At 56.9% G+C, this 94,119-nt stretch carries 94 protein-coding genes, 4 tRNA genes, 2 rRNA genes and 1 pseudogene (2 of these 101 running past the window's edge); 30 read left to right on the top strand and 71 right to left on the bottom strand.

Annotated elements, in window-relative coordinates; genetic code table 11:
- The 4 genes from KUIN1_RS23475 to KUIN1_RS23490 all read left to right on the top strand — a co-directional run.
- Positions 1 to 542: the 3' portion of an ABC transporter ATP-binding protein gene (locus KUIN1_RS23475; protein ID WP_032654143.1), read on the top strand. It extends 169 nt beyond the left edge of the window; 542 of the gene's 711 nt are visible here — the last part of the coding sequence; the start codon falls outside the window, past its left edge; its stop codon occupies positions 540 to 542.
- A gap of 1 nt (position 543) precedes the next feature.
- Positions 544 to 1,809 carry an ABC transporter permease gene (locus tag KUIN1_RS23480; RefSeq protein WP_003317058.1) on the top strand — a complete coding sequence of 422 codons (1,266 nt, stop codon included), beginning with the start codon at positions 544 to 546 and terminating at the stop codon, positions 1,807 to 1,809.
- A gap of 8 nt (positions 1,810 to 1,817) precedes the next feature.
- Positions 1,818 to 2,342 (top strand): DUF3299 domain-containing protein, encoded by a 525-nt coding sequence (locus KUIN1_RS23485; RefSeq protein WP_004412093.1) that lies wholly within the window; start codon positions 1,818 to 1,820, stop codon positions 2,340 to 2,342.
- Between the two features lie 103 nt (positions 2,343 to 2,445).
- Positions 2,446 to 3,132, top strand: a complete 687-nt coding sequence (locus tag KUIN1_RS23490; RefSeq protein WP_032654147.1) for an OmpW/AlkL family protein — start codon at positions 2,446 to 2,448, stop codon at positions 3,130 to 3,132.
- A gap of 1,558 nt (positions 3,133 to 4,690) precedes the next feature.
- On the opposite strand, the gene KUIN1_RS23500 is transcribed toward KUIN1_RS23490, so the two are convergent.
- The 3 genes from KUIN1_RS23500 to KUIN1_RS23510 form a co-directional block, all read right to left on the bottom strand.
- Positions 4,691 to 5,620: an NAD-dependent epimerase/dehydratase family protein gene (locus KUIN1_RS23500; RefSeq protein WP_152092319.1), complete on the bottom strand. Its 930-nt coding sequence runs from the start codon at positions 5,618 to 5,620 to the stop codon at positions 4,691 to 4,693.
- Entirely contained in the window at positions 5,613 to 6,497 is an 885-nt protein-coding gene (locus KUIN1_RS23505; protein WP_011269054.1) for a sugar nucleotide-binding protein, read from the bottom strand. Before KUIN1_RS23505 ends, KUIN1_RS23500 begins: the two co-directional genes overlap by 8 nt.
- A 153-nt stretch (positions 6,498 to 6,650) precedes the next feature.
- Positions 6,651 to 8,969 carry a mechanosensitive ion channel family protein gene (locus KUIN1_RS23510; protein WP_152092320.1) on the bottom strand — a complete coding sequence of 773 codons (2,319 nt, stop codon included), beginning with the start codon at positions 8,967 to 8,969 and terminating at the stop codon, positions 6,651 to 6,653.
- 292 nt (positions 8,970 to 9,261) lie between these two features.
- Here KUIN1_RS23510 and KUIN1_RS23515 point away from each other — a divergent pair, with 292 nt between their 5' ends.
- On the top strand, positions 9,262 to 10,080 hold the full coding sequence (locus tag KUIN1_RS23515) for an alpha/beta fold hydrolase (protein ID WP_152092321.1): 819 nt from the start codon (positions 9,262 to 9,264) through the stop codon (positions 10,078 to 10,080).
- 48 nt (positions 10,081 to 10,128) lie between these two features.
- On the opposite strand, the gene KUIN1_RS23520 is transcribed toward KUIN1_RS23515, so the two are convergent.
- The gene (locus KUIN1_RS23520) at positions 10,129 to 10,977 is read right to left on the bottom strand and encodes an ureidoglycolate lyase (protein ID WP_054091754.1); all 849 of its coding nucleotides are present in this window, start codon (positions 10,975 to 10,977) and stop codon (positions 10,129 to 10,131) included.
- Positions 10,978 to 11,297: 320 nt separating this feature from the next.
- On the opposite strand from KUIN1_RS23520, the gene KUIN1_RS23525 reads away from it, so the two are divergent.
- The 6 genes from KUIN1_RS23525 to KUIN1_RS23550 all read left to right on the top strand — a co-directional run bounded on the left by KUIN1_RS23525 (position 11,298) and on the right by KUIN1_RS23550 (position 16,697).
- Complete coding sequence (locus tag KUIN1_RS23525; RefSeq protein ID WP_054091755.1) at positions 11,298 to 12,107, top strand: energy transducer TonB; 810 nt, start codon at positions 11,298 to 11,300, stop codon at positions 12,105 to 12,107.
- Positions 12,108 to 12,117: 10 nt separating this feature from the next.
- A complete protein-coding gene (locus KUIN1_RS23530) occupies positions 12,118 to 12,810 on the top strand; it encodes a MotA/TolQ/ExbB proton channel family protein (protein WP_024642434.1) in 693 nt (230 codons plus the stop codon).
- A 1-nt stretch (position 12,811) separates the two neighbouring features.
- On the top strand, positions 12,812 to 13,216 hold the full coding sequence (locus KUIN1_RS23535) for an ExbD/TolR family protein (RefSeq protein WP_111522229.1): 405 nt from the start codon (positions 12,812 to 12,814) through the stop codon (positions 13,214 to 13,216).
- A gap of 72 nt (positions 13,217 to 13,288) precedes the next feature.
- Positions 13,289 to 15,595: a TonB-dependent receptor gene (locus tag KUIN1_RS23540; RefSeq protein WP_152092322.1), complete on the top strand. Its 2,307-nt coding sequence runs from the start codon at positions 13,289 to 13,291 to the stop codon at positions 15,593 to 15,595.
- 229 nt (positions 15,596 to 15,824) lie between these two features.
- Positions 15,825 to 16,064, top strand: coding sequence for a hypothetical protein (locus KUIN1_RS23545; protein ID WP_003317071.1), 240 nt, complete (start codon positions 15,825 to 15,827; stop codon positions 16,062 to 16,064).
- Positions 16,065 to 16,145: 81 nt separating this feature from the next.
- On the top strand, positions 16,146 to 16,697 hold the full coding sequence (locus tag KUIN1_RS23550; RefSeq protein WP_011269061.1) for a hypothetical protein: 552 nt from the start codon (positions 16,146 to 16,148) through the stop codon (positions 16,695 to 16,697).
- Between the two features lie 42 nt (positions 16,698 to 16,739).
- Here KUIN1_RS23550 and KUIN1_RS23555 read toward each other — a convergent pair whose 3' ends face one another.
- Entirely contained in the window at positions 16,740 to 17,375 is a 636-nt protein-coding gene (locus KUIN1_RS23555) for a hypothetical protein (RefSeq protein WP_060405910.1), read from the bottom strand.
- Positions 17,376 to 17,953: 578 nt separating this feature from the next.
- Here KUIN1_RS23555 and rbsK point away from each other — a divergent pair.
- Genes rbsK through KUIN1_RS23570 form a run of 3 tightly spaced genes read left to right on the top strand, consistent with a single transcriptional unit; the run spans position 17,954 to position 21,305 of the window.
- A complete protein-coding gene (gene rbsK / locus KUIN1_RS23560; protein ID WP_011269062.1) occupies positions 17,954 to 18,880 on the top strand; it encodes a ribokinase in 927 nt (308 codons plus the stop codon).
- Positions 18,881 to 18,909: 29 nt separating this feature from the next.
- Positions 18,910 to 20,241: an L-fucose:H+ symporter permease gene (fucP, locus tag KUIN1_RS23565; protein ID WP_032654158.1), complete on the top strand. Its 1,332-nt coding sequence runs from the start codon at positions 18,910 to 18,912 to the stop codon at positions 20,239 to 20,241.
- Entirely contained in the window at positions 20,238 to 21,305 is a 1,068-nt protein-coding gene (locus KUIN1_RS23570; RefSeq protein ID WP_152092323.1) for an aldose 1-epimerase family protein, read from the top strand. The genes fucP and KUIN1_RS23570 overlap by 4 nt, the downstream gene beginning before the upstream one ends.
- A 5-nt stretch (positions 21,306 to 21,310) precedes the next feature.
- Here KUIN1_RS23570 and deoR read toward each other — a convergent pair whose 3' ends face one another.
- Positions 21,311 to 22,081 (bottom strand): DNA-binding transcriptional repressor DeoR, encoded by a 771-nt coding sequence (gene deoR, locus KUIN1_RS23575; protein ID WP_024650906.1) that lies wholly within the window; start codon positions 22,079 to 22,081, stop codon positions 21,311 to 21,313.
- A gap of 102 nt (positions 22,082 to 22,183) precedes the next feature.
- On the opposite strand from deoR, the gene deoC reads away from it, so the two are divergent.
- The gene (gene deoC, locus KUIN1_RS23580) at positions 22,184 to 22,864 is read left to right on the top strand and encodes a deoxyribose-phosphate aldolase (RefSeq protein WP_003436656.1); all 681 of its coding nucleotides are present in this window, start codon (positions 22,184 to 22,186) and stop codon (positions 22,862 to 22,864) included.
- Positions 22,865 to 22,897: 33 nt separating this feature from the next.
- Here the strand turns inward: deoC and KUIN1_RS23585 are convergent, their stop codons facing one another.
- From KUIN1_RS23585 to KUIN1_RS23595, 3 genes are all read right to left on the bottom strand, one after another.
- A complete protein-coding gene (locus tag KUIN1_RS23585; protein ID WP_011269066.1) occupies positions 22,898 to 23,146 on the bottom strand; it encodes a hypothetical protein in 249 nt (82 codons plus the stop codon).
- Positions 23,147 to 23,276: 130 nt separating this feature from the next.
- Positions 23,277 to 26,195 (bottom strand): putative bifunctional diguanylate cyclase/phosphodiesterase, encoded by a 2,919-nt coding sequence (locus KUIN1_RS23590; RefSeq protein WP_011269067.1) that lies wholly within the window; start codon positions 26,193 to 26,195, stop codon positions 23,277 to 23,279.
- A 31-nt stretch (positions 26,196 to 26,226) separates the two neighbouring features.
- Positions 26,227 to 27,048, bottom strand: coding sequence for a phosphate/phosphite/phosphonate ABC transporter substrate-binding protein (locus KUIN1_RS23595; protein WP_172980075.1), 822 nt, complete (start codon positions 27,046 to 27,048; stop codon positions 26,227 to 26,229).
- A 312-nt stretch (positions 27,049 to 27,360) separates the two neighbouring features.
- Between KUIN1_RS23595 and KUIN1_RS23600 the strand changes: the two genes are divergently transcribed.
- From KUIN1_RS23600 to KUIN1_RS23625, 6 genes are all read left to right on the top strand, one after another.
- Entirely contained in the window at positions 27,361 to 28,266 is a 906-nt protein-coding gene (locus KUIN1_RS23600) for a serine hydrolase domain-containing protein (RefSeq protein ID WP_152092324.1), read from the top strand.
- Positions 28,267 to 28,496: 230 nt separating this feature from the next.
- Positions 28,497 to 29,210 carry an energy transducer TonB gene (locus KUIN1_RS23605; protein WP_060409165.1) on the top strand — a complete coding sequence of 238 codons (714 nt, stop codon included), beginning with the start codon at positions 28,497 to 28,499 and terminating at the stop codon, positions 29,208 to 29,210.
- A gap of 83 nt (positions 29,211 to 29,293) precedes the next feature.
- Entirely contained in the window at positions 29,294 to 30,022 is a 729-nt protein-coding gene (locus tag KUIN1_RS23610) for a MotA/TolQ/ExbB proton channel family protein (RefSeq protein WP_103378452.1), read from the top strand.
- Positions 30,022 to 30,447 carry an ExbD/TolR family protein gene (locus KUIN1_RS23615; protein ID WP_011269072.1) on the top strand — a complete coding sequence of 142 codons (426 nt, stop codon included), beginning with the start codon at positions 30,022 to 30,024 and terminating at the stop codon, positions 30,445 to 30,447. Before KUIN1_RS23610 ends, KUIN1_RS23615 begins: the two co-directional genes overlap by 1 nt.
- 113 nt (positions 30,448 to 30,560) lie before the next feature.
- On the top strand, positions 30,561 to 32,681 hold the full coding sequence (locus tag KUIN1_RS23620; protein ID WP_103713558.1) for a TonB-dependent receptor: 2,121 nt from the start codon (positions 30,561 to 30,563) through the stop codon (positions 32,679 to 32,681).
- A 7-nt stretch (positions 32,682 to 32,688) separates the two neighbouring features.
- Complete coding sequence (locus KUIN1_RS23625) at positions 32,689 to 33,954, top strand: histidine-type phosphatase (protein ID WP_172980076.1); 1,266 nt, start codon at positions 32,689 to 32,691, stop codon at positions 33,952 to 33,954.
- Positions 33,955 to 34,032: 78 nt separating this feature from the next.
- On the opposite strand, the gene KUIN1_RS23630 is transcribed toward KUIN1_RS23625, so the two are convergent.
- Entirely contained in the window at positions 34,033 to 35,163 is a 1,131-nt protein-coding gene (locus KUIN1_RS23630) for an ROK family transcriptional regulator (RefSeq protein ID WP_024642444.1), read from the bottom strand.
- Positions 35,164 to 35,328: 165 nt separating this feature from the next.
- On the opposite strand from KUIN1_RS23630, the gene KUIN1_RS23635 reads away from it, so the two are divergent.
- From KUIN1_RS23635 to KUIN1_RS23665, 7 genes are read left to right on the top strand one after another with little or no spacing between them, the layout of a single operon-like run.
- Positions 35,329 to 36,648, top strand: a complete 1,320-nt coding sequence (locus KUIN1_RS23635) for an extracellular solute-binding protein (RefSeq protein ID WP_103713556.1) — start codon at positions 35,329 to 35,331, stop codon at positions 36,646 to 36,648.
- Positions 36,645 to 37,538: a carbohydrate ABC transporter permease gene (locus KUIN1_RS23640; RefSeq protein ID WP_024642446.1), complete on the top strand. Its 894-nt coding sequence runs from the start codon at positions 36,645 to 36,647 to the stop codon at positions 37,536 to 37,538. Before KUIN1_RS23635 ends, KUIN1_RS23640 begins: the two co-directional genes overlap by 4 nt.
- Positions 37,535 to 38,428: an ABC transporter permease subunit gene (locus KUIN1_RS23645; RefSeq protein ID WP_003400407.1), complete on the top strand. Its 894-nt coding sequence runs from the start codon at positions 37,535 to 37,537 to the stop codon at positions 38,426 to 38,428. Before KUIN1_RS23640 ends, KUIN1_RS23645 begins: the two co-directional genes overlap by 4 nt.
- Entirely contained in the window at positions 38,425 to 39,531 is a 1,107-nt protein-coding gene (locus KUIN1_RS23650) for an ABC transporter ATP-binding protein (RefSeq protein ID WP_024642448.1), read from the top strand. Before KUIN1_RS23645 ends, KUIN1_RS23650 begins: the two co-directional genes overlap by 4 nt.
- A 6-nt stretch (positions 39,532 to 39,537) precedes the next feature.
- Positions 39,538 to 40,299 carry a glycerophosphoryl diester phosphodiesterase gene (locus KUIN1_RS23655; protein WP_024642449.1) on the top strand — a complete coding sequence of 254 codons (762 nt, stop codon included), beginning with the start codon at positions 39,538 to 39,540 and terminating at the stop codon, positions 40,297 to 40,299.
- Positions 40,296 to 41,039, top strand: coding sequence for an inositol monophosphatase family protein (locus KUIN1_RS23660; RefSeq protein WP_003400414.1), 744 nt, complete (start codon positions 40,296 to 40,298; stop codon positions 41,037 to 41,039). Before KUIN1_RS23655 ends, KUIN1_RS23660 begins: the two co-directional genes overlap by 4 nt.
- Complete coding sequence (locus KUIN1_RS23665; RefSeq protein ID WP_152092325.1) at positions 41,039 to 42,151, top strand: endo-1,4-beta-xylanase; 1,113 nt, start codon at positions 41,039 to 41,041, stop codon at positions 42,149 to 42,151. The genes KUIN1_RS23660 and KUIN1_RS23665 overlap by 1 nt, the downstream gene beginning before the upstream one ends.
- A gap of 1,444 nt (positions 42,152 to 43,595) precedes the next feature.
- Here KUIN1_RS23665 and KUIN1_RS23670 read toward each other — a convergent pair.
- The 5 genes from KUIN1_RS23670 to KUIN1_RS23690 all read right to left on the bottom strand — a co-directional run bounded on the left by KUIN1_RS23670 (position 43,596) and on the right by KUIN1_RS23690 (position 48,545).
- Positions 43,596 to 44,180, bottom strand: coding sequence for a hypothetical protein (locus tag KUIN1_RS23670; RefSeq protein ID WP_152092326.1), 585 nt, complete (start codon positions 44,178 to 44,180; stop codon positions 43,596 to 43,598).
- Positions 44,181 to 44,250: 70 nt separating this feature from the next.
- The gene (locus KUIN1_RS23675; protein ID WP_172980077.1) at positions 44,251 to 44,772 is read right to left on the bottom strand and encodes a Mov34/MPN/PAD-1 family protein; all 522 of its coding nucleotides are present in this window, start codon (positions 44,770 to 44,772) and stop codon (positions 44,251 to 44,253) included.
- Entirely contained in the window at positions 44,760 to 46,385 is a 1,626-nt protein-coding gene (locus tag KUIN1_RS23680; protein WP_232059982.1) for a ThiF family adenylyltransferase, read from the bottom strand. Before KUIN1_RS23680 ends, KUIN1_RS23675 begins: the two co-directional genes overlap by 13 nt.
- A 3-nt stretch (positions 46,386 to 46,388) precedes the next feature.
- Positions 46,389 to 47,537, bottom strand: a complete 1,149-nt coding sequence (locus tag KUIN1_RS23685) for a CBASS cGAMP synthase (protein WP_003426609.1) — start codon at positions 47,535 to 47,537, stop codon at positions 46,389 to 46,391.
- Complete coding sequence (locus KUIN1_RS23690) at positions 47,538 to 48,545, bottom strand: CBASS cGAMP-activated phospholipase (RefSeq protein WP_003426604.1); 1,008 nt, start codon at positions 48,543 to 48,545, stop codon at positions 47,538 to 47,540.
- A 1,099-nt stretch (positions 48,546 to 49,644) separates the two neighbouring features.
- Between KUIN1_RS23690 and KUIN1_RS28140 the strand changes: the two genes are divergently transcribed.
- The gene (locus tag KUIN1_RS28140) at positions 49,645 to 50,259 is read left to right on the top strand and encodes a hypothetical protein (RefSeq protein WP_232059983.1); all 615 of its coding nucleotides are present in this window, start codon (positions 49,645 to 49,647) and stop codon (positions 50,257 to 50,259) included.
- Positions 50,260 to 50,291: 32 nt separating this feature from the next.
- Here the strand turns inward: KUIN1_RS28140 and KUIN1_RS28145 are convergent, their stop codons facing one another.
- The 5 genes and pseudogenes from KUIN1_RS28145 to KUIN1_RS23710 all read right to left on the bottom strand — a co-directional run bounded on the left by KUIN1_RS28145 (position 50,292) and on the right by KUIN1_RS23710 (position 53,651).
- A complete protein-coding gene (locus KUIN1_RS28145) occupies positions 50,292 to 50,777 on the bottom strand; it encodes an ATP-dependent DNA helicase (protein WP_232059984.1) in 486 nt (161 codons plus the stop codon).
- Positions 50,778 to 51,038: 261 nt separating this feature from the next.
- Positions 51,039 to 51,098: pseudogene (locus KUIN1_RS28305) on the bottom strand (hypothetical protein); the annotation flags it as partial.
- 37 nt (positions 51,099 to 51,135) lie between these two features.
- On the bottom strand, positions 51,136 to 51,606 hold the full coding sequence (locus tag KUIN1_RS28150) for an AAA family ATPase (RefSeq protein WP_232059985.1): 471 nt from the start codon (positions 51,604 to 51,606) through the stop codon (positions 51,136 to 51,138).
- An 86-nt stretch (positions 51,607 to 51,692) separates the two neighbouring features.
- Positions 51,693 to 52,247 (bottom strand): single-stranded DNA-binding protein, encoded by a 555-nt coding sequence (locus KUIN1_RS23705; protein ID WP_024638200.1) that lies wholly within the window; start codon positions 52,245 to 52,247, stop codon positions 51,693 to 51,695.
- 9 nt (positions 52,248 to 52,256) lie between these two features.
- Complete coding sequence (locus KUIN1_RS23710) at positions 52,257 to 53,651, bottom strand: MFS transporter (protein ID WP_152092328.1); 1,395 nt, start codon at positions 53,649 to 53,651, stop codon at positions 52,257 to 52,259.
- Positions 53,652 to 53,780: 129 nt separating this feature from the next.
- Here KUIN1_RS23710 and uvrA point away from each other — a divergent pair, with 129 nt between their 5' ends.
- Positions 53,781 to 56,615 carry an excinuclease ABC subunit UvrA gene (gene uvrA / locus KUIN1_RS23715; RefSeq protein WP_172980078.1) on the top strand — a complete coding sequence of 945 codons (2,835 nt, stop codon included), beginning with the start codon at positions 53,781 to 53,783 and terminating at the stop codon, positions 56,613 to 56,615.
- A 94-nt stretch (positions 56,616 to 56,709) separates the two neighbouring features.
- Here the strand turns inward: uvrA and bfr are convergent, their stop codons facing one another.
- The 51 genes from bfr to KUIN1_RS23970 all read right to left on the bottom strand — a co-directional run.
- A complete protein-coding gene (gene bfr, locus KUIN1_RS23720; protein ID WP_003317095.1) occupies positions 56,710 to 57,174 on the bottom strand; it encodes a bacterioferritin in 465 nt (154 codons plus the stop codon).
- 154 nt (positions 57,175 to 57,328) lie between these two features.
- Positions 57,329 to 58,774 (bottom strand): catalase, encoded by a 1,446-nt coding sequence (locus KUIN1_RS23725; protein ID WP_116886793.1) that lies wholly within the window; start codon positions 58,772 to 58,774, stop codon positions 57,329 to 57,331.
- Between the two features lie 165 nt (positions 58,775 to 58,939).
- On the bottom strand, positions 58,940 to 59,326 hold the full coding sequence (gene rplQ / locus KUIN1_RS23730) for a 50S ribosomal protein L17 (RefSeq protein WP_003317096.1): 387 nt from the start codon (positions 59,324 to 59,326) through the stop codon (positions 58,940 to 58,942).
- Between the two features lie 41 nt (positions 59,327 to 59,367).
- Positions 59,368 to 60,369 (bottom strand): DNA-directed RNA polymerase subunit alpha, encoded by a 1,002-nt coding sequence (locus tag KUIN1_RS23735; RefSeq protein ID WP_002555464.1) that lies wholly within the window; start codon positions 60,367 to 60,369, stop codon positions 59,368 to 59,370.
- A 22-nt stretch (positions 60,370 to 60,391) separates the two neighbouring features.
- Positions 60,392 to 61,012, bottom strand: a complete 621-nt coding sequence (rpsD, locus tag KUIN1_RS23740; RefSeq protein WP_002555465.1) for a 30S ribosomal protein S4 — start codon at positions 61,010 to 61,012, stop codon at positions 60,392 to 60,394.
- An 18-nt stretch (positions 61,013 to 61,030) separates the two neighbouring features.
- The gene (gene rpsK, locus KUIN1_RS23745) at positions 61,031 to 61,420 is read right to left on the bottom strand and encodes a 30S ribosomal protein S11 (RefSeq protein ID WP_002555466.1); all 390 of its coding nucleotides are present in this window, start codon (positions 61,418 to 61,420) and stop codon (positions 61,031 to 61,033) included.
- Positions 61,421 to 61,450: 30 nt separating this feature from the next.
- Complete coding sequence (gene rpsM / locus KUIN1_RS23750) at positions 61,451 to 61,807, bottom strand: 30S ribosomal protein S13 (protein WP_002555467.1); 357 nt, start codon at positions 61,805 to 61,807, stop codon at positions 61,451 to 61,453.
- Positions 61,808 to 61,937: 130 nt separating this feature from the next.
- The gene (rpmJ, locus tag KUIN1_RS23755) at positions 61,938 to 62,054 is read right to left on the bottom strand and encodes a 50S ribosomal protein L36 (RefSeq protein WP_002555468.1); all 117 of its coding nucleotides are present in this window, start codon (positions 62,052 to 62,054) and stop codon (positions 61,938 to 61,940) included.
- A 28-nt stretch (positions 62,055 to 62,082) separates the two neighbouring features.
- Positions 62,083 to 63,417: a preprotein translocase subunit SecY gene (gene secY / locus KUIN1_RS23760; protein WP_002555469.1), complete on the bottom strand. Its 1,335-nt coding sequence runs from the start codon at positions 63,415 to 63,417 to the stop codon at positions 62,083 to 62,085.
- Positions 63,418 to 63,852: a 50S ribosomal protein L15 gene (gene rplO / locus KUIN1_RS23765; protein WP_002555470.1), complete on the bottom strand. Its 435-nt coding sequence runs from the start codon at positions 63,850 to 63,852 to the stop codon at positions 63,418 to 63,420. It lies immediately after the preceding gene.
- 3 nt (positions 63,853 to 63,855) lie between these two features.
- Complete coding sequence (gene rpmD / locus KUIN1_RS23770) at positions 63,856 to 64,032, bottom strand: 50S ribosomal protein L30 (protein ID WP_002555471.1); 177 nt, start codon at positions 64,030 to 64,032, stop codon at positions 63,856 to 63,858.
- Between the two features lie 2 nt (positions 64,033 to 64,034).
- Complete coding sequence (gene rpsE, locus KUIN1_RS23775) at positions 64,035 to 64,535, bottom strand: 30S ribosomal protein S5 (protein ID WP_003317099.1); 501 nt, start codon at positions 64,533 to 64,535, stop codon at positions 64,035 to 64,037.
- A 3-nt stretch (positions 64,536 to 64,538) separates the two neighbouring features.
- Entirely contained in the window at positions 64,539 to 64,889 is a 351-nt protein-coding gene (gene rplR, locus KUIN1_RS23780) for a 50S ribosomal protein L18 (RefSeq protein WP_002555473.1), read from the bottom strand.
- 10 nt (positions 64,890 to 64,899) lie between these two features.
- Positions 64,900 to 65,433 (bottom strand): 50S ribosomal protein L6, encoded by a 534-nt coding sequence (gene rplF, locus KUIN1_RS23785; RefSeq protein WP_011269093.1) that lies wholly within the window; start codon positions 65,431 to 65,433, stop codon positions 64,900 to 64,902.
- Between the two features lie 12 nt (positions 65,434 to 65,445).
- Positions 65,446 to 65,838, bottom strand: coding sequence for a 30S ribosomal protein S8 (gene rpsH, locus KUIN1_RS23790; RefSeq protein ID WP_002555475.1), 393 nt, complete (start codon positions 65,836 to 65,838; stop codon positions 65,446 to 65,448).
- 214 nt (positions 65,839 to 66,052) lie between these two features.
- Positions 66,053 to 66,358, bottom strand: coding sequence for a 30S ribosomal protein S14 (gene rpsN, locus KUIN1_RS23795; protein WP_003400428.1), 306 nt, complete (start codon positions 66,356 to 66,358; stop codon positions 66,053 to 66,055).
- A 13-nt stretch (positions 66,359 to 66,371) separates the two neighbouring features.
- Positions 66,372 to 66,911 (bottom strand): 50S ribosomal protein L5, encoded by a 540-nt coding sequence (gene rplE, locus KUIN1_RS23800; RefSeq protein WP_002555477.1) that lies wholly within the window; start codon positions 66,909 to 66,911, stop codon positions 66,372 to 66,374.
- A 20-nt stretch (positions 66,912 to 66,931) separates the two neighbouring features.
- A complete protein-coding gene (gene rplX / locus KUIN1_RS23805; protein ID WP_003317102.1) occupies positions 66,932 to 67,246 on the bottom strand; it encodes a 50S ribosomal protein L24 in 315 nt (104 codons plus the stop codon).
- Positions 67,247 to 67,257: 11 nt separating this feature from the next.
- On the bottom strand, positions 67,258 to 67,626 hold the full coding sequence (gene rplN, locus KUIN1_RS23810; protein WP_002555479.1) for a 50S ribosomal protein L14: 369 nt from the start codon (positions 67,624 to 67,626) through the stop codon (positions 67,258 to 67,260).
- 23 nt (positions 67,627 to 67,649) lie between these two features.
- A complete protein-coding gene (rpsQ, locus tag KUIN1_RS23815; RefSeq protein WP_197739786.1) occupies positions 67,650 to 67,859 on the bottom strand; it encodes a 30S ribosomal protein S17 in 210 nt (69 codons plus the stop codon).
- Positions 67,860 to 67,919: 60 nt separating this feature from the next.
- On the bottom strand, positions 67,920 to 68,111 hold the full coding sequence (gene rpmC / locus KUIN1_RS23820) for a 50S ribosomal protein L29 (protein WP_002555481.1): 192 nt from the start codon (positions 68,109 to 68,111) through the stop codon (positions 67,920 to 67,922).
- On the bottom strand, positions 68,111 to 68,524 hold the full coding sequence (rplP, locus tag KUIN1_RS23825) for a 50S ribosomal protein L16 (protein WP_002555482.1): 414 nt from the start codon (positions 68,522 to 68,524) through the stop codon (positions 68,111 to 68,113). The genes rpmC and rplP overlap by 1 nt, the downstream gene beginning before the upstream one ends.
- 12 nt (positions 68,525 to 68,536) lie before the next feature.
- Positions 68,537 to 69,223: a 30S ribosomal protein S3 gene (gene rpsC, locus KUIN1_RS23830; protein WP_003176422.1), complete on the bottom strand. Its 687-nt coding sequence runs from the start codon at positions 69,221 to 69,223 to the stop codon at positions 68,537 to 68,539.
- Positions 69,224 to 69,236: 13 nt separating this feature from the next.
- Positions 69,237 to 69,569 (bottom strand): 50S ribosomal protein L22, encoded by a 333-nt coding sequence (gene rplV, locus KUIN1_RS23835; protein WP_002555485.1) that lies wholly within the window; start codon positions 69,567 to 69,569, stop codon positions 69,237 to 69,239.
- Between the two features lie 13 nt (positions 69,570 to 69,582).
- Positions 69,583 to 69,858: a 30S ribosomal protein S19 gene (gene rpsS / locus KUIN1_RS23840; protein ID WP_002555486.1), complete on the bottom strand. Its 276-nt coding sequence runs from the start codon at positions 69,856 to 69,858 to the stop codon at positions 69,583 to 69,585.
- 16 nt (positions 69,859 to 69,874) lie between these two features.
- Complete coding sequence (gene rplB / locus KUIN1_RS23845; protein ID WP_003317104.1) at positions 69,875 to 70,699, bottom strand: 50S ribosomal protein L2; 825 nt, start codon at positions 70,697 to 70,699, stop codon at positions 69,875 to 69,877.
- A 14-nt stretch (positions 70,700 to 70,713) separates the two neighbouring features.
- Complete coding sequence (gene rplW, locus KUIN1_RS23850) at positions 70,714 to 71,013, bottom strand: 50S ribosomal protein L23 (RefSeq protein WP_002555488.1); 300 nt, start codon at positions 71,011 to 71,013, stop codon at positions 70,714 to 70,716.
- Positions 71,010 to 71,612: a 50S ribosomal protein L4 gene (rplD, locus tag KUIN1_RS23855; RefSeq protein WP_002555489.1), complete on the bottom strand. Its 603-nt coding sequence runs from the start codon at positions 71,610 to 71,612 to the stop codon at positions 71,010 to 71,012. Before rplD ends, rplW begins: the two co-directional genes overlap by 4 nt.
- Positions 71,613 to 71,624: 12 nt before the next feature.
- Positions 71,625 to 72,260, bottom strand: coding sequence for a 50S ribosomal protein L3 (gene rplC, locus KUIN1_RS23860; RefSeq protein WP_002555490.1), 636 nt, complete (start codon positions 72,258 to 72,260; stop codon positions 71,625 to 71,627).
- 81 nt (positions 72,261 to 72,341) lie between these two features.
- A complete protein-coding gene (rpsJ, locus tag KUIN1_RS23865) occupies positions 72,342 to 72,653 on the bottom strand; it encodes a 30S ribosomal protein S10 (protein WP_002555491.1) in 312 nt (103 codons plus the stop codon).
- 141 nt (positions 72,654 to 72,794) lie between these two features.
- Complete coding sequence (gene tuf / locus KUIN1_RS23870; protein WP_003344210.1) at positions 72,795 to 73,988, bottom strand: elongation factor Tu; 1,194 nt, start codon at positions 73,986 to 73,988, stop codon at positions 72,795 to 72,797.
- 31 nt (positions 73,989 to 74,019) lie between these two features.
- Positions 74,020 to 76,125 (bottom strand): elongation factor G, encoded by a 2,106-nt coding sequence (gene fusA, locus KUIN1_RS23875; protein WP_003400432.1) that lies wholly within the window; start codon positions 76,123 to 76,125, stop codon positions 74,020 to 74,022.
- Between the two features lie 30 nt (positions 76,126 to 76,155).
- Positions 76,156 to 76,626, bottom strand: coding sequence for a 30S ribosomal protein S7 (gene rpsG / locus KUIN1_RS23880; RefSeq protein WP_003400433.1), 471 nt, complete (start codon positions 76,624 to 76,626; stop codon positions 76,156 to 76,158).
- Between the two features lie 122 nt (positions 76,627 to 76,748).
- Positions 76,749 to 77,120, bottom strand: a complete 372-nt coding sequence (rpsL, locus tag KUIN1_RS23885) for a 30S ribosomal protein S12 (RefSeq protein WP_002555494.1) — start codon at positions 77,118 to 77,120, stop codon at positions 76,749 to 76,751.
- 199 nt (positions 77,121 to 77,319) lie between these two features.
- Entirely contained in the window at positions 77,320 to 81,519 is a 4,200-nt protein-coding gene (rpoC, locus tag KUIN1_RS23890) for a DNA-directed RNA polymerase subunit beta' (protein ID WP_003431814.1), read from the bottom strand.
- Between the two features lie 64 nt (positions 81,520 to 81,583).
- Positions 81,584 to 85,657, bottom strand: a complete 4,074-nt coding sequence (gene rpoB / locus KUIN1_RS23895) for a DNA-directed RNA polymerase subunit beta (RefSeq protein WP_003317110.1) — start codon at positions 85,655 to 85,657, stop codon at positions 81,584 to 81,586.
- Positions 85,658 to 85,878: 221 nt separating this feature from the next.
- Entirely contained in the window at positions 85,879 to 86,244 is a 366-nt protein-coding gene (rplL, locus tag KUIN1_RS23900; RefSeq protein ID WP_003400441.1) for a 50S ribosomal protein L7/L12, read from the bottom strand.
- 79 nt (positions 86,245 to 86,323) lie between these two features.
- Entirely contained in the window at positions 86,324 to 86,824 is a 501-nt protein-coding gene (gene rplJ, locus KUIN1_RS23905) for a 50S ribosomal protein L10 (RefSeq protein WP_002555498.1), read from the bottom strand.
- A gap of 202 nt (positions 86,825 to 87,026) precedes the next feature.
- Positions 87,027 to 87,722: a 50S ribosomal protein L1 gene (gene rplA / locus KUIN1_RS23910; protein WP_003400443.1), complete on the bottom strand. Its 696-nt coding sequence runs from the start codon at positions 87,720 to 87,722 to the stop codon at positions 87,027 to 87,029.
- The gene (gene rplK, locus KUIN1_RS23915) at positions 87,722 to 88,153 is read right to left on the bottom strand and encodes a 50S ribosomal protein L11 (protein WP_002555500.1); all 432 of its coding nucleotides are present in this window, start codon (positions 88,151 to 88,153) and stop codon (positions 87,722 to 87,724) included. Before rplK ends, rplA begins: the two co-directional genes overlap by 1 nt.
- Positions 88,154 to 88,271: 118 nt before the next feature.
- Positions 88,272 to 88,805 carry a transcription termination/antitermination protein NusG gene (gene nusG, locus KUIN1_RS23920; RefSeq protein WP_003317113.1) on the bottom strand — a complete coding sequence of 178 codons (534 nt, stop codon included), beginning with the start codon at positions 88,803 to 88,805 and terminating at the stop codon, positions 88,272 to 88,274.
- Positions 88,806 to 88,814: 9 nt separating this feature from the next.
- Positions 88,815 to 89,183 carry a preprotein translocase subunit SecE gene (gene secE, locus KUIN1_RS23925; RefSeq protein ID WP_002555502.1) on the bottom strand — a complete coding sequence of 123 codons (369 nt, stop codon included), beginning with the start codon at positions 89,181 to 89,183 and terminating at the stop codon, positions 88,815 to 88,817.
- Positions 89,184 to 89,229: 46 nt separating this feature from the next.
- Positions 89,230 to 89,305, bottom strand: a tRNA-Trp gene (locus KUIN1_RS23930).
- Positions 89,306 to 89,470: 165 nt separating this feature from the next.
- Positions 89,471 to 89,546: transfer RNA gene (locus tag KUIN1_RS23935), tRNA-Thr, on the bottom strand.
- A 26-nt stretch (positions 89,547 to 89,572) separates the two neighbouring features.
- Positions 89,573 to 89,646 (bottom strand) — tRNA-Gly (locus KUIN1_RS23940).
- Positions 89,647 to 89,670: 24 nt separating this feature from the next.
- A tRNA-Tyr gene (locus KUIN1_RS23945) sits at positions 89,671 to 89,755 on the bottom strand.
- Positions 89,756 to 89,897: 142 nt separating this feature from the next.
- On the bottom strand, positions 89,898 to 90,326 hold the full coding sequence (locus tag KUIN1_RS23950; RefSeq protein WP_152092331.1) for a hypothetical protein: 429 nt from the start codon (positions 90,324 to 90,326) through the stop codon (positions 89,898 to 89,900).
- A 7-nt stretch (positions 90,327 to 90,333) separates the two neighbouring features.
- A complete protein-coding gene (locus KUIN1_RS23955) occupies positions 90,334 to 91,083 on the bottom strand; it encodes a pantothenate kinase (protein ID WP_032654191.1) in 750 nt (249 codons plus the stop codon).
- Entirely contained in the window at positions 91,073 to 92,032 is a 960-nt protein-coding gene (gene birA, locus KUIN1_RS23960) for a bifunctional biotin--[acetyl-CoA-carboxylase] ligase/biotin operon repressor BirA (protein ID WP_162886741.1), read from the bottom strand. Before birA ends, KUIN1_RS23955 begins: the two co-directional genes overlap by 11 nt.
- A 148-nt stretch (positions 92,033 to 92,180) precedes the next feature.
- Positions 92,181 to 92,296: ribosomal RNA gene (rrf, locus tag KUIN1_RS23965) — 5S ribosomal RNA — on the bottom strand.
- Positions 92,297 to 92,454: 158 nt separating this feature from the next.
- Positions 92,455 to 94,119 (bottom strand): 23S ribosomal RNA (locus tag KUIN1_RS23970); it runs 1,229 nt beyond the window's last position.

The raw sequence follows: 94,119 nt of genomic DNA on the forward strand, positions 1-94,119 counted from the left end.
AACCGGTCAGCGGCAGCATTCGCCTGTTGAACCAGGACCTGTCGGCGCTCTCTTCGGCCGCGCGTGATCGCTTCCGCGTCGATCACACCGGCTACATCTTCCAGCAGTTCAACCTGCTGCCGTTTTTGTCGGTGCGGGAAAACATCGAACTGCCCTGCCACTTTTCCAGCGTGCGTGCCGAGCGTGCCAGGCAACGCCACGGCAGCGTCGAGAAAGCGACCACCACCCTGCTCGCCCACCTGGGTCTGAAAGATCCGGCGATGCTGACACGCCGCGCCGACTCGCTGTCGATCGGCCAACAACAGCGAGTCGCTGCCGCCCGCGCGCTGATCGGTCAACCGGAACTGGTGATTGCCGACGAGCCTACGTCTGCGCTGGACGCGGACTCGCGCGAGGCGTTCATTCGCCTGTTGTTCGCCGAGTGCCGCGAGGCCGGGGCCAGCCTGCTGTTTGTCAGTCATGACCAGAGCCTGGCACCGCTGTTTGATCGCAATCTGTCGCTGAGCGACCTGAATCGCGCCGCCGTCGCCGTGGAGATTTGAGATGTATCTGTTTCGTCTGGCCATGGCCAGCCTGGCCAACCGCCGTTTCACTGCATTCCTCACTGCCTTCGCCATTGCGCTGTCGGTTTGCCTGTTACTCGCCGTCGAACGGGTACGCACCGAAGCGCGCTCCAGTTTCGCCAGCACCATCAGCGGCACCGACCTGATCGTCGGTGCACGCTCGGGCTCGATCAACCTGTTGCTGTACTCGGTGTTCCGCATCGGCAATGCCACCAACAACATTCGCTGGGACAGCTTCGAGCATTTCGCCAACAGCAAACAGGTCAAGTGGGCGATCCCGGTTTCGCTGGGCGACTCCCATCGTGGCTATCGGGTGATGGGCACCAATGAGGCGTATTTCGAGCATTACCAGTTCGGTCGCCAGCAGCACCTGGAAATGGCCGAAGGACGCGAGTTCAAGACCGACCCGTTTGAAGTGGTGCTGGGGTCGGAGGTCGCCAAGGCGCTGCATTACAAGCTGGGCGACAAACTGGTGCTGGCGCACGGTGTAGCGGCGATCAGCCTGGTCAAGCATGACGACAAACCGTTCACCGTGGTCGGCATCCTCAAGCCGACCGGTACGCCGGTGGACCGCACGCTGCATATCAGCCTGGGCGGCATGGAAGCCATTCATATCGACTGGCACAACGGCGCCCCGGCACGCGGCAACGAGCGCATTTCAGCCGATCAGGCGCGCAACATGGACCTGACGCCGACTGCGATCACCGCGTTCATGCTGGGCTTGAACAGCAAGATTTCCACCTTCAGCCTGCAACGCGAGATCAACGAATACCGTGGCGAACCCATGCTGGCGATTCTGCCCGGCGTGGCACTGCAGGAGCTGTGGAGCCTGATGGGCACGGCGGAAAAGGCGCTGTTCGTGATTTCGCTGTTCGTGGTGCTGACCGGGCTGATCGGCATGCTGACCGCGATTCTCACCAGCCTCAATGAACGGCGCCGGGAAATGGCCATCCTGCGCTCGGTCGGCGCGCGCCCCTGGCATATCGCAAGCCTGCTTATACTCGAAGCCTTCGCCCTGGCGCTGGCGGGTGTCATCAGCGGCCTTGCGCTGCTCTATATCGGCATCTTCGTGGCCCGCGACTACGTGCTCGACAACTACGGTCTGTACCTGTCGTCTATGCCACCTGGCCAATATGAATGGACATTACTCGGTGCCATTCTCGGCTGCGCGCTGTTGATGGGAACCGTGCCAGCCTGGCGAGCCTACAGGCAGTCACTGGCCGATGGACTGTCGATTCGTTTATGAGGACCTTCATGATGCGGCGCATGCTACTCACTCTGCTGTTCTCGGTTACCACTCAAGTGTGGGCCGCCGAGCCGCGTGAGCTGACCTGGAATGACATGATTCCACCCGATGCACCTGTGGTGAAGCCGGTAACGGCTCCGCTCCACGATATGTCCAAGCTGTCCGATGCACTGGCCATGGAGGCAGCGCCTGCGGCCCACCAACTGGCGCCGCATGCGCCGGTGGTCAAGGCACTGGATGGCAAACTGGTGCGTTTACCGGGCTACATCGTGCCGCTCGAGGTCAGTGAGGAAGGCCGGGTGACGGAGTTTTTGCTGGTGCCGTATTTCGGCGCCTGCATCCATGTGCCGCCGCCACCGGCGAACCAGATCGTGCACGTCACGAGCGAGCTGGGTGTGAAGGTCGATGAGCTGTATCAGCCGTACTGGATCGAAGGACCGATGCAGGCCAAGTCGTCTTCCAGCGAACTGGCAGAAGCGGGCTATCAGATGCAGGCAGACAAGATTCTTGTCTACGAGTTGCCGGATTCATAAGGATGACGAGGTTCCCAGCGATTTCATTGAGCTGAGTCAAAGTCGCCGCTCGACAGCGCTTTAACATTACGCCCATAAAATTTGACTGACCTCTGGAGCCTCCATGCACAAGCATCTGCTACGCACGTCCCTTGTCGCGCTTGCCCTCACCGCCCCGGTCGCGGCACACGCCTACCAGCCTGGCGACTTCATCGTTCGCGCCGGTGTCGCGCACGTTCAACCCAATGAAGACAGCGGCGAAGTGCGCCTCGACGGTGCCAAGGTTTCCGGCACCAAAGCGACTGTCGACGGCGAAAACCAGCTGGGCCTGACCTTCGCCTATATGCTGACCCAGCACGTCGGTATCGAGCTGCTGGCCGCCACACCGTTCAGCCATACCGTGTCGGTCAAAGGCCTCGGGCCTGGCCTGGATGGCAAGCTGGCCGATATCAAACAACTGCCGCCGACGCTGTCGTTGCAGTACTACCCGATGGAACCATCGTCGAAGTTCCAGCCGTATGCCGGCGTGGGCATCAACTACACCACGTTCTTCGATACCGATTTGACCGGCAACCGCAAGGATCAGGGTTTCAGCAACCTCAAGCTCAAAGACTCGGTCGGCCTCGCCGGGCAGTTGGGCATGGATTACATGATCACCGACAACGTACTGCTCAACGCCTCGGTCTGGTACGTCGACATCGACACCAAAGCAACCGTGGACGGCCCTTCAGCCCTGGCCGTCGGCAAGACCAAGGTCGACGTGGACATCGACCCGTGGGTGTACATGGTGGGCGTGGGTTACAAGTTCTGACCTGAACGTCTCAAGCGTCACACACACAAAGGCACTCAGCGGGTGTCTTTGTGTTTTGTAGACCTGATGATCTCGTACCAACTCCATGACGAAGTAATGCCGCGCTTTTTGCAGGAGCGGGCTGGTCCGAAGGCAGTTACATTCGATGCACTTTCTGCGCCTGCAATATCGTCTTCGCGAACAAGTTCGCTCCTACAGGTGCTCACAGGCTTTTGTAGGAGCGAACTTGTTCGCGAATAGGCAGTTACACTCGATGTACTTTCTGCGCCTGCAATATCGTCTTCGCGAACAAGTTCGCTCCTACAGGTGCTCACAGGCTTTTGTAGGAGCGAACTTGTTCGCGAATAGGTAGTTACACTCGATGTAATTTCTGCGTCTGCAATATCGGCTTCGCGAACAAGTTCGCTCCTACAGGTGCTCACAGGCTTTTGTAGGAGCGAACTTGTTCGCGAATAGGTAGTTACACTCGATATGCTTTCTGCGCCTGCAATATCGGCTTCGCGAACAAGTTCGCGCCTACAGGTGCTCACAGGCTTTTGCAGGAGCGAACTTGTTCGCGAATAGGTAGTTACACTCGATGTAATTTCTGCGCCTGCAATATCGGCTTCGCGAACAAGTTCGCGCCTACAGGTGCTCACAGGCTTTTGCAGGAGCGAACTTGTTCGCGAATAGGTAGTTACACTCGATGTAATTTCTGCGTCTGCAATATCGGCTTCGCGAACAAGTTCGCTCCTACAGGTGCTCACAGGCTTTTGTAGGAGCGAACTTGTTCGCGAATAGGTAGTTACACTCGATGTAATTTCTGCGTCTGCAATATCGGCTTCGCGAACAAGTTCGCGCCTACAGGTGCTCACAGGCTTTTGTAGGAGCGAACTTGTTCGCGAATAAGTAATTACATTCGATGTAATTTCTGCGTCTGCAATAGCGGCTTCGCGAACAAGTTCGCTCCTACAGGTGCTCACAGGCTTTTGTAGGAGCGAACTTGTTCGCGAATAAGTAGTTACATTCGATGTAATTTCTGCGTCTGCAATAGCGGCTTCGCGAACAAGTTCGCGCCTACAGGTGCTCACAGGCTTTTGTAGGAGCGAACTTGTTCGCGAATAGGTAGTTACACTCGATGTAATTTCTGCGTCTGCAATATCGGCTTCGCGAACAAGTTCGCGCCTACAGGTGCTCACAGGCTTTTGTAGGAGCGAACTTGTTCGCGAATAGGTAGTTACACTCGATGTAATTTCTGCGTCTGCAATAGCGTCTTCGCGAACAAGTTCGCTCCTACAGGTGCTCACAGGCTTTTGTAGGAGCGAACTTGTTCGCGAATAGGCAGTTACATTCGATGTAATTTCTGCGCCTGCAATATCGTCTTCGCGAACAAGTTCGCGCCTACAGGTGCTCACAGGCTTTTGTAGGAGCGAACTTGTTCGCGAATAGGTAGTTACACTCGATGTAATTTCTGCGTCTGCAATATCGGCTTCGCGAACAAGTTCGCGCCTACAGGTGCTCACAGGCTTTTGTAGGAGCGAACTTGTTCGCGAATGGGCAGTTACATTCGATGTAGGACTCACTGCCCCATCAGCAACTCCAGCCCACGCACCAGCGGCGTTGGCTCGTCGAGGGTGAAGTGTTCCAGCAGGCGCTGGTTGCTGGCGCGGGAATGTTTGATGTCGCCCGAGCGTGGTGCCTGATAGGTGACTTCCGGCTGCTTGCCGACAACCTGCGCAAGCGCAGCCAGCAGTTCGTTGAGCGACGTGGTCTTGTTCAGGCCGACGTTGATCGCACCTTCGATGGCGCTTTCCCGTGACAAGGCCTGCAGCAGCAGCTTGAGCAGATCCCCGACATAGTAGAAATCCCGCGTCTGCTCGCCGTCGCCAAACACGCTGACCGGCAGGCCTTTGCGGATACGCTCGGCAAAGATGCTGATCACGCCGGAGTACGGCGACGACGGGTCCTGACGTGGCCCGAAAATGTTGAAGAAGCGAAAGATCACCGGTTCCAGGCCATGCTGGCGACGGTAGAAGTCCAGGTAATACTCGCTGGCCAGCTTGTCCGAAGCGTAAGGGGTCAGCGGTGCCTTGGTGGTGTCCTCGGTGATCGCTTCGCCCTCACCGTTGTTGCCGTACACCGCCGCGCTTGATGCGAAGATCACGCGCTTGATGCCCGCTTCGCGCATGGCCTCGCAGACATTCAACGTACCGATGAAGTTGCTCTGGTGGGTGCGCACCGGGTCGTCTACCGACGCCTGCACCGAAGCCACTGCCGCCAGGTGCACGACGGCTTTACAGCCCTGCGCCGCGCGCTTGACCAGGTCGGCATCGGCCACGTCTCCTTCGATCAGCTCGACCCGCGGATTGTCGAGCGGCAAATTGCTGCGCTTGCCTGCCGAGAGGTTGTCGAGGATACGCACGGCCTGCCCGCTGGCAAGCAATGCGTCGGTCAGGTGCGAGCCGATGAAACCCGCACCTCCAGTGATCAGAACAGGAGCGTCAGACATGTCGATAATACCGATCCAGCAGGTTTGGCAGACCGGCCCGCCAGGCGCGAGGCTTGATGCCGAAGGTGTGGAGAATTTTCTTGCAGGCCAATACCGCGTGCTGCGGTTCTTCGGCTGCATCGGGACGCGCGGCATGAGCCTGCGCAGTGGGCGATTCGATAGCCAGCGCGTGCAGCAGACGCGCTTCGGTGAGCACTGCCTGCCCCAGCGCCAGCGGCGTGGTCGCCTCGTGTCCGGCGTAGTGGTAGGTGCCCCATAGCGGCGCTTCGCAGTCGAGTTGCTTGATGACCGAAATGATCACCCGCGCCGCATCATCGACCGGCGTCGGGTTGCCGCGACGATCATCGGCGAGCAACAGTTCTCCGGGTTCTTTGGCACGCGAGAGGAAGCGGCCCAGCACGCCATCGGTGCTGTCATCCAGCAGCCAGCCGAAACGCACCAGTACATGTTGCGGGCAGGTCGCGCGGACGCTCTGCTCGATACGCCACAGGGCCTGACCGCGCAGGCCCAGCGGTACAGGCTCGTCTTTTTCGCTGTAGGCCGTCGCGCGGGAACCATCGAACACACGATAGCTGGACGGCTGAACCAGCGTGATGTTGTGGTGCTGACAGAGTTCGGCAAGACGCTCGACAGAGCGCTCCTGATGGGTCAGGCGCGCTTCACTCACGGTCTCCGCCTGAAACCAGTCGAAGTAGTAAGCAAGGTTGATCAGGGCATCGGGACGGGTGTCATCAAGCAGTTGCGTAAGGCTCGCCACGTCCCAGCCGTCTTGCGGTGGACGTGGTGCGAGGAAACCAATGTCTTCCTCGGCACCCAGACGAATCAGCGCCTGCCCGAGGGCATTCCCGCCGCCCAACAGCATAAGGCGCATTCGCATAGAGTCAGCAGGCTCGGTATCAGGTAATCAAACGAACAATTGAAAAACGCCTGCAAACATAACACGTTGCCTGCCAACCCCCAACAGTTGCGCAGCCTGGCGGGTTGATGACGCCGCGACAAAGCGTTGCAGCGTCCTGGCGTGCCGGTTGAGTTACTGAGCTGCCGGACCCGGCGTGCTGTTGCCCTTGGATAGACCGGGCGGCGCAGGTACAGGTGCAGAAGGTGTCGCCGCAGCAGGATCCGAAGGCGCGGGTGGGCCTTCGGCTTCGACGCCAGCCTGCGGATTGTTGAAGCCCGGCCCCATGACCATCTGTGGATAAGTCTGCGCGAAACGCACATTCGGATTTTTATCCACAAGCCGCTTGAGACGCTCGTTGAAAGCGCGCCCTACCGCGTACTGCCCGCCCGAAGAGGTACGAAACTGCGCGGTCAGCACCATGCCGTTGAGGTCCATGCTATCGACGCCGAACACTTCCAGCGGCCCCTGAAGGTTGTGCTTGAGCAGAATGTCTTCGCTGATCGACTGGCCGGTTTCGCGAATCAGCGCCAGCGCATCATCAATGTCGGAGTCGTAGGTGAAGCGCACCGAGAAGAACGCGTAAGCGAATTGCCGTGACTGGTTGGTGACCGCCTTGATCTGGCCGAACGGCACCGAATGGACGAAGCCCTTGCCGTCGCGCAGGCGCACGGTACGGATGGTCAGGCTTTCAACCGTACCGGAATGGCCCGTGCTGAGCACCACCCAGTCGCCCACTGAAAAGGTGTCCTCGATGATGATGAACAGGCCGGTGATCACGTCCTGCACCAGTTGCTGCGAACCGAAACCGATGGCCAGACCGACCACCCCGGCACCCGCCAGCAGTGGTGCCACGTTGATGCCCAGGTTGGCCATGGTGGTGATCGCACAGATCACCACCAGAATGATTTTCACCGCATTGCGCAACAGCGGCAGAATGGTTTTGATCCGAGTGCTCGGCTGACGACCGCTGCGATGATTGACCGGCGGTTTGAGGGCTTCCTGAATGGCGGTGTCGAGTACCACCCACAACAGCCAGGTGACGACGAAGATCAGACCGATACTGCTCAACGAATCACTGATCACCCGGCCAAGGGTGTTGCGCTGGGCAAACTCGAACATCGAGAAGCCCCAGATGCGGCCGAGTATCTCGATGAAGCCGATGGCCAGTGCGATACGCAACACCGCGTACACCAGGCTCAGCAGGCGCGCCTTATACACGTGCCCGCCGCGCCCGAGGGTTTCCGTCGGTTTGAACAGGTGCTGGAACACGGTGCTGAGGAACACCGTGGCAATCAGCAGAATAGTGGTGAACAACGCGCAACGCAGCGCTTCCTGACTGTCCTCACCGGCGCCGATGAGGTTGATCGCCGAGACCAGAATCATCAGCAGGATCGGCAGGTGCCACAGCTTGGAGAATATCTTCAACGACTGTTGCAGCGCGGGCCGTTGCAGGCGACTGCTCAATGAGCGGTTACGGATCAGGTGGGCCACCGGGCGACGCACCTTGATGATCAGCATGCAAAACACTACCGAGGCGAACAGCCCGGTAAACACCGCAACACTGGTGGTGACGTTACTGCCGAGCTGACGGGCGATCTGCGGACTGGTCAACGCATCGCTCAGCGCCGCCAGAAAGCCGACCACGAACAGTGGCCTTGGCGCGTAGCGGCGAATCATGTGCACGGCGGCACGCTTGTGCCCGAAGTTGAACATCACGATCACGCAGAGCAGCACCGAAGTCGAAACGATGCCGCTGCTGGTTGCATACGCGAAACACAGCGCCAGCGCACGGCCTACCGAAGACGGCATGAAGTGGCTGACGTAAAGGGTCAACGGCAGGCAGACGATGGCTGGCAGGGTAAACGGCAACACGTACTTGAGCAGCGCCTGACTGCGCGCGCGCACCCGCATGAACGGTGTACGGCACAAGCGTACAGCCAGAAAACGACCCAGCGTGGTCAGAACCGCAAACGATGCGATCCATACAAAAGACAGGGCGAGGAAGTCCCCGGCGACACTCCATGGAGAACGTGTAGTGCGTTTGTTGACCAGCTTTTCGAGCTCATCGGCGGCGCGGTCGGCGCGCAGTTGCCAGACGTCGAACAGGTTGTCGTCCAGATTGAGCTTTTCCTGGACGTCATCGATGCTGGTACTGATGGCGCCGAGCAATCCGCCCTGCACCAGCAGCTCGGGAGCCTCGGCGGCAGGCTCTGCGCCATCGGCCGGTTTCGCATCGGTCTGGTCCTTGTCCGCTGCCTTGTCATCCGCCTTCGCAGCGGGTTTGTCAGCAGCCTTGGAGTCGGCTTTGGGGTCAGCCTTTTCAGCCGCCTTGTCGTCTGCCGGCACCGCCGCGCCCATCGGTAATGCAGGTACATCGGCCGCCTGGAGATTGAAACTGCCTGCGAATAGCAGCAGACCCGAAAGGATCAAGATTTTCAGCTGAGACGCCACGCAGTTCTCTCCTTCAATGGGCAAGTCAAACCATGGACAGGGCAAGGCAAGCCTCGACCCCAATGAACTGATTCCCGTATGCGCGGCAAGTTCGGTTTCGGCAGGGAAATACGATGAGTCAATGTTTCAGAAAAATCGCGCCAGGGCAGTACGCTCAGTCTTCTCGACTGAACTATGCAAAACGCTCACTGCCGGACTTATCGGGGGCTGCCGAAGGTGTACAGCCGTTTGCGCACCACGGCGTTCGCCCTGTAAACCCGACATCGAGAACCCGACATCGAGAGGAATCTGCATGAGCACGTTCAACACCAAAGATGGCACCGAGATCTATTACAAGGGTTGGGGCACGGGCAAACCGGTCCTGTTCAGCCACGGCTGGCCGCTGGATGCGGACATGTGGGAATACCAGATGCAATACCTGAGCAGCCGGGGCTATCGCACCATCGCCTTCGACCGCCGCGGGTTCGGTCGTTCCGATCAGCCGTGGACCGGCTATGACTATGACACCTTCGCTGACGACATCGCCGAACTGATCGAACACCTCGATCTGCGCGAGGTGACGCTGGTGGGCTTCTCCATGGGCGGCGGCGACGTCACCCGCTACATCGCCAAATATGGCAGCGAGCGGGTGGCCAAACTGGCGTTGCTGGGCTCGGTTACGCCGTTTTTCCTCAAGACCGGTGACAACCCGGAAGGCGTCGATCAGTCGGTATTCGATGGCATCACGGCAGGCCTGCTCAAGGACCGTGCTCAATTCATCAGCGACTTTGCCAGCACGTTCTACGGCATCAACCACGGCCAGAAAGTCTCCGAAGGCGTACAGACGCAGACACTGAACATTGCGCTGCTCGCTTCACTCAAGGGCACGCTGGATTGCGTAACAGCGTTCTCCGCAACCGACTTCCGCCCGGACATGGCAAAAATCGATGTGCCGACCCTGGTGATTCATGGTGACGACGATCAGGTGGTGCCGTTCGAAGCCTCGGGCAAGCGTGCTGCAGCGATGATCAAGGGTGCCGAACTGAAGGTCTACCCAGGCGCACCGCACGGGTTTGCAGTGACCCATGCAGAGACGCTCAACAAAGACCTGCTGACGTTTGTGCAGGGCTGATCGTTTGTGTGACAGGGAGCCGATTGCCGACTCCCTGTCGGGAGCGGATCAGTCGGCCTGTACGGTCAATTGATTCTGCTCGCCCAGCCCCGCGATCCCCAGACGTATGCGTTGCCCCGCACGCAGGAAGACAGGTTGTGGCTTCACGCCCTGCCCCACACCCGGTGGCGTCCCCGTCGAGATGACATCGCCTGGTTGCAGGCTCATGCACCGGCTCAGGTAGGCGATCAGTTGCGGCACGCTGAAAATCAACGTGCGCGTATTGCCATTCTGATAACGATGGCCATCCACTTCCAGCCACAGGTCGAGCGAGTGAGGGTCGGCAACTTCATCGCGGGTCACCAGCCACGGACCTAGCGGGCCGAAGGTATCGAAGCCTTTACCCTTGTCCCAGGTCCCGCCGCGCTCGAGCTGCCATTCGCGCTCGGACACATCGTTGATCACGCAATACCCGGCCACATGCTCCATGGCATCGGCTTCGTCGATGTAGCGCCCGCCCTTGCCGATGATCACGCCCAGCTCGACCTCCCAGTCAGTCTTGAGCGAACCACGGGGGATCTGGACATCATCATTGGGGCCGCAAATTGCGCTGGTCCACTTGTTGAAGATGATCGGCTCCTTCGGCACTTCCATCTGCGACTCGGCTGCGTGGTCGGCGTAGTTCAAGCCTATGCAGATGAACTTGCCGACCTGCCCGACACACGGCCCGATGCGTGGCTGGCCCGGAACCAGAGGCAGGCTCTCGGGATTCAGCGCAGCGAGGCTTGCAAGACCTGCAGGGCTCAGCACATCGCCAGCGATATCCTTGACGTGTGCGGACAGGTCACGGATCTGGTTGGCAGCATCAAGCACGCCTGGCTTCTCCAGACCCTTCTCACCGTAACGTAGCAATTTCATCGAATTCTCCCGTTTCTGTCCAAGGTGTGAACCGCGGATCAAGAGGGTGACGCCCTGTTGCCCAGCCTGCGCGGCGATACGTTTTCGTATAAGTCCGAACCTGACAAGTCCGGACACATAGCATTGCAGCCGATGCCTCGCCTAATGAAATTTACGAACAATTGCGCGGCAAGCCGGGTTCGCGTTTAACCACAGAAAACCAGGATCAAACAGCGGCGGTCATAATTAATACACACAACGAGTATTAATATCAGCTCCAGTTGAAACGAGCCTTTCGCCAACACGACGGGCTCGTATTCTTTCACGGGTGAGCTGAACTCATGTCAACGCTGATACTGTCCCGCCGATTACCGCCGCGTCAGCTACGCCACTGGCCAGATCAGCCCGTGGGTAACTGCAACGTTGCCCCATCGTCACTTGTCGTCCAGCACAGCGACAACACGCCACGCACATGGCCGCACGGCGCGTTGGCGATTGCACTGGCGATCGGGTTGCATGCCGCGCTGGCAGCGTGGCTGATGGCCGATCACCCGCAAGCGCCCGAGCCGACCCCGCCGATGCCGATCACCGTGCAGTGGGTGCCGCCGCCCGTTGCGCCGCCAGTTGCACAACCGACGCCGCCCGAGCCAACGCCTCAGCCAGCACCTGAGCCGCCTGCGCCAGCCCCCAAACCTGCGCCGCCTGAGCCCAAACCTGCCGAGCTACCCAAGCCCAAGGCGCAGCCCAGAACCGCGCCGAGCAAACCTGTCGCCAAGCCTGTTGCGCCGGCGCCTTCCGTCGCGGCGCCCACACCGGCGCCTGCTGCAGCGCCAGCGCCAAGACCTGCGCCAGCGGCGCCACAGACCACCACCGCGCCCATAGGCCGGGCCGGTTACCTGAACAATCCGCCGCCGGTCTACCCACCCGCCGCCGCGCGCCGCCATCAGGAAGGCACGACGATGCTGCGTGTGCATGTGCTGCCCAACGGACGTACCGACCAGGTGCAAGTGCTGCAAAGCAGCGGCGTCCCGGCGCTGGATGAAGCCGCGCAGGCCGCCGTCCGGCAATGGACCTTTATTCCCGCCAAACGCGGCGACACCCCGGTAGAAGGCTGGGTCAACGTCCCCATGGCCTTCAAACTCGCACCCTGAGGCTCACGTCATGAACACCGCTTACTCCGTACTCATTACCCAATCCTCAATGGCCCTGCTGGTGATTTTCTCGCTGGTGACCTGGGCGTTGCTGCTCGGCAAGACCTTCCAGCACTGGCGACTGACCCGGCAGAACCGACGCTACGCCACGCAGTTCTGGGCCGCCGGCGACCTGAAAAATGCGCTGCACCTGCCCAACAGTGAAGGCAGCCTGGCACGCCTGACCGATGCCGGCGCGCAGGCCCTCGCCGCGCCCCACGACTCGCCGGACCTGGGCCACAGCTGGAACCGCCAGGACTTGCTCGAGCGCAGCCTGCGTCAACAGATCCACAAGGAACGTCGTCGCCTGGAGAGCGGCATGATCCTGCTGGCATCGATCGGCAGCACCGCGCCCTTCATCGGCCTGTTCGGTACGGTGTTCGGGATCATTCATGCACTCAGCGCGATCAGCCAGGCCAAGTCGGCGAGCATTGCGGTGGTCGCCGGGCCGATTGGCGAAGCGCTGGTAGCGACCGGCGTCGGCATTGCCGTCGCGGTGCCTGCGGTGCTGGCCTACAACTTTTTCGGGCGGCGTCTGAAGCTGGTGATCGCGGACCTTGAGGAGTTCGCCGTGGACTTCCTCAACCTCTCGCAACGCAACGCCTTCCGGCTGCAACCCGACCACCGCGACAAGACGGCCCCGAGCCTGAAAGGAGTGAGCTGACATGTCCTTCTCCACGTCCAATGATGACGATGCAATCAGCGACATCAACATCACGCCGTTGGTGGATGTGATGCTGGTACTGCTGGTGACCTTCATCGTCACCGCACCACTGCTCAATAACGCCATACCGCTGGACCTGCCGCAGACCGTCGCCACCACCTCACTGGATCAGGCCGACCCGGTGGTGGTGAGTGTCGATGCCAGCGGCGGCGTGTTCATCGACAGCGAAGCTGTAGCGCTGGAGCAACTTCCGGAGGCGCTGCAAACCCTGCACAGCAAAGACCCGGACGTCGCCGTCAGCCTGCGCGCCGATCAGGCGACGGGTTACGGCCGCGTGGCCCAGGTGCTGGCCGATGTGCAGAAAGCCGGCATCAGTCGCCTGTCGGTGATTACCGAAAGCCCCTGAAACAAAGACCTGTCGTTCACCACATGACCCGCCGCAAGCGCGGCGCCCTGACGCCTCCAGGAAAATCTTTCCATGAACAATCGATCGATACCGCGTGCACCTCGATTCCCGGTAACGCGCCTTGCGCTACTGGTTTCATTGAACTCACTGTGCCTGATCAGCCCGTTCATTCAGGCCGATGACGACGTGCCCACCTCGGTAACAGCGCCCGCCAGCGACGACAGCGCCGCCATGACGCTGGGCACGGTGTCAGTGATTGGTCAGGGCGAGACCCGCCAGGTGCAGCGCGTGACGCAAAAGGATGTGAAGGCTTACTCGGCAGGCACCAGCCCGATGAAGGTTCTGCAACGCCTGCCGGGGGTCAACTTTCAGTCCGGTGACCCGCTGGGCCGTGAAGAAGGCAGCCAGCGCATCAGCCTGCGCGGCTTCGATATGCACCACCTGGGTTACACGCTGGACGGCGTCACCCTTGGCAACATGAGCTTCGGCAACTTCAACGGTCTGAGCATCACCCGCGCGATCATCGCGGAAAACATCGCCTCCAGCGAAGTGGCACCCGGCATCGGATCACTGGGCACGGCATCGAACAGTGATCTGGGCGGCACGATCCAGTTCACCAGTTCCAACCCTGATAAAGAGTTCGGCGCGCGTCTGTCGCAAACCCTGGGCAGCTACGACACGTCACGCACTTTCATGCGGGTCGACACCGGCGAATACAACGGACTTTCAGCGTACGTGTCGGGCGAAAAGTACGACGCCGACGCCTGGAAAGGCCACAACAACCCGCAAAAGTCCGACGCGGTGAACGCCAAGGTCAACTACAACTTCGGCGACAACCGGGTGAGTTTCTTCCACAGCACCTCGTCCCATGACGAAGCCAACCTGCCGAACATGTCGAAGAGCATCATCCAGCGTCTGGGCTACAACTGGAGCTACTACACGCCGGACTGGACCCGCGCGGTCAATGCGGCCAACGGCATTTATAGCGGCGGGGTAACCAGCGCAAACGATGCGACCTACAACGCCAGCAGCCTGCGCGACGACGAACTGGACATCCTCAACGGCAACTTCTCGCTGACCGATGATCTGGTCCTGGACGCCACCGTCTATCACCACCATGACTCGGGCCGGGGCAACTCGTATTACCCGTTCGTCTACACCAGCGGCTCGACGACGGTGCCGAGCAATTCGATTCGCAGCACAAAATACGGCATTGATCGAACCGGCTTCCAGAGCTCGCTGACCTACTACCTCGGCCAGCATGAAATTCAGGGCGGGTTCTGGATTCAGTCCAACAAGAACGACATCTCGCGCTACCTGTTCGATACCACCAATGCGACGCCGCAGAACCACATCGTCAAAACCGATGGCCTGCCCTTGGCGGCCACCGTTCTGGACCAGAGTTACAACGACCTGACCCGGCAGTTCTACCTGCGCGACACCTACACATTGCTCGATGACCGCCTCAAACTTGAGTTCGGCGCGAAAAATACCGTGACCACCTCGACAGCCGAGGGCAAAGGTGGCGGTTATGCCAGTGGTTCGCTGCAAGCGCGGGACAGGTTTCTGCCGCAAGCAGGTGCGACCTACAAACTCGACGAGGACGACGAAGTCTTCACCTCTTACTCGGAAAACATGGCCGCATTCCCGAGTGGCGGTTATAGCCCGTTCTTCACGACGCAGAGCGCCGTCGATGCGCAGAACGGCTTCAAGGACCTGAAGCCGGAAACCTCGAAAACCGTCGAATTGGGCGTGCGCCGCAGCACCAGGCTGTATTCGGCCTCGGCAGCGATCTACAACACCAAATTCGATAACCGCCTGGTCGCCATCACCAATTGCACGGGCATCGTCATCTGCCAGAACGGCGTCGCCAACGTCGGTTCGGTCACCAGTCGAGGCCTGGAACTGTCGTTCGGCCTGACGCCCAATGAGAACTGGCGCTGGTCCAACTCCATGTCCTATAACCACAGCACTTACGACGATGACTACACCAGCGGCGGCAACACCGTTCATGTAAAAGGCAAGACCGTCGTCGATACACCGAAACTGATGTATTCAAGCAACCTGGACTGGAATTGGGAACACTGGAACGCCGGCTTGCAAGGCAGCTACATCAGCAAGCGCTATTACACCTACACCAATGACTCCAGTGTCAGCGGCTACTGGCTGGCGAACGCCAACCTCGGCTATGACTTCGGCAAACTCGGCGCCCTCAAGGACACCACGCTGTCGCTGAACATGGTCAACCTGTTCGACAAACGCTACATCTCCACGCTCAACACCGACGCCAGCGCAGCCACCGACCCGGCGGGCAACTTGCAGATTCTTCAAGTGGGCACACCGCGCAGCGCATTCGTAACACTGGGCGTGAAACTCTGATCGTTGCTGACTGAAGACGGGCGAAGGATCGCCCCACCCGCCACCTGCATTGAATGACGCTACGCGGTCTGCCCCTAGAGACAGGCTCCTGTGGGAGCGAGCTTGCTCGCGAAGGCAATCCGCCAGTCGCTGCATAATACGTGTCGGTTGCCAGCCCCACGGCGACGAACAGCGCACTGTGCTGCATACTTCCCCCCTCTCTAGCGCCTGACCTCCATGTGGACACCCCATGACACCCAACGCAGAACTCTATAACCCCTCCACCGAATATGCCGACAAACTGATCTCGCGCATTGGCCAAACCCCTTCGTGGATCGCCAAGCGCATCGGTGTGACCGACAAACGCATTCGCTACATCCTCGATGGCGAGCGGACCGTCAAGGGCGAGACCACGCCGATTCAGATGACCTATACCGAGCAGTTTGCGCTGGAGTGCCTTGTGGCAGAGGCTATAGCCCTGAGGATGTAGGCCCGCAGGCTATCAAGCATTGCCCTTGAATCTGAGGTTCCTGATAATCACGCCCCCAAATAACTCAGGCAAGGAAATGCAGTGAAAGGAAATCTACTGTTGGTTGCGGTGCTTGCACTGTTGATGCAAGGCTGTGGCGTGACCATGACGCGTTACGAGCCCAGCTTCGATAACGTCCAGAAGCTCAAGCAGACGCCTCCCCTTCTACCGATCCGTCAGGCCCAGGTCAGCGCCGCGGCAGGTCAGGATTCATTGCAGGTGCGGGGTAATCCTGTCACATCCCCTAGCGGCAGCATCACGCAACATATTCAGGATGCCCTGACGGGTGAACTGGACCGCGCAGGTCTCATCGACCCACAATCGCCGCGCCAGCTGAATGTGCTGGTTACCCATAATGAACTGACCGCTGGAATGGGTACCGGCACCGGCACAATCGCCGCGCGCTTCACCCTGCTTGACGGCGAGAAAGTTGAATATGACGCCACCAAGCAGGTCAGCAGTCAATGGAACAGCAGCTTTCTGGGTGCGGTCGCTATCCCCAATGCGGCAAACGCTTACAACCCGCTGGTGCGTGATTTGCTCAAGGCTTTATACAGCGACCCGTTGTTTACCCAGGCGCTGAACCACAAATAAAAAAAGAGCCCACATGGGCTCTTTTTTTGGGCGGTCAGTTCATTACGCCTGCGGAACACTAACATTCAGCATTGAATACTTCAGACTCTGGCTATCCACCAACTGCTTGAGCAGTGAATTGACCTGGCGCGTAAATGTATCGGTAACAGCCTTCTGCGGGGTATTGGCCATCATCGGCACAAACCAGATACCTATCCAGGTATTGATTGCATCATGGTTACCGACTGTTCTCAGCACCTTACCCTGAGAATCCTGCGCGTCCAGGCTCATGCTGTACTGATCGGTGGCCATCGAAGGAATAATAGTCAGGGTCAGGCCACTGACAAACGCCATTACCATTTGGCCACCGCTCGGCGGATGGTTATACACCTTGAGGTGCAGGCTGTAGTCGCCTGGCTGTTTCTTGAACTCATCAAGGGTCACTCGGCCAAACAGCCCTGAGTCAGTCAGCACTTTTTGCAGTTGAGGCTTGAGTGCATCCCGAGCTTGCGGTACTTCTACTGCGCCGGCGGTACCGGGTGTGCCCTGGTAGAAATCGAAGGCAACAAACACGTTGGGTTTGTTCGTGTAGCTGGCCATGGAGGGCATGGTGACTGGCGCTACTTCATCCTTGGTAAAGCTGGCGCAACCGCTCAATACCAGCATTGCCGCAAGACCCAGCGTCTTCAAGCGTTTCATTTACGATTTCCTTAGTCAATAACAGAACGTCTGTCCGAATCCATTCAAGAATTGCGGCCTTACCGCTACCTCATACGGCAGCGATAGAGGCCACTATTGTGCCACCAACTAAAGCTTCGTCAATAATCTTTAAACTGGCGCAGGCCTCCAGGCGAATGATCCGGGAAATAATTGGCCACAGCCGCAAAGAATTTCATGCGCTGGATCGTCTCGCGCTATTTCATACCCCACGGCTTATTTTCGCGCTGCTCCTAATAAGCGATGCAACAGAGGCCCAGTAGTTCTTGAACTAACTACCTGCGCACCTGGGATGGCTGTTGACGCTACCTTTGAAGCCAAACGGCCCCACCAGGCACAACGCAGGCGCCACCCTGCCTGAGCGGGCCCTGCACATGCGCGAATACCGTCAACGGCCAGGCAATGACCGCAATCGCGACCAGCAGCATCAGGATCACGGTGACTGACAGCGCACGCTCACAGCAAAAAATAAAGATTGAATCCTCACAAAAAATGTTATTTAAATAACACAAATAAAAGCCGTCGAGGCTTCCGTCGGCGCTGGTGAGGTCAACATAACAATGAGCAAGATTGCAGTCATCGGCAGCAACATGGTCGACCTGATCACTTACATCGAACGCATGCCCGCCCAGGGCGAAACGCTCGAGGCACCGCGTTTTGCCATGGGGTGCGGCGGCAAGGGCGCCAATCAGGCCGCCGCCGCGGCGCTGCTGGGCGCCGACGTGCTGATGCTCAGCAAGGTCGGCGACGATGCGTTCGCCGATACGACCCTGGCCAATTTTCAACGACTGGGCATTGATACACGCTTCGTCGAACGGGTGCCGGGCGTGTCGAGCGGCGTGGCGCCGATCTTCGTCCAGGAGAACTCCCACAACAGCATCCTCATCGTCAAAGGCGCCAATGCCCACCTGAGCCCGGCCGATATCGACCGCGCCGAGGCGCAACTGCGCGATTGCGCTTTGATTGTGCTACAACTGGAAGTCGAGCTGGCGACCGTCTACCACGCCATCGCCTTCGCTCACCGGCATGCCATCCCGGTGCTGCTCAATCCGGCACCGGCCTTGGCCGGCCTGAGCCGCGAGCACCTCGCGCAGCTGGACTTCCTGATCCCCAACGAGAGCGAGCTGGCCCTGATCAGCGGCCAGCCGGTGACGTGCGCCGAGGAAGCGGCTCAGGCTGCACGCCAATTGGTCGCGCTGGGCGTACGCCACGTCATCGTCACCCTCGGCGAACAAGGGGCGCTGTACGTCGGCGCCGAAGGCGAGTGGCAGGTGCCAGGGGTCAAGGTTCAGGCGCGTGACACCACCGGTGCCGGTGACGCCTTCATTGGCTGCTTCGCCCGGCACTGGAGCCAGGACGGAAATATTCGCCAAGCCATGCACCAGGCGGTGGCCTACTCCGCCTGCTCGGTCACCGGCCTCGGCACGCAATCTTCTTACCCCGATGCGTCCACGTTTGCACGATTCCTCGATGCATCGGCCAACTGACACTCACCAGCATCTCGCGGAGAACAATAATGAATAAGCCTGCGCTGCAACAAACTCCGGACGGGTTCTACCTGAACCGCACGCCGTGGTTCGCCTTTCTCCTGCTCTGCAGCATATTTGCCCTGTGGGCGGCGGCCGCGAGCATGAACGACGTGCTGATCGCGCACTTCAAGAAGGCCTTCCTGCTCAGTGACTTCCAGACCGCTTTCGTGCAGTCGGCGTTTTACCTGGGTTACTTCTTCGTCGCCATTCCGGCGGCATTGGTGGTGCGCCGCTTCAGCTACAAGACCACTATCCTCATCGGCCTGATGCTGTACCTGTTCGGCTGCGCCCTGTTCTTTCCGGCGGCGTCGACTGCCAAGTACGGCATGTTCCTGATGGCGCTGTTCGTCATCGCCGCCGGCCTGTCGTTTCTCGAGACCGCGTGCAACACCTACTCGACACTGATGGGGCCGCGGGAAACCGGCACGCGGCGCCTGAACATCTCGCAGACCTTCCACCCATTCGGCGCCATGACCGGGGTATACGTCGGCAGCTTCGTGATGTTCAAGGACACCGACGCCACGCGCGAACAGTTGACCCAGATGAGCGCCAGCGAGGCAGCAGCGCAGCAATTGCAAATGATCCAGTCGACCCTGCTGCCGTACAAATGGATGATCGCGGTACTCATATTGATGTTCATTCTGATCGCCATCACGCGCTTCCCCGCATGCAAGGGCAACGGCACCGTCAGCGAACCGCGGGCGAGCATCGGCCAGAGCCTCGGCCGCCTGCGGCGCAATCCGCGCTTTTGCTTCGGTGTGCTGGCGCAGTTCCTCTACGTCGGCGCGCAGGTCGGGGTATGGAGTTTCACTATTCGCCTGGCCATGCAAATGGGCGGCATGAACGAGCGCAGTGCCTCGTGGTTTCTGCTGACCACCTTTGCCGCCTATTTTATCGGCAAGATGATCGCCAATCTGCTGATGCGCAAAATGCACCCGGCCAAAGTCCTCGCGGTGTATGGCGTGCTGTGCATCGTGCTGCTGGCCTACACTATCCTGGTGCCGAACATCAGCGCGGTGTATGCCGCCGTAGGGGTCAGTGTGTTTCTCGGGCCTTGCTGGCCGACCATCTATGGTCTGACCATTGATGGGCTCGGCGAGGACACCGGTGTCGGCGGCTCGTTGCTGGTGATGAGCATCGTTGGCGGTGGCGTGATGCCGATCTTCCAGGGCCTGCTCAGCGACGCCAATGGCGGCAACATGCAGATTGCCTATAGCGTGCCGCTGCTGTGCTTCGTGGCCATCGTGATGTACGCAGTGTACTGCATGCGTCAGCCGCAACCGGTGCTGGGTGGTTCGGCCACGGCGGTAGCGCAATGAGTAACGAAGCGTGGCGCCTGCCGCTCTACCCACAGCTCTGGGACCAGGCCAGCCGGCTGCTGCTCGAATCAGCCAATTTCAGCGTGCGTGCCTGGACCTACCCCAGCGGGGTCAAGGCGCTATCACTGGAAAACAGCCGCGGCAAACTGGTGATCCTGCCCTGGCAGGGGCAGATGATCTGGTCGGCCGAATTCGACGGCGTTGATTTGACCATGCTCAATATGTTCACCCAGCCGCGGCCCAGTGCCAGCGTGATCGGCACCTACGGCTGTTTCATGTTTCACAGCGGCCTGCTGCGCAACGGTTGCCCCGGGCCGGAGGATGATCATGCGCTGCACGGCGAAATGCCCTGCGCGCCGATGGACGATGCCTGGCTGCAGGCAGGTGAAGATGAGCACGGCGCTTATCTGCGCCTCGGCGGTACCTACGAATACGTGCAGGGCTTCGGCGACCATTACCGGGCCAGCCCGAGCGTGACCCTGCGCCCGGCCAGCGGGCTGTTCGAGATCGGCATGCAGGTGGTCAATCTGGCCGGCAAGGCCATGGACCTGATGTACATGGCGCACATGAACTACGCCTACGTCGACGGCGCCCGCCTCACCCAGCCCCTGGGCTGCGAGCGCACACGGGTGCGCGCCAGCGTGCCGGCCCATGTGCGGCCGACGCCGACCTGGAGCGCCTATATAGCAGAACTGAGCCAGGACCCGGCCCACCTCAAGGTGCTCGACTCGCCCGCGCTGTATGACCCGGAGATCGTCTGCTTCTTCGATGACGTGCGCAGCGACGCTCAGGGACAGGCGCACTTCTTTCTTGATCACCCAGACGGCGCGGCGTTCTACACCCGCTACAGCCCCCGGCAATTTGAACATGCCGCGCGCTGGATCCTGCATAACACCGATCAGCAGGTGGCGGCCTTCGTCTTGCCGGCCACCTGCGAACCGGAGGGCTACCGCGCCGAACTCGCCAAAGGCAACGTGCGCAGCCTGGCGCCCGGTGCCCGCGCCGAGTTCAGCGTGACCACCGGTTACCTCAACGCACCCGAACGCCGGGCGCTGCAACCGTGATGCATCTAGAGCACAAGCTGCGCGCCGCCGGCCTCGATGGCCTCGCGGTAGCTGCGCGGGATTTTCTTGTCGCTGACCACGCAATGGAAATCGCTCAAGGCACCGAAGTGCGCAGTGCGTACGGCGTCGAATTTGGAGTGATCGGCCAGCAGCAGGCTTTGCCGGGCCTGGCGCATGACCTTCTGCTTGACCTCAACCTCGTGGAGATTGAAGCAGGTGACACCGCAGTCCAGGCTGACCCCGGCCGCCGAGACAAAGGCCCAGGTCAGGCGCACGCCATCGAGGATGCTGGTTTCGGCATGGCTCTCGAACACCTGATTCTTGCGGTGGAACATGCCGCCGCACAGGACGATGCTGCAGTTGGGTTTCTGCTGCAGCTTGAGCAGCACGTTGAGCGAGTTGCACACCGCGGTGAACTCCAGCTCATCGGGGATGAAGTCGACCACGAAGGGGATCGTCGTGCCACAGTCGAAAAATACCGTATCGCCGGGCTGGATGAAGGTGGCGGCCAGCTTGCCGATGCGGCGCTTCTCCTCGACATGGCGGGTGCCCTGCTCGCTGACCCGGTAATCCCCCGGTTCAGGATCATCGTGGGCACGGGTGATGTAGCCGCCCAGCAGTCGTAACCGCTCGGGGTGCCGGCTGAGGTCGCGGCGCAAGGTCATTTCGGACACATCGAGCAGCGCCGCCATCTCCCGCAGATGGATCGCTTTCTGATCTTGCAGGGCCTGTTGAATCTGTTTGATGCGGTCGGTTTTCTTGACGTCCACGGGCATCCCGGCAATCCGTTGGTGGGGTCACTAGAGTAACACCAAGTGTTAATTTTATAACTTACGGGTATCCACCCAAGTATTTTTACCGATAACAGGAATCCCTTGATGAATTCGCTCGAACCCGCTGCACTGGCCCAGGCCATCGATCACACCTTGTTGGCGGCGGATGCCAGCCGAGAGCAGATTGCCACGCTTTGCGCAGAAGCCCGGGAACACGGCTTCTACTCGGTGTGCGTGAACTCCAGCCAGGTGCCTTTTGCCGCCCGACAACTGGCCGGGTCTGCCGTGAAGGTCTGTGCGGTGGTGGGCTTTCCGCTGGGCGCCGGGCTGAGTGCCAGCAAGGCGTCGGAAGCAGCCCTGACGATCGCCGCCGGGGCTCAGGAAATCGACATGGTGCTGAACATCGGCTGGCTCAAGGACGGTCTGTTCGATGAGGTCCGCGACGATATCGCCGCGGTGCTGCAAGCCTGTGGCAAGGTGCCGCTCAAGGTGATCCTGGAAACCTGCCTGCTCGATGAGGCGCAGAAGGTGCGCGCCTGCGAGATCTGCCGCGAGCTGGGCGTGGCATTCGTCAAGACCTCCACTGGCTTCAGCCGCAGCGGCGCGACGCTCGAGGATGTGGCGCTGATGCGCCGTGTGGTAGGCCCTGACATCGGCGTCAAGGCGTCTGGCGGGGTGCGTGACGTGGCCACGGCCAGAGCGATGATCGAAGCTGGCGCAACGCGCCTGGGCACCAGTTCCGGGATTGCGATCGTGACCGGCGCAGGTACGGGGGCGGGTTATTGAGTCTGCGGGCTTTGACATCAAAGCCCGCTGCACTTAGCTCAGGTCGATCACACCGGTCATGGCCGTGAAATGGCTTTGCTTGTGCTGGACCTTGTCGAGAATCTGCGCAGGGGTCGACTCGCGGAAGACCACCATGTGCCCGACGTCCTTGCCGCCCTCGGTCACGCGTTCGATATCGTTGATCATCCAGGTGGTCAGCTCTTCGGCAGTAATGCCCAGTTCGGCCGCTACTCGCTGGTGGAGGCGCTCGGCGTCGCATTGATTGAGTTGATCGCTGTTCATGGGGCTGGCTCCTTCAAGGGGGGTTAAGTTCAGTCCCCGCGAGGGCTCCATAGTTCAGTCGCGTTCGAGCGGGCTGCGAATGGCCGGTCACAACTGCATGACGGCTCTCGCAGACGCTATCACTACTGCTTCACGCAACACCGCTTTCAGAAAAGCCTATCTCCAGACTACGTGACGATTTAATCATGGCAGCACACTCATCACTGATGACAGGCTTACTAAAAAGATAACCCTGCATTTGATCGCAGCCATACGTCACGAGCAGTTCCAACTGGTCGACTGTTTCGACGCCTTCTGCAATGACGTTAAGACCCAATTCGTGCGCCAATACGATGACCGCCCTGGTGATCGCGGCGTCCTCATGATTGCTGGTTATATCCTTGATGAACGCCCTGTCGATTTTGAGGGCATCAAGAGGAAATCGCTTCAAGTAGGCCAGACTGGAATAGCCCGTGCCGAAATCATCGACCGAAAGGCTGATGCCATACGACTTTATATCTCGAAGTATTTCAACCGCCGACTCGGGATCGATCATCAGCATCGACTCGGTCAGTTCGAACTCTAAAAGAGCGGGGTTGATACCGTACGCTTCAACGATATGCTTGACGGTCTCAGCCAGGCCTTTTACCTGAAGCTGCCTGACGGACAGATTGATGGCGATCGGCACCAGCCTGATATGATTCTCTTCCCAGCGCTTCAGGGTTTCGCAGACTTTCCGGATGACCCACACGCCGACAGGAATGATCAGGCCCGTGTCCTCAAGAATAGGGATGAAATCAGCCGGAGAAACCATGCCTTGCTCAGGGTGATTCCAGCGCAATAAAGCCTCCAGACCACTTATCCTGCCATCGGTAAGGCTGACCTTGGGCTGAAAGTGCAGAATAAACTCATCGCGCTCGAGCGCGCCGCGCAACAGCGTTTCAGTTTGCAAGCGCCTGGTTAAACTTTCGTTCATCCTGGCGTTGTAAAACTTGAAATTATTACGGCCACTTTTCTTCGCCTGGTACATGGCGGTATCCGCATTCTTCAAGATCACACCAGTGTCACGCCCGTCAAACGGATAATTAGCGATGCCGACACTCGCCGAAACGAATATATCCTGGCCGCCAAGGTTGAACGGTTTCCCCAACGCCTCAACAACATGGGTCGCAAGCGATTTGATGAGGCTCTCGGAATAAACAGAGTGTGTGACGACGATCGAAAATTCATCGCCTCCCAGCCGCGCAACCACACTGTTCTCACCTATGCAGTCTTTCAAGCGTCGACCCGCCTGAATAAGCAATTGATCGCCCACTGAATGCCCCATGGTGTCATTCACGGCCTTGAATCTGTCCAAATCTATGAATATGACGCTTACTGCATCTGGCGCTGACGTTTTCCGACTGATTATCTCGCGCAGATAATTGCTGAGGAACCAGCGATTAGGCAGATGGGTGAGCGAATCATTTTCGGCCAGATAGGTGAGTTTTTTCTTTGCGTCATACCGTTCAAGCGCGGCGGCCAAGAGGTTGGCAAGTGTTTGAAGGTAGCTGACATCTTCACGTGTAAAGGGGTGGTCCGTGCTGGCATACACCCCAAGCACGCCCTTGAAAACCTCCGTGCAGGATATATCAACCTCCAGGCTACTTCTAATCGTGTAAGCGTCCACTGTTTCAGCAGGAAGCAGCGTGTAGCGATTATCAGGCGCATCAGAATTAATCACAAACCCCGCAGAAGGAGCAGTACCGTTCAGAAAATCATCATGATGACCGCTGCGGATTTCAAATCGGGTCAAGCCAACCCCCGCGTGGAGGATGGTCCCATGGCTCACTCGATCAACGACCAATAAAGCGGCCTTGCTCAATTTCAGTCCTTGCGCCGCAGTCAGTGCTGCCCGTTCACCTAGCACACTGACGTTTTCTTCTGTCAATGCCTGCTGGCCAAACAAGGCGATAAGGTTTTGCCTTCTGGAGTTATCCAGAATCGCCACTTCAAATTCTTTTCGATCTGTAATATCGATATCGATGCAGATGTATTTTTCAACGCCGCCCAAGTCATCGAGAATAGGTATGACAGTGCGTTGATGCCAAGCCTCCTTACCGGTACGACCAGAAAGCCTCACCTCACCGTTCCACACCTTGTTTTCAGGTGCCCATAGCCACGGTTCGTTGGCTGAAGACATGCCGGTCCAGACTTCATCGATCGTCAACTCTAAAAGCTCGGCTCGCGAATGCTGTGAGCTGGTGACGAATCGCTCGTTAACGTAGGTGATACGTCCGGAGGCCGACACTTCGCAAACGATGGACACCTCATCCAGCGCATTTTTATGCTGCACCAAGGTATTCATCAACGATTCGATACGCAGGCCAAAGTGATTGCGCATACTCGCAGCAGTACGGTTTACGGCTTTTATAGCCTCCTGTATTTCCATGGGAGCATCAGCGACCAACATCGCTTCTGCTGCCACTGCGCCTGAAGCGATTTCTGCCTCATAAGAATGAAGCTTGCCCAGGTGGGCAAGCGAACGCTTGATCATGAACCCCATTAACATCAAGCTGATCAGCAAGAAAAATCCCGCAAAGAGTGTCGCCTGGATCACCAGACTGTAGAGTTCGGCAGCAATTCTCTCGGCGTTGAAAGACAGACGCATCACGCCGTAATCTTTCCCGCCAATAGTGATCGGACGATTGACATCGAATAATCGTGCAGCGACTTCAGACTCTATCCACGCAGGTGCTCTGCCAAGCGGCGCACTGGCGGCCTCAAGGCGAATGACGCCACCCGACAGGTCAATAAACATGGCCGATTTGAACGGCGAGCGGGCCAGGGTTTTTTCGAGGGTTCTTTTGATAGTGTCGTAATCGCCGATGACGACACTTTCCTCTACCGCTTGCGCGGCAACCTCGATCAGCATGTTGGCGGTGTCTTGTATCTCTTCAATATGCTGAAGCAGCTGATTTTTATAAAACAGAACCAGACCCGTCGTCAGAAAGGTCAGTATCAGAATGGATAACATCGCCAGTATTCGCGACGTCAGTGATTTGGGCAGCAGGCTTTTAAAGAAATTCATTAACAGCCTCTCCAGCTAACGTTGAAATTATTTACTTAAGGTTTGCCGGCAAACTTTTATAAAAATCTCGATAGGAAGCATAATCCGCTTCCGTCGCAGGAATGAACGTAATCGGTGCCGGTGCATGGACGAGCTCGGTTGCCTCACGCAGAATCCTGCTACCGTCGGCGTCATGTTGCATATTCAGAAATGCGTTGGCGACCGCATCACGTTCTTTTTTAGAAACCCGCGGGGATGCCATCAGGGCTAAATCATTGAACGAGGCCGAACTCCACAGTGCGCGGAACGACTTCCCTTCCCTCTCCGTGTAGCCGCTTACAAGCTGTGAGTTGGCCCCCATCGCTTGAGCCTTACCACTCAGGAGTTGGCTGAACGCACCGTCCATGTTTCCTGCAAACACCGTAGATGTATTGATGCCTTGCTTGACCAATTCCGAGCTGGTGACTTTATAAGCAATAAACGCTTCGGGTCCCGGGTAAACAACTTCTTTGCCCGCTAGCTCCGAAAGGCTATGAATTGGCGAGTCGACAGGCACCACGATTTGTCCTTCGAGGGCAGGCGCGTCACGGCGACCAAACACCGTCCAGCCCATCTTGTCGCGTTCGGGGCTAAACAGATGGTTGGTGAACGCGAAATCAACTTCTTGCGCGAGCACATAACTCGTTGTGTCCGAGGAGGTTCGCCCTAACTTCAGCGTGAGGTTCACGCCGCTTTTTTCGGACACGTACTTTATGATGGGATTCCAAAAACTGGCTGAAAGATTAAGATTGTATTGATTGACAGGCGAAAAATTGTACACTTTAAGCTCTTCAGAAGTCGCCACATTCGACAAGGCAACAGACAGGGCGATCATGATAGCTTTGCAGCTTAGGCGTAACTTCACTTGTTCACTCCACCTACATAAGAACTTATTAGCCAACGGGGATGAGCACTAACTTAAGCTCAGCCATCTCATATAATCGGCCGAGGTGCTTGAATCTTAAGTATCGATTGCATGAATAAATGTTAATCGGCCAGCCCACACACCTGCCGGCCCCGCCACAGGCAGCTGTCTGCCCAAAACAGTCGCTTAGTACAGTACAAACGGCTGACTTCACCCCGGCGAAGAAGAATAATTGAGATCTCTTGTCGGGCTGTCGATCCGCTCACCATTCCAGGGAAGCCAATGCTCATTTCACTCTTGTCAAATGGTCAGCCACACACGCCAGAGCGATTGGAACTGATCGCCCCCTGGTGGAGTTTTACGAAAACGGTCCTGGCTGCGACAGCCCTATCGTTGGTGCGTGACGGACTGATCGGATTGGACGACCCCATTCCCGACCAGCCTTTCACCTTGCGCCAGCTACTGCGGCACGAGGCAGGCCTGGCTGATTACGGAGAACTTGCGCAGTATCACACCGCCGTTGCCAGCGGTGACCCCGCTTGGCCGGCAGATGAAATGATGCGACGTCTTGACGGTACTCGACTTCGATACAGTCCCGGAACCGGCTGGCGTTACTCGAATCTAGGCTACTTGTTCATCGGCAGGCTAATTGAACGGCTGACTGATCTGACGCTTGATGATGCGGTGATTCAACGTGCTCTTTCGCCTCTGGGCATCTCGAACGTGCGCTTTGCTAAAACACGAGCCGATTTACAAACGACCCATCAGGGAAGTACCTCGAATTATGACCCCGCCTGGGTTTACCACGGTTTGTTGATCGGCCCGATTTCGCAAGCAGCGCTCTTTCTGGATCGACTTCTCTGCGCAGACCTCCTCTCCACGGGCCTGCTCCAGGAAATGCAGACAGCACGAACACTGGGCGGCCCGATTCCCGGGCGCCCATGGATCACGCCGGGCTATGGCCTGGGCTTGATGCAAGGTTCGATTGACGGTGGGTATTCTCTATCCGGGCACACAGGCTGCGGGCCAGGCAGCGTCATTGCTGTCTACCGCATCTGCGACGGCGACGCATCGGCTTGCTGCGCTGCTTTTGAGGCGAATGCCAGTGAAGGTGCTATTGAAGCCATCGTTGTCGGGCAACTTATGCAACGTGTGCGGCAGGGGGTTGACGGCATCAAAGTCCGTTAGCCGTAGGCCTTATGGTTGGCCGGATGACCGCTTATGCGGTCACGCCTGTTGGCGACCATGCAATCGTCACAAACTGCTTACTTGATAATTCTTCTCTGTCACGTATCTGTCACTCGTCACTCCTATATTCCTCCGACACGCGTTACGAGGTGCCTATACCGGCCTCGGACCCAACTTTCGCAGGGAATGCGCCCGATGTGCCCGGCCTACCGGCCTGGAGGAAATCAATCGTGGATGCGACGCTGACACCCCTGCTGCACCTTCAGCCATTGCCTGCCGGCAGCGCCTCGCGAATGCTGCGCCGAGGATGCGCGATAACGCTGGTGGTGGCGGTGCATATTTTGGCATTGAGCATGGTGACCGGGTCATCGCCCCCTGCGCTTGCGCCGCAGGTGACTCGTACTATTTACGCCTCGGTCATCAATGAACCGACTCCGGCGCCAGCCGCAAGTGCCGCGCCCACGCCACCGCCTCCCGTTGCCCCGGTCGTACCGGCACCCGCGTCTGTGGCCGTTCAGCCGGTGGCCCGGCACAAGCCCGCGGCCAAACCGCAGGTGATGCAACGCCCCGTTGTGGCCGCCGCAACGTCTGCCCCCGCGACCATCAGCACTGCGGCTGCCGCACCGGTAGTTGCGCAAACTCCCGCACCACCGCCGCAGCCCAAGACCCTCACCCGTGGCGTCGAATACGTGCATGAACCACAACCCGACTATCCCGACAGTGCGCGTGAAGAGGGCCACGAGGGCACCGTGATCCTGCGGGTGCTGGTGGACGAGCAAGGCAAGCCCGGCGCGGTGGACATCGTACGCTCCTCGGGCTTTGGCAACCTCGACGAGGCGGGCAGGACGGCTGTGCGCGGCGCACTGTTCAAGCCTCATTTGGAGGAGGGTCATGCGGTGTCGGTGTACGTGATCGTGCCGTTGCGATTCCAGCTCGACAGTTAGCACTCACGCAGGCGTAACCCACCATCTTTTATCGACGGGCCTCCCGGTCAGGGCAGTGCTCACCTCAAAGAAAGGAAATACATATGGACACCGGAACACTGGGTTTGAATGTTTTGTGGCAACAGGCCGACGTTGTCACCCGTGGCGTGGCCTTGACGTTGCTGGTGATGTCGATTGCGTCCTGGTACGTGATGGTCGACAAGCTGGTGCGCCTGGCACTGCATCGCCTGCGTTCACCAAAGTTGCTGGAGGCGTTCTGGAACGCACCGACGCTCAAGGATGGCGTGCAACAACTGGGACATCATAGTGCCTACGCCGAACTGACCCAGGCCGGCGTCAGCGCCGCACGCCAGCACCGTGATGCGCTGAATGGCGACATGCACCCGCCGGCCTTCAGCGAATGGCTGACCCGCGCCTTGCGCCAAGCCACCCTGACCGTGGGCGGGCAGCTACAAGGCGGCATGGCGATTTTGGCCACCGTGGGTTCCAGCGCCCCTTTTGTCGGTTTGCTTGGCACCGTGTGGGGCATCTATCACGCCTTGATGAAGATCGGCCTGACCGGCGACGCGAGCATCGACAAGGTCGCAGGCCCCGTCGGCGAAACGCTGATCATGACCGCTCTGGGACTGGCCGTGGCCATTCCGGCCACCCTGGGCTATAACCTGCTGGTGCGCAGTAACAAGCAGACCCTCGCTGAACTGGGCAAGTTTGCCTTCGAACTGCACGACCTGCTGGTGATCGGCGCCCGTGCGACCCCTCGCAGCGGGCAGCCTGCACGCAGCACGTTCAACGCCCAGGCGGAGTTCGTCTGATGGCCAGTGGATTGCTGGGCGAGGATGAACTGGAAGAGGACGGCTTCAACCCCGAGATCAATACCACGCCACTGGTGGACGTGATGCTGGTGCTGTTGGTGATCTTCATCATCACCGTGCCGGCCATCCAGCACACGGTGAAGATTGACCTGCCCAAGGCCGCCGCGCAGCAGGACAACAAACCGCCGCCGTCCGTGGATCTGGCGCTGGACAACGAAGGCCACCTGCATTGGGACGACCGCGACATCGGCGACAGCGACTTGCCGGCACTGATCGCCGAGGCCGCCGCGCGTCAGCCGGTACCGGAGTTGCACCTGCGCGCCGAACGCAACACCCCGTATGAAAAGGTGGTGCAGGTAATGGCCGCGGCGCAGTCCGGTGGCCTGGACAAGATCGGCTTCGTGACCAAGGCCGTTACGCCTTAACAACCGCGCCGCCTTCCTTCCCCCCCCTTGGCCGGCTGTTAAAGCCGGCCACGGCGAAGTGCGCGCGACAGAAATCAACCAGGCCGTGAACGGCCGTTTTCGAAGGTGCAGTCATGTTTCGCAAATCCTCGTTGTATGTGCGTGCAGGTCTCGGTTTCGCAGCGTTCTCCCTGGCCTTGCCATCGTTTGCTGCCGATGTACCACCGGCCATCGACGACAGTACATTGGCCACGTTGCCTCAAGTCACGGTAAAGGCCACCAAGCGCAAGCCGGCGCTGCACCAGCAGACCAACAGCGGCGCCTTGGGCAGCCACGCGGTGATCGACACACCGTTTTCGTTCAAGAGCGTAGGCAGCGACGAAATCCAGGCCCGTCAGGCGGGCATCCTGTCTGAGGCTGTCAAGTATGATGCCTCGGTCACCTCCATCAGTTCGAGCTATGGCACCCACCCCGCCACACTGGCCGTGCGCGGCCTGCCCCTCGATGACCTGAACGGCTACAAAGTCGACGGCATGGCCAACATCAACCGCGGCGTGGAAATGCCTCTTGAGATGTTCGAGCGGGTCGATGTGCTTAAAGGCCTGTCGGGCTTCATGTATGGCTTCGGCAGCCCGGGCGGCATCGTCAACTACGTAACCAAGCGGCCTACCGACAAGACCACCCTCAGCGTTGATGCCGGCTACCAGTCCGACAACGTCTATAAGGAACATCTGGATGCCGGAGGGCGTCTGGATGACCCGCGTTTCGGCTACCGGGTCAACGTGGTGCACGAGGAAGGCGATGCCGCTTCGGGTGACGCCAAGGTCAACCGCACGGCAGTCGGCGTGGCTTTGAACGCGCAGCTCAGTGATGACTTGAGCGTTGACTTCGACACTCTGTACCAGAAACGCAATACCAGCGGTGGCACCGACATCATCGTCAACACCAAGAACGCCGTGCCCAGCCCTATTGACGGCAGCAAGCGCCTGTACAGCAATGGCTCCTACACCGATGTCGACTACAGCCTGTCGACCGTGAGCGCCACCTACAAGTTTTCTCCCGACTGGACCGGCAAGCTGGCCTACCGCTACTCCGATTCGACACGCCGTTATGTGAAGGACCAATACCAGATTTCCAGCGACGCCGGCGCGTACACCGACAAGGTGACGTCCGAGTACCACGCCTACGACTACAACGACACCATGGGCACCCTGGAAGGTAAATTCACCACGGGATGGTTCACTCACGACGTGGTACTGGGCGCCAGCTATTCCCAACTGAACTCGGACAAATCCGTGGTCACCCCAAAGACCACCGTGGGCAAGGGCAACCTGTACAACCCGACGATCTTCTCGGTGTACAACATCGACTACAGCGGCGGTACCTACGGTGACGACAACGTCAAGGAAAGCGCGGTGTTCGCCAGCGACACCATCGGCCTGGGCGAACACTGGTCGTTGCTGGCTGGCCTGCGCAACGAAAACTACCGTGAGCAAACCCACGACTCCGCCACCTCCGCTGTGACGCCGTACAAGGCCCGGCCGGCCACCCCAACCGTTGCATTGATGTACAAGCCGACCCAGGACGTGACGCTGTATGCCAGTTACGTCGAATCTCTGGAAAGCGGCGGCACCGCACCCAGCAGCGCAGTCAACTCCGACCAGACCCTGAGCCCGCTGCTCAGCAAGCAATACGAAGTGGGCGTGAAAGCCCAGCAGCGTAACTGGAGTGCCACCGCCGCAGCGTTTCGCATCGACCGTGGCGCCGAGTACACCAACGACGCCAATGTCTACGTGCAAAGCGGCACCATCCGCTATCAGGGCCTGGAGCTGAACGCCAGCGTCGATGCCACGCCGGACCTGACAGTGGAAGGTAGCGTCATGTCACTGGACTCGGCCTACCACGATGCGGGAGACGGTGTGGACGGAAACCGTGCAGCCGGTGCGGCGCACTATCAGGCCGCAACCCAGGTTACCTATCGTGTGCCCGTGGTGCCCGGGATGTTCCTGCACACCGGCGCCCAGCGTATCGGCGAAATGGCGGTGGATTCGGGCAACGTGCATACCCTCCCGGCCTACAGCCTGTTCGATGCAGGGGGCGGCTATCGTCTGCGTCTGGGCGATGGTCATGCGCTGACCCTGGGTGCCAACCTCACCAACCTGGCCAACAAAAAGTACTGGACCTACTATCAGGAAAACTACCTGCAACCAGGTTCGCCACGTACGTTAAGCCTCAATACCCGCTATGACTTCTAGGCCCGTGATGATGAAATCGACTTTGTTGAAGTATGCGGGGTTGGCGCTGGGCGTGTGCCTGGCGCTTCCATCGGTGGCCGCGCCTCTGGACACCACCGGCCTGCGCCTGGACAAGGTGGTACTGGTGATGCGCCACGGTATCCGCCCGGCTACCGACACCGCCGAGTTGCAACGCTGGTCGGCCAGGACCTGGCCAGCGTTTGGTGCCCGCGACGGTCAGTTGACCGAGCATGGCCGCGCTGCCACCGTGCTGCTGGGCCAATGGCAACGCCACACGCTGGATTCGCTCGGGCTGTTCAAGGCGGGGCAGTGCCCGCAGGCGGGGGATGCCTACGTGTGGTCCAGCCCGGTAGCGCGAACCCAGGCCACCAGTGCGGCGCTGGTAAAGGGGATGTTCCCGGGCTGCAACGTAGCAATACACCATGTGCGTGAGAGTGAAGACCGGCTGTTCCACGGCGGCAAAAATGGCCTGGCACCGCTGGACCCGGCGCGCACCCAGGCGGCGATGCTGGCAGCCATGGGTGGCAGCGTCGACGCAGCTCGCGAGCGCTTTGCCGCGCCGTTGCTGGCCATGCAGCAATTGGCAGGCGTGCCGACCAACTGCGGGAAAAAGACCTGTGCCTTGAGCAAGCAACCCTGGGCGCTGAAAGAGAAGGCAGGCGTCACCAAGCTCAGCGGACCGTTGAGCGTGGGCGCGGCCATGAGCGAAACCTTCCGCATGCAATACGCCGAAGGCTTGCCACTGGACCAGGTGGCGTTTGGCGAAGGGCGCACCGCTGCAGACGTATCGCGCTTGATGGCCTTGCGTTCGGGCAAATACGCGCTGAGCAATCACGTACCTTACATCGCCCAGCGGGGTGCTTCGCAATTGCTCGGACAAATCCTCCTGGCTCTGCAGCCGACATCCGTGGGCAGCCCGCCGGGTAGCAAATGGTTGGCGTACGTAGGCCACGACAGCAACATCGCGCAGTTGCGAACGCTGCTGGGTTTTGACTGGAAAATCGCCGAATACCCCGAGAATGACGCAGCACCAGGCGGCACTATCGTGTTTGAACGCTGGGCGAACGACCGCACGGGCGCGCAGTTTGTCAGCGTTGCCTATGTGGCGCAGAGCCTGGACCAGTTACGCAATTTGTCCGGTGAACCGCCGTATCAGGTGCAGTACCCGGGGTATGCAGGAGAGCAATTGATGCCAATGAACGGGTTTGTTGCCGACATGGAAAAGCGCATCGATCGGTCTGCGACTGAGGTACAGCACTACGACAACCCTTGAAACACCAGCTTTGGCCCAACAACAGTCAACAGCACCACCCAAAAACCGCCAATACCTGTCCACCCAACGCCCAACGAATCAAACAAAAAACCGCTCCTTCAACGGCACCAGCGCTGCCCCCAGAACCGCCGCGTCCCCATTCGTTTCGCTCAGCAATAACTGGGGCCGAGGCGGCGGGGAGTTGTAGCGATGGGTGCCCCAGAAGGTCGTCGCGGCGATCAGGCGTTTTCCCAATTCGGGCGGTAATTGCCCGCCAAACACCACGGCCTGCGGATCGAACAGGCCCGCCAGTGCGTTGATCAGGCGATCCAGTGTGAGCTTGACGCGCGTCAGCCAGGTATCCACACCGGGCCAGTCGGGGTCGAAGCGCAGGCGCAGGTCTTCGATCGAGTCGACCTGCACGCCGTTCTGATGCAAGTCTTCCAGCAAGTAGCGCAAGGCCGGGCGGTTTATCGATTCTTCGTCGTTGTAGAGGGTGATCTCGCCTGCATTGCCGTGGCTGCCGAAATACGGTTTGCCGTTGATGACAACGCCTGCGCCGAAACCGAAGTTGAAGGACAGGTAGATGAAGTTGCTGGCCCAGGCGCCCACGCCGACCAGGCTTTCGCCGATGGCCGCGGTGGTGGCGTTGTTTTCCAGCCAGACCGGCATGCCGAAACGTTCTTCCAGCACCGGTTGCAGATCCATCAATGACCAGTCGCGCAGCGGTTCCGGTGCATTGATCTGGCGGTTTTCAAGAAAAAAGCCGGCAATCGCGAAGCCCATGCCGACGACGCGTTGCGCTTCAATGCCGTTGCGCTGAAGCATGCGTTCGATGGTCTTTTCCAGTGAATCCAGGGTGCTGTTGCGGCTTAACGGCGGCGTGCGCAGGGTGACCTGCTCGAGCACATTGCAGCCCAGGTCGGCGACGCAGACCACCGCCGAGTCGGTGTTGATCGATACACCGATGGCATACACCGCTTCATTGACCAGTTCGATGCGCGGGCTGGGCTGACCGCGGCCGTTCTTGACGCGCTCACCACTGCGCAGCAGTCCACGGCTGATCAGCTCTTCAATGAGCCGGTGCACTGACTGCTGAGCCAGGTCCATCTCGGTCGAAACCGTAGCACGCGTGATCGCACCTCGACGACGAAGGATGTCCAGCAACTTGCGTTCATTGAGGCTCAACGGTTGGTGCGAATCAAGTGGCGTGTCGAGGTCGAGAGGCATGGAGTCTTCAAATCAGATGAGAATTAAAACAGTCGGCGTGTGGAGCAGTGTATCGCCCACCATCCATTGCACACTTCAATCATGAAAATTTAATAAAAGTCGCGCAGGTCACAAATACTACACACAACCTGTATTAAATGGCATTGAGTTCTTGTGAGTGTCCTCATGCCTTCCATCCGTAAGATGTTTTCCGTGCTGGCCCTGCTGTCGCTCGCTGCAAACGCCTTCGCCGCTGCACCGGCCGAGTTCTGGTACAGCCACAGTGGCGCGGCCGGGAGTGCCATCGCGGATCTGTGCAGAAGCTTCAATGCGCCACGCGAGGAAGGTGATCGCCTGCACTGTGTCCGCCAGGGCAGTTATGAGCAGACGCTGCAGAAAACCGTAGCGGCTTACCGGGCGGGCATAGGCCCGGCACTGGTGGAGATTTACGACGTTGCCACGCCTGACATGCTGCTGGGCGGTGCCACCCGACCTGTCGAGGCGATCATGGCCGATCATCACAGGGCCTATCCCGACGATACCTTTCTGCCAGCCTTGCGGCGCTATTACGCCGACGACCACGGCACGCTCGCGGCGCAGCCTTTTGCGGCGTCCACAGCCGTGCTTTATACACACCGGAAGGCGCTGGCCGCTGCCGGGATCAGCGAGCCACCCGCCACCTGGGAAGCCTTTGCGGATGCCTTGCGGGCCCTGAAGAAAAACGGTCAGCAATGCCCGCTCGTCAGCGCCTTTGCCCCCTGGATCTGGCTTGAGCAAACCAGCGCAGCGCAAGGCACCGACGTTGCGATTCGCTCCGCAGGCGGTGACCGCTATCAGTTCGACGAAGGCCCCCATCTGCGCCTCATGAAAGACCTCGCGCAATGGACCTCCCAAGGTCTGGTGGTCCATGAGGATGCAACCCGCAGCGGGCAGCAGGCGCTGGCGTTCGCCACCGACGATTGCGCCATGCTGCTCGACTCCACCGGGGCGTGGAATGTTGTGCACAGCACGCTCAAATCCGATATCCAGGTCACGGCACTGCCGATTTACGCGGGTACCCAGCGACGTGCCAACGTTCCCGGAGGTTCCTCGCTGTGGGTCATGCGCGGGCATTCCGTCAGGGATTACCGGCTGGTCTCGGAATTTCTGGCGTTCGTGCTGCAACCGGACAACCAGTTGATATTCAGCGCCCGAACGGGCTACCTGCCCGTTACTCAGGCCGCCGCTGCACGTTTGCAATCCGCAGCCAGCGAGCCATCGGCAATCACGGTCGGACTGACAGCGCTGGACGATATCGACGGTCAGCCTTCCGCGCCTTTGCGCTGCGGTTTCATCACGCTGATGCGCCTGATCTGGTCGCAGGAAATGGAGAACGCGCTCGCGGGTCGCCAGAGCATCGATCTGGCCCTGCGCCAGACGACGCTACGGGCCAACGAGCTACTGGGTCTGTTTCAACAAATGCACCGCGCCCAGGCCAGCAACGAGTCGAGCGAGGCCACGCCATGAAACCCCGTGCTCATTTCCCACAGCCACGTCTGGCGCTGCTGTTTGCCCTGCCGCAACTGCTGGCGCTCGGCCTGTTCTTTTATTGGCCTGCGGTCCAGGCCATCTGGTGGTCGTTTCATCTGGTGCCGCCCTTCGGCGGTAATGAAATCTTCGTTGGCCTGAGCAATTACTGGCGGGTGCTGAGGGACCCCGGCGTGCTGGCGTCGCTGGGCTCGACCCTAGTGTTCAGCTTGTCGAGCGTCGTGCTTTCGATCCTTATCGCACTGGTGCTTGCGCTGTGCCTGGAACTGAAACTGCGCGGCAACGCCGTGTTTCGCAACCTGCTGATCTGGCCCTACGCGGTATCGGGCGCCACCATCGGTATCGTCTTTCATGTGCTGGCCAATCCGGTGATGGGCATCTTCGCCTGGCTCAACGCGATTGCACCCGGCACCTGGTCGCCCTACGCCAGCCCGATACAGAGCATGCTGTTACTGATCGTGGCGTATGCCTGGTGCCTGGTGCCGTTCAACTTCGTGATGCTGGTCGCCAGCCTGAAATCGGTGCCCGACGACTACCTCGCCGCTGCTGCACTGGATGGAGCAGGTCCCTTGCGGCGCATGCTCGACATACAACTGCCCCTGATCGCGCCTTATCTGCTGTTCGTGTTTGTCATCGACCTGCTGGAAAGCCTGTCGAACAGTTTCGGCCTGGTCGACACCCTCACCCAAGGCGGACCTGGCGACACCACCAATGTGCTGGCCTACAAGATTTACACCGACGGTTTCATGGGGCTGGATCTGGCAGGCTCATCGACCCTGTCAGTGCTCATGCTGCTGGCAGTGGTGGCGCTGAGCGTCGCCCAATTCACACTCCTGTCGCGCTTCCAGCGTCGTGGGGTGAAAGCATGATCGAGCATAACCGGCTGTTCAACGCAGGCGCTTACCTGCTGCTGACCCTTGGCCTGGTGTTCGCGTTGGGGCCGCTGTACATAGCGGTCTGCTCGGCGACCGTCAGTAACCCGCAATTGTTCGCCCACGGTCTTGCGGTGATCCCCGGCGACCAACTGCTGGAGAATCTGCAGCAGGTCAGCCGGCGTCTGGATCTGCTGCGCCTGCTGGGCAACAGCCTGCTGGTCGCCACGCTGGTGGTGATTGGCAAGCTGACGCTCTCGGCGCTGACGGCCTTTGCCGTGGTGTACTTTCGCAGCCGCTACAGTTCGGTGATTTTCTTCGCCGTGCTGGGGGCGCTGCTGCTGCCGCTGGAAGTACGGATCATCCCCACGTATGCAGTGGCCAGCGATCTGCTCGGCCCCGTGCGCAGCCTGTTGCACTGGCTGGGCATTCAGTGGCTGCCACTGCCGACCATCAATTTGCTCGACAGCTACCCCGGCCTCGCCCTGCCGCTGATTGCCTCGGCGACCGGCACCTTTCTGTTTCGGCAGTTCTACCAGACGCTGCCTGCCGAGCTGGTCGAGGCCGCACGCATGGACGGTGCAGGGCCCTGGCGGTTTTTCATCGACATCCTGCTGCCACTGTCGAAGACCAACTTTGCTGCGCTCGGCACGCTGGTGTTCATCGGCGCCTGGAAGGACTACCTGTGGCCGCTGGTGGCAACCAATCGCGAGGACATGCGCACGCTGGTGCTGGGCGTGGCCAGCTTTCTGCCGACCGATGCAACCCAGGTCCCCGAGTGGAACCTGCTGATGGCCGCTGCTGTGGTCAGCATGCTGCCGCCCATCCTCGTCATTGCGCTCATGCAGCGCTGGTTTGTCAAAGGCCTGATTGGAGTCGGTAAATGAACGCGCTCACCCCTATTACCTGCGCGCCGGATATTATCCTCACGGACCTGCACAAAACCTACGGCACCGAGCCCATCCTTCACGGGCTCGACCTGGTTTTCAAGGCGGGCGAGCTTAACGTGATCCTCGGCCCGTCCGGGTGTGGCAAGTCCACGCTGCTGCGCATGGTGGCCGGGCTGGAAGAGGTCAGCCAAGGGCAGATCCTCATGGGTGGCCGTGACGTCACGCGCCTGCCGCCCAAGGAGCGCGGCTGCGCCATGGTGTTTCAGAACTACGCGCTCTACCCGCACATGAGCGTGGCCGACAATATCGGCTACGCGCTCAAGCTGGCGCGGGTTGCACGCAAGGAACGCGAGCAGCGCATCCGCGAGTGCGCCGCTTCGCTGGGTCTGGAAGAGCTACTGCAACGCAAGCCCGGAGAGCTTTCCGGCGGCCAGCGCCAGCGCGTCGCCATCGGTCGGGCGTTGATCCGCAAACCGCCGGTGCTGCTGTTCGATGAGCCGCTGTGCAACCTGGACAGCGCGCTGCGTCATGAAATGCGTCTGTTGATTCGCAGCCTGCACCGGCAGACCGGCGCGACGATCCTGTATGTCACCCACGATCAGACCGAAGCCATGACCCTCGCCGAGCGCGTGGTGATTCTCGACAAAGGCCGTGTCGAGCAGATCGGCACGCCTGCGCAGATCTACGATCAACCCGCCAGCACATTCGTCGCCAGCTTCATCGGCACGCCGCCCATGAACCTGCTGCCGGTGCACTGCCTGGACGACAAGCTCTTAATGCTCGCCGATGGTCAACGCCTGCCCATCAAGCTCGGCATTGCCAGCAACCGGACCGGCAAATGGCTGATGGGCCTGCGCCCCGAGACCTTCATGCTCGATCAACAAGGCGTGACTGCCACAGTGGAGTCTTCAGAGAATCTGGGCAGCCACACGCTGCTGTATTGCCAACTGGCTGGAACGCGCTGCGTTGTCAGCCTCGCCGGACGGCAACACCAGATACCCGGCACCCAGGTTCGACTGGCGATCAATTCCACGCCCTTGCTGTTCGATATCGAGACCGGCCAGCGCCAGCTCGTGACCTTTTCCCACACCACCAAGTGACCCGCCATGCTCAAACCTGCTCCCCTCGTCCGCTCGCCCCTGATTGCCCATCGCGGTGCCAAGGCTTACGTGCCGGAAAACACTCTGCTGGCCCTGGAAAAAGCTGCCGAATGCGGCGCCGAGTGGGTCGAGATCGACGTGAAGCTGACCCGCGATGGCCAGCCTGTCGTGATTCATGACGACTTTCTGGACCGCACCACCAACGGGCGCGGCGCCGTCGTGCTGCATGATCTGAAAGCTATCCGCACACTGGACGCGGGCAGCTGGTTCGCGCCTGAATTCGCCGGCTTGCAGGTCCCGACCTTTGAAGAGATCGTGGCCTGTGCGCTGCGCCTCAACCTGGGTCTGCAGGTCGAACTCAAGCCGACCATTGGCGACGATGTCGAGACGGCGGAAGTGGTGATGCCGATCCTCAAAAACCTGTGGCCCGCCGACAACGACCGGTTGTTCGTCTCCAGCTTTTCGGTGCGCTCGCTAACGGCCGCCCGACGCTTATGGAACGACGTACCACTGGCTATTGCCTCGGTGGTGGCGCCTGCCGACCCGGTCGCGCTGTTGGCCGAATATGACTGCCGAATACTTCACGTACTTGACGATATGCTCGATGACCATCACCTTGTTCGCCTGAAAAGCAGCGGCGTCGAATTCGCCGTGGCTACCATCAACAGCCCGAAACGTGCGCGCTACCTGCTGGAACATGGCGCACAGTCGATTCTCAGTGATTACCCGGACTTGTTGAACCTGCCGAACGGAGGCTGTCTGCAATGAACAACCGACTCAGCGTCGCCATGCACGCCGTAGAACAGGCCACTGGCCTGGCCATGGCGTATTTTAACGACCGCCACACCCTCGACATCACCACCAAAAGCGCGCAAGACCTCGTCTCCCGCGCCGACTTTGAAGTGGAACAACTGCTGCGTGCAGAACTGAGCAAACACTTCCCCGACGATACAATCCTCGGCGAAGAAATGGGCGGCGAGTTCATCACCGATGGCTGGGTCATCGATCCCATCGACGGCACCGGCAACTACCTGCGGGGCACCCCATTGTGGGGAATCGCGGTGGCGTACATGTCGGCAGGCGAGCCCGAAATCGGCGTCGTCGCCTACCCGGCACTGGGCTATACCCTGGCAGCCCGCACGGGCGATGGCTTGCTGCGCAACGGCGTCCCCTTTGTCCGCCCGCAACCACCCGAGCACCTGCGCATCGCCGGCGTTGGCGAAAACACCCGCTGGGACGCCGAAGAGATGGGCAAACTGCACCTGAGCCTGCGCCGCCAGGGCTGGGGCCTTGCAGGTTATCGCTGCGCCACCATCGGCCTGGCGTTCGCCGCTTTGGGGCAAACGGACGGCTACATGGAGAAATTCACCAGCCTGTGGGATATCGCAGCAGGTGCAGTGATTTGCCGGGAAGCCGGATTGTTGTGCACGATTGAAGGCGAACAGAAACAAGGCTCGATGACGGTGATGGTAGGCCGTGAGGAGCTGATGGGGATTTTTGGTGCGTAATGCGCCGTGCTAGTCGACGCAGTTTTCTGACTGCGTTTGTCCGCCTGCTGGCGTGCCTGCCCTTTGTGAACAGCAGGCTGCTGGCGGCAGAAACCTTTACCGCGTTGCGCCAGCCTGCAGCCGGGAAAGGCATACGGTTCGGCTTTGCGGTTGATCCGGCAAAGCTGAATGACGACGCGGCCTACCGGGAACTGGTCGCCCGTCAGGCCAGCATCGTAGTGCCAGAGAACGTCTTGAAGTGGCAGACCGTCCACCCCGAACCGGAGCGTTACAACTTCGCGCCGGCCGACGCGATCGCGGCGTTTGCCAAAGCGCATGACCAGCGTATGCGCGGGCACACCTTCTGCTGGCATCGTTCTTTACCCGACTGGGTTCACCGTACCGTCACGCCGACGAACGCCGAGGCGGTGCTGACGGCGCACATCAGTACCGTCGCCAGCCATTATCGTGGCCTCATCAGCGCATGGGACGTCGTCAACGAAGCCATCCAGCTGGAGGACGGCCAGCCTGACGGGCTGCGCAATTCATTCTGGTATCAGATGCTCGGGCCTCGCTACCTGGACATAGCCTTCAACGCCGCGCACAAGTCCGCCCCGGACGCCCTGCTCTGTTACAACGATTACGGCCTGGAAAAGGATACCCATTACGGCGAAAGCCGACGCACTGCCGTGCTCGCCCTGCTGCGCGGTCTCAAGCAGCGGGGCATTCCGATACACGGCCTGGGCATTCAGTCCCACCTGCGTGCAGGCGACACCTTTGGTCCGGGCCTGTCTCGCTTTATTCTGGCAGTGCGGGATATGGGATTGTCGATCCACATCACGGAACTGGACGTCGATGACAGCCATTTGACGGGGTCCATCGCAGAACGCGATGGGAAGGTTGCGCAAACCTATAAGCGCTATCTGGACCTGATCCTCGCTACGCGCTCGGTGTCGACGGTTATCACTTGGGGTGTATGGGACAGCCCGCATGTTGCCGGCGCCACGGCCAGCAACGGACCGTTGGCACAACGGGCATTGGCGTTTGGCCCACGAGGTGAGGTAAAGCCGGTGAGCTGGGTGATCGCACATTGTTTCGAAAACGCGCAAACACAGAAGGATGCGCGGTTTTAGATGCTCCGCGGCCTTCACGGCAGCAGTACAACCAGAGTGGTTCAGCGCTTTCTGACGCCTGAAAACGACGAAGCCCCCGATAAACGGGGGCTCAGGTTCTGGACCTGAACAGCAGGTTCCAGCTGTATCCTAGAACGGTTGTAGCCACCACAAAGTCTGGTGCTTTCGGCGAGTGAGTGACCCCATATAATACGGCCACATCCCTCCGATGAACCTGCACCAAGAAAACAATACGCAAAGAATAATGTAAGGTTTTTGCTAAAAAAGCGCTTTTCACTATGAAATACTTTACAAAGTATAGCACCCACATTTCGCTTCGCCCCCATGTCAACGAAGCCGCCCATCAGCAGAGCAAGCTTGCGCATTTTTAGACCGAGATGCCGCCCACTGACATGAAGCTAGCCCTGCTGAGGATCATCGCTGCAATACGCTGTCCACGAGGGTGTAGGTTGCTAGCATCCGCTAGTGACTGTGTAGCTGGAGCTAGGCATTTAGCTTGGCTTTCAGTTTGAGCTTAGCGGTAGCGGCTGCCATGGTGCTTGGCATAGCTGCATCGCTATGCTCGTTCGGAATGGAAAAACCTCCGGCTGTAAAAATACAAGCTATAGCCTCAAAGCGCCACGATCCGTGGCGGATTTTTAAGCACGTATGAAGTGCGATGGCACATACATATAAACCAAAGAGAGACAAACATATGAGCATCAAACCCGGACCTAAACCAATAGCTGAATCTACTGGCAAAGAAGATCAGCGCCGACGTGTTACACCCGAGAACAAACCCAAACACCCCGATCTGGATGTACACAAGCATAGAAAAGGTAAGTGACCCATAAAGCTTCGACTTGCATCGCGAGGCTTTCAAAATGAACTCAATCGATTGCTAGGAGAAAAATGAGGACTTTTGAATCACAAAAAAGCCGCTATTTGCGTCTTTTTTGTGATCACCACTTAAAAATAACCCAATGATTCGCGCCTCTAGGAAATCGCTGAATAGCCCAAATCAAACGAAATTGTTAAAGATTCACAAAGCCCACACAGCGGCCTCGACAGTGCAGTTGAGCGCTTTCAACTCTCTTACCAGCCGCTACGTAGAGGTGCAACAGATGTTCGCTGCGATATTCGCGATGTCAAGCCTTGCAGGTAAACGACCTGTCTGAGCAACGCCCTAGCGTAACATCAAAGAGCCATCACGCGAACAATTCCATGCGACATTCGCAGATTTTCGTCATTTCCTAATCATTGGGTTGATAGAGTCCCTGTACGGGCTGGAACTGATGAAAATAGATATACGCCTTGGTGCAAGCTTTGAATGCTCAGGTCTCCCGCTACCATGCGGTATCAGCTGATCTCTACTAACTCGACAAGTGGGCATGCCTATGGGTTTACAAGGGAGTTAATCCCGATCCTTTTGATGCCTAGATGTCGTGATGTGACGGCGAGTACGCTAGGCCACGCCTGTCAGCTTCACCAAAATAGCCACTAGATAGCTCGCCAGAATCCCCAAGGCAAATTTTACTAAAGGGCGATCAAGCCATCCCGAATCCTTGGAATTAGTCGGTAATGCCTGATTGTAAACATTCACTTGGGCGATCTGGGTAGCATTAATCGTGGTCGAAAAACCTTGTTGCGGTGCAGTCCTCCACCCTGACTCTTCAGCACGACGCAGCGCTGCCTTCACACGGCTGCGAAGTGATCTGGCCATTTTTATAATTTGGACACCTAGCATCGCAACGCCTACCAGTCCAAGCAAAGCCAGGTTGCCGTAACTCAGGGGATCACCTTGATTGATGGTTAGAGCGTGGTCCCATATAAAGCTCGTGTATGGATATGTCGCTGCGAAGACTGAGTAGGCGAGCTTGCCCATTGCTTGAAATATGATACCGAACCCTGGAAGGCCTCCAAGCTCAACGCCCTGCCAATATACGAATGTCAGAAAGGACACTGCGTACACTAGTAATGTGCCCAGCCACATGGCGTAGCCCAGCATGTAGTAAATCCGGTATCTCAACATAGCTTCGCTTATCTTCATATCTACTGCGTACTCATTGTTGGCTATTCAATTTAGCAGTTACGCATATTGCTCTAACCGCCCATTCACACTAATACCTATCAGGAAAATCCCGAATTCTGACGTCGCGGGAGCGGCCATCGGCAGGGAAAAACTCTGTCCGCTTCCCATCCCTGAATATGCTTTCTAAATACAAGGTTTTTCGCCCCACTATCAACCCAAGTACAGGTCGTTTGTCATTGCGCTTAACGGCCAGTTTCCTCCACTCGGTCAAATCGGTGTCGGACGGCGACGGATGATCTTGCGGGTGCGTATGCCACTCACCAACGTATCTGACCAACCCGTTGCTATCGCTCCATTGCTTCTGAGCGATGTGCTCATGCACCTCCCTCATTCGCTCAAAAAACGTTCTAAAGCGTCGGTCAAATTTAGTGGGCTCGGTGGCGTCGACAATTTCAAGATGTGACCCACGGACATACCCGAGTAGAAGGCCTCCACCTTCCATATCCGTAGGTTCTGCCTGAATATGGCGCAGGAATACGTTGAGCACCTGGGAGTGGATGTAAATCAAATGACGACCTTGGTTTGCGGACCACTCTGCTACGAACTGCATGCTTGGCAGACCTCAACCTTGGGTGGATCACAATCAGGTGTCGCTGATGTGAACATAGAGTCAGTAATTTTGGTCCGTAGTGAAGGAGAGGCTTTTCCATTAGCCCACGCCAGCGCCATTTCAGCGCCCAACGCTGCGGCTTGAATAGATACGGTCGCGGGAAAAGGAACATACAGGCCTTCGCAGCCATGTCCGGCCATAACGTGGGGTACCCCGCCCTCTACGGTCGGGAATTGGCCCACTCTGGTATGTGTCGAGAGGCACCGGTAGCACGCGCCTTCTCCAGCAGTTTTAAGTAGGGCGCGCACAGCTGTCCCAGGGCCTTCGACCCATACTGATAACATCGGCGTCGAGGAGATGTAGTTGGCGGTCAGCCAATGCCCGAGCGCCTCTTCCCCTGTGGCATCAATCAACAGATCCATTTCGCCCAAGTGCGCTTTACGCACGTCGACCTCTAGGGCCTGCACGGAGATCCCTGGAGAGTCAAACTCAAGCATGATACTGGTGCCAAGAGCTTTATTAGTGTTGAAATATCGCAATCCCAAGCAGTGCCTACCGACGTTTTCCGGCATCAACCGATCAAAATCTACAAGCGTCAGCTTGCCTCCACCTGTCCCTGCCCCAGCCTTCGATAACAGGTCGGCTAGATAGCCGCCGATGGTTCCGCACCCCACCAAGGCAATCTTGAAGCCTGCTAAAGTCTTCATAGACGGAATGCTGCGCTGCGCGATGTAATGCTCGTCGATCCGTATTGCAGCTAGCCTAGTTATTCGGAAACTGAAGAGCCTTTCTGTACCTCTTGACCGCTGAAATTTCTCATCGCTCAGGATGGACTGGTCAAAATGCACTTGAAAGCCGTAGTTCAGTGTTGGCGATTGAATGAAAATAATCGCATCAGCGTGCTTCTGCCGATAAGCTTCAGATATACGCTGCTGGATTTTCCGAGCGCAGCCTTTATCCAGCTCACGCTGCCAAATCAGGATATCAGCAACGGAATTAGGCGGCCATGCAGTCTGATTAGGGCGGGGCTGAGCGACGGATCTGACAACATATCCCAGCATCATTTGCCTTTTCGGCTGAAAGTTGAGCGCGTCAATTCTGCGGACTGTGCGATTTATATTATCGGTGAGTACGGGGGTTCGTACTCCTCTCTGCGAGATGACGCAAAAGGCAGGGATCTCACCTCGTTTCAAATTCTGGACATCGAAAACGCAAAACTGACTGAACCAGTGAACCAGAAACTCCTCTGTCAAGTCCTCTACCATTTCTCCTTTGAGAATGCATCCCAGAACACGTTCTGCCTCAGCCAGACATTTCAGTGTCTGACCGATGGGGTCAAAAATATCGAGCACTACAGAGCTTGCTGTCAGGTAACAGAGCCAGCCGCTAGATCCGAGGTGAGGTGTTACTGGCCCTAGTTCAGGGGGCAGCTCTTTTAGACTCACAACAGGTAATGAAAAGAACGTTGGGTCTACAGTGAACTTGCACTGATAATCGCCGGCAACCGTCTTAAGAGGCCCCTCAAACCAAATCCAACGTTCAGGTGTTCTTCCGATGTGTTTGAAGTCTCGGGATTGCATTTCTGAAATCAGATTAGGAAGTGCCTCACTCATCTACTAACCAGCCTTAGTGCGACCGACCAGTTCACTGGCAGCCGCTTGCGCGGGAACTGCCGCAATGGTCGCAGCAACAGTAACCTGTTTAATTCGGTTCGGACGATTAGGAAACCGAGGTCCGAACATGCTGATCATCCAATTGCACGCGGTTGTCTCATCAGAGGCATTCACCGCGCCATTGAGATAGTTTTCGAACATTTCAAATTTCTTGGCTGCTTGCTCAAGTTCATCACTTGGGAGACGATCACTCAGGCTCTCTTCGGCACTCACGGGATTGACCACGCCATTCCGAAGGGCAGCAGGAAGCCCTTTCAAGACTTCGAGAAGCGCCAAGTCGTCTCTTCGATCCATTTTCGTGAACAACGGCACAGCTGCGGCCATCAACAAAATGGAAGATGGCCCACCTTTCTCCCACTGCCAATCACGGAAGGCTTTGAGGTAACGGACCACACGACGAAGCTGTTCGCCTTTCGATTCGACTTCATCTACGAACCAGTCTTTCACCGGTCGTGGGTCAGAATTAATCCAGTCTTCTTCGCGATGGGCCAAGAGCACTTCACCGATTGGAAGCGTCGTCCAGGAGTCTGCCCGCCTAACGTTTACAGCATCCATCAGGCTTTCAAAGCCGTAGCTATTTGCGGCCTTCTCAAGGGTCACATACTCGTCATCTGGTATCGAATACAAGGGGATATCGATGTGAGCCGTGGTCGATATCTCGATCCGGATGCAAGTCGGTTTGTCAGTCACAAGTTTCCACTTTTCGCTCCGCTTGGACTCAACCAATCTGCTTAACGCCTCTTCGGCTGCTGCGAAAAAAATGGCACTGGCAGCACTTGGTCTTTTGCTGCCTTTTAGAAAACTGATCGGCAGGTAGGCCCCATCATCGACATCAGATTGTTGCGGGGGTAGATGGGCGGGGCTATTAAGCGTTTTGTATGCCCACGAGCCTTGAGTAAAAAAACGTGGCTGAGGAATATCACCCTTGTACCCCTGCTCGACCAAGACCTTGGGTATGCCATGTCGGAGACACTGCCGGACCTCATTTTTTGCCGACGTAATCTGGAGTCGTTGTGATGCAGTCAGCTCCAGTGCCTGAAGCAAACACGACTCGTCCTCGGATGTATTGAAAAGCGGTGACAGATTAAGCATCTAGAGATCCCCCGAATTTTTGTTTGGACCGTGGAAGAAGGTTGGAGGTATTGGTTGATGACCACGGAACGGTATGAATCTACGGTCACCCAATGCGCGTTGAGCCGCTGCCATGCCTCGATCCCGGAGGGTGTTTGTTGAAGCCTCGGATACATCGTCTAATGCCTTCACGTCGCTGCTTTGCTGCGGCGTTACTTGATCATCAATTTTGAAATAGCAGTCGCCCAGAGATTGAGTAAGCATGTAGTCCACAGAAGACTCTTGGGCCGAGATAACCAGATCGAAAAGGCTCCCTCCCCACCCAATAACTCCTTGATCCAGATCCTTCCCTCCGCTAACTGTGGCACCCACAGTCATAGTTCCGATTGCGAGCACACGAACGCGAATATCTTGATTGGGAGCAAGAAAGGTACGAACTTCATGGAGTCCGAAAAGCCCAGGCGCATTTCCGACCAGTCCGCCGTCAACAAAAACTCCGCGGTCATTACGTACTGATGGGAAGTACACGGGAGCAGCGGAGGTAGCCAAGGCGACATCCACTAGGCTCATACGGTGATCGAGTTCGAAAGATGGGTGGTGGGGGGTTTTAAAAAATTGGCCACGCCCAGTGGTGTAGTTAACAGCCGGTATGAGAACCCGATGCTTCAGGTCGCCCATAGTGGTGGCGCCAAACCGCTGGTGAAGGACGGAGCGTAGGCCGCTGTTTGAATGCTTCGCACGCGTAAGGAATCCCAGTCGCCTACGCATGAAGTCCCGCGAACCGAATATCTGCTTACCTTGATCTTCAAACAAGGATTTCAGTTCACTCGCAGGGATCTCACTCGCAAGCCCTAGAGCCAAAAGGCCCCCAGCTGAGGTGCCGCAGATCAGATCGAAGTGAGAGGCGATTGGGCGGCCAAGAACCTGCTCAAATTCTTTGAGGATCGTGGCGGTGTAAAGCGCCCGATACCCGCCACCAGACAAAGCAAGCACGTGATAAATTGGCAAATCTTTGCTGTCATCTGTCATTTGGGCCCCTTACAGCTCTAACAACCGCACCGAACTAAAAAACACCACATATAGTGCAAAATCAAAAAAGCCACCACTACATACGGTTATACAGGATTTCGGGAATGGATCCAAGTCGTCGTAGGAAGGTACTGAAGCCGATCCAAGGACCAACGATAGGCTCGATCAGGGCATGTTCCCCCGTCGGAGTGGGCCGGTGACAGTGCGAAACGATGGTCTAGGCACCGGCCTAGATCATCGACAAGGGCATCCCAACCGAAGGGTTGCTGTCACATGTGATCTTAGAAAAGCTTGCTGACGATTTACCGCCGTACCTTAGAAAATCCTTGGTCGTGGTGACCCGATGATGGCCCGTTCGAAACTGACGCCAGTATCCCTTCTCCGGACTGATATGCTTCGATCCAAGTCAACAACTCCTATGACCAAAACACCAAAACACCAAAACACCAAAACACCAAAACAGTTTGGCATATCTCCTGATTACAGAACTTTCTAGAGAGACGCCGCAGCCCAAAATGCCTGCTAGGTAGTTGAATATGTCAAACACACGAGACAATTCTCGATCCGAACCAAAAGTGACTTGGCGTTGCGTGCCAGCTACATATGCAGCAAGTGCAAGTGCCCCACTGTTGGACCAAGCGATGAAGCTTCCAATGCAGTGACGATGATAGGAGTTGCAGCCCACATTTCTGCCGCTTCGGCTGGTCCTGGTGCGCGCCGCTACGACCCAAACATGACCTCTTTAGAGCGTTCGCACATCGATAACGGGATTTGGTTATGTGGAACGTGCAGTATTCTCATTGACCGAGATGAACAGCGTTTTTCGAGCAAATCTCTCTTGGATCTGAAGAGGCAGCACGAGGAATCCCGGCGCATCCACAGAACCGGTGGCGCCGACGCAGATGACATTATTGCTGTTGGCCCCCTCCTCATAGCCTTGGGATCGGTCGTTAGATCCGGTCCAGAAGGAATACAGGTCAGAATCTCCCATTTTTTACAGGGGACTATGCGAGACCTGTGGTCTTTGACCCAAGATTTTAGAAAATGGCCCAGAGAACGTCGTTACGTGCTCCTGAATGAGCTTGGTTATGGAGGACTGTTGGCTGAAGCACCGAGTATTGAGCGAACCAATCAAGGGTACGAGGTTCACTTCATCCTTGAAGCTGAAGTGCCACGTAGGGATGCTAGCAAAATCAAAACACTTTGCGCAGACACATTGAAAAGGCTTGAAGGGCTTGAAGCTATAATCCCGATTTGTCAGGCCACATTGGGCATGGCATGCGGGACGTGGTTCGCCGATCTTGATCGAGGTAGTGATGTATCTGACCTCTACTGGCGCTATCTAGGTTCGCCATGGTTCGCAGGTCTTGTCACCATGGAAATGATCCGCCTTTCGTCCATCCCATCAAAGCCACTTCATGGCTCCGACGCCACGACGCCCATGGCCTGCGTTAATCGAATCAATCGCGTCGAAATCCCCTCATTCGAACTCACCGATCATCGCTTACCTATTTCTGTGGATATCGAGCTAGAGGGAATTGGTAATTGGAACGGGACATTACTGGTATTCATCTCCAGTTCGGATGAGCTGCTCGCAGCCAGGGCCAACGCCGAAAGAGCGGGCAGCCGAATGGCACCCACCCAACATCGCAACGTCACCCCCCTAAAAATCACAGATGAAAAACTCATAGCCCGGCTCAAAAACTGGACGTAAACATCACGCACAATCGAGCGTGGATTAGCCGCTCAACCGGACAACATCGAGTTCAAAGCGACTTGCCGCGAAAATGCTTTAGGGGGCAATGCAATAGCTTGCTTCAGCGCAGTCACATCGCCAACCAGAATTACCTGGACTTGAGCGCGTGTTAAGGCTGTACACACGAAGGTTCGGTCCAGTATGCGTGACTGGCGCACAGGAATGATAACGCGCTGAAATTGCGAGCCTTGACTCTTGTGGACCGTAATCGCGTAAGCGTGCTGCATAGCGTCTAAATCACTTTCCAAAACGTAGTGATGGATACCTTCGTAAACCGCACACCCTAGCGCAACGCGCATAATGGGATGATCGACAGTCCCAATGTTGACTTGAACGACGTCGTCGTAGACTTCGCTTAGCTGGCCAAGGCAACCATTTTGAAGATCTCGCTGCCAATCGTTTGCGGTATACAACAGCAGATCCCCGACACAAAATTCGGTGGACTCAATCTGTCCCGACTCTGCACTGAATGCCAATAGAGGCCGACCATGACTAGCGTAGCGGACGTGACAAGTCCTGTTGAGTGCGTCGACCCCAGCAAACCTACATGACCGTGTAGCACAAAGAATTTGCGTGCCTTCCCGCTTTTGCTCGTAGAGACGAAGTACCGTGGGTATGATTTCAGCGTCAGAAGTAGGGAGAAGAATGACCTCACCGGCCTCATTCGAAGTGAAGTCTGGCCACCGCCCCTCTCGAATTGCCTGCGCTGCTGATGGCATTTCGGATGCCTTTGACTGCCGCTTTACCTCAGTCAGTTGAGTCTGAGCGATCTCCGAATGACCACACAAGACATGCAAAACCAGCCCTGCTCCGATTGGAGGTAACTGATATGGATCACCAACAAGAAATAAGGTGGGTATCAGGCGGTAGCTTTCGGGCAGGCCGATAAAATGTCACAAGATCCAGCATTGAAGCTTCATCAATAACAACTATGGGGTGCATCCCAATTTCTTTTGCTGAAACGCTGCTCAGAAAGCCAGCTATCGTAGTTGCACTTTCGGACGTCGCCTCAATCATGCGCGCGGTAGCTCGACCTGAAAGTGCCATCTGAAATCTTGGCCGCCCCAAGGTATCGAGCGCTCTGTAGAGAGCTTTCAGCACTGTTGTTTTCCCCACGCCCGCGCCACCAGTAATAATGCTGAAACGGTGCGCGAACGAGGTTCTGACGGCCTTCCGCTGAGCATCGTTCAGCGAGAAATCGTCGCGGCCTAGCCGATCACGTTCTTCACTCTCAAACCTGCGAAGGTACATCATCAATGTCTGTAGGAAAAAGCTGTTGCTGAGATGATGTCGTTTGAAGGTCAAAATAATTTTACACCTACAAAAACGAAGAAGCCCCCGATATACGGGGGCTCCAGACCAACACTTTACAAAAAACTCTAAGGTATGCGCTAGAACGGAATATCATCATCAAAGCTATCAAAGTCAGCAGCTGGCTGCGGCGCTTGTTGTTGCGGCGCTGGGCGCGAGTCGCGCTGTTGTGGCGGCTGCTGATTGTAGTTCTGCTGCGGCGCCGACTGTTGTGGGCGCGACTGCTGTGGACGAGGCGCGGACTGGTTGTAGTTGCCACCGCCGCCCTGACCTTGTTGAGCGTCACCCTGTGGACGGCCGCCCAGCAGTTGCATGGTGCCCTGCATGTCGACGACGATTTCAGTGGTGTAGCGCTTGATGCCGTCTTTTTCCCACTCGCGGGTCTGCAGCTTGCCTTCGATGTAGACCTGCGAACCCTTGCGCAGGTATTCGCCGGCGATTTCCGCGACCTTGCCGAACATCGAAACACGGTGCCATTCGGTTTTTTCTTTTTTCTCGCCGCTCTGCTTGTCAGTCCATTGTTCGCTGGTGGCCAGACTCAGGTTGGTCACGGCGTTACCGTTAGGCAAGTAGCGAACTTCGGGATCCTGGCCGCATGTACCGACCAATATGACTTTGTTAACCCCACGGGCCATAACGTTCTCCTAGGCTTCGCACGCTTCTGATGCTGGATTGACCAGCTTTTCGAGAGAGGCACGATCCAATAATTTTGTGTCGAGTTTTATGTAGATGGCTGCCTCTTCCGCAACCACCACTGCATCTGTCACGCCTGCTACGGACATCAAACGCTCTGCCAGGCCTGCTTCACGCTGCGCCTGCGGCGACAACGGCAGACGTAGGCTGGTCACGTAAGGCGGTTCTCGCATGGTCACTGCGAAGGCGAGCCAGACGGCGGCCATGGCTGCACCACCCAGGAACACCACATCGAGCCCACCGTGCTGGAACAACCAGCCGCCCAGTATCCCACCTGCGGCCGATCCAAGAAACTGGCTGGTGGAATAAACTCCCATTGCCGTGCCTTTTCCGCCGGCCGGTGAAACCTTGCTGATCAACGACGGCAAGGATGCTTCCAGCAGGTTGAACGCGGTGAAGAATACCACTGTCCCGATGACCAGTGCCCGCAACGTGTCCCCGTAGGCCCAGAAGAATAGCTCAGCCAGCATCAAAACTGTGACGGCGCCCAGCAGAACGCGCTTCATTTGACGTTTCTTCTCGCCATAGATGATGAACGGGATCATCGCGAAGAAGGAAACCAGCAAGGCGGTCAGGTAGACCCACCAGTGTTCTTCCTTGGGCAGACCGGCTTTTTCGACCAGCGCCAGTGGCAAGGCCACGAAGCTGGACATGAGCATCGCATGCAACACGAAGATACCCAAATCCAGGCGCAGCAGGTCCGGATGACGCAACGTCGCCCCCAGCGCCTGTTTGGCGACGCCGGACTCGCGATGCATCAATGCCCCGCTGGCCTTGGGCACCACGTAGGCGACGATGAGAACGCCTATCAAGGCCATGCCGCCGGTGGCCAGGAACAATCCGGAAAGCCCGAAGATGCCGGTGATTACCGGGCCGACAACCATGGCGATGGCGAACGACAGACCAATGGTCATGCCGATCATGGCCATGGCCTTGGTGCGGTGCTGTTCGCGGGTCAGGTCGGAGAGCAGCGCCATGACTGCCGCGGAAATGGCGCCAGCCCCCTGCAGGATGCGTCCGGCAATGATTCCCCAGATCGAATCCGCGTTCGCCGCCACCACGCTGCCGATCGCAAAGATGATCAGGCCGAAATAAATGACCGGTCGCCGGCCGATACGGTCGGAAATGATCCCGAACGGTATCTGCAACACCGCCTGGGTCAGGCCGTAGGCGCCAATCGCCAGACCGATCAGTGCAGGGCTCGCGCCTGCCAGGTCCATGCCGTAGGTTGCCAGAACCGGCAAGACCATGAACATGCCAAGCATGCGGAACGCGAACACCAGGGCCAGACCGCCTGCTGCGCGGGTCTCGCCGCTACTCATACGCTCGCTGTGGGTATCGTGCATGGAATAACCTCGTGTGAACCGGCGGCGATTCTACCAGTCCCATCGTTGTACAGCACATACGCGACGCTTTGCCGCGTGATGGCTCGGAGCCGTATACTCCGTCGTTTATGCCCGCCAAGCGAGGCCGCAGTGGACAAGATCCTGATACGTGGGGCACGAACCCACAACCTGAAAAATATTGACCTGACACTTCCCCGCGACAAACTGATCGTTATCACCGGGCTCTCCGGCTCAGGCAAGTCTTCGCTGGCTTTCGATACGCTGTACGCCGAAGGGCAGCGCCGCTACGTCGAATCGCTGTCGGCCTATGCCCGCCAGTTTCTGTCGATGATGGAAAAACCGGACGTCGATACGATCGAAGGTCTGTCGCCGGCGATCTCCATCGAGCAGAAGTCTACTTCACATAACCCGCGCTCGACCGTGGGTACGATCACCGAAATTTACGACTACCTGCGTCTTCTGTATGCGCGCGTCGGCCAGCCTCGCTGCCCCGACCACGATATTCCGCTGGAAGCCCAGACTGTCAGCCAGATGGTCGACCTGGTGCTGACTCAGCCTGAGGGCAGCAAATTGATGCTGCTTGCGCCGGTTATCCGCGAGCGCAAGGGTGAGCATCTTTCGGTTTTTGAAGAGCTGCGCGCGCAAGGCTTTGTCCGGGCGCGAGTCAACGGCAAGCTGTGCGAGCTGGATGAGCTGCCGAAGCTGGACAAGCAGAAGAAGCACTCGATCGATGTGGTCGTGGACCGTTTCAAGGTCCGCGCCGACCTGCAGCAGCGCCTGGCCGAGTCCTTCGAGACCGCCCTGAAGCTGGCCGACGGTATCGCCCTGGTGGCGCCGATGGACGACGAGCCGGGCGAGGAAGTGATCTTCTCTGCCCGCTTCGCCTGCCCTATCTGTGGCCATGCGATCAGCGAGCTGGAACCGAAGCTGTTCTCCTTCAACAACCCGGCTGGCGCCTGCCCGACCTGCGACGGTCTGGGCGTGAAGCAGTTCTTCGATATCAAGCGGCTGGTCAATGCCGAACTGACGCTTGCCGAAGGCGCGATACGAGGCTGGGACAGGCGTAATGTCTATTACTTCCAGATGCTCGGCTCGCTCTCCAAGCACTATGGCTTCAGCCTGGAAATGCCATTCAAGCAGATCCCCGCCGACATGCAGAAGATTCTGCTCAACGGCAGTGGCTCGCAGAGTGTCGATTTCCGCTACCTCAATGAAAGTGGCGATATCGTCAAGCGTGCGCACCCGTTCGAAGGCATCGTGCCGAATCTGGAGCGTCGCTATCGGGAAACCGAATCGGCTACGGTCCGCGAAGAGCTGGCCAAGTTCCTGGGCACACAGCCCTGCCCTGACTGCCGAGGCACTCGCCTGCGTCGCGAAGCGCGCCATGTGTGGGTGGGTGAAAAGACTCTGCCTGCAGTCACCAGTCTGCCGATTGGCGACGCGACGCATTACTTTGAAACGCTCAAGCTGACCGGACGACGTGGCGAGATCGCCGACAAGATTCTCAAGGAAATCCGTGAGCGTCTGCAGTTTCTGGTCAACGTGGGCCTGGACTACCTGACCCTGGATCGTAGCGCAGACACCCTGTCCGGCGGCGAAGCACAGCGTATCCGTCTGGCCAGCCAGATCGGTGCGGGGCTGGTCGGGGTGATGTACATCCTCGATGAGCCGTCCATCGGTCTGCACCAGCGCGACAATGATCGTTTGCTGGGCACGCTCAAGCACCTGCGCGACATCGGCAATACGGTGATTGTGGTCGAGCACGATGAAGATGCGATTCGCCTGGCCGACTACGTGGTCGACATCGGCCCGGGGGCCGGCGTGCATGGTGGTCATATTGTCGCCGAAGGTACGCCGGACGAGGTGATGTCGCATCCCGACTCGCTGACCGGCAAATACCTGTCAGGGCGCGTGAAGATTGCTGTTCCTGCCAAGCGCACCCCGCGTAACAAGAAGCTCTCGCTGACCCTCAAGGGCGCGCGTGGCAACAACCTGCAAAACGTCAATCTCGACATCCCGATCGGCCTGCTGACCTGCGTGACGGGTGTTTCCGGATCGGGCAAGTCGACGCTGATCAACAACACGCTGTTCCCGCTGAGCGCTACGGCGCTGAACGGCGCCACGACGCTGGAAGCGGCTACGCACGACAGCATCAACGGCCTCCAGCACCTGGACAAGGTGGTGGACATCGACCAGAGCCCTATCGGTCGTACGCCGCGCTCCAACCCGGCGACCTACACCGGGCTGTTCACGCCGATTCGCGAGCTGTTCGCCGGAGTTCCGGAATCACGCTCGCGGGGCTATGGTCCGGGGCGGTTCTCGTTCAACGTCAAGGGCGGCCGCTGCGAGGCGTGCCAGGGCGACGGGCTGATCAAGGTCGAGATGCACTTTTTGCCAGACATCTACGTGCCCTGCGACGTGTGCAAGAGCAAGCGTTACAACCGCGAAACGCTTGAGGTCAAGTACAAGGGCAAGAACGTCCACGAAGTGCTGGAAATGACCATCGAGGAAGCGCGTGAGTTCTTCGACGCCGTTCCGGCACTGGCGCGCAAGCTGCAAACCCTGATGGATGTAGGACTTTCCTATATCAAGCTGGGGCAATCGGCGACGACCCTGTCAGGCGGTGAAGCGCAGCGGGTCAAGCTGTCGCGTGAGCTGTCCAAGCGCGACACCGGCAAGACGTTGTACATCCTCGACGAGCCGACCACAGGCCTGCACTTCGCGGATATTCAGCAGCTGCTGGATGTATTGCATCGCCTGCGCGACCACGGCAATACCGTGGTGGTGATCGAGCACAACCTGGATGTGATCAAGACGGCCGACTGGCTGGTGGATCTGGGTCCGGAAGGCGGCTCGCGAGGTGGGCAGATCATTGCGACGGGCACACCTGAACAGGTCGCCGAGATGGAACAGTCCTACACCGGTCATTACCTGAAACCTCTGTTGACCAGAGATAAAGCCTGACGAGTGTGACGAAAACGGGTTCGGCGTCAGTCGAACCCGGATACAAAAAAGCTCCTGTCACGCAAGTGCAGGAGCTTTTTTATGAGCGGTCGAATCAGAACTGCGATTGCAGGTAGTTCTGCAGGCCGATGGACTTGATCAGCCCCATCTGCTGTTCGAGCCAGTAGGTATGGTCTTCTTCGGTATCAGCCAGCTGCACGCGCAGGATTTCGCGGGTCACGTAGTCGCTGTGCAGCTCACAGAGCTCGATACCCTTGCACAGAGCAGCACGTACCTTGTATTCGAGACGCAGATCGCTGGCGAGCATCTCAGGCACTGTGGTGCCGACGTCGAGGTCGTCCGGGCGCATGCGCGGCGTGCCTTCCAGCATCAGGATACGACGCATCAGCGCATCAGCGTGTTGCGCCTCTTCTTCCATCTCATGATTGATACGCTCGTAGAGCTTCGAAAAGCCCCAGTCTTCGTACATGCGTGAGTGAACGAAATATTGGTCACGAGCTGCCAGTTCGCCCGTGAGCAACGTGTTGAGATAATCGATTACTTCGGGGTGGCCTTGCATCGCACCAGACTCCTGCTTCAAAGACGATAGTTTGAACCAAGCGCCGCGCGAGGTCACTTAGAAAAACGCAATAAACCGACGAAAAGTGGCGAAATTACGCCGTTAAGAAGCGAAAAACCGCCCAAATGAGGGCGGTTCTGTTTCTCACTTCGACTCAGCCCAGTTTTACGTCCAATGCGCGGGCAATGCCTTCGCCGTAAGCAGGGTCCGCTTTGTAGAAATGCTGCAACTGACGTTGCACGACATCACTGGAAACGCCTGCCATTGCGCCTGCAATATTGCCAATCAACAGGGCTTGCTGATCAGCGCTCATCAGGTTGAACAACTTGCCTGCCTGACTGTAGTAATCGTCGTCTACTCGATGATCATGACGATCTGCTGCACCGTTCAGAGACAGCGCAGGCTCCGCGTAGCGCGGATTCTCTTTCGGCGCATCCGAGTAGCTGTTCGGTTCATAGTTTGGCGTCGCACCGCCATTGGTGCCGAAGGCCATCGCCCCGTCACGCTGATAGCTGTGCACCGGACTCTTGGGCGCATTGATCGGCAACTGCTGGTGGTTGGTACCTACGCGATAGCGATGCGCATCAGCATAGGCAAATACGCGCCCTTGCAACATGCGGTCTGGCGAAAGGCCAACGCCTGGCACCATGTTGCTTGGGCCAAACGCGGCCTGCTCGACTTCGGCAAAGTAGTTGAGCGGGTTGCGGTTCAACTCCAGCTCGCCCACCTCGATCAGCGGGTATTCTTTCTGCGACCAGGTCTTGGTCACGTCGAACGGGTTTTCATGATGATTCGCCGCCTGAGCTTCGGTCATCAACTGGATGCACACCTGCCACTTGGGGAAGTCGCCCTTCTCGATGGCAGTGAACAGATCGCGCTGAGCGTAATCAGGATCAGTACCGGCAATGCGCGCAGCCTCTGCGGGCGTCAGATTCTTGATCCCCTGGCGGGTCTTGTAATGCCACTTCACCCAATGACGCTCACCTGCAGCACTGATGAGGCTATAGGTGTGGCTGCCGAAGCCGTGCATGTGACGGTAGCCGTCCGGAATGCCACGATCGGAGAACAGAATAGTGACCTGGTGCAGCGCTTCAGGCGAGTGCGACCAGAAATCCCACATCATCTGAGGGCTCTTCAGATTGGTCTGCGGCAGGCGCTTCTGGGTGTGAATGAAATCAGGGAATTTCAGGGGGTCACGGATAAAGAACACCGGCGTGTTGTTACCGACGATGTCCCAGTTACCTTCCTCGGTGTAAAACTTGATCGCAAAGCCACGAGGGTCACGCTCGGTGTCAGCCGAACCACGCTCGCCGCCTACGGTGGAGAAGCGCAGGAAAATCGGCGTCTGCTTGCCAACCGTGTCGAACAGCCTGGCGCTGGTGTATTGGCTGATGTCGCGGGTCACGGTGAACGTACCATGAGCACCCGACCCCTTGGCGTGCACGCGACGCTCCGGGATGTTTTCACGGTTGAAGTGGGCAAGCTTTTCGATCAGATGGAAATCATCGAGCAGTAGAGGACCACGTGGGCCTGCCGAACGGGAGTTCTGATTGTCTGCGACGGGGGCACCGCTGGCGGTCGTAAGGGTCTTCTGGCTCATCTACATCTTCCTCTGGTGTGTATAGCCGGCTGATCGGCTGAGAGGAAGTATTGTCGAAAGCTATTGCAGCGTCGAATTCATTAAATCATGACTATCGATAGCAATTCTTAATTCCGGAAACAAAAAACCGGGCACTGGGCCCGGTTTCATGTTCAAACTGATGTCTTATTCAGCAGCTTCTACAGAGCCACCGATAGGACGATCAACCAGCTCGACGTACGCCATTGGCGCGTTGTCGCCAGCGCGGAAACCGCACTTGAGGATGCGCAGGTAGCCGCCCTGACGGGTTGCATAGCGCTTGCCCAGATCGTTGAACAGTTTGCCGACGATTTCTTTCGAACGAGTACGGTCGAAAGCCAGACGACGGTTGGCAACGCTGTCTTCCTTGGCCAGGGTGATCAGCGGCTCGGCAACGCGGCGCAGTTCCTTGGCTTTCGGCAGGGTAGTTTTGATCAGCTCGTGCTCGAACAGCGACACCGCCATGTTCTGAAACATGGCTTTGCGGTGAGAGCTGGTACGGCTCAGGTGACGTCCACTTTTACGATGACGCATGGTTCATTCCTTACCAAACTCGCGTTCGGTGATTACGACGATCAGGCCGTAGCCTTGTCGTCCTTCTTAAGACTTGCCGGCGGCCAGTTGTCGAGGCGCATGCCGAGGGAGAGACCACGAGAAGCCAGAACGTCCTTGATCTCGGTCAAGGATTTCTTGCCCAGGTTCGGAGTCTTCAACAGCTCTACTTCGGTGCGCTGAATCAGATCGCCGATGTAGTAGATGTTCTCCGCCTTAAGGCAGTTGGCCGAACGCACGGTCAGTTCCAAATCGTCAACCGGACGAAGCAGGATCGGATCGATCTCGTCTTCCTGTTCGATTACCACTGGTTCGCTGTCGCCTTTGAGGTCGACGAACGCAGCCAACTGCTGTTGCAGAATGGTTGCAGCGCGACGGATAGCCTCTTCAGGGTCCAGCGTACCGTTGGTTTCCAGATCAATAACCAGCTTGTCCAGGTTAGTACGCTGTTCGACACGGGCGTTTTCCACCACGTATGCGATACGGCGAACCGGGCTGAACGAAGAGTCAAGCTGCAAGCGACCAATGCTGCGGCTTTCGTCTTCATCGCTTTGACGCGAGTCTGCCGGCTCATAACCACGACCACGAGCTACGGTGAGCTTCATGTTCAAGACGCCGTTAGACGCCAGGTTAGCGATTACGTGATCGGGGTTAACGATCTCGACATCATGATCCAGCTGAATATCGGCAGCGGTAACCACCCCCGAACCCTTCTTCGACAAGGTCAGCGTAACTTCGTCTCGACCGTGCAGCTTGATAGCCAGACCTTTAAGGTTCAACAGGATTTCAATGACGTCTTCCTGTACACCTTCGATGGCGCTGTACTCATGGAGTACACCGTCAATCTCGGCCTCGACTACTGCACAGCCGGGCATGGAGGACAACAAAATGCGGCGAAGCGCGTTGCCCAGGGTATGGCCGAAACCACGCTCGAGAGGCTCGAGAGTGATTTTGGCGCGGGTTGGACTGACAACCTGCACATCAATGTGGCGGGGTGTCAGGAACTCATTTACCGAAATCTGCATGGATGCACCTATTTTCTAGCCCTTACTTGGAGTAGAGCTCGACAATCAGGCTTTCGTTGATGTCGGCGGATAGATCACTGCGAGCTGGAACGTTCTTGAAAACGCCCGATTTCTTCTCAGTGTCTACTTCTACCCATTCTACGCGGCCACGTTGGGCACACAGATCGAGAGCCTGGACAATACGCAGCTGATTCTTAGCTTTTTCGCGGATAGCAACAACGTCGCCAGCACGAACCTGATAAGAAGGAACGTTAACGGTTTTGCCGTTTACGCTGACCGACTTGTGCGAAACCAATTGACGGGATTCGGCACGCGTCGAGCCGAAGCCCATGCGGTATACAACGTTGTCCAGACGGCATTCGAGCAGTTGCAGCAGGTTCTCGCCTGTTGCACCTTTCTTGCCGGCGGCTTCTTTGTAGTAGCCGCTGAACTGACGCTCGAGAACGCCGTAGATACGACGGACTTTTTGCTTTTCACGCAGCTGAGTACCGTAATCGGACTGGCGACCACGACGTTGGCCGTGGATACCTGGAGCTGCTTCGATGTTGCACTTGGATTCGATAGCGCGAACGCCGCTCTTCAGAAAGAGATCGGTGCCTTCACGACGAGCAAGTTTGCATTTTGGACCAATGTAACGAGCCATTTCTTACAGTCTCCTGGATTACACGCGGCGCTTCTTCGGCGGACGGCACCCGTTGTGCGGGATTGGCGTCACGTCGGTGATGCTGGCGATCTTATAGCCACAGCCGTTCAATGCACGGACAGCGGATTCACGACCTGGGCCTGGACCCTTGACATTGACGTCGAGGTTCTTCAGACCGTACTCCAGCGCAGCTTGACCAGCACGTTCAGCAGCTACTTGAGCAGCGAACGGGGTGGACTTGCGCGAACCACGGAAACCCGAACCGCCGGAGGTAGCCCACGAAAGAGCGTTACCTTGACGATCGGTAATGGTGACGATTGTGTTGTTAAACGACGCGTGGATGTGGGCGATGCCATCAACCACTGTCTTTTTAACTTTTTTACGAGGACGAGCAGCAGGTTTTGCCATGACTAAATTCCTGTCGTTGCGCTGGTGCGATTACTTGCGGATCGGCTTACGCGGACCTTTGCGAGTACGCGCGTTGGTCTTGGTACGCTGACCGCGCACTGGAAGACCACGACGATGACGCAGACCGCGGTAGCAGCCCAGGTCCATCAAGCGCTTGATTTTCATGTTGATTTCGCGACGCAGGTCACCTTCAGTGGTGAACTTCGCCACTTCGCCACGCAGCTGTTCAATCTGCTCGTCGCTCAGATCTTTGATTTTCACCGCCGGATTTACGCCGGTGGTTGCACAAATTTTCTGTGCGGTGGTGCGACCAACACCATAGATGTAGGTCAACGAGATAACAGTATGCTTGTTATCTGGAATGTTAACGCCTGCAATACGGGCCATTCAGTGGGACTCCAATTGACAGCTACCTACGCCCCGGAAGCCAAGAAATAGGGCGCGAGATAATATCGCTGTAGTAACAAATAATCAACCCAGCAGCGCACTAGCTGCTGGGCTTAAGCACAAATCACAATCAGCCTTGGCGCTGCTTATGACGTGGTTCCGCGCTGCAAATTACTCGAACCACACCTTCGCGGCGGATAATCTTGCAGTTACGGCACAGCTTTTTCACCGATGCACGAACTTTCATCACCAACTCCTCGAACCTTAGGGGTGCTTCAGCGCAGCATACCGCCGCTGCCACCGTAGCCCTTCAGGTTGGCTTTCTTCATCAGGGATTCATACTGGTGCGAAACGAGGTGAGATTGCACTTGCGACATAAAGTCCATCACAACCACGACCACGATCAGCAACGAGGTCCCGCCAAGGTAGAACGGTACGTTTGCCGCGACCACCAGAAACTGGGGAAGCAGACACACGGCCGTCATATATAGAGCACCGAACATGGTCAAGCGAGTCAAAACGCCATCAATGTAGCGCGCCGACTGCTCGCCTGGACGAATACCCGGAATAAAGGCACCGGACTTCTTCAGGTTTTCCGCTACGTCTTTCGGATTGAACATCAACGCCGTATAGAAGAAGCAGAAGAAAATAATCCCTGCACTAAACAGCAGAATATTCAACGGCTGACCAGGAGCGATCGACTGCGAGATGTCCTGCAACCAGCCCAGACCTTCAGACTGACCGAACCAGGACCCCAACGAAGCCGGGAACAGCAAAATGCTGCTCGCGAAAATGGCCGGTATCACACCAGCCATGTTCACTTTCAGCGGCAAGTGGCTTGTCTGCGCAGCGAAGACCTTGCGGCCCTGCTGACGCTTGGCGTAGTGAACGGCGATTCGACGCTGACCACGCTCAATGAACACCACAAAACCGATGATCGCTACCGCCAGCAAACCGATTGCAACCAGAGCGAAGATATTGATATCACCCTGACGTGCAGACTCGAAAGACTGCCCTATTGCTCTCGGAAGACCGGCGACGATACCTGCGAAAATCAACATCGAGATACCGTTGCCGACACCGCGCTCGGTGATCTGCTCGCCCAGCCACATCATGAACATCGCACCTGCCACGAAGGTAGTTACGGCCACAAAGTGGAAACCCAGGTCCCCAGAAAACGCGACGCCCTGACTCGCCAGACCAACGGACATGCCGATAGCTTGGACCAGAGCCAGGACAACGGTGCCATAGCGGGTGTACTGGCTTATCTTGCGACGGCCAGCTTCACCTTCCTTCTTCAACTGCTCCAGCTGCGGGCTGACGGCGGTCATCAACTGCATGATGATCGATGCCGAAATGTACGGCATGATCCCCAGTGCAAAGATGCTCATCCGTTCCAGCGCGCCACCGGAAAACATGTTGAACAAGCTAAGAATGGTCCCCTCATTCTGTCGAAACAGTTCTGCGAGTCGATCCGGGTTGATACCTGGAACCGGGATGTGTGCGCCTATTCGGTAGACGATAATCGCCAGGAACAGAAAACGCAGACGAGCCCAGAGTTCAGACATACCGCCTTTGCCGAGCGCTGAGAGAGCACCTTGCTTAGCCATTTATTCCTCGAACTTGCCGCCAGCTGCTTCGATAGCCGCACGCGCACCTTTGGTGGCGGCGATACCCTTGATAGTAACAGCGCGAGTAACTTCGCCCGACAGCATGATTTTCACACGCTGAACGTTCTGGTTAATCACGTTGGCATCTTTCAGGGACTGCACAGTTACGATGTCGCCTTCCACTTTAGCCAGCTCGGACAAACGCACTTCTGCGCGATCCATGGCCTTCAGGGAAACGAAACCGAATTTTGGCAGGCGACGATGCAGCGGCTGTTGGCCGCCCTCAAAGCCCGGAGCAATGGTGCCACCGGAGCGGGAGCTTTGACCTTTGTGGCCACGGCCACCGGTCTTGCCCAAACCGCTACCGATACCACGGCCCGGACGATGCTTTTCGCGACGGGAACCCGGCGCTGGACTCAGATCATTGAGTTTCATCGATTAACCCTCGACTCGCAGCATGTAGTAAGCCTTGTTGATCATCCCGCGATTTTCGGGAGTATCCAGGACTTCTACAGTGTGACCGATGCGACGCAGACCCAAACCCTTAATGCACAATCTGTGATTAGGGATGCGGCCGGTCATGCTTTTGATCAGCGTTACTTTAACGGTAGCCATGATCAGATGATCTCCTCAACACGCTTGCCACGTTTGGCAGCGATCGACTCAGGAGACTGCATGCCCTTCAAACCCTTGAACGTAGCGTGAACCACGTTTACCGGGTTAGTCGAACCGTAGCACTTGGCCAATACGTTCTGGACACCAGCAACTTCCAGCACTGCGCGCATTGCGCCGCCAGCGATGATACCGGTACCTTCAGAAGCAGGCTGCATGTACACCTTGGAGGCGCCATGAGCAGACTTCATCGCGTACTGCAGGGTAGTGCCGTTCAGATCAACCTGAATCATGTTGCGACGAGCAGCTTCCATCGCTTTCTGGATTGCAGCAGGCACTTCACGTGACTTGCCACGGCCGAAGCCAACGCGCCCTTTACCATCACCCACTACGGTCAACGCAGTGAAAGTGAAGATACGGCCGCCTTTTACGGTTTTGGCCACGCGGTTAACTTGAACCAGCTTCTCGATGTAGCCTTCGTCGCGTTTTTGGTCGTGATTTGACATAACTTAGAACTCCAGCCCGCCTTCACGAGCAGCATCAGCCAGCGCTTTGACACGGCCGTGGTACTTGAAGCCAGAACGGTCGAAAGCGACTTGCGATACACCCGCGGCTTTCGCGCGCTCGGCGACCAGCTTGCCAACCTTAGTGGCCGCGTCGATGTTGCCAGTGGCGCCATCACGCAGTTCTTTGTCCAAAGTCGAGGCGCTTGCCAGGACTTTGCTGCCGTCGGCCGAGATGACCTGGGCATAAATGTGCTGCGAAGAGCGGTGCACGCAGAGACGCACGACTTCTAGCTCGTGCATTTTCAGGCGTGCTTTGCGAGCGCGACGCAGTCGGGTAACTTTTTTGACGGTCATTTGCTATGCCCTACTTCTTCTTGGCTTCTTTACGGCGGACGACTTCGTCTGCGTAACGCACACCTTTGCCTTTGTAAGGCTCAGGACGGCGGAAGTCGCGGATCTCAGCGGCCACTTGACCAACCAACTGCTTATCGATACCGCGAATCAGGATATCGGTCTGGCTGGGGGTCTCAGCGGTGATGCCATTCGGCAATTCGTAGTCCACTGGGTGCGAGAAGCCAAGTGCAAGGTTCAGTACCGTGCCTTTTGCTTGCGCCTTGTAACCAACACCGACCAGCTGGAGCTTGCGCTCGAAGCCTTGGCTTACGCCTTGGACCATGTTGTTTACCAGTGCACGAGTGGTGCCTGCCATTGCGCGGGTTTGTTGATCGCCATTGCGAGCAACGAAACGCAGCTCACCAGCTTCTACAACAACCTCAACGGACGAATGGATGTTCAGTTCTAGAGTGCCCTTGGCACCCTTCACCGAAAGCAGCTGGCCGACGAGTTTGACTTCGACGCCGGATGGCAGCTTAACGGGGTTCTTAGCGACGCGTGACATGCTTATCCCCCCTTAGAACACAGTGCAAAGCACTTCGCCACCGACACCGGCAGCGCGCGCAGCACGATCCGTCATCACACCTTTACTGGTGGAGACGATAGACACACCAAGACCGCCACGAACTTTCGGCAGATCATCGGAGGACTTGTACTGACGCAAGCCTGGGCGGCTGACGCGCTTAACCTCTTCGATGACCGGACGGCCTTCGAAGTACTTAAGCTCGATGGACAGCGAGGATTTAACTTCGCTGCTGATCTGATAACCCGCAATGTAGCCTTCGTCCTTCAGGACTTTTGCTACAGCAACCTTCAACGTGGAAGATGGCATGCTTACGACGGGCTTTTCAGCCATCTGGGCATTACGGATACGAGTTAGCATGTCCGCTAACGGGTCCTGCATACTCATGGGCTAGACGCTCCTAAAACAAAATAATTAGCCTTGCGGCTACAGCTTGATCGCCGAGAACTTCCGGGCAAGTAAAAACACGGGCTCAGGCGAGCCGGCAATTCTAGTCCTACGCCGGAAATGAATCAAGCCCCAAAAGGGGCTTGATTCAAATTCAGGCTCCATCCCGACCGGTGACTTGCGTAACCGGCGGGAGGGCGCGAGAGGTGTCGCCTTACCAGCTGGCTTTGACCAGACCTGGAACGTCGCCACGCATAGCTGCTTCACGCAGCTTGTTACGGCCAAGGCCGAACTTGCGGTAGACGCCGTGTGGACGACCAGTGATGCGGCAACGGTTACGCATGCGCGCAGCGCTTGCGTCACGTGGTTGCTTCTGCAGGGCTACGGTAGCTTCCCAACGCGCTTCTGGACTTGCGTTCAGATCGACGATGATAGCTTTCAGCTCTGCACGCTTCTTGGCGTACTTGGCAACAGTGAGCTGACGCTTCAGCTCACGGTTTTTCATGCTCATCTTGGCCATTGTCCTACTCCAATCAGTTGCGGAACGGGAATTTGAAAGCACGCAGCAATGCGCGACCTTCATCATCGTTCTTGGCAGTGGTGGTCAGGGTGATGTCCAGACCGCGAAGAGCATCGATCTTGTCGTAGTCAATTTCCGGGAAAATGATCTGCTCTTTGACGCCCATGCTGTAGTTACCACGACCATCGAAGGACTTGGCATTCAGGCCGCGGAAGTCGCGAACCCGAGGCAGGGAGATCGACAGCAGACGATCCAGGAATTCGTACATACGATCGCGGCGCAGAGTCACTTTGACACCGATCGGCCAACCTTCACGGACTTTAAAGCCAGCGATGGATTTCCGAGCGTAAGTCACAACGACTTTTTGACCGGTGATCTTTTCCAGGTCAGCAACAGCGTGCTCGATGACTTTCTTGTCGCCGATCGCTTCGCCCAGACCCATGTTCAGGGTGATTTTGGTAACGCGCGGAACTTCCATCACGTTCGAAAGCTTAAGTTCTTCCTTAAGTTTCGGAGCGATTTCCTTCCGGTAAATCTCTTTTAGTCGTGCCATGGTCTTCTACCTAGCAGTGTTCAAGCATCAACCGCTTTTTGGGTCGACTTGAAGACACGAATTTTCTTGCCGTCTTCAACTTTGAAACCAACGCGGTCAGCCTTGTTGGTTGCGCCGTTGAAAATGGCGACGTTGGAAGCGTGCATTGGCGCTTCTTTCTCGACGATACCGCCCTGTACGCCCGACATCGGGTTTGGCTTGGTATGACGCTTCACCAGGTTGATCCCACCAACGACCAAACGGTCGTCAGCGAGAACCTTGAGCACCTTACCGCGCTTACCTTTGTCTTTGCCGGCGATCACGATGATCTCGTCGTCACGACGAATCTTTTGCATGTCGGATCTCCTTAGAGCACTTCTGGGGCGAGCGAGACGATCTTCATGAACTTCTCAGTACGAAGTTCACGGGTCACTGGCCCAAAGATACGGGTACCGATCGGCTCTTGCTTGTTGTTCAACAGAACAGCAGCGTTGCCATCGAAGCGGATGATGGAGCCGTCTGCACGACGAACACCGTGGCGAGTGCGGACTACAACTGCAGTCATCACCTGGCCTTTCTTCACCTTGCCGCGAGGAATTGCTTCCTTGACGGTTACTTTGATGATGTCACCGATACCAGCGTAACGACGATGGGAGCCACCCAGCACCTTGATGCACATAACGCGGCGTGCGCCGCTGTTATCGGCCACATCGAGCATGGATTGAGTCTGAATCATATAATTTCTCCGACCCCTAGCCCTTAGACTTCCACAGCGCGTTCGAGGATATCAACCAACGCCCAAGACTTGGTCTTGGCTACCGGACGAGTTTCACGAATAGTGACCTTGTCGCCGATATGGCATTGATTGGTTTCGTCGTGCGCGTGCAGCTTAGTCGAACGCTTAACGTATTTACCGTAGATCGGGTGCTTTACGCGACGCTCGATCAGAACGGTGATGGTCTTGTCCATCTTGTCGCTGACAACACGGCCAGTCAGCGTACGGACAGTTTTTTTCGGCTTCAGCCATGATTACTTACCTGCCTGCTGGTTGAGCACAGTTTTCACGCGAGCGATGTCACGCTTAACTTGCGAGAGCAGATGAGACTGCCCCAACTGGCCAGTTGCCTTCTGCATACGCAGATTGAACTGGTCGCGCAGCAGGCCGAGCAGTTGCTCGTTCAGCTGCTGTGCTGATTTTTCACGAAGTTCATTCGCTTTCATCACATCACCGTCCGCTTAACAAAGGAGGTGGCGAGCGGCAGCTTTGCAGCAGCCAGGGCGAAAGCCTCACGCGCCAGCTCTTCAGTAACACCCTCGATTTCATACAGGACTTTGCCTGGCTGAATCTGGGCAACCCAGTACTCCACGTTACCCTTACCTTTACCCATCCGAACTTCGAGTGGCTTTTTGGTTACAGGCTTGTCCGGGAACACACGGATCCAGATCTTGCCGCCACGTTTAACGTGACGGGTCAGAGCACGACGCGCTGACTCGATCTGACGAGCGGTGAGACGACCACGAGCTACAGACTTCAGCGCGAACTCGCCGAAGCTGACTTTGCTACCGCGCAGTGCCAGACCACGGTTGTGGCCGGTCATCTGCTTGCGGAACTTCGTACGCTTTGGTTGCAACATTTGGCGTACCCCTTACTTAGCAGCTTTTTTACGAGGCGCTGGTGCTTGTGGTTTCAGTTCTTCTTGGCGACCACCAATTACTTCGCCTTTGAAGATCCAAACCTTTACACCGATCACACCGTAAGTGGTGTGAGCTTCGTAGTTGGCATAGTCGATGTCGGCACGCAGGGTGTGCAGTGGCACACGACCTTCGCGATACCATTCAGTACGTGCGATTTCAGCACCGCCGAGACGACCGCTCACTTGGATTTTGATGCCTTTGGCACCAATGCGCATGGCGTTCTGAACAGCGCGCTTCATAGCGCGACGGAACATTACGCGACGCTCCAGCTGCTGAGCTACGCTCTGCGCAACCAGCATACCGTCGAGCTCCGGCTTACGGATCTCTTCGATATTGATGTGCACAGGCACACCCATTTGCTTGGTCAGGTCCTGACGCAGTTTCTCAACATCTTCACCTTTCTTCCCGATAACGATACCTGGACGAGCAGTGTGGATGGTGATACGTGCTGTCTGAGCCGGACGATGGATATCGATACGGCTGACGGACGCGCTTTTTAATTTGTCTTGGAGGTACTCACGCACTTTCAGATCAGCGAACAAATAGTCCGCATAAGTCCGACCGTCTGCGTACCAGACGGAGGTGTGCTCCTTGACGATTCCCAGGCGAATGCCAATGGGATGTACTTTCTGACCCATCTCTTCGACTCCGTTACTTGTCAGCAACCTTGACAGTGATATGGCAAGACCGCTTGACGATGCGATCAGCACGGCCTTTAGCACGTGGCATGATGCGCTTCAGCGAACGCCCTTCGTTGACGAAAACGGTGGAGACCTTGAGGTCATCAACGTCTGCGCCTTCGTTATGCTCGGCGTTGGCTACAGCCGACTCCAGCACTTTCTTCAGGATCTCGGCGGCTTTCTTACTGCTGAAAGCCAACAGGTTGAGCGCTTCGCCCACCTTCTTCCCGCGGATCTGGTCGGCGACCAAGCGGGCTTTCTGGGCGGAGATTCGAGCGCCCGACAACTTAGCGGCTACTTCCATCGTTCCTTACCCCTTAACGCTTGGCTTTCTTGTCTGCCACGTGCCCACGATATGTGCGGGTACCGGCAAACTCGCCTAGTTTATGGCCGACCATGTCTTCGTTCACGAGAACTGGAACATGCTGGCGACCGTTATGCACTGCAATGGTCAAACCGACCATTTGTGGCAGGATCATCGAACGACGCGACCAGGTCTTAACTGGTTTGCGATCGTTCTTTTCCGCCGCCACTTCGATCTTCTTCAGTAGGTGAAGATCAATAAAAGGACCTTTTTTCAGAGAACGTGGCACTGTCGTATCCCTCTATTTACTTGCGACGACGGACGATCATTTTGTCGGTACGCTTATTACCACGAGTCTTCGCGCCCTTAGTCGGGAAGCCCCACGGCGATACCGGATGACGACCACCAGAGGTACGACCTTCACCACCACCATGTGGGTGGTCAACCGGGTTCATGGCAACACCACGAACGGTTGGGCGAACGCCACGCCAGCGTTTGGCACCCGCTTTACCCAGCGAACGAAGGCTGTGCTCGGAGTTCGAGACTTCGCCCAGCGTTGCACGGCACTCAGACAGTACTTTACGCATTTCACCGGAGCGAAGACGCAGGGTCACGTACACACCTTCACGAGCGATCAGCTGTGCCGAGGCACCAGCGGAACGAGCGATCTGCGCGCCTTTACCTGGCTTCAGTTCGATGCCGTGTACGGTGCTACCAACTGGAATGTTGCGCAGTTGAAGAGCGTTGCCCGGCTTGATTGGTGCCAGAGCACCTGCAATCAGCTGGTCGCCAGCACTCACGCCTTTAGGGGCAATGATGTAGCGGCGCTCGCCGTCTGCGTAAAGCAGCAGAGCAATGTGAGCAGTACGGTTTGGATCGTATTCGATACGCTCGACGGTGGCAGCGATGCCATCCTTGTCGTTGCGACGGAAGTCGACCAGACGATAATGCTGTTTATGGCCACCACCGATATGACGGGTAGTAATACGACCATTGTTGTTACGACCACCAGACTTCGATTTTTTCTCGAGCAGCGGTGCGTGAGGAGCGCCTTTATGCAGCTCCTGGTTGACCACCTTGACCACAAAACGGCGGCCAGGGGAAGTCGGTTTGCATTTAACGATTGCCATGATGCACCCCTTCCTTACTCAGCACTGCTGCTGAAATCGAGATCTTGGCCTGGCTGAAGGGAGATAACTGCCTTCTTCCAGTCATTACGCTTGCCCAGACCGCGAGCAGTGCGCTTGCTCTTACCCAGAACATTCAGGGTAGTAACACGCTCTACTTTCACGCTGAACAGGCTTTCGACGGCCTTCTTGATTTCCAGCTTGGTTGCGTCAGTAGCAACCTTGAAAACGAACTGACCTTTTTTGTCTGCAAGAACCGTAGCCTTCTCGGAAACGTGCGGGCCAAGCAGAACTTTAAATACGCGTTCCTGGTTCATCCCAGCAGCTCCTCGAATTTCTTCACGGCCGACACAGTGATCAACACTTTGTCGTATGCGATCAGACTAACTGGATCGGAACCTTGAACGTCACGTACATCAACGTGCGGCAGGTTACGAGCAGCCAGGTACAGATTCTGGTCAACAGCGTCAGACACGATCAGGACGTCAGTCAGGCCCATGCCAGTCAGCTTGTTCAGCAAATCTTTGGTTTTCGGTGCTTCAACAGCGAAGTCCTGAACCACGACCAGACGATCAGTACGAACCAGTTCAGCAAGGATGGAGCGCAGCGCAGCGCGATACATCTTCTTGTTGAGCTTCTGAGTGTGATCCTGAGGACGAGCTGCGAAAGTGGTACCGCCGCCACGCCAGATTGGGCTACGGATAGTACCGGCACGAGCACGGCCAGTACCTTTCTGACGCCAAGGGCGCTTACCGCCACCACGAACGTCGGAACGGGTCTTTTGCTGCTTGCTACCCTGACGACCGCCAGCCATGTAGGCCACGACTGCCTGGTGAACCAGCGTCTCGTTGAATTCGCCGCCAAATGTCAGTTCGGAAACTTCGATTGCCTGAGCGTCATTTACATTTAATTGCATGTCAGCTTCCCCTTAACCGCGAGCCTTGGCTGCCGGACGTACAACCAGGTTGCCGCCAGTAGCGCCAGGAACAGCACCCTTGACCAACAACAGATTGCGTTCAGCGTCCACGCGCACTACTTCCAGGGACTGCACGGTCACGCGCTCAGCGCCCATATGACCGGACATTTTTTTGCCCTTGAATACACGACCAGGAGTCTGGCACTGGCCGATAGAGCCTGGGACGCGGTGGGAGACGGAGTTACCGTGGGTATTGTCTTGACCACGGAAATTCCAACGCTTGATCGTACCCTGGAAGCCTTTACCCTTGGACTGACCGGTTACATCAACCAGTTGACCAGCGGCGAAGATTTCAGCGTTGATCTGATCGCCAGCCTGGTAGTCGCCTTCTTCAAGACGGAATTCCATGACGGTACGACCGGCGGCAACGTTCGCTTTGGCGAAGTGGCCAGCCTGAGCGGCTGTAACACGCGAAGCGCGACGCTCGCCGACAGTGACTTGCACTGCACGATAGCCATCGGTTTCTTCGGTTTTGAACTGAGTGACGCGATTCGGCTCGATCTCAATGACCGTGACCGGAATGGAGACACCTTCTTCGGTGAAAATACGGGTCATACCGCATTTACGACCGACTACACCAATAGTCATGTTGTAAACCTCATGAGTGTACGGGGCTTTCACCCGCTATGGCCGCCCATTTCAGAGCGTTACACGACTAAGACCCAAGTCTTAGCCGAGGCTGATCTGAACTTCCACACCGGCCGCAAGATCAAGCTTCATAAGCGCATCAACGGTTTTTTCCGTTGGCTGGACAATGTCCAGAACACGCTTGTGAGTACGGATCTCATACTGGTCGCGCGCGTCTTTGTTGACGTGCGGAGAAACCAGGACGGTGAACCGCTCTTTACGAGTCGGCAGTGGAATCGGACCACGCACCTGTGCACCAGTACGTTTCGCGGTTTCCACGATTTCCTGGGTTGATTGGTCGATCAGGCGATGGTCAAAAGCCTTCAACCTGATACGGATTTGCTGGTTTTGCATTGGATTCAGACTCCAGATTGCTGTTCCCACCGAGCGCAATACGCCCGTTAAAAGGAGGCGCAATTCTATAGACGACCTAACAAGGTGTCAACCCAATAAAAAAGCCCCCGCAGTGCGGGGGCTCTTTTTGGGACTCAACGCTTAAGCGATGATTTTGGCTACGACGCCAGCGCCGACGGTACGACCGCCTTCACGGATTGCGAAACGCAGACCATCTTCCATTGCGATTGGCTTGATCAGGGTAACGGAAACTTTAACGTTATCACCTGGCATAACCATTTCTACGCCTTCCGGCAGTTCGCAGCTACCAGTTACGTCGGTAGTACGGAAGTAGAACTGTGGACGGTAGCCTTTGAAGAACGGAGTGTGACGACCGCCTTCTTCTTTGCTCAGAACGTAGATTTCAGCTTCGAACTGAGTGTGCGGCTTGACGCTGCCTGGCTTGACCAGAACCTGGCCACGCTCAACGTCGTCACGCTTGGTACCGCGCAGCAGAACGCCGCAGTTCTCGCCAGCACGACCTTCGTCGAGCAGTTTGCGGAACATTTCAACACCGGTGCAGGTGGTGACGGTAGTGTCACGCAGACCAACGATTTCCAGTGGATCCTGAACCTTGACGATACCGCGCTCAATACGACCAGTCACAACAGTACCGCGACCGGAGATCGAGAATACGTCTTCGATCGGCATCAGGAACGGCTTGTCGGTAACACGAACTGGTTCTGGGATGTAGGAGTCCAGTGTTTCAACCAGTTTACGAACGGCAGTGGTGCCCATTTCGTTGTCGTCTTTACCTTCCAGAGCCATACGAGCAGAACCGATGATGATCGGAGTGTCGTCGCCTGGGAAGTCGTAAGTGCTCAGCAGATCGCGCACTTCCATCTCGACCAGTTCCAGCAGCTCAGCGTCGTCTACCAGGTCAGCCTTGTTCAGGAAGACCACGATGTACGGAACGCCAACCTGACGGGACAGCAGGATGTGCTCACGGGTTTGTGGCATCGGACCATCAGCGGCCGAACAAACCAGAATCGCGCCGTCCATCTGGGCAGCACCAGTGATCATATTCTTCACGTAGTCAGCGTGACCTGGGCAGTCAACGTGAGCATAGTGACGGATCAACGATTTGTATTCGACGTGCGCGGTGTTGATGGTGATACCACGAGCCTTTTCTTCCGGTGCGCTGTCGATCTTGTCGAATTCAACAGCAGCCGAACCGAAAACTTCGGAGCAGACGCGAGTCAGAGCAGCGGTCAGCGTGGTTTTACCATGGTCAACGTGACCAATGGTGCCAACGTTGACGTGCGGGAGGGAACGATCAAATTTTTCTTTAGCCACGACAAATAACTCCTAGCCTAAAGGCGCTGAATCAGCCTTGTTTTTTGGTTACAGTTTCGACGATGTGCGACGGAGCTGTATTGTATTTTTTGAATTCCATAGAGTAGCTTGCGCGACCCTGAGACATGGAGCGAACGTCGGTCGCATAACCGAACATCTCACCCAACGGAACCTCGGCACGAATTACCTTGCCGGAAACCGTATCTTCCATACCCAGAATCATGCCGCGACGGCGGTTAAGGTCGCCCATCACGTCACCCATATAGTCTTCAGGCGTAACAACCTCTACTGCCATGATCGGCTCAAGCAGCTCACCACCGCCCTTCTGGGCCAGTTGCTTGGTCGCCATGGAAGCAGCCACCTTAAACGCCATCTCGTTCGAGTCGACGTCATGGTAGGAACCATCAAACACGGTAGCCTTCAGGCCGATCAGCGGATAACCGGCAACAACGCCGTTCTTCATCTGCTCTTCGATACCCTTCTGGATAGCCGGGATGTATTCCTTGGGAACAACACCACCTACCACTTCGTTTACGAATTGCAGACCTTCCTGACCTTCGTCAGCAGGTGCAAAACGGATCCAGCAATGACCGAACTGGCCACGACCGCCGGATTGACGAACGAACTTGCCTTCGATTTCACAATTCTTCGTGATGCGCTCACGATAGGAAACCTGAGGCTTGCCGATGTTGGCTTCGACGTTGAACTCACGGCGCATCCGGTCAACCAGGATGTCCAGGTGGAGCTCGCCCATGCCCGAGATGATCGTTTGACCAGTCTCTTCATCAGTTTTGACGCGGAAAGACGGGTCTTCCTGAGCAAGCTTGCCCAGTGCGATACCCATTTTTTCCTGGTCATCCTTGGTCTTTGGCTCAACGGCAACCGAAATAACCGGCTCCGGGAAGTCCATACGAACCAGGATGATTGGCTTGTCAGCGTTGCACAAGGTTTCACCAGTGGTGACGTCCTTCATGCCGATCAAGGCCGCGATGTCACCAGCGCGTACTTCCTTGATTTCTTCACGGGCGTTTGCGTGCATCTGCACCATACGACCCACACGCTCTTTCTTGCCCTTGACCGAGTTGATCACGCCGTCGCCGGATGCCAACACGCCCGAGTAAACGCGGACGAATGTCAAGGTACCCACGAATGGGTCGGTAGCGATCTTGAACGCCAGAGCCGAGAACGGCTCGTTGTCGTCTGCATGACGCTCCATCAGAACTTCTTCGTTATCAGGATCGGAACCCTTGATAGCTGGAATGTCAGTTGGAGCAGGCAGGTAATCGATCACGGCATCGAGAACCAGGGGAACACCCTTGTTCTTGAAGGAAGAACCGCAAACAGCAAGAACGATCTCACCAGCGATAGTACGCTGACGCAGAGCATCCTTGATTTCCTTGTTGGTGAGTTCTTCACCTTCGAGGTACTTGTTCATCAGCTCTTCGTTGGCTTCAGCAGCAGCCTCAACCATGTTACTGCGCCATTCGTCAGCCAGTTCCTGCAATTCAGCAGGGATGGGCTTGCGAACTGGAACCATGCCCTTGTCGGCATCATTCCAGTAGACCGCTTCCATGGACATCAGATCGATCTGACCCTGGAAGTTGTCTTCGGCACCAATGGCCAGCTGGATCGGCACCGGGGTGTGACCCAGGCGCTGCTTGATCTGAGCAATTACGCGCAGAAAGTTCGCACCAGCACGGTCCATCTTGTTCACGTAAACGATACGCGGAACACCGTACTTGTTGGCTTGACGCCATACGGTTTCGGACTGCGGCTCTACGCCAGAAGTGCCACAGAACACAACGACCGCGCCGTCGAGTACACGCAGGGAACGTTCAACTTCAATGGTGAAGTCTACGTGGCCCGGGGTGTCAATGACGTTGAAGCGGTATTGGTCTTTGTGTTGCTTCTCGGAACCCTGCCAGAAGGCAGTAATAGCAGCAGAAGTAATGGTAATACCACGCTCCTGCTCCTGAACCATCCAGTCCGTGGTCGCGGCGCCATCATGCACCTCGCCCATTTTGTGGCTTTTGCCGGTGTAAAAAAGGACGCGCTCGGTGGTGGTGGTTTTACCAGCATCCACGTGAGCGACGATACCAATGTTACGGTAGCGGCCAATCGGAGTAGTACGAGCCATAAAGCCCTCGCAAAATTAGTGACGCTGAAATTAGAAGCGGTAGTGCGAGAAAGCCTTGTTGGCTTCAGCCATACGGTGCACGTCTTCACGCTTCTTGACTGCAGCACCTTTACCTTCGGCGGCGTCCATCAGTTCGCCGGCCAAACGCAGAGCCATAGACTTCTCACCGCGCTTGCGCGCGAAGTCTACCAGCCAGCGCATTGCCAGAGCATTACGACGGGACGGACGAACTTCAACAGGAACCTGGTAAGTAGCACCGCCTACACGGCGCGACTTTACTTCGACCAGCGGAGCGATGGCGTCGAGAGCTTTCTCGAAGATTTCCAGGGGATCGCTGTTCTTGCGTTCTTTAACCTTTTCCAGCGCGCCATAAACGATACGCTCGGCAACGGCTTTCTTGCCGCTTTCCATCACGTGGTTCATGAACTTGGCCAGAATCTGGCTACCGTATTTTGGATCGTCAAGCACATCGCGCTTGGCTGCTACGCGTCTTCTTGGCATGGATAAGCCCTCAAACGGTCTTCAGGTTAGCTCGGGACCACCATCCAGTTAGGAATGCGCCCGACCTTACTCTTATCGACTCAGAAAAATAGAAATCTGCAATTTCAAACAGAGGCCAAAGACTACTTAGGCTTCTTGGTACCGTATTTCGAGCGACCCTGGTTACGGCCTTTAACGCCGGAAGTATCCAGAGAACCACGAACGGTGTGGTAACGAACACCTGGCAAGTCTTTTACACGACCGCCACGGATCAGTACCACGCTGTGTTCTTGCAGGTTGTGACCTTCACCACCGATGTACGAGGAAACCTCGAAACCGTTGGTCAGGCGCACACGGCAGACTTTACGCAATGCCGAGTTAGGTTTTTTCGGCGTGGTGGTATACACACGAGTGCACACACCGCGACGTTGCGGGCAGTTCTGCAGCGCAGGTACGTCGGATTTCTCGACGATACGCTTACGCGGCTGACGTACCAGCTGGTTGATAGTTGCCATCTACTAGCTCCACTGTTGTCTTGCGACGCTATTGTCTTACAAGAAAAGCAAATGACAGGGCACAGGCCCCGCCAAATTTAGGGGTACAAGAGTCTAAAGAGGATCCCGCCCCCAGTCAAGACAAAGCCCCGACGTCCTCACCTGGCAAACAACACGAAAACGTGCTGTCTGCCAGGTGAAAAATGCCGAGGCTCTGGTCTCAATTACCGCTGGAGTTCAACGCTTCCGTCAGAGCCGCTTCTACTTCGCTCGCGCTGACACGGGTCGGTTTGTCCATTTCACGACGACGCTTGCGCTCGCTGTGATAAGCCAGACCGGTACCGGCCGGGATCAGACGACCCACGACCACGTTTTCCTTCAGGCCGCGCAGGTAATCGCGCTTGCCGGTCACAGCCGCTTCGGTCAGTACGCGGGTTGTCTCCTGGAAGGAGGCCGCGGAGATGAACGACTCGGTAGACAGCGATGCCTTGGTGATACCCAGCAACACGCGAGTGAACTTGGAAACAAACTTGTCTTCCGTGCTCAGACGCTCGTTTTCTACCAGTACGTGAGTCAGCTCCATCTGGTCGCCCTTGATGAAACTGGAATCGCCAGACTCGGCAATTTCAACCTTACGCAGCATCTGACGCAGAATCGTCTCGATGTGCTTGTCGTTGATCTTCACGCCTTGCAGACGGTATACGTCCTGAATCTCGTTGACGATGTACTTGGCCAGCGCACTCACACCCAGCAGACGCAGGATGTCGTGTGGATCGCTCGGGCCGTCGGAGATAACTTCGCCGCGGTTCACTTGCTCGCCTTCGAAGACGTTCAGGTGACGCCACTTCGGAATCAGCTCCTCGTACGGATCGCTACCGTCGTTCGGGGTGATGACCAGACGGCGCTTGCCTTTGGTCTCTTTACCGAATGCGATGGTACCGCTGACTTCTGCAAGGATCGACGCCTCTTTCGGACGACGCGCTTCGAACAGGTCGGCAACACGCGGCAAACCACCGGTGATGTCACGAGTCTTCGACGTTTCCTGCGGAATACGAGCGATAACATCACCGATCGCGATCTGCGCACCGTCAGCAACACCAACAAGGGCGTTAGCCGGCAGGAAGTACTGGGCCGGTACGTCAGTACCTGGCAGCAGCAGATCCTTGCCATCCAGACCAACCATCTTCACAGCAGGACGGATGTCCTTGCCGGCAGCCGGGCGATCTTTGGCGTCGAGCACTTCAATGTTGGTCATACCGGTCAATTCGTCTGTCTGACGCTTGATCGTGATGCCTTCTTCCATGCCTACGTAGGTAACAGTACCTTTCATCTCGGTGACGATTGGGTGAGTGTGCGGATCCCACTTGGCCACGATAGAGCCAGCGTCGACCTTGTCGCCTTCCTTCACCGAAATCACTGCACCGTATGGCAGCTTGTAACGCTCACGCTCACGACCGAAGTCATCTGCGATTGCCAGTTCACCGGAGCGGGATACCGCAACCAGGTGACCGTCAACACGCTCGACGTGCTTCAGGTTGTGCAGGCGGACAGTACCGCCATTCTTCACCTGAACGCTATCGGCTGCCGAGGTCCGGCTTGCCGCACCACCGATGTGGAACGTACGCATTGTCAGCTGAGTACCCGGCTCACCGATCGACTGTGCAGCGATTACGCCGACAGCTTCACCGATGTTGACCTGGTGACCGCGTGCCAGGTCGCGACCGTAGCACTTGGCGCAGATGCCATAGCGGGTTTCACAGCTGATTGGCGAACGAACGATTACTTCGTCGATGCTGTTCAGCTCGATGAACTCGACCCACTTCTCGTCTACCAGCGTGCCAGCAGGGACGATGACATCTTCCGTGCCCGGCTTGAATACGTCACGGGCAATGACTCGACCCAATACGCGCTCACCCAGCGGCTCTACAACGTCACCGCCTTCAATGTGCGGAGTCATCAGCAGACCGTGCTCGGTACCGCAATCAACCTCGGTAACCACCAGATCCTGAGCGACGTCTACCAGACGGCGTGTCAGATAACCGGAGTTAGCGGTTTTCAACGCGGTATCCGCAAGACCCTTACGAGCACCGTGAGTAGAGATGAAGTACTGAAGTACGCTCAAACCTTCACGGAAGTTCGCAGTGATCGGCGTTTCGATGATGGAACCGTCAGGCTTGGCCATCAGACCACGCATACCGGCCAGCTGACGGATCTGGGCAGCAGAACCACGCGCCCCGGAGTCAGCCATCATGTACATCGAGTTGAAGGATTCCTGATCAACTTCGACGCCGTGACGGTCGATAACGCGTTCTTTGGACAGGTTCGACATCATCGCTTTCGAGACTTCGTCGTTCGCCTTGGACCAAAGGTCGATTACCTTGTTGTACTTCTCGCCCTGGGTTACCAGGCCGGAGGCGTACTGACTTTCGATCTCTTTAACTTCTTCGGTGGCCGCGTCGATGATGCGAGCTTTTTCATCAGGGATAACGAAGTCGTTAACGCCGATGGAAACACCCGAAATGGTCGAGTAGGCAAAACCGGTGTACATCAACTGGTCAGCGAAAATAACGGTCTCTTTCAGGCCGACCACGCGATAGCACTGGTTGATCAGCTTGGAGATCGCTTTCTTCTTCATTGGCTGGTTGACGACGTCGTAGGACAGGCCGGCCGGAACCACCTGGAACAGCAGCGCACGGCCGACAGTGGTGTCGACGATACGGGTGTTCTTGACGCTGCCACCATCACGGTCGTTGACCGTTTCGTGGATACGCACCTTGACCTTGGCGTGCAGAGCCGCTTCGCCGGCGCGGAATACGCGGTCGACTTCCTGCAGGTCCGCAAATACACGACCTTCGCCCTTGGCGTTGATCGCTTCGCGAGTCATGTAGTACAGACCCAGTACAACGTCCTGCGAAGGAACGATGATTGGCTCACCGTTGGCTGGCGACAGAATGTTGTTGGTCGACATCATCAGCGCGCGCGCTTCGAGCTGAGCTTCCAGCGTCAGAGGCACGTGAACGGCCATCTGGTCACCGTCGAAGTCGGCGTTGTACGCAGCACAAACCAATGGGTGCAGCTGAATGGCCTTACCTTCGATCAGTACCGGTTCAAACGCCTGGATGCCCAGACGGTGAAGTGTCGGCGCACGGTTCAGAAGCACCGGGTGTTCGCGAATCACCTCAGCGAGAACGTCCCAGACCTCTGGCAGCTCGCGCTCGACCATCTTCTTGGCAGCTTTGATGGTCGTAGCCAGGCCACGCATTTCCAGCTTGCCGAAAATGAACGGCTTGAACAGCTCGAGAGCCATCTTCTTCGGCAGACCGCACTGGTGCAGACGCAGGGTCGGACCTACGGTAATTACCGAACGACCCGAGTAGTCAACACGCTTACCGAGCAAGTTCTGACGGAAACGACCCTGCTTACCCTTGATCATGTCAGCCAGGGATTTCAGAGGACGCTTGTTCGAACCCGTGATCGCGCGACCGCGACGACCGTTGTCGAGCAGTGCATCGACCGCTTCCTGCAGCATGCGCTTTTCGTTGCGCACGATGATATCGGGAGCGGACAGATCCAGCAGGCGCTTCAGACGGTTGTTACGGTTGATCACTCGACGATACAGATCGTTGAGGTCGGACGTCGCGAAACGGCCACCGTCAAGCGGAACCAGAGGACGCAGATCTGGCGGCAGAACCGGCAGAACGGTCAGCACCATCCACTCAGGAAGGTTGCCGGAACCCTGGAAGGCTTCCATCAATTTCAGACGCTTGGACAGCTTCTTGATTTTGGTCTCGGAATTGGTTTGCGGAATTTCTTCACGCAGACGGCCAATTTCGTGCTCCAGATCAATAGCGTGCAGCAGCTCGCGGACAGCCTCGGCACCCATGCGGGCGTCGAAGTCGTCACCGAACTCTTCGAGCGCTTCGAAGTACTGCTCGTCGTTCAGCAGCTGACCTTTTTCAAGGGTGGTCATGCCTGGATCGATAACGACATAGCTCTCGAAGTAGAGAACACGTTCGATATCACGCAGGGTCATGTCCATCAGCAAACCGATACGGGACGGCAGCGATTTCAGGAACCAGATGTGGGCAACCGGCGAAGCCAGTTCGATGTGAGCCATGCGCTCGCGACGAACCTTGGCCAGTGCTACTTCAACACCGCACTTTTCGCAGATGACACCGCGGTGCTTCAGGCGCTTGTACTTACCGCACAGGCACTCGTAATCTTTTACCGGGCCAAAGATCTTGGCGCAGAACAGACCGTCACGCTCAGGCTTGAACGTACGGTAGTTGATGGTTTCCGGCTTTTTAACTTCACCGAACGACCAAGAGCGGATCATCTCAGGCGATGCAAGTCCGATACGGATTGCGTCGAACTCTTCGACTTGACCCTGGTTTTTCAGCAAATTCAGTAGGTCTTTCAAGGCTTTTCCTCCTGGCGGAGCAGGGAGCAGGCAATACCGCCCTGCCCCCGATTCGCGTCACGTGTTATTCGGTTTCCAGATCGATATCGATACCGAGCGAACGGATTTCTTTGATCAACACGTTGAAAGACTCGGGCATGCCCGGCTCCATACGGTGATCGCCGTCCACGATGTTTTTGTACATCTTGGTACGACCGTTCACATCGTCCGACTTCACTGTGAGCATTTCCTGCAGAGTGTACGCCGCGCCGTATGCTTCCAGCGCCCACACTTCCATCTCCCCGAAACGCTGACCACCGAACTGTGCCTTACCACCCAGCGGCTGCTGGGTAACCAGGCTGTACGAACCAGTGGAACGCGCGTGCATCTTGTCGTCCACCAAGTGGTTCAGCTTCAGCATGTACATGTAGCCAACCGTTACAGCACGTTCAAACTTGTTGCCGGTACGACCGTCGAACAGCTGCATCTGGCCGCTTTCCGGCATATCTGCCAGCTTGAGCATTGCCTTGATTTCGCTTTCCTTGGCACCGTCGAAAACCGGGGTAGCCATCGGTACGCCGTTACGCAGGTTCTTCGCGAGGTCCAGAATCTCGTTGTCGGTGAGGTCTTCCAGAGATTCCTGACGACCGCCGATTTCGTTATAGATCTCGTTGAGGAACTTGCGCAGCTCAGCAACTTTACGCTGCTCTTCGAGCATGCGGTTGATCTTCTCGCCCAGACCTTTGGCCGCGAGGCCCAGGTGGGTTTCGAGAATCTGACCAACGTTCATACGCGAAGGTACGCCCAGCGGGTTGAGGACGATATCAACCGGCGTGCCATTGGCATCGTGCGGCATGTCTTCAACCGGCATGATCACAGAGACCACACCCTTGTTACCGTGACGACCGGCCATCTTGTCGCCCGGCTGGATGCGGCGACGGATTGCCAGGTAGACCTTGACGATTTTCAGAACGCCTGGAGCCAGGTCATCGCCCTGCTGCAGTTTGCGTTTCTTGTCTTCGAACTTGTCATCCAGAAGACGGCGACGATCAACGATGTAAGCCTGAGCTTTTTCGAGCTGCTCGTTGAGAGCATCTTCAGCCATGCGCAGCTTGAACCACTGACCATGCTCAAGACCATCGAGCACTTCGTTGGTGATTTCCTGGCCCTTCTTGAGGCCAGCGCCGCCTTCAGCTACACGACCCACCAGCGCAGAGCGCAGACGTTCGAAAGTAGCGCCTTCGACAATACGGAACTCTTCGTTCAGATCCTTGCGGATCTCGTCGAGTTGCGACTTCTCGATGGACAGGGCACGCGCATCACGCTCGACACCATCACGGGTGAAGACCTGAACGTCAATGACAGTACCTTTGGTACCGGTTGGTACGCGCAGGGAGGTGTCTTTAACGTCGCTGGCCTTCTCACCGAAGATCGCGCGCAACAGTTTTTCTTCCGGAGTCAGCTGGGTCTCGCCTTTCGGAGTGACCTTACCGACCAGGATGTCGCCGGCGCCGACTTCGGCACCTACATAAACGATACCCGCTTCGTCCAGCTTGTTCAGAGCCGCTTCACCCACGTTAGGGATGTCAGCTGTGATTTCCTCTGGCCCAAGCTTGGTATCACGCGCCACACAGGTCAGTTCCTGAATGTGGATCGTGGTGAAACGGTCTTCCTGAACAACACGCTCAGAAAGACAGATGGAGTCTTCGAAGTTGAAACCGTTCCAGGCCATGAACGCGATGCGCATGTTCTGACCCAGCGCCAGTTCACCCATATCGGTGGACGGGCCGTCGGCCATGATGTCGCTACGCTGAACACGGTCACCCTTGCTGACCAGCGGACGCTGGTTGATGCAGGTGTTCTGGTTCGAACGGGTGTATTTGGTCAGGTTGTAGATGTCTACACCCGCCTCACCTGTTTCAACTTCATCATCGGCAACGCGAACAACGATACGGCTGGCGTCAACCGAGTCGATCACACCACCGCGACGAGCCACGACGCAAACGCCGGAGTCGCGAGCAACGTTGCGCTCCATGCCAGTACCTACCAGCGGCTTGTCGGCGCGCAGAGTAGGAACAGCCTGACGCTGCATGTTCGAACCCATCAACGCACGGTTGGCGTCATCGTGCTCGAGGAACGGAATCAGCGATGCAGCTACCGAGACAACCTGCTTGGGCGAAACGTCCATCAGGGTGACATCGGCTGGCGCCTTGACGGTGAATTCGTTCAAGTGACGCACAGCAACCAGTTCGTCGATCAGCTCTTGCTTGTCGTTCATTGCGGCCGAAGCCTGGGCAATGACGTGGTCCGCTTCTTCGATCGCTGAAAGGAACACGATCTCTTCGGTGACCAGACCTTCCTTGACCACACGGTACGGGCTCTCGAGGAAGCCGTACTGGTTGGTGCGGGCATAGGCCGCCAGGGAGTTGATCAGACCGATGTTCGGACCTTCAGGCGTCTCGATCGGGCACACACGGCCGTAGTGAGTCGGGTGAACGTCTCGAACTTCAAAGCCGGCGCGCTCACGCGTCAGACCGCCAGGGCCGAGTGCGGAAACACGACGCTTGTGCGTGATCTCGGACAGCGGGTTGTTCTGGTCCATGAACTGGGAAAGCTGGCTGGAACCGAAGAACTCCTTGACCGCCGCCGCAACAGGTTTGGCGTTGATCAGGTCCTGAGGCATCAGGCCTTCGCTTTCTGCCATGGACAGACGCTCTTTGACAGCGCGCTCGACACGGACCAGACCAACACGGAACTGGTTCTCGGCCATCTCGCCTACGCAACGAACGCGACGGTTACCGAGGTGGTCGATGTCATCGACGATGCCTTTGCCGTTACGGATATCAACGAGGGTCTTGAGGACCGCTACGATGTCTTCCTTGCACAGCACGCCCGAACCTTCGATTTCGGTACGACCGATACGACGGTTGAACTTCATACGACCTACAGCGGACAGGTCATAACGCTCAGGGCTGAAGAACAGGTTGTTGAACAGTGTTTCAGCGGCATCCTTGGTTGGCGGCTCGCCAGGACGCATCATGCGATAGATCTCGACCAGCGCTTCCAGTTGGTTGCTGGTGGAGTCGATCTTCAGTGTGTCGGAGACGAACGGACCACAATCGATGTCGTTGGTGTACAACGTTTCGATACGAACAACCTGAGCCTTGGCGATCTTGGCCAGGATTTCAGTGTTCAGCTCGGTGTTGCACTCGGCAATGATCTCACCGGTTGCCGGATGCACGATGACCTTGGCTGTAGTGCGACCCAGGACGTAGTCCAGAGGCACTTCCAGCTCTTTGATCCCGGCCTTTTCCAGCTGGTTGATGTGACGGGCAGTGATACGACGACCCTGCTCGACAATGACCTTGCCCTTGTCGTCCAGGATGTCCAGAACGGCAATTTCACCACGCAGGCGCTGAGGCACCAGTTCCAGGCTCAGGTTTTCACCGCGCACATGGAATACGTTGGTGGTGTAGAACGCATCGAGCACTTGCTCGGTGGTGTAACCCAGAGCGCGCAGAAGTACGGACGCAGGTAGCTTGCGACGACGGTCGATACGGACGAATACGCAGTCTTTCGGATCGAACTCGAAGTCCAGCCACGAACCGCGGTAAGGAATGATACGAGCGGAGTACAGCAGCTTACCGGAGCTGTGCGTCTTGCCACGGTCGTGGTCGAAGAATACGCCAGGCGAACGGTGAAGCTGAGACACGATAACGCGCTCGGTGCCGTTGATTACAAAGGTACCGTTCTCAGTCATCAGGGGGATTTCACCCATGTAGACTTCTTGCTCTTTGATGTCCTTGATCGCTTTGTTCGACGATTCTTTGTCGAAAATGATCAGACGGACCTTGACTCGCAGAGGTACTGCGTAAGTCACACCGCGCAGCACGCATTCCTTGACATCAAATGCCGGTTCGCCCAAGCGATAACCTACATACTCCAGCGCAGCATTGCCGGAGTAGCTGATGATCGGGAAAACGGATTTGAAGGCTGCATGCAGACCGACGTCGCGGAACTGATCTTTGGTCGCTCCCGCCTGCAGGAATTCGCGATACGAATCCAGCTGGATGGCCAAGAGATACGGCACATCCATTACGTCCGGCAACTTGCTAAAGTCCTTGCGGATACGTTTTTTCTCAGTATATGAGTAAGCCATCAGCGTTCCCCAGCTTGGTCACCTGCTTGTTTGGCTCCCTCCCGACGGAAGCAGCCAGAAAATCTTGCAAACCCCTTGGTTTGCGCCACCGCCATCGGTGGATACCACACATTACAGACGTTGACAGCGCCAATCGTCTATAACGGAAAAAGGCCGGTGGCAAAAGCCACCAGCCATCAGCCTTTCGCTAAACGCGTGGGCTGGACACTCAAAATCGATGCTTATTTCAGCTCGACTTTAGCGCCTGCTTCTTCCAGAGTAGCTTTGGCTTTGTCAGCTGCGTCTTTGGCAACAGCTTCCAGAACCATTGCCGGGGCGCCGTCAACGACTGCCTTGGCTTCTTTCAGGCCCAGACCGGTCAGTTCACGTACTGCCTTGATCACGTTAACTTTCTTCTCGCCAGCTTCCAGCAGCATGACGTTGAATTCAGTTTGTTCTTCAACAACAGCAGCAGCAACAGCTGGACCAGCAGAGCCGGCAGCAGCGGTGACGCCAAACTTCTCTTCGAACGCCTTGATCAGCTCTACAACCTGCAGAACGGACATTTCAGATACGGCGTTAAGGATATCGTCTTGAGAGATGGACATGACTCAATTTCCTGAATTGGGGGACGGCCTACGCGACCATCAAAATAAACAAAAATACGCGAAAAGATCTGACTCAGCCTTAGGCTGCAGCTGCTTCTTTTTGGTCGCGAACAGCCGCCAGAGTACGAGCCAACTTGCTGGTAGCGCCTTGAATCACGCTCATCAGCTGAGAAATTGCTTCGTTACGGGTCGGCAGGCTTGCCAGTACATCGATCTGATTAGCTGCGAGGAACTTGCCCTCGAACGCAGCTGCCTTGATCTCGAACTTGTCCTGACCTTTAGCGAATTCCTTGAACAGACGGGCAGCAGCGCCAGGATGTTCGTTGGAGAACGCGATCAAGGTCGGGCCGGTGAACACGTCGTTGAGAACACTGAACTCAGTGTCAGCAACAGCGCGCTTGAGCAGGGTGTTACGTACAACACGTACGTAAACGCCAGCTTCACGAGCCTCTTTACGGAGTCCGGTCATTGCGCCAACCGTCACACCACGGGCATCAGCCACGACAGCGGACAGACCAGCTTTGGCAGCCTCGTTGACTTCAGCGACGATGGCCTTCTTGTCTTCGAGTTTAATTGCCACGGGTTTAACTCCTGCTTGTTACCGTTTCATCGGACCAGAGCCAGATGTCGTTTTGGTGTCTGATTCGGTAAGGAACCGGGAGCACCATCTGCGTAGGCTTGAGGTTTAAGACTTGCGTCGCCTACGGTCTTGGATAGCCCCCGCCAGGCAGGGACCCCAATCTTTCAAACGGTACGGCAATCGATCACCGTACCGTTTTGTCTTACGCTTCCAACGAACCCTGGTCGATAACCAGGCCTGGGCCCATAGTGGTGCTCAGGGTGATGCGCTTGACGTAAATACCTTTCGAAGAAGCAGGCTTGATACGCTTCAGATCAGCGATCAGGGCTTCAACGTTTTCCTTCAGCTTGACAGCGTCGAAACCGACCTTGCCAACGGAAGTGTGGATGATGCCGTTTTTGTCGGTGCGATAACGAACCTGACCAGCCTTGGCGTTCTTGACGGCGTTAGCGACGTCAGGAGTAACGGTGCCGACTTTCGGGTTAGGCATCAGACCACGAGGACCGAGAACCTGACCCAGCTGACCCACAACGCGCATTGCATCAGGGGAAGCGATAACGACGTCGTAGTTCAGATCGCCAGCTTTCATTTCAGCGGCCAGATCGTCCATACCCACGCGGTCAGCACCGGCAGCCAGAGCAGCTTCAGCAGCAGGACCCTGGGTGAATACTGCAACGCGTACAGTCTTGCCAGTACCGTGCGGCAGTACAGTAGCGCTACGTACGACCTGGTCGGATTTACGAGGATCAACACCCAGGTTGACAGCGACGTCGATGGACTCGCTGAACTTGACAGTCGACAGCTCGGTGAGCAACGCAGCGGCGTCTACAAAATTGTAAGACTTGCCAGCTTCGATTTTTTCGGCGATTGCCTTTTGACGCTTGGTCAGCTTAGCCATTACACACCCTCCACGTTAAGGCCCATGCTACGAGCGGAACCGGCGATGGTACGCACGGCCGCTTCCATGTCAGCTGCAGTCAGATCCGCATTTTTTGCTTTAGCGATATCTTCCAGCTGAGCACGAGTCACGGTGCCAACTTTAACGGTGTTCGGGCGAGCCGAGCCGCTGGTCAAGCCTGCAGCTTTCTTCAGCAGAACCGATGCAGGGGTACTTTTTGTTTCGAAAGTGAAGCTACGGTCGCTGTATACAGTGATGATCACTGGAGTCGGCAGGCCTGGCTCAATACCCTGAGTACGGGCGTTGAACGCTTTGCAGAATTCCATGATGTTCACACCGTGCTGACCCAGAGCAGGACCAACTGGCGGGCTTGGGTTAGCCTGAGCGGCTTTCACTTGCAGCTTGATGTATGCGGTTATCTTCTTGGCCATGAGGCACTCCAATTACGGGTTCAAGCGCCAATAAAGGCTCCCCGGTTACTTACGCGTATATCCCAGTGACGAAAAAACCCCACAGCCTTGGGCTGCGGGGTATGGGATTCCAGCTCAGTTATGCCTTTTCGACCTGACTGAACTCCAGCTCTACCGGAGTAGAGCGTCCGAAAATGAGCACCGCCACTTGAATCCGGCTCTTTTCGTAGTTAACTTCTTCGACCGTGCCATTGAAATCGGCGAACGGGCCGTCGGTGACGCGAACAACTTCACCTGGCTCGAACAGCGTTTTCGGCTTCGGCTTGTCGCTACCGTCAGCAACGCGACGCAGAATCGCTTCTGCCTCTTTATCAGTGATGGGGGCGGGCTTGTCAGCGGTACCGCCGATGAAGCCCATGACACGCGGGGTATCCTTGACCAAGTGCCAAGTACCCTCATTCATGTCCATCTGAACAAGCACATAACCAGGGAAGAACTTGCGTTCGCTTTTGCGCTTCTGGCCATTACGCATTTCAACCACTTCTTCAGTGGGAACCAGAATTTCGCCGAAGCCATCTTCCATGCCTGCCAGCTTCACACGCTCGACCAACGAGCGCATGACATGCTTCTCGTAACCCGAGTAAGCATGCACTACGTACCAACGCTTAGCCACGGGACACCCTTAGCCAACTATCAAGGAAACAAGCCAGCCGAGCAGGGAATCAAGCCCCCACAACAGCAACGCCATAACCAGCACAACAGCCACAACGATCAACGTGGTTTGAGTGGTTTCTTGGCGAGTAGGCCATACGACTTTACGGATCTCGGCACGGGCTTCTTTCGCCAAAACGAAGAAGGCCTTACCTTTGCCTGTCTGCAGCGCTACAAATGCGGCAGCTGCGGCAATCACAAGGAGAGCGAGAACGCGATACAGGATCGGCTCAGCAGAATAATACTGATTGCCGACAACACCCACGACAACCAAAACGACTACCAGGAGCCACTTCAGCATATCAAAGCGAGAGTCTGATGCTTCAGCCTTGGGATTCATCTACGGAGATCCTGTGAAAAGAAAGCCAGATTACATCTAGGGAATCTGGCAGGTCAGGAGGGAATCGAACCCCCAACCTACGGTTTTGGAGACCGTCGCTCTGCCAATTGAGCTACTGACCTAAAAGCAAAATCAGGCCGACCATTATGCGGACCTGACGAGAGTTTTTCAACACCTTATTCGAAGCGAACCTAACAGGCGACACACTTCGAACAAGCTTCAGACGGCGCACACAGCGCGGAACCGCCTAAAACAAAGGCAGATATTTTCATATCTGCCTTTATCAATGGAGCTCTTGAGCGGATTTGAACCGCTGACCTCACCCTTACCAAGGGTGTGCTCTACCAACTGAGCTACAAGAGCAAAACACTGCGCATGAACCACAAGCCTGGAGCGGGTAGCGGGAGTCGAACCCGCATCATCAGCTTGGAAGGCTGAGGTTCTACCACTAAACTATACCCGCACAACTTGCAGCTCGCGCTAAATCTGGTGGAGGGGGAAGGATTCGAACCTTCGAAGTCGTAGACGTCAGATTTACAGTCTGATCCCTTTGGCCGCTCGGGAACCCCTCCTAAGCGAGGCAGCATTCTCAACTCATGCTACCCTTCTGTCAACCTTTTTCTCAGTAAAAACCTGAGGTTACATGCGTTGACTACTACCACTTCGTTCGTGAGACTTTCACCTCACTGCGAAGCGGGCGCCATTCTATGTAAACTAATCAGCAGTTGCAATGCCCTCGCACGACATTATTTGATTTTTTAATTGCGGAAAATCCTGACTCAGCTGACTGATCAAGCCCGCTTCGACAAGGCGTCGACTTTCCGGGGCGATTTTCAGCCAGTAGGCGCTAGCCCCGCTGGATTGGACTGGCTGAAATTGAGACTGGATATCAAGGCTGTTCAATCGCTGCTCGACCAGGCGCGCATCCTCTTGCTTGGCAAAGCCACCGACGTACAGACACCTGGCGCCGGGATCGCTGGACACCCGCCCGGCATCAGACTCGCTGAGCAGACGAATATCCTGCTGAGTAGTACGGTGCAACGACAGGGGCATGAACTCTTTGGCCCTGATCGGAGCCTCCTGCTGATGCCAGATGTAATAAAAGCCATTAAGCATCAACAGCAGAAGAAATAACCAACGCATAAAGACCTCAACGCAAAGGGCAGGCCAGGGCCAGCCCCACGAAGACCAGATCAGGAACGATACGGGCCCCTGGGAGCACATCCGCAACCAAAGCAGCGTCGCCGCCAGTCACAAAAATAGCAAAGTCGTCGCCCCAATACCCACGGGCTATTTCGACCTGAGTCAATGCGAACCCACGAAGCATCAGCGAGCAGCCGCGCTCTACCGCCTCTGCGGTTGCACGCCCGGGAACAAGACGAACCAAAGCCCTTTCGGCCTCGGTGTCGTCATATCTGATGCGGCGGGTATGGGTGCGCAACTGATTGCGCATCAAGGGCATCCCTGGACAGATAAAACCACCAAGATGTACGCCGCCCGCATCGACGAAATCAGATGTCACGGCGGTACCCAGATCAATCACCAGGCATGCACGCTTAACAAGGTGGTATGCACCTACAAAAGCCAGCCAGCGATCCAGGCCAAGGCGCTCGAAATCGTCATAGCCATTCACCACCCCTCCAAGCTCACGGGCAGGCACTGCGCAGACGGGGGTGACGGAGAACGCGTTCGTCAGCACAGAAACCAGACGCGCCGTTTCTTCGGCGCTGCGAACACTTACCAGACGGCAGTCGCTGAACGTTGTGTCAGGTAGATTACGCAGGTGCTCCAACAAGGCTGCGTCAGAGTCCACAACGCCGACGCTGATCACTGCCGCATCGCTTTTAGCAGTAATGCGCCACTTGATGAAGCTATTGCCACAATCGAGCTCAAGAATCATCTCGCAACCTCAGGCTCAGCTCACCACCACTAAAGCTTTTTTCCACACCATTGACTTCCAACCGCAGCGCTCCAAGCGAGTCAACCCCCAACACCACTCCCTCCACGGCCTCTACCCCCGAGAGCAACTTGACCGCAGCACCCTGCCACAAATGCCCCCGCTCCCACTCTTTCTGAAATGCTGCAAAGCCTTCCTTGCGATGAACCGCCATGAGCGCCTCAAGCTGGGTGCTTATACGAGCAGCGACCTGATTGCGATCAACCAGTCCGCCTGTTTCGAGCCTCACCGACGTCCACAGCTGATCGACCTCGCTGGAGGAACGCATGTTTACGTTCACCCCTATCCCGATAATCACATGACACACGTCCGCCGGATCGCCAATCAGCTCGAGCAAAATGCCGGCGATCTTCTGCCTGCCAACGAGCACGTCATTGGGCCATTTAAGACCTGCGCCCTGGACACCCATATCACGCAGCACATTCATCACCGCAAGCCCCACCAACAAGCTGAGGCCTTCCAACTGACGCATCCCGCCATCGATGCGCAGGACCAGGCTGTAATACAGGTTTTCAGCAAATGGACTTATCCACTTTCGACCACGTCGCCCTCTTCCGGAGGTCTGCTGCTCGGCCACCACCAACAAAGGCATGGCAACGCCTTGAGCAATCAGGCGCGCAGCCTCAGCATTGGTTGAGTCGATAGAGTCGTAAGTACGTACAGACCAGCCGGCAGGAAAGCCTGACTGCATAATGTCAGCAGGACTTAGAAGAGAAATAGGCGTTGCGAGTCTATAACCACGACCGCGCACCTTGTGGACATCTATGCCCAGGTCCGCCTCAAGCTGCTGCAGCTGCTTCCAGACCGCACTGCGACTTATGCCGAGGGCATCGCCTAATACCTGCCCGGAATGAAATGCACCATCAGCAAGAAGCTTTAACAAGGTCAGCATTTGGAATCGCCTGGCAATAAGGCACGCATCATAGCCACGCAGAGGCATGATGCATAGAAACGAAAACGTGTTTTCACGTTGGTTTTTTGCAGGTACAAGACAAACAAAAACCCTCGACGCGTAAGCGAAGAGGGTTTCTGGAATTCAATCTTGACGATGACCTACTCTCACATGGGGAAACCCCACACTACCATCGGCGATACATCGTTTCACTACTGAGTTCGGGATGGGATCAGGTGGTTCCAATGCTCTATGGTCGTCAAGAAATTCGGGTACCGAATCGTGCCGTGCGGCGCGCTTCAGCAAATCGGGTATGTGATATCAAGCTGTTTCAGGTGTCGTTCGTGACGCAAACTTTCGGTTCGTGTCATCTTCACAGTCACCGCAATCTGGTCATTCGACGCAAATTGCTTGGGTGTTATATGGTCAAGCCTCACGGGCAATTAGTATTGGTTAGCTCAACGCCTCACAGCGCTTACACACCCAACCTATCAACGTCGTAGTCTTCGACGGCCCTTCAGGGAACTCAAGGTTCCAGTGAGATCTCATCTTGAGGCAAGTTTCCCGCTTAGATGCTTTCAGCGGTTATCTTTTCCGAACATAGCTACCCGGCAATGCCACTGGCGTGACAACCGGAACACCAGAGGTTCGTCCACTCCGGTCCTCTCGTACTAGGAGCAGCCCCTCTCAAATCTCAAACGTCCACGGCAGATAGGGACCGAACTGTCTCACGACGTTCTAAACCCAGCTCGCGTACCACTTTAAATGGCGAACAGCCATACCCTTGGGACCGGCTTCAGCCCCAGGATGTGATGAGCCGACATCGAGGTGCCAAACACCGCCGTCGATATGAACTCTTGGGCGGTATCAGCCTGTTATCCCCGGAGTACCTTTTATCCGTTGAGCGATGGCCCTTCCATACAGAACCACCGGATCACTAAGACCTACTTTCGTACCTGCTCGACGTGTCTGTCTCGCAGTCAAGCGCGCTTTTGCCTTTATACTCTACGACCGATTTCCGACCGGTCTGAGCGCACCTTCGTACTCCTCCGTTACTCTTTAGGAGGAGACCGCCCCAGTCAAACTACCCACCATACACTGTCCTCGATCCGGATAACGGACCTGAGTTAGAACCTCAAAGTTGCCAGGGTGGTATTTCAAGGTTGGCTCCACGCAGACTGGCGTCCACGCTTCAAAGCCTCCCACCTATCCTACACAAGCAAATTCAAAGTCCAGTGCAAAGCTATAGTAAAGGTTCACGGGGTCTTTCCGTCTAGCCGCGGATACACTGCATCTTCACAGCGATTTCAATTTCACTGAGTCTCGGGTGGAGACAGCGCCGCCATCGTTACGCCATTCGTGCAGGTCGGAACTTACCCGACAAGGAATTTCGCTACCTTAGGACCGTTATAGTTACGGCCGCCGTTTACCGGGGCTTCGATCAAGAGCTTCGCTTGCGCTAACCCCATCAATTAACCTTCCGGCACCGGGCAGGCGTCACACCCTATACGTCCACTTTCGTGTTTGCAGAGTGCTGTGTTTTTAATAAACAGTCGCAGCGGCCTGGTATCTTCGACCGGCAGGGGCTTACGCAGTAAATGCTTCACCTCCACCGGCGCACCTTCTCCCGAAGTTACGGTGCCATTTTGCCTAGTTCCTTCACCCGAGTTCTCTCAAGCGCCTTGGTATTCTCTACCCAACCACCTGTGTCGGTTTGGGGTACGGTTCCTGGTTACCTGAAGCTTAGAAGCTTTTCTTGGAAGCATGGCATCAACCACTTCGTGTTCTAAAAGAACACTCGTCATCAGCTCTCGGCCTTAAGATCCCGGATTTACCTAAGATCTCAGCCTACCACCTTAAACCTGGACAACCAACGCCAGGCTGGCCTAGCCTTCTCCGTCCCTCCATCGCAATAACCAGAAGTACAGGAATATTAACCTGTTTTCCATCGACTACGCTTTTCAGCCTCGCCTTAGGGACCGACTAACCCTGCGTCGATTAACGTTGCGCAGGAAACCTTGGTCTTTCGGCGTGGGTGTTTTTCACACCCATTGTCGTTACTCATGTCAGCATTCGCACTTCTGATA

Origin of the sequence: Pseudomonas sp. KUIN-1 (genome assembly GCF_009176725.1) — a bacterium.
Lineage (GTDB): Bacteria > Pseudomonadota > Gammaproteobacteria > Pseudomonadales > Pseudomonadaceae > Aquipseudomonas > Aquipseudomonas fragariae.

Bases quoted from the DNA above. Each gene is read 5' to 3' on its own strand.
- rpsD (WP_002555465.1), bottom strand. From the start codon at position 61,012: ATGGCTCGTTACATTGGTCCAAAATGCAAACTTGCTCGTCGTGAAGGC.
- rpsN (WP_003400428.1), bottom strand. From the start codon at position 66,358: ATGGCCAAGATGAGCATGAAAAACCGTGAGCTGAAGCGTCAGCTCACT.
- KUIN1_RS23555 (WP_060405910.1), bottom strand. From the start codon at position 17,375: ATGAAACGCTTGAAGACGCTGGGTCTTGCGGCAATGCTGGTATTGAGC.
- KUIN1_RS23735 (WP_002555464.1), bottom strand. From the start codon at position 60,369: ATGCAGATTTCGGTAAATGAGTTCCTGACACCCCGCCACATTGATGTG.
- rpmJ (WP_002555468.1), bottom strand. From the start codon at position 62,054: ATGAAAGTTCGTGCATCGGTGAAAAAGCTGTGCCGTAACTGCAAGATT.
- KUIN1_RS23610 (WP_103378452.1), top strand. From the start codon at position 29,294: ATGGACACCGGAACACTGGGTTTGAATGTTTTGTGGCAACAGGCCGAC.
- rplL (WP_003400441.1), bottom strand. From the start codon at position 86,244: ATGTCCATCTCTCAAGACGATATCCTTAACGCCGTATCTGAAATGTCC.
- rplP (WP_002555482.1), bottom strand. From the start codon at position 68,524: ATGTTGCAACCAAAGCGTACGAAGTTCCGCAAGCAGATGACCGGCCAC.
- rplQ (WP_003317096.1), bottom strand. From the start codon at position 59,326: ATGCGTCATCGTAAAAGTGGACGTCACCTGAGCCGTACCAGCTCTCAC.
- rplN (WP_002555479.1), bottom strand. From the start codon at position 67,626: ATGATTCAGACTCAATCCATGCTCGATGTGGCCGATAACAGCGGCGCA.
- rpsE (WP_003317099.1), bottom strand. From the start codon at position 64,535: ATGTCAAATCACGACCAAAAACGCGACGAAGGCTACATCGAGAAGCTG.
- birA (WP_162886741.1), bottom strand. From the start codon at position 92,032: ATGCTGACCTTGTTAAAGCTTCTTGCTGATGGTGCATTTCATTCCGGG.
- KUIN1_RS23635 (WP_103713556.1), top strand. From the start codon at position 35,329: ATGCCTTCCATCCGTAAGATGTTTTCCGTGCTGGCCCTGCTGTCGCTC.
- KUIN1_RS23640 (WP_024642446.1), top strand. From the start codon at position 36,645: ATGAAACCCCGTGCTCATTTCCCACAGCCACGTCTGGCGCTGCTGTTT.
- KUIN1_RS23485 (WP_004412093.1), top strand. From the start codon at position 1,818: ATGATGCGGCGCATGCTACTCACTCTGCTGTTCTCGGTTACCACTCAA.
- KUIN1_RS23675 (WP_172980077.1), bottom strand. From the start codon at position 44,772: ATGCAGTTCGTAGCAGAGTGGTCCGCAAACCAAGGTCGTCATTTGATT.
- KUIN1_RS23955 (WP_032654191.1), bottom strand. From the start codon at position 91,083: ATGATTCTTGAGCTCGATTGTGGCAATAGCTTCATCAAGTGGCGCATT.
- rpsM (WP_002555467.1), bottom strand. From the start codon at position 61,807: ATGGCCCGTATTGCAGGCGTTAACATTCCAGATAACAAGCATACTGTT.
- KUIN1_RS23950 (WP_152092331.1), bottom strand. From the start codon at position 90,326: ATGCGTTGGTTATTTCTTCTGCTGTTGATGCTTAATGGCTTTTATTAC.
- KUIN1_RS23515 (WP_152092321.1), top strand. From the start codon at position 9,262: ATGAGCACGTTCAACACCAAAGATGGCACCGAGATCTATTACAAGGGT.
- rbsK (WP_011269062.1), top strand. From the start codon at position 17,954: ATGAGCAAGATTGCAGTCATCGGCAGCAACATGGTCGACCTGATCACT.
- fusA (WP_003400432.1), bottom strand. From the start codon at position 76,125: ATGGCTCGTACTACTCCGATTGGCCGCTACCGTAACATTGGTATCGTC.
- rpsH (WP_002555475.1), bottom strand. From the start codon at position 65,838: ATGAGTATGCAGGACCCGTTAGCGGACATGCTAACTCGTATCCGTAAT.
- KUIN1_RS23665 (WP_152092325.1), top strand. From the start codon at position 41,039: ATGCGCCGTGCTAGTCGACGCAGTTTTCTGACTGCGTTTGTCCGCCTG.
- KUIN1_RS23660 (WP_003400414.1), top strand. From the start codon at position 40,296: ATGAACAACCGACTCAGCGTCGCCATGCACGCCGTAGAACAGGCCACT.
- rpsK (WP_002555466.1), bottom strand. From the start codon at position 61,420: ATGGCAAAACCTGCTGCTCGTCCTCGTAAAAAAGTTAAAAAGACAGTG.
- deoR (WP_024650906.1), bottom strand. From the start codon at position 22,081: ATGCCCGTGGACGTCAAGAAAACCGACCGCATCAAACAGATTCAACAG.
- rplV (WP_002555485.1), bottom strand. From the start codon at position 69,569: ATGGAAGTAGCCGCTAAGTTGTCGGGCGCTCGAATCTCCGCCCAGAAA.
- KUIN1_RS23685 (WP_003426609.1), bottom strand. From the start codon at position 47,537: ATGCTTAATCTGTCACCGCTTTTCAATACATCCGAGGACGAGTCGTGT.
- rplW (WP_002555488.1), bottom strand. From the start codon at position 71,013: ATGAACCAGGAACGCGTATTTAAAGTTCTGCTTGGCCCGCACGTTTCC.
- KUIN1_RS23600 (WP_152092324.1), top strand. From the start codon at position 27,361: ATGCTCATTTCACTCTTGTCAAATGGTCAGCCACACACGCCAGAGCGA.
- KUIN1_RS23725 (WP_116886793.1), bottom strand. From the start codon at position 58,774: ATGAGCCAGAAGACCCTTACGACCGCCAGCGGTGCCCCCGTCGCAGAC.
- rpmC (WP_002555481.1), bottom strand. From the start codon at position 68,111: ATGAAAGCGAATGAACTTCGTGAAAAATCAGCACAGCAGCTGAACGAG.
- rpsG (WP_003400433.1), bottom strand. From the start codon at position 76,626: ATGCCAAGAAGACGCGTAGCAGCCAAGCGCGATGTGCTTGACGATCCA.
- KUIN1_RS23505 (WP_011269054.1), bottom strand. From the start codon at position 6,497: ATGCGAATGCGCCTTATGCTGTTGGGCGGCGGGAATGCCCTCGGGCAG.
- KUIN1_RS23630 (WP_024642444.1), bottom strand. From the start codon at position 35,163: ATGCCTCTCGACCTCGACACGCCACTTGATTCGCACCAACCGTTGAGC.
- secY (WP_002555469.1), bottom strand. From the start codon at position 63,417: ATGGCTAAGCAAGGTGCTCTCTCAGCGCTCGGCAAAGGCGGTATGTCT.
- fucP (WP_032654158.1), top strand. From the start codon at position 18,910: ATGAATAAGCCTGCGCTGCAACAAACTCCGGACGGGTTCTACCTGAAC.
- rplC (WP_002555490.1), bottom strand. From the start codon at position 72,260: ATGACTATTGGTGTAGTCGGTCGTAAATGCGGTATGACCCGTATTTTC.
- KUIN1_RS23670 (WP_152092326.1), bottom strand. From the start codon at position 44,180: ATGAAGATAAGCGAAGCTATGTTGAGATACCGGATTTACTACATGCTG.
- rplE (WP_002555477.1), bottom strand. From the start codon at position 66,911: ATGGCACGACTAAAAGAGATTTACCGGAAGGAAATCGCTCCGAAACTT.
- rpsC (WP_003176422.1), bottom strand. From the start codon at position 69,223: ATGGGTCAGAAAGTACATCCCATTGGCATTCGCCTGGGAATCGTCAAG.
- KUIN1_RS23540 (WP_152092322.1), top strand. From the start codon at position 13,289: ATGAACAATCGATCGATACCGCGTGCACCTCGATTCCCGGTAACGCGC.
- KUIN1_RS23570 (WP_152092323.1), top strand. From the start codon at position 20,238: ATGAGTAACGAAGCGTGGCGCCTGCCGCTCTACCCACAGCTCTGGGAC.
- KUIN1_RS23710 (WP_152092328.1), bottom strand. From the start codon at position 53,651: ATGCACGATACCCACAGCGAGCGTATGAGTAGCGGCGAGACCCGCGCA.
- KUIN1_RS23480 (WP_003317058.1), top strand. From the start codon at position 544: ATGTATCTGTTTCGTCTGGCCATGGCCAGCCTGGCCAACCGCCGTTTC.
- KUIN1_RS23520 (WP_054091754.1), bottom strand. From the start codon at position 10,977: ATGAAATTGCTACGTTACGGTGAGAAGGGTCTGGAGAAGCCAGGCGTG.
- rplK (WP_002555500.1), bottom strand. From the start codon at position 88,153: ATGGCCAAGAAGATAACCGCATACATCAAGCTGCAAGTGAAAGCCGCT.
- rpsQ (WP_197739786.1), bottom strand. From the start codon at position 67,859: ATGGACAAGACCATCACCGTTCTGATCGAGCGTCGCGTAAAGCACCCG.
- KUIN1_RS23655 (WP_024642449.1), top strand. From the start codon at position 39,538: ATGCTCAAACCTGCTCCCCTCGTCCGCTCGCCCCTGATTGCCCATCGC.
- KUIN1_RS23585 (WP_011269066.1), bottom strand. From the start codon at position 23,146: ATGAACAGCGATCAACTCAATCAATGCGACGCCGAGCGCCTCCACCAG.
- rplD (WP_002555489.1), bottom strand. From the start codon at position 71,612: ATGCAATTAAATGTAAATGACGCTCAGGCAATCGAAGTTTCCGAACTG.
- KUIN1_RS23590 (WP_011269067.1), bottom strand. From the start codon at position 26,195: ATGAATTTCTTTAAAAGCCTGCTGCCCAAATCACTGACGTCGCGAATA.
- rplA (WP_003400443.1), bottom strand. From the start codon at position 87,722: ATGGCTAAGCTGACCAAGCGTCAAAAGGCAATCGCCGAAAAAATCGAA.
- KUIN1_RS23545 (WP_003317071.1), top strand. From the start codon at position 15,825: ATGACACCCAACGCAGAACTCTATAACCCCTCCACCGAATATGCCGAC.
- rpoB (WP_003317110.1), bottom strand. From the start codon at position 85,657: ATGGCTTACTCATATACTGAGAAAAAACGTATCCGCAAGGACTTTAGC.
- KUIN1_RS23690 (WP_003426604.1), bottom strand. From the start codon at position 48,545: ATGACAGATGACAGCAAAGATTTGCCAATTTATCACGTGCTTGCTTTG.
- KUIN1_RS23705 (WP_024638200.1), bottom strand. From the start codon at position 52,247: ATGGCCCGTGGGGTTAACAAAGTCATATTGGTCGGTACATGCGGCCAG.
- KUIN1_RS23500 (WP_152092319.1), bottom strand. From the start codon at position 5,620: ATGTCTGACGCTCCTGTTCTGATCACTGGAGGTGCGGGTTTCATCGGC.
- rplO (WP_002555470.1), bottom strand. From the start codon at position 63,852: ATGAAACTCAATGATCTGAGTCCAGCGCCGGGTTCCCGTCGCGAAAAG.
- KUIN1_RS23615 (WP_011269072.1), top strand. From the start codon at position 30,022: ATGGCCAGTGGATTGCTGGGCGAGGATGAACTGGAAGAGGACGGCTTC.
- KUIN1_RS23625 (WP_172980076.1), top strand. From the start codon at position 32,689: ATGATGAAATCGACTTTGTTGAAGTATGCGGGGTTGGCGCTGGGCGTG.
- deoC (WP_003436656.1), top strand. From the start codon at position 22,184: ATGAATTCGCTCGAACCCGCTGCACTGGCCCAGGCCATCGATCACACC.
- KUIN1_RS23530 (WP_024642434.1), top strand. From the start codon at position 12,118: ATGAACACCGCTTACTCCGTACTCATTACCCAATCCTCAATGGCCCTG.
- rpsL (WP_002555494.1), bottom strand. From the start codon at position 77,120: ATGGCAACTATCAACCAGCTGGTACGTCAGCCGCGTAAGCGTATCGTC.
- secE (WP_002555502.1), bottom strand. From the start codon at position 89,183: ATGAATCCCAAGGCTGAAGCATCAGACTCTCGCTTTGATATGCTGAAG.
- KUIN1_RS23650 (WP_024642448.1), top strand. From the start codon at position 38,425: ATGAACGCGCTCACCCCTATTACCTGCGCGCCGGATATTATCCTCACG.
- rplX (WP_003317102.1), bottom strand. From the start codon at position 67,246: ATGCAAAAGATTCGTCGTGACGACGAGATCATCGTGATCGCCGGCAAA.
- rplR (WP_002555473.1), bottom strand. From the start codon at position 64,889: ATGACCGTCAAAAAAGTTACCCGACTGCGTCGCGCTCGCAAAGCACGC.
- KUIN1_RS23525 (WP_054091755.1), top strand. From the start codon at position 11,298: ATGTCAACGCTGATACTGTCCCGCCGATTACCGCCGCGTCAGCTACGC.
- KUIN1_RS23680 (WP_232059982.1), bottom strand. From the start codon at position 46,385: ATGAGTGAGGCACTTCCTAATCTGATTTCAGAAATGCAATCCCGAGAC.
- rpmD (WP_002555471.1), bottom strand. From the start codon at position 64,032: ATGGCTACCGTTAAAGTAACGCTGATCAAAAGCATGACCGGCCGCATC.
- rplB (WP_003317104.1), bottom strand. From the start codon at position 70,699: ATGGCAATCGTTAAATGCAAACCGACTTCCCCTGGCCGCCGTTTTGTG.
- KUIN1_RS23620 (WP_103713558.1), top strand. From the start codon at position 30,561: ATGTTTCGCAAATCCTCGTTGTATGTGCGTGCAGGTCTCGGTTTCGCA.
- bfr (WP_003317095.1), bottom strand. From the start codon at position 57,174: ATGCAAGGCCACCCCGAAGTAATCGATTATCTCAACACGTTGCTCACG.
- KUIN1_RS23535 (WP_111522229.1), top strand. From the start codon at position 12,812: ATGTCCTTCTCCACGTCCAATGATGACGATGCAATCAGCGACATCAAC.
- rpsJ (WP_002555491.1), bottom strand. From the start codon at position 72,653: ATGCAAAACCAGCAAATCCGTATCAGGTTGAAGGCTTTTGACCATCGC.
- KUIN1_RS23595 (WP_172980075.1), bottom strand. From the start codon at position 27,048: ATGATCGCCCTGTCTGTTGCCTTGTCGAATGTGGCGACTTCTGAAGAG.
- KUIN1_RS23490 (WP_032654147.1), top strand. From the start codon at position 2,446: ATGCACAAGCATCTGCTACGCACGTCCCTTGTCGCGCTTGCCCTCACC.
- KUIN1_RS23645 (WP_003400407.1), top strand. From the start codon at position 37,535: ATGATCGAGCATAACCGGCTGTTCAACGCAGGCGCTTACCTGCTGCTG.
- rplF (WP_011269093.1), bottom strand. From the start codon at position 65,433: ATGTCACGCGTCGCTAAGAACCCCGTTAAGCTGCCATCCGGCGTCGAA.